Annotated in this window: 104 protein-coding genes (1 of these 104 only partly in view); 41 read left to right on the forward strand and 63 right to left on the reverse strand. The window is 73.6% G+C overall.

The genetic code is table 11. The features are described 5' to 3' along the window. The coding region (locus tag BJY14_RS00005; protein ID WP_179841666.1) for an SAM-dependent methyltransferase at positions 1-579 on the forward strand (579 nt) is incomplete at its 5' end. A 15-nt stretch (positions 580-594) separates the two neighbouring features. Here BJY14_RS00005 and BJY14_RS00010 read toward each other — a convergent pair. Continuing rightward, positions 595-813: an EF-hand domain-containing protein gene (locus BJY14_RS00010; RefSeq protein ID WP_179841667.1), complete on the reverse strand. Its 219-nt coding sequence runs from the start codon at positions 811-813 to the stop codon at positions 595-597. Between the two features lie 114 nt (positions 814-927). On the opposite strand from BJY14_RS00010, the gene BJY14_RS00015 reads away from it, so the two are divergent. Further along, complete coding sequence (locus BJY14_RS00015; protein WP_179841668.1) at positions 928-1,743, forward strand: glycerophosphodiester phosphodiesterase family protein; 816 nt, start codon at positions 928-930, stop codon at positions 1,741-1,743. 30 nt (positions 1,744-1,773) lie between these two features. Here the strand turns inward: BJY14_RS00015 and BJY14_RS00020 are convergent, their stop codons facing one another. Further along, positions 1,774-2,058, reverse strand: coding sequence for a type II toxin-antitoxin system Phd/YefM family antitoxin (locus tag BJY14_RS00020; RefSeq protein WP_179841669.1), 285 nt, complete (start codon positions 2,056-2,058; stop codon positions 1,774-1,776). A 188-nt stretch (positions 2,059-2,246) separates the two neighbouring features. Here BJY14_RS00020 and BJY14_RS00025 point away from each other — a divergent pair, with 188 nt between their 5' ends. From BJY14_RS00025 to BJY14_RS00035, 3 genes are all read left to right on the forward strand, one after another. Continuing rightward, a complete protein-coding gene (locus BJY14_RS00025) occupies positions 2,247-2,810 on the forward strand; it encodes a ClpP family protease (RefSeq protein ID WP_179849069.1) in 564 nt (187 codons plus the stop codon). Beyond that, positions 2,807-3,412: an ATP-dependent Clp protease proteolytic subunit gene (locus BJY14_RS00030; RefSeq protein WP_179841670.1), complete on the forward strand. Its 606-nt coding sequence runs from the start codon at positions 2,807-2,809 to the stop codon at positions 3,410-3,412. Before BJY14_RS00025 ends, BJY14_RS00030 begins: the two co-directional genes overlap by 4 nt. Positions 3,413-3,552: 140 nt before the next feature. After that, complete coding sequence (locus BJY14_RS00035) at positions 3,553-3,897, forward strand: RNA polymerase-binding protein RbpA (protein WP_179849070.1); 345 nt, start codon at positions 3,553-3,555, stop codon at positions 3,895-3,897. A gap of 95 nt (positions 3,898-3,992) precedes the next feature. Here the strand turns inward: BJY14_RS00035 and BJY14_RS00040 are convergent, their stop codons facing one another. Beyond that, the gene (locus BJY14_RS00040; RefSeq protein WP_179841671.1) at positions 3,993-4,658 is read right to left on the reverse strand and encodes a response regulator; all 666 of its coding nucleotides are present in this window, start codon (positions 4,656-4,658) and stop codon (positions 3,993-3,995) included. Then, positions 4,655-5,665, reverse strand: a complete 1,011-nt coding sequence (locus BJY14_RS46250; protein WP_218904975.1) for a sensor histidine kinase — start codon at positions 5,663-5,665, stop codon at positions 4,655-4,657. The genes BJY14_RS00040 and BJY14_RS46250 overlap by 4 nt, the downstream gene beginning before the upstream one ends. 136 nt (positions 5,666-5,801) lie before the next feature. Between BJY14_RS46250 and BJY14_RS00050 the strand changes: the two genes are divergently transcribed. From BJY14_RS00050 to BJY14_RS00060, 3 genes are read left to right on the forward strand one after another with little or no spacing between them, the layout of a single operon-like run. Next, the gene (locus BJY14_RS00050) at positions 5,802-6,731 is read left to right on the forward strand and encodes an ABC transporter ATP-binding protein (protein WP_179841673.1); all 930 of its coding nucleotides are present in this window, start codon (positions 5,802-5,804) and stop codon (positions 6,729-6,731) included. Continuing rightward, complete coding sequence (locus BJY14_RS00055) at positions 6,728-8,182, forward strand: DUF1349 domain-containing protein (RefSeq protein ID WP_179841674.1); 1,455 nt, start codon at positions 6,728-6,730, stop codon at positions 8,180-8,182. The genes BJY14_RS00050 and BJY14_RS00055 overlap by 4 nt, the downstream gene beginning before the upstream one ends. After that, positions 8,179-8,988 carry an ABC transporter permease subunit gene (locus tag BJY14_RS00060; protein ID WP_312878877.1) on the forward strand — a complete coding sequence of 270 codons (810 nt, stop codon included), beginning with the start codon at positions 8,179-8,181 and terminating at the stop codon, positions 8,986-8,988. The genes BJY14_RS00055 and BJY14_RS00060 overlap by 4 nt, the downstream gene beginning before the upstream one ends. Positions 8,989-8,991: 3 nt before the next feature. Here BJY14_RS00060 and BJY14_RS00065 read toward each other — a convergent pair whose 3' ends face one another. The 6 genes from BJY14_RS00065 to kamD all read right to left on the reverse strand — a co-directional run bounded on the left by BJY14_RS00065 (position 8,992) and on the right by kamD (position 15,476). After that, the gene (locus tag BJY14_RS00065; RefSeq protein ID WP_179841675.1) at positions 8,992-9,534 is read right to left on the reverse strand and encodes an FxsA family protein; all 543 of its coding nucleotides are present in this window, start codon (positions 9,532-9,534) and stop codon (positions 8,992-8,994) included. Positions 9,535-9,633: 99 nt separating this feature from the next. After that, the gene (locus BJY14_RS00070) at positions 9,634-10,380 is read right to left on the reverse strand and encodes a polyprenol monophosphomannose synthase (RefSeq protein WP_179841676.1); all 747 of its coding nucleotides are present in this window, start codon (positions 10,378-10,380) and stop codon (positions 9,634-9,636) included. Between the two features lie 5 nt (positions 10,381-10,385). Beyond that, positions 10,386-12,050, reverse strand: a complete 1,665-nt coding sequence (gene lnt, locus BJY14_RS00075) for an apolipoprotein N-acyltransferase (RefSeq protein ID WP_312878878.1) — start codon at positions 12,048-12,050, stop codon at positions 10,386-10,388. Positions 12,051-12,628: 578 nt separating this feature from the next. Continuing rightward, a complete protein-coding gene (kal, locus tag BJY14_RS00080; RefSeq protein WP_179841677.1) occupies positions 12,629-13,024 on the reverse strand; it encodes a 3-aminobutyryl-CoA ammonia lyase in 396 nt (131 codons plus the stop codon). Then, positions 13,021-13,860, reverse strand: coding sequence for a lysine 5,6-aminomutase subunit beta (gene kamE / locus BJY14_RS00085; RefSeq protein ID WP_179841678.1), 840 nt, complete (start codon positions 13,858-13,860; stop codon positions 13,021-13,023). The genes kal and kamE overlap by 4 nt, the downstream gene beginning before the upstream one ends. Beyond that, positions 13,857-15,476, reverse strand: coding sequence for a lysine 5,6-aminomutase subunit alpha (gene kamD, locus BJY14_RS00090; RefSeq protein ID WP_179841679.1), 1,620 nt, complete (start codon positions 15,474-15,476; stop codon positions 13,857-13,859). Before kamD ends, kamE begins: the two co-directional genes overlap by 4 nt. 275 nt (positions 15,477-15,751) lie before the next feature. Here kamD and BJY14_RS00095 point away from each other — a divergent pair, with 275 nt between their 5' ends. Both BJY14_RS00095 and BJY14_RS00100 read left to right on the forward strand, forming a co-directional pair. Then, positions 15,752-16,519 (forward strand): bestrophin-like domain, encoded by a 768-nt coding sequence (locus BJY14_RS00095; protein ID WP_179841680.1) that lies wholly within the window; start codon positions 15,752-15,754, stop codon positions 16,517-16,519. Next, on the forward strand, positions 16,519-17,178 hold the full coding sequence (locus BJY14_RS00100) for a hypothetical protein (RefSeq protein WP_179841681.1): 660 nt from the start codon (positions 16,519-16,521) through the stop codon (positions 17,176-17,178). Before BJY14_RS00095 ends, BJY14_RS00100 begins: the two co-directional genes overlap by 1 nt. A 68-nt stretch (positions 17,179-17,246) precedes the next feature. On the opposite strand, the gene BJY14_RS00105 is transcribed toward BJY14_RS00100, so the two are convergent. After that, positions 17,247-18,047: an SAM-dependent methyltransferase gene (locus BJY14_RS00105; protein WP_179841682.1), complete on the reverse strand. Its 801-nt coding sequence runs from the start codon at positions 18,045-18,047 to the stop codon at positions 17,247-17,249. Between the two features lie 98 nt (positions 18,048-18,145). On the opposite strand from BJY14_RS00105, the gene BJY14_RS00110 reads away from it, so the two are divergent. Further along, positions 18,146-19,741, forward strand: a complete 1,596-nt coding sequence (locus BJY14_RS00110) for a PP2C family protein-serine/threonine phosphatase (RefSeq protein WP_179841683.1) — start codon at positions 18,146-18,148, stop codon at positions 19,739-19,741. Positions 19,742-19,747: 6 nt separating this feature from the next. Here the strand turns inward: BJY14_RS00110 and BJY14_RS00115 are convergent, their stop codons facing one another. Continuing rightward, positions 19,748-21,079 carry a DUF2252 domain-containing protein gene (locus BJY14_RS00115; RefSeq protein ID WP_179841684.1) on the reverse strand — a complete coding sequence of 444 codons (1,332 nt, stop codon included), beginning with the start codon at positions 21,077-21,079 and terminating at the stop codon, positions 19,748-19,750. Between the two features lie 52 nt (positions 21,080-21,131). Then, positions 21,132-22,184, reverse strand: a complete 1,053-nt coding sequence (gene kdd, locus BJY14_RS00120) for an L-erythro-3,5-diaminohexanoate dehydrogenase (protein ID WP_179841685.1) — start codon at positions 22,182-22,184, stop codon at positions 21,132-21,134. Positions 22,185-22,320: 136 nt separating this feature from the next. On the opposite strand from kdd, the gene BJY14_RS00125 reads away from it, so the two are divergent. The 12 genes from BJY14_RS00125 (at position 22,321) to BJY14_RS00180 (ending at position 35,850) form a co-directional block, all read left to right on the forward strand. After that, the gene (locus BJY14_RS00125) at positions 22,321-23,700 is read left to right on the forward strand and encodes a KamA family radical SAM protein (protein ID WP_179841686.1); all 1,380 of its coding nucleotides are present in this window, start codon (positions 22,321-22,323) and stop codon (positions 23,698-23,700) included. A 61-nt stretch (positions 23,701-23,761) separates the two neighbouring features. Further along, the gene (locus BJY14_RS00130) at positions 23,762-24,940 is read left to right on the forward strand and encodes a cytochrome P450 (protein WP_179841687.1); all 1,179 of its coding nucleotides are present in this window, start codon (positions 23,762-23,764) and stop codon (positions 24,938-24,940) included. A gap of 62 nt (positions 24,941-25,002) precedes the next feature. Next, positions 25,003-26,070: a DUF3616 domain-containing protein gene (locus BJY14_RS00135; RefSeq protein WP_179841688.1), complete on the forward strand. Its 1,068-nt coding sequence runs from the start codon at positions 25,003-25,005 to the stop codon at positions 26,068-26,070. 83 nt (positions 26,071-26,153) lie between these two features. Beyond that, the gene (locus BJY14_RS00140) at positions 26,154-27,377 is read left to right on the forward strand and encodes an acyl-CoA dehydrogenase family protein (protein ID WP_179841689.1); all 1,224 of its coding nucleotides are present in this window, start codon (positions 26,154-26,156) and stop codon (positions 27,375-27,377) included. A 154-nt stretch (positions 27,378-27,531) separates the two neighbouring features. Next, positions 27,532-28,071 (forward strand): FHA domain-containing protein, encoded by a 540-nt coding sequence (locus BJY14_RS00145; protein ID WP_179841690.1) that lies wholly within the window; start codon positions 27,532-27,534, stop codon positions 28,069-28,071. 85 nt (positions 28,072-28,156) lie between these two features. Continuing rightward, positions 28,157-29,374, forward strand: a complete 1,218-nt coding sequence (locus BJY14_RS00150) for an ROK family transcriptional regulator (protein ID WP_179841691.1) — start codon at positions 28,157-28,159, stop codon at positions 29,372-29,374. A gap of 64 nt (positions 29,375-29,438) precedes the next feature. Then, positions 29,439-30,764, forward strand: a complete 1,326-nt coding sequence (locus tag BJY14_RS00155; protein ID WP_179841692.1) for an ABC transporter substrate-binding protein — start codon at positions 29,439-29,441, stop codon at positions 30,762-30,764. Between the two features lie 2 nt (positions 30,765-30,766). Further along, a complete protein-coding gene (locus tag BJY14_RS00160) occupies positions 30,767-31,744 on the forward strand; it encodes a carbohydrate ABC transporter permease (RefSeq protein ID WP_312878879.1) in 978 nt (325 codons plus the stop codon). Further along, positions 31,741-32,571, forward strand: a complete 831-nt coding sequence (locus BJY14_RS00165) for a carbohydrate ABC transporter permease (protein ID WP_258939859.1) — start codon at positions 31,741-31,743, stop codon at positions 32,569-32,571. Before BJY14_RS00160 ends, BJY14_RS00165 begins: the two co-directional genes overlap by 4 nt. Continuing rightward, on the forward strand, positions 32,568-33,824 hold the full coding sequence (locus BJY14_RS00170; RefSeq protein ID WP_179841693.1) for a family 4 glycosyl hydrolase: 1,257 nt from the start codon (positions 32,568-32,570) through the stop codon (positions 33,822-33,824). The genes BJY14_RS00165 and BJY14_RS00170 overlap by 4 nt, the downstream gene beginning before the upstream one ends. Continuing rightward, positions 33,824-34,801, forward strand: a complete 978-nt coding sequence (locus BJY14_RS00175; protein WP_218904977.1) for an N-acetylglucosamine kinase — start codon at positions 33,824-33,826, stop codon at positions 34,799-34,801. The genes BJY14_RS00170 and BJY14_RS00175 overlap by 1 nt, the downstream gene beginning before the upstream one ends. Positions 34,802-34,914: 113 nt before the next feature. Then, complete coding sequence (locus BJY14_RS00180) at positions 34,915-35,850, forward strand: TIGR03619 family F420-dependent LLM class oxidoreductase (protein WP_312878880.1); 936 nt, start codon at positions 34,915-34,917, stop codon at positions 35,848-35,850. Here the strand turns inward: BJY14_RS00180 and BJY14_RS00185 are convergent, their stop codons facing one another. Both BJY14_RS00185 and BJY14_RS00190 read right to left on the reverse strand, forming a co-directional pair. Next, positions 35,851-36,291 (reverse strand): Lrp/AsnC family transcriptional regulator, encoded by a 441-nt coding sequence (locus tag BJY14_RS00185; RefSeq protein WP_179841694.1) that lies wholly within the window; start codon positions 36,289-36,291, stop codon positions 35,851-35,853. A 106-nt stretch (positions 36,292-36,397) separates the two neighbouring features. Beyond that, positions 36,398-37,420: a LacI family DNA-binding transcriptional regulator gene (locus BJY14_RS00190; protein WP_179841695.1), complete on the reverse strand. Its 1,023-nt coding sequence runs from the start codon at positions 37,418-37,420 to the stop codon at positions 36,398-36,400. A gap of 146 nt (positions 37,421-37,566) precedes the next feature. Here BJY14_RS00190 and BJY14_RS00195 point away from each other — a divergent pair, with 146 nt between their 5' ends. Next, on the forward strand, positions 37,567-38,811 hold the full coding sequence (locus BJY14_RS00195; RefSeq protein WP_179841696.1) for an ABC transporter ATP-binding protein: 1,245 nt from the start codon (positions 37,567-37,569) through the stop codon (positions 38,809-38,811). Positions 38,812-38,876: 65 nt separating this feature from the next. Here BJY14_RS00195 and BJY14_RS00200 read toward each other — a convergent pair whose 3' ends face one another. From BJY14_RS00200 to BJY14_RS00220, 5 genes are all read right to left on the reverse strand, one after another. After that, the gene (locus tag BJY14_RS00200) at positions 38,877-39,812 is read right to left on the reverse strand and encodes a carbohydrate ABC transporter permease (RefSeq protein ID WP_179841697.1); all 936 of its coding nucleotides are present in this window, start codon (positions 39,810-39,812) and stop codon (positions 38,877-38,879) included. Continuing rightward, the gene (locus tag BJY14_RS00205; protein ID WP_179841698.1) at positions 39,809-41,194 is read right to left on the reverse strand and encodes an ABC transporter permease subunit; all 1,386 of its coding nucleotides are present in this window, start codon (positions 41,192-41,194) and stop codon (positions 39,809-39,811) included. Before BJY14_RS00205 ends, BJY14_RS00200 begins: the two co-directional genes overlap by 4 nt. Positions 41,195-41,218: 24 nt before the next feature. After that, the gene (locus tag BJY14_RS00210; RefSeq protein WP_179841699.1) at positions 41,219-42,598 is read right to left on the reverse strand and encodes an ABC transporter substrate-binding protein; all 1,380 of its coding nucleotides are present in this window, start codon (positions 42,596-42,598) and stop codon (positions 41,219-41,221) included. Beyond that, positions 42,595-43,824 carry an ABC transporter ATP-binding protein gene (locus tag BJY14_RS00215; protein ID WP_179841700.1) on the reverse strand — a complete coding sequence of 410 codons (1,230 nt, stop codon included), beginning with the start codon at positions 43,822-43,824 and terminating at the stop codon, positions 42,595-42,597. Before BJY14_RS00215 ends, BJY14_RS00210 begins: the two co-directional genes overlap by 4 nt. Before the next feature lie 253 nt (positions 43,825-44,077). Continuing rightward, positions 44,078-45,199: a M24 family metallopeptidase gene (locus tag BJY14_RS00220; protein ID WP_179841701.1), complete on the reverse strand. Its 1,122-nt coding sequence runs from the start codon at positions 45,197-45,199 to the stop codon at positions 44,078-44,080. An 85-nt stretch (positions 45,200-45,284) separates the two neighbouring features. On the opposite strand from BJY14_RS00220, the gene BJY14_RS00225 reads away from it, so the two are divergent. The 3 genes from BJY14_RS00225 (at position 45,285) to BJY14_RS00235 (ending at position 48,657) form a co-directional block, all read left to right on the forward strand. Then, positions 45,285-46,205 (forward strand): 5'-3' exonuclease, encoded by a 921-nt coding sequence (locus tag BJY14_RS00225; protein ID WP_179841702.1) that lies wholly within the window; start codon positions 45,285-45,287, stop codon positions 46,203-46,205. 205 nt (positions 46,206-46,410) lie between these two features. Next, the gene (locus tag BJY14_RS00230) at positions 46,411-47,136 is read left to right on the forward strand and encodes a Crp/Fnr family transcriptional regulator (RefSeq protein ID WP_312878882.1); all 726 of its coding nucleotides are present in this window, start codon (positions 46,411-46,413) and stop codon (positions 47,134-47,136) included. Between the two features lie 102 nt (positions 47,137-47,238). Next, positions 47,239-48,657 carry an RNB domain-containing ribonuclease gene (locus BJY14_RS00235; protein WP_179841703.1) on the forward strand — a complete coding sequence of 473 codons (1,419 nt, stop codon included), beginning with the start codon at positions 47,239-47,241 and terminating at the stop codon, positions 48,655-48,657. 36 nt (positions 48,658-48,693) lie between these two features. Here the strand turns inward: BJY14_RS00235 and BJY14_RS00240 are convergent, their stop codons facing one another. From BJY14_RS00240 to nirB, 4 genes are all read right to left on the reverse strand, one after another. Next, on the reverse strand, positions 48,694-48,882 hold the full coding sequence (locus tag BJY14_RS00240) for a hypothetical protein (RefSeq protein WP_179841704.1): 189 nt from the start codon (positions 48,880-48,882) through the stop codon (positions 48,694-48,696). 222 nt (positions 48,883-49,104) lie between these two features. Next, positions 49,105-50,304, reverse strand: coding sequence for an amidohydrolase family protein (locus tag BJY14_RS00245; protein WP_179841705.1), 1,200 nt, complete (start codon positions 50,302-50,304; stop codon positions 49,105-49,107). A gap of 25 nt (positions 50,305-50,329) precedes the next feature. After that, on the reverse strand, positions 50,330-51,802 hold the full coding sequence (locus BJY14_RS00250) for an FAD-dependent oxidoreductase (protein WP_179841706.1): 1,473 nt from the start codon (positions 51,800-51,802) through the stop codon (positions 50,330-50,332). Next, positions 51,799-54,300, reverse strand: coding sequence for a nitrite reductase large subunit NirB (nirB, locus tag BJY14_RS00255; RefSeq protein ID WP_179841707.1), 2,502 nt, complete (start codon positions 54,298-54,300; stop codon positions 51,799-51,801). The genes BJY14_RS00250 and nirB overlap by 4 nt, the downstream gene beginning before the upstream one ends. 141 nt (positions 54,301-54,441) lie before the next feature. Between nirB and BJY14_RS00260 the strand changes: the two genes are divergently transcribed. Beyond that, on the forward strand, positions 54,442-55,290 hold the full coding sequence (locus tag BJY14_RS00260; protein ID WP_376769987.1) for an NAD-dependent protein deacetylase: 849 nt from the start codon (positions 54,442-54,444) through the stop codon (positions 55,288-55,290). 16 nt (positions 55,291-55,306) lie between these two features. Here BJY14_RS00260 and BJY14_RS00265 read toward each other — a convergent pair whose 3' ends face one another. From BJY14_RS00265 to BJY14_RS00290, 6 genes are all read right to left on the reverse strand, one after another. After that, entirely contained in the window at positions 55,307-56,014 is a 708-nt protein-coding gene (locus BJY14_RS00265; RefSeq protein ID WP_179841708.1) for a DUF4142 domain-containing protein, read from the reverse strand. A gap of 99 nt (positions 56,015-56,113) precedes the next feature. Then, positions 56,114-56,593 (reverse strand): MarR family winged helix-turn-helix transcriptional regulator, encoded by a 480-nt coding sequence (locus BJY14_RS00270; RefSeq protein ID WP_179841709.1) that lies wholly within the window; start codon positions 56,591-56,593, stop codon positions 56,114-56,116. Positions 56,594-56,657: 64 nt separating this feature from the next. Beyond that, entirely contained in the window at positions 56,658-59,687 is a 3,030-nt protein-coding gene (locus BJY14_RS00275; protein WP_179841710.1) for an FAD-binding and (Fe-S)-binding domain-containing protein, read from the reverse strand. Positions 59,688-59,774: 87 nt separating this feature from the next. Further along, positions 59,775-61,541 (reverse strand): glycoside hydrolase family 15 protein, encoded by a 1,767-nt coding sequence (locus BJY14_RS00280; RefSeq protein ID WP_179841711.1) that lies wholly within the window; start codon positions 61,539-61,541, stop codon positions 59,775-59,777. Positions 61,542-61,844: 303 nt separating this feature from the next. Continuing rightward, a complete protein-coding gene (locus tag BJY14_RS00285; protein ID WP_179841712.1) occupies positions 61,845-62,678 on the reverse strand; it encodes an ABC-2 transporter permease family protein in 834 nt (277 codons plus the stop codon). Next, on the reverse strand, positions 62,675-63,643 hold the full coding sequence (locus BJY14_RS00290) for an ABC transporter ATP-binding protein (RefSeq protein ID WP_179841713.1): 969 nt from the start codon (positions 63,641-63,643) through the stop codon (positions 62,675-62,677). Before BJY14_RS00290 ends, BJY14_RS00285 begins: the two co-directional genes overlap by 4 nt. A 193-nt stretch (positions 63,644-63,836) precedes the next feature. On the opposite strand from BJY14_RS00290, the gene BJY14_RS00295 reads away from it, so the two are divergent. Further along, entirely contained in the window at positions 63,837-64,673 is an 837-nt protein-coding gene (locus BJY14_RS00295) for an oxygenase MpaB family protein (RefSeq protein ID WP_312878883.1), read from the forward strand. Here the strand turns inward: BJY14_RS00295 and BJY14_RS00300 are convergent. The 6 genes from BJY14_RS00300 to BJY14_RS00325 form a co-directional block, all read right to left on the reverse strand. Next, positions 64,670-67,435: a DEAD/DEAH box helicase gene (locus BJY14_RS00300; RefSeq protein ID WP_179841715.1), complete on the reverse strand. Its 2,766-nt coding sequence runs from the start codon at positions 67,433-67,435 to the stop codon at positions 64,670-64,672. The two genes, BJY14_RS00295 and BJY14_RS00300, sit on opposite strands and share 4 nt — an antisense overlap. 38 nt (positions 67,436-67,473) lie before the next feature. Continuing rightward, positions 67,474-68,298: a twin-arginine translocase subunit TatC gene (gene tatC, locus BJY14_RS00305; RefSeq protein WP_246396371.1), complete on the reverse strand. Its 825-nt coding sequence runs from the start codon at positions 68,296-68,298 to the stop codon at positions 67,474-67,476. A 95-nt stretch (positions 68,299-68,393) separates the two neighbouring features. Then, the gene (tatA, locus tag BJY14_RS46260; RefSeq protein ID WP_179841717.1) at positions 68,394-68,771 is read right to left on the reverse strand and encodes a Sec-independent protein translocase subunit TatA; all 378 of its coding nucleotides are present in this window, start codon (positions 68,769-68,771) and stop codon (positions 68,394-68,396) included. 26 nt (positions 68,772-68,797) lie between these two features. Then, entirely contained in the window at positions 68,798-69,019 is a 222-nt protein-coding gene (locus BJY14_RS00315; protein ID WP_258939880.1) for a hypothetical protein, read from the reverse strand. Between the two features lie 23 nt (positions 69,020-69,042). Beyond that, complete coding sequence (locus BJY14_RS00320) at positions 69,043-70,056, reverse strand: helix-turn-helix transcriptional regulator (RefSeq protein ID WP_179841719.1); 1,014 nt, start codon at positions 70,054-70,056, stop codon at positions 69,043-69,045. Beyond that, positions 70,053-71,078: a helix-turn-helix transcriptional regulator gene (locus BJY14_RS00325; protein WP_179841720.1), complete on the reverse strand. Its 1,026-nt coding sequence runs from the start codon at positions 71,076-71,078 to the stop codon at positions 70,053-70,055. Before BJY14_RS00325 ends, BJY14_RS00320 begins: the two co-directional genes overlap by 4 nt. A gap of 96 nt (positions 71,079-71,174) precedes the next feature. Between BJY14_RS00325 and BJY14_RS00330 the strand changes: the two genes are divergently transcribed. Beyond that, positions 71,175-72,257 carry a DUF3866 family protein gene (locus tag BJY14_RS00330; protein WP_179841721.1) on the forward strand — a complete coding sequence of 361 codons (1,083 nt, stop codon included), beginning with the start codon at positions 71,175-71,177 and terminating at the stop codon, positions 72,255-72,257. Positions 72,258-72,259: 2 nt separating this feature from the next. Here BJY14_RS00330 and BJY14_RS00335 read toward each other — a convergent pair whose 3' ends face one another. From BJY14_RS00335 to BJY14_RS00385, 11 genes are all read right to left on the reverse strand, one after another. Beyond that, positions 72,260-72,805 carry a DUF3291 domain-containing protein gene (locus tag BJY14_RS00335; protein WP_179841722.1) on the reverse strand — a complete coding sequence of 182 codons (546 nt, stop codon included), beginning with the start codon at positions 72,803-72,805 and terminating at the stop codon, positions 72,260-72,262. A 32-nt stretch (positions 72,806-72,837) separates the two neighbouring features. Then, positions 72,838-73,494, reverse strand: a complete 657-nt coding sequence (locus BJY14_RS00340; protein WP_179841723.1) for a helix-turn-helix transcriptional regulator — start codon at positions 73,492-73,494, stop codon at positions 72,838-72,840. A gap of 45 nt (positions 73,495-73,539) precedes the next feature. Further along, on the reverse strand, positions 73,540-74,472 hold the full coding sequence (locus tag BJY14_RS00345) for an FKBP-type peptidyl-prolyl cis-trans isomerase (protein ID WP_179841724.1): 933 nt from the start codon (positions 74,470-74,472) through the stop codon (positions 73,540-73,542). A 129-nt stretch (positions 74,473-74,601) separates the two neighbouring features. Further along, positions 74,602-75,960 (reverse strand): Pup--protein ligase, encoded by a 1,359-nt coding sequence (pafA, locus tag BJY14_RS00350; RefSeq protein ID WP_089313247.1) that lies wholly within the window; start codon positions 75,958-75,960, stop codon positions 74,602-74,604. A 192-nt stretch (positions 75,961-76,152) separates the two neighbouring features. Then, complete coding sequence (gene prcA, locus BJY14_RS00355) at positions 76,153-76,923, reverse strand: proteasome subunit alpha (protein WP_179849079.1); 771 nt, start codon at positions 76,921-76,923, stop codon at positions 76,153-76,155. A 21-nt stretch (positions 76,924-76,944) separates the two neighbouring features. Continuing rightward, a complete protein-coding gene (prcB, locus tag BJY14_RS00360) occupies positions 76,945-77,790 on the reverse strand; it encodes a proteasome subunit beta (protein WP_179841725.1) in 846 nt (281 codons plus the stop codon). Positions 77,791-78,071: 281 nt separating this feature from the next. After that, entirely contained in the window at positions 78,072-78,281 is a 210-nt protein-coding gene (locus tag BJY14_RS00365) for a ubiquitin-like protein Pup (protein WP_021593619.1), read from the reverse strand. A 188-nt stretch (positions 78,282-78,469) separates the two neighbouring features. Continuing rightward, on the reverse strand, positions 78,470-79,987 hold the full coding sequence (gene dop / locus BJY14_RS00370; RefSeq protein WP_179841726.1) for a depupylase/deamidase Dop: 1,518 nt from the start codon (positions 79,985-79,987) through the stop codon (positions 78,470-78,472). Between the two features lie 129 nt (positions 79,988-80,116). Next, positions 80,117-81,880 (reverse strand): proteasome ATPase, encoded by a 1,764-nt coding sequence (arc, locus tag BJY14_RS00375; RefSeq protein ID WP_179841727.1) that lies wholly within the window; start codon positions 81,878-81,880, stop codon positions 80,117-80,119. A 281-nt stretch (positions 81,881-82,161) separates the two neighbouring features. Next, positions 82,162-83,085, reverse strand: a complete 924-nt coding sequence (locus BJY14_RS00380) for a tRNA (adenine-N1)-methyltransferase (protein ID WP_179841728.1) — start codon at positions 83,083-83,085, stop codon at positions 82,162-82,164. A 62-nt stretch (positions 83,086-83,147) separates the two neighbouring features. Beyond that, the gene (locus BJY14_RS00385) at positions 83,148-84,329 is read right to left on the reverse strand and encodes a site-2 protease family protein (RefSeq protein ID WP_312878885.1); all 1,182 of its coding nucleotides are present in this window, start codon (positions 84,327-84,329) and stop codon (positions 83,148-83,150) included. A 193-nt stretch (positions 84,330-84,522) separates the two neighbouring features. Here BJY14_RS00385 and BJY14_RS00390 point away from each other — a divergent pair, with 193 nt between their 5' ends. From BJY14_RS00390 to BJY14_RS00410, 5 genes are all read left to right on the forward strand, one after another. Beyond that, positions 84,523-85,437, forward strand: coding sequence for a RecB family exonuclease (locus BJY14_RS00390; RefSeq protein WP_218905884.1), 915 nt, complete (start codon positions 84,523-84,525; stop codon positions 85,435-85,437). 96 nt (positions 85,438-85,533) lie between these two features. Then, a complete protein-coding gene (locus tag BJY14_RS00395) occupies positions 85,534-86,757 on the forward strand; it encodes a sensor histidine kinase (RefSeq protein ID WP_179841730.1) in 1,224 nt (407 codons plus the stop codon). A gap of 109 nt (positions 86,758-86,866) precedes the next feature. After that, a complete protein-coding gene (locus BJY14_RS00400) occupies positions 86,867-87,547 on the forward strand; it encodes a response regulator (RefSeq protein ID WP_179841731.1) in 681 nt (226 codons plus the stop codon). 241 nt (positions 87,548-87,788) lie between these two features. Further along, a complete protein-coding gene (locus BJY14_RS00405) occupies positions 87,789-88,616 on the forward strand; it encodes an ABC transporter ATP-binding protein (RefSeq protein ID WP_179841732.1) in 828 nt (275 codons plus the stop codon). Beyond that, complete coding sequence (locus BJY14_RS00410; protein ID WP_246395738.1) at positions 88,613-91,114, forward strand: ABC transporter permease; 2,502 nt, start codon at positions 88,613-88,615, stop codon at positions 91,112-91,114. The genes BJY14_RS00405 and BJY14_RS00410 overlap by 4 nt, the downstream gene beginning before the upstream one ends. Before the next feature lie 94 nt (positions 91,115-91,208). Here the strand turns inward: BJY14_RS00410 and BJY14_RS00415 are convergent, their stop codons facing one another. The 7 genes from BJY14_RS00415 to BJY14_RS00445 form a co-directional block, all read right to left on the reverse strand. After that, entirely contained in the window at positions 91,209-92,348 is a 1,140-nt protein-coding gene (locus tag BJY14_RS00415) for an ABC transporter ATP-binding protein (RefSeq protein WP_376769988.1), read from the reverse strand. A gap of 23 nt (positions 92,349-92,371) precedes the next feature. Then, positions 92,372-93,439, reverse strand: coding sequence for an ABC transporter ATP-binding protein (locus BJY14_RS00420; RefSeq protein ID WP_179841733.1), 1,068 nt, complete (start codon positions 93,437-93,439; stop codon positions 92,372-92,374). Beyond that, positions 93,439-94,452: an ABC transporter permease gene (locus BJY14_RS00425; protein ID WP_179841734.1), complete on the reverse strand. Its 1,014-nt coding sequence runs from the start codon at positions 94,450-94,452 to the stop codon at positions 93,439-93,441. The genes BJY14_RS00420 and BJY14_RS00425 overlap by 1 nt, the downstream gene beginning before the upstream one ends. 105 nt (positions 94,453-94,557) lie before the next feature. Continuing rightward, positions 94,558-96,312, reverse strand: coding sequence for an ABC transporter substrate-binding protein (locus BJY14_RS00430; RefSeq protein WP_179841735.1), 1,755 nt, complete (start codon positions 96,310-96,312; stop codon positions 94,558-94,560). 53 nt (positions 96,313-96,365) lie between these two features. Next, positions 96,366-97,358, reverse strand: a complete 993-nt coding sequence (locus BJY14_RS00435) for an ABC transporter permease (protein WP_179841736.1) — start codon at positions 97,356-97,358, stop codon at positions 96,366-96,368. Positions 97,359-97,788: 430 nt separating this feature from the next. Further along, complete coding sequence (locus BJY14_RS00440; protein ID WP_179841737.1) at positions 97,789-98,217, reverse strand: hypothetical protein; 429 nt, start codon at positions 98,215-98,217, stop codon at positions 97,789-97,791. A 216-nt stretch (positions 98,218-98,433) separates the two neighbouring features. Beyond that, positions 98,434-99,135, reverse strand: coding sequence for an HAD family hydrolase (locus BJY14_RS00445; protein ID WP_179841738.1), 702 nt, complete (start codon positions 99,133-99,135; stop codon positions 98,434-98,436). A gap of 135 nt (positions 99,136-99,270) precedes the next feature. Between BJY14_RS00445 and BJY14_RS00450 the strand changes: the two genes are divergently transcribed. Further along, positions 99,271-99,732: a universal stress protein gene (locus BJY14_RS00450; protein WP_179841739.1), complete on the forward strand. Its 462-nt coding sequence runs from the start codon at positions 99,271-99,273 to the stop codon at positions 99,730-99,732. A 204-nt stretch (positions 99,733-99,936) separates the two neighbouring features. Next, the gene (locus tag BJY14_RS00455) at positions 99,937-100,779 is read left to right on the forward strand and encodes a PAC2 family protein (protein WP_179841740.1); all 843 of its coding nucleotides are present in this window, start codon (positions 99,937-99,939) and stop codon (positions 100,777-100,779) included. Positions 100,780-100,880: 101 nt separating this feature from the next. Here the strand turns inward: BJY14_RS00455 and mshC are convergent, their stop codons facing one another. From mshC to BJY14_RS00490, 7 genes are all read right to left on the reverse strand, one after another. After that, a complete protein-coding gene (mshC, locus tag BJY14_RS00460; RefSeq protein WP_179841741.1) occupies positions 100,881-102,116 on the reverse strand; it encodes a cysteine--1-D-myo-inosityl 2-amino-2-deoxy-alpha-D-glucopyranoside ligase in 1,236 nt (411 codons plus the stop codon). A 78-nt stretch (positions 102,117-102,194) separates the two neighbouring features. Further along, positions 102,195-103,139, reverse strand: a complete 945-nt coding sequence (locus BJY14_RS00465) for an ABC transporter permease (RefSeq protein WP_179841742.1) — start codon at positions 103,137-103,139, stop codon at positions 102,195-102,197. A 5-nt stretch (positions 103,140-103,144) separates the two neighbouring features. Beyond that, positions 103,145-104,113: an ABC transporter permease gene (locus BJY14_RS00470; protein WP_179841743.1), complete on the reverse strand. Its 969-nt coding sequence runs from the start codon at positions 104,111-104,113 to the stop codon at positions 103,145-103,147. A gap of 159 nt (positions 104,114-104,272) precedes the next feature. Then, entirely contained in the window at positions 104,273-105,037 is a 765-nt protein-coding gene (locus BJY14_RS00475; protein WP_179841744.1) for an NRDE family protein, read from the reverse strand. 267 nt (positions 105,038-105,304) lie between these two features. Beyond that, positions 105,305-106,096, reverse strand: coding sequence for an Rv2133c family protein (locus BJY14_RS00480; protein ID WP_179841745.1), 792 nt, complete (start codon positions 106,094-106,096; stop codon positions 105,305-105,307). A 53-nt stretch (positions 106,097-106,149) separates the two neighbouring features. Beyond that, positions 106,150-106,698 carry an Rv2134c family protein gene (locus tag BJY14_RS00485; protein WP_179841746.1) on the reverse strand — a complete coding sequence of 183 codons (549 nt, stop codon included), beginning with the start codon at positions 106,696-106,698 and terminating at the stop codon, positions 106,150-106,152. Positions 106,699-106,708: 10 nt separating this feature from the next. Further along, on the reverse strand, positions 106,709-107,422 hold the full coding sequence (locus BJY14_RS00490; protein WP_179841747.1) for a histidine phosphatase family protein: 714 nt from the start codon (positions 107,420-107,422) through the stop codon (positions 106,709-106,711). A 62-nt stretch (positions 107,423-107,484) separates the two neighbouring features. On the opposite strand from BJY14_RS00490, the gene corA reads away from it, so the two are divergent. After that, positions 107,485-108,456, forward strand: coding sequence for a magnesium/cobalt transporter CorA (gene corA / locus BJY14_RS00495; protein WP_179841748.1), 972 nt, complete (start codon positions 107,485-107,487; stop codon positions 108,454-108,456). Here corA and BJY14_RS00500 read toward each other — a convergent pair. Then, positions 108,453-109,082, reverse strand: coding sequence for a hypothetical protein (locus BJY14_RS00500; RefSeq protein ID WP_179841749.1), 630 nt, complete (start codon positions 109,080-109,082; stop codon positions 108,453-108,455). The genes corA and BJY14_RS00500 overlap by 4 nt on opposite strands. Before the next feature lie 132 nt (positions 109,083-109,214). Between BJY14_RS00500 and BJY14_RS00505 the strand changes: the two genes are divergently transcribed. The 3 genes from BJY14_RS00505 to BJY14_RS00515 all read left to right on the forward strand — a co-directional run bounded on the left by BJY14_RS00505 (position 109,215) and on the right by BJY14_RS00515 (position 112,905). Continuing rightward, complete coding sequence (locus BJY14_RS00505; protein ID WP_179841750.1) at positions 109,215-110,174, forward strand: aldo/keto reductase; 960 nt, start codon at positions 109,215-109,217, stop codon at positions 110,172-110,174. An 81-nt stretch (positions 110,175-110,255) separates the two neighbouring features. Then, complete coding sequence (locus BJY14_RS00510; protein ID WP_312878886.1) at positions 110,256-112,160, forward strand: helix-hairpin-helix domain-containing protein; 1,905 nt, start codon at positions 110,256-110,258, stop codon at positions 112,158-112,160. Between the two features lie 103 nt (positions 112,161-112,263). Next, on the forward strand, positions 112,264-112,905 hold the full coding sequence (locus tag BJY14_RS00515; protein WP_179841751.1) for a hypothetical protein: 642 nt from the start codon (positions 112,264-112,266) through the stop codon (positions 112,903-112,905). Positions 112,906-112,950: 45 nt separating this feature from the next. Here BJY14_RS00515 and fabI read toward each other — a convergent pair whose 3' ends face one another. Beyond that, a protein-coding gene (gene fabI, locus BJY14_RS00520; RefSeq protein ID WP_179841752.1) for an enoyl-ACP reductase FabI crosses the window boundary here: on the reverse strand, positions 112,951-113,670 show its 3' portion. 69 nt of this gene lie beyond the right edge of the window; only the last 720 of its 789 coding nucleotides appear in the window; the start codon falls outside the window, past its right edge; the stop codon is at positions 112,951-112,953.

Consider the following 113,670-nt stretch of genomic DNA (forward strand, 5'->3'; position numbering starts at 1 on the left):
CACCACATGTGGAGCGGCGAACCCAACGCCGTCCTCGTGCAGGAGGCCGCCGACCTGGCGCCCGGCACCGCCCTGGACCTCGGATGCGGCGAGGGCGCCGACGCCGTCTGGCTCGCGCGCCGCGGCTGGCGCGTCACCGCCGTGGACATCTCCGGCGTGGCGCTCGAGCGCGCCGCCGGCCACGCCGAGGAGGCCGGCGTCGCCGACCGCGTCGACTGGCAGCGCCGCGACCTGGCCGCCTCGTTCCCCGAGGGTTCCTACGACCTGGTCTCGGCGCAGTTCCTGCACTCCCCCGCCGACATGCCCCGCGACGAGGTCCTGCGGGCCGCTGCCGCCGCCGTCGCGCCCGGCGGGATCCTGCTCGTCGTCGGGCACGCCGGGCCGCCGCCGTGGGATCCCGGCGCCCATCCGGGAGTGCACCTGCCCACGCCCGGCGAGGTCCTCGCGTCCCTCTCCCTGCCGGAGGACGAGTGGGAGGTCCTGCGCAGCGGCGAGCACGAACGCGTCCAGACCGCACCCGACGGGCGCACCATGACCCGTACCGACAACGCGCTCAAGCTGCGGCGCCGGGCGCGGTGACCCGAGCGGCCGCCGTCAGCGGGAGGTCCGCTCCATCAGCGCGGCGAACTCCTCCAGGGAGATCTTGCCGTCGTGGTTGGCGTCGGCGGCCACGACCACCTCCACGGCGCGGGTCTCGGTGATGTCCTGCCCGAGCCGGGTCATCAGGTTCTTCAGCTCCGCGGTCGAGATGTAGCCGTCGCCGTCCACGTCCACCAGCTCGAAGGTCGCCCTGTAGTCGTTCACGTCCGCCATGCTCGCGCTCCCTTGCCGATCGTTTGCGGCGCCGACGTTAGCAGTGGTGTCCCAGCCCCCGCCCTTTACGCGGTAAGGTCAAATCGGGCGGCGCGGTCGGCCATAATCGGACGCGTGCGGCGCTCGTACGAATTCCTCGACCATCCCGGCCCGATCCCCTTCGCCCATCGCGGCGGCGCGTCCGGACGCCCGGAGAACTCGATGGCCGCGTTCCAGCGCGCCACCGACCTCGGCTACCGCTACCTGGAGACCGACGCCCACGCCACCGCCGACGGCGTCGTCGTCGCCTTCCACGACCGCACCCTCGACCGGGTCACCGACCGCACCGGCGCCATCGCCCGGCTCCCCTGGGCCGAGGTCGCCAGGGCCCGCATCGGCGGCACCGAGCCCATCCCCCGGCTCGAGGACGTCCTCGGCTCCTTCCCCGAGGCGCGCGTCAACATCGACCTGAAGGACGCCCCCGTCATCGGCCCGCTCGCCGAGACGCTGCGCCGCACCCGCGCCTGGAACCGCGTGTGCATCACGTCGTTCTCCACCCGCCGGCTGGCGCAGATGCGCGCCCGGCTCCCCATGGTCACCGACCACGAGGTGTGCATGGCGCTCGGCCCGCGCGGCCTGATGGCGCTGCGCGCCAAGTCCATCGGAGGCCCCACCGCCAAGCTCGTCCGCCTCGCCGCCACCGGCGTCGCCTGCGCCCAGGTGCCCTACGGCCTCGGCCCCGTCCCCTTCGTCACCGAGGCGTTCGTCGACCACGCCCACCGGCTCGGGCTGCAGGTCCACGCCTGGACGGTCAACGACGCCGCCACCATGAAGCGCCTCCTGGACCTCGGCATCGACGGCATCATGACCGACGAGCTGGTCACCCTCCGCGACGTGATGGCCTCGCGCGGCCTGTGGCAGCACGGCGCCCCGCCGCCCACTCCGTCCTGACCCCGGCGCGGCCCGCGCACCGGGCGCGGGTCAGCGGCTGAAGCCGGGCGGGCGGTACTCGGCCGCGATGCGCATCGGCGGCTGCTGCTGGGGCCGTTCGGCGGGTCGCGACGGCTGCCCCGGGGGGACGGTCCCGCCGACCTGCAGGTCGGCGCGCTGGGCGCGGACCGCCTCCAGGAGTTCCAGATCTTCTGGAGAGACCAGGGCGGCCATCACCCTGCCCCGCCGCGTGAGCTTGACGGGCTCGCCGGTGTAGGCGACCCGGTTCACCAGATCCGCGAACTGGGCGCGTGCTTCGGTCACCGGAACATCCACGTGATTCATCGTATAGCGAAACTCTCCGTTCACCCTGGCCCTCCCACGGGGACTGGAATAGTGTCCGTACGTAGTGTACGAAACGTACAGATGATCAAGGAGGCCTGATGAACGGCGGACCGTGGCGACAGGACGGCCGGCGGCTGGCGGAGACGTTCACCGGCAGGTCGCGGGCGCAAGTCGACGAGATGACGCGGCCGGCGGACGCGCAGCTCTTCGAGCGGCTGCTGGCGCGGCGGATCGTGTTCCTCGGCAGCGAGATCGACGACGGGGTCGCCAACCGGATCGGCGCGCAGTTGCTGCTGCTCGCGGCGCAGGACGCCCGGCGCGACATCACGATCTACATCAACTCCCCCGGCGGCGTCGTGGACGCCGGCATGGCGATCTACGACATGATGCAGTTCGTCCCGAACGACATATCCACGGTCGCGATGGGCATGGCCGCCTCCATGGGACAGACGCTGCTGTGCGCGGGGACCCGGGGCAAGAGGTACGCCCTGCGGCACGCGCGCGTGATGATGCACCAGCCGCACGGCGGCATCGGCGGCACCGCGTCCGACATCAGGATCCAGGCGGAGCAGTCGCTGTACCTCAAGCGGACCCTGGCGGAGCGGACGGCGTTCCACACCGGGCAGCCGCTGGAGCGGATCGAGGCCGACGGCGACCGCGACGCGTGGTTCACGGCGGAGGCGGCCCGCGACTACGGTTTCGTCGACCACGTCATCGACAGCACCGAGCGGGTGGGCACATGACACGCGCGGAACGGCGCTCCCTCGTCCCGCAGTTCGAGGAGCGCACCGGCCAGGGCCGCAAGGAGACCGACCCCTACAGCAAGCTGTTCGAGGAGCGCATCGTGTTCCTCGGCGCGCCGGTGGACGACATCAGCGCGGGCGACGTCACGGCGCAGATGCTCGCGCTGGAGGGCATGGACGCCGACCGGCCCATCGCCCTGTACATCAACTCGCCGGGCGGGTCGATCACCGCGATGCTGGCGATCTGCGACACCATGCGCTACGTGCGGCCCGAGATCGAGACGACCTGCGTCGGGCAGGCCGGGTCGGCCGCGGCCGTCCTGCTGGCGGCGGGCTCGCCCGGACGCAGGCAGGCGCTGCCGGGCGCCCGGATCCTGCTGCACGAGCCGGAGATCGAGACGGCCAGCGGCCCCGCGACCGACCTGGCGATCCAGGCGCAGGAGGTGCTGCGGCTGCGCGGGCAGACCGAGGCGATCCTGGCCGAGGCCACCGGGCGCGACCCCGCGGACATCCGCCGGGACCTGGACCGCGACCGCTACTTCACCGCCGCTGAGGCCAAGGAGTACGGGCTTATCGACGCGGTGCTCACGTCCCGTGACTAGCGCGCCAGCCGCCTGTTCCCCGGCGGCGGCTGGGGACGGCCGCAAACAGCAGGGTTGGATCACCCCGGGCGGGGGAATCTTGTCACGGTGTTCAGCGTTGGTCTGAGCAAGACCGCAAGCCGTCTGGGAGGCACGTGACGATGGCCGAGCGCGCACTTCGCGGCACCCGACTCGGAGCGACGAGCTACGAGAACGATCGCAACACCGATCTGGCCCCTCGCCAAGAGGTGGACTACACCTGCACCAAGGGCCACCGGTTCACCGTGACGCTCGCAGCCGAGGCCGAGGTGCCGATCACCTGGGAATGCCGCAGCTGCGGCGCCACGGCGCTGCGGGTCGACGGCGAGCCGCCCCAAGCCAAGAAGGGGAAGCCGCCGCGTACCCACTGGGACATGCTCATGGAGCGCAGGACCGTGGAGGACCTGGAGGAGGTCCTGGCCGAACGCCTGGAGATCTTGCGCGCGGGGCGCAAGAAGTCCGCGTGAACGGCTGACAGTTCTCGACGCGAAGGCCCGTACCGGCGGGGGTGCGGGCCTTCGCCATGCCCGCGGTCCCGGCCGTGCCGCGTTCGGACCGGAGGTCACCGGCCCGAGCGCGGCAGCACCAGGCCGCTCTCGTAGGCGGCGACGACCGCCTGGACGCGGTCGCGCAGCCCGAGCTTGCGCAGGATCCGGCTGACGTGGGTCTTGACCGTCTCCTCCCCGACGACCAGCCGGTCGGCGATCTCGGCGTTGGACAGGCCCGCGGCGACCAGGCGCAGCACGTCGGTCTCGCGCGGGGTCAGCGCGTCCAGGGCCGGCCCCTGCGACGGCGGGCGCGGCCGCAGCCGCGCGAACTCCCCGATGAGGCGGCGGGTGACGGCCGGGGCCAGCAGCGCCTCCCCCGCGGCGACGACCCGGACGGCGTCGAACAGCCGCTCCGCCGTGACGTCCTTGAGCAGGAAGCCGCTGGCGCCCGCGACCAGAGCGTCGTAGACGTGCTCGTCCAGGTCGAACGTGGTCAGCATCAGGACCCGGGGCGGGTCGGGTTCGGCGGTGACGCGGCGGGTGGCCTCGATGCCGTCCATGACCGGCATCCGCACGTCCATCAGCACGACGTCGGGACGGTGGTCGCGGCACACCCGGACCGCGGCCGCGCCGTCGGCCGCCGTCGCCACGACCTCCAGGTCCGGCTGGGTGCCCAGCAGGGCCCCGAACCCGGCGCGGACGACCTCCTGGTCGTCGGCCACCGCGACGCGGACGCTCACGGCCCCTCCTCCAGCGGCAGCGTCGCCTCCACCAGGAACCCGCCGGCGGGCCCCGGGCCGGTGCGCAGGTCGCCGCCGACGGCGGCGGCACGCTCGCGCATGCCGAGCAGCCCGTGCCCGGCCGGGCCGGCTCCGGAACCGTGGCCAGGACCCGGTCCGTTGTCGCGGACGCTGACGCGCAGCGCGCCCGGGGCGTAGTCGAGCTCCACGTCGACGGCCGCGCCGGGGGCGTGCCTGCGGGCGTTGGTCAGCGCCTCCTGGACGATCCGGTAGGCGGTCAGCTCCAGCCCGGGGTCCAGGGCCGCGACGTGCCCGCCGACGATCAGGCGGACGCCCGCGGCGCCCGACTCGCGGGTCTGGTCGACCAGGTCGAGGAGCTGCTGCAGGCCCGGCTGGGGGCGGCGGGTCGGCTCGGCTCCGGCGTCCTCGCGCAGCACGCCGAGCAGCCGCCGCATCTCGGTGAGCGCGGTGCGGGCGGTGTCGCCGATGGCCAGCAGCCGGCGGGCACCGTCCTCCGGCATGCCGGGGACGGCGAGCCGGGCCGTCTCGGCCTGCACGGAGATCATGGAGATGTGGTGGGCGACGACGTCGTGCAGCTCGCGGGCGATGCGTGCCCGCTCGCCGCGCGCGGTGTGCTCCAGCAGGGTGGTCTCGAACGCCCGCCGGGAGGCGTCGCGGGCGGCGGCCTCGGCGCGGCGGCGCAGGAACCGGCGGCGCGCCAGGACCGTCCAGACGGTGACGAGGGCGGCGAGGGCCGCGACGGCGGCGCCGCCGTGCAGTACGCACGCCGCGGCCGCCGCCGCCGTGATCACGACCGCGGCGGGCGCGGCCCGGTCCCGGACGACCGCCAGCGGGAGCGTCGCGCACACGTCCACCACCAGGGCCAGCGCCAGGACGACCCCCGAGCCGTGGGTGCGGTAGAAGGCCTCGGCGGCGGCGGCCGCGGCGAGGCAGCCGCCGGCCGCCGGCCACCGCGCCCGCCCGGCGGTCCCGTCGCTGTCGCCCACGGACGCCATTGTGTCGTGGCCCGCGCCGCGGCGGCGTCCCTCCCGCGGGGGACGCCCGGTCCCCCGGCCCGCGGCCGCCGAGACTGCTCCCCGGCGTGATGACCCGGGGCCGCCGCGCTCCGTAACCTCCCGGTCCATGGAGGCAACCATCGAAGTGCGGGGCCTGCGCAAGCGGTACGGCCCCACCCTCGCCGTGGACGACCTGTCGTTCACGGTCGGCCCGGGTCAGGTCACCGGGTTCGTCGGCCCGAACGGCGCCGGCAAGTCCACCACCATGCGGATGATCATGGGTCTGGACCGGCCGGACGGCGGGACGGCGCTGGTCTGCGGCCGGCCGTACCGGTCGCTGCGGGCGCCGCTGTGCCGGCTCGGGGCGATGCTGGACGCGTCGGCGCTCCACCCGGCCCGCCGCGCCCGCGACCACCTGCTGTGGCTCGCGCACGCCAACGGGCTGCCGGCCCGGCGGGTGGACGAGGTGATCGGGCTGACCGGGCTGGCGAGCGCGGCCCGCCGCCGGGCGGGCGGGTTCTCCCTCGGCATGCGGCAGCGGCTCGGGATCGCCGCAGCGCTGCTCGGGGACCCGCCGGTGCTGATGTTCGACGAGCCGGTCAACGGCCTGGACCCCGAGGGCGTCGCCTGGATCCGGGGGCTGCTGCGGTCGCTGGCCGCCGAGGGGCGGGCCGTGCTGGTCTCCAGCCACCTGATGGGCGAGCTGGAGGGCGGCGCCGACCACCTGGTGGTGATCGGGCGGGGCCGGCTGATCGCCGACACCGGGGTCGCGGACCTGCTGGAGGCCGCGTCCGGCGGCCGGGTCGAGGTCCGCACCGCCGAGCGCCGCGAGGCCATGACCGCCCTGGCCCGCGCGGGCGCCACGGTGGCGGCGTCCGGCCCGGACGCCGTCACCGCCACGGGCCTGGCCGCCGAGCGGGTCGTCGCGGTCCTCACCGAGGCCGGGGTGGGGTTCAGCGGCGTCGGCGAGCACCGCGCGTCGCTGGAGGAGGCCTACATGGAGCTCACCCGGGACGCGGTGGAGTTCCAGGCCGCGCAGGGGCGGGAGGCCCGGTGAGCGCCCCGCAGAAGGCCGCCGCGGCGCCCTACCGCAGCACCGTCCAGGACGAGGCCCGCGACGGGTTCGGGTGGCTGCTGGCCGCCGAGTGGACCAAGCTGCGCACCGTCCGCCGCTGGATGCTGGCCCTGCTGGCGTCGGTGCTGCTGACCGTCCTGGTCGCGCTGCTGGCGGCGGCCGGAAGCCAGTCCACCGGGTCGGGCCGCGGTCGGCCCGACCCGGCACTGCTGAAGATCACCGATATGGGCCACTACACCTACCGGCCGCTGGCGGGCGACGGCTCGGTCGTCGCCCGCGTCACCTCCCAGGAGGGCGGCGGCGGGTGGGCCAAGGCCGGCCTCATGGTCAGGGGGAGCACGCGGGCGGGGGCCCCGTACGCGGCGCTGGCGGTGACGCCGGCGCACGGCGTCCGCCTTCTGAGCGGCTACGAGGAGGGCGGCGCCGGCGGCGGGACGGGCGCGGTGCCGCACTGGCTCAAGCTGGCCCGCGCCGGGACGACCGTCACCGGCTACGCCTCGGCCGACGGCCGCGACTGGCGCCGCGTCGGGTCCGTCCGGCTGAAGGGACTGCCGCGCACGGCTCTGGCGGGCGTGTTCGTGGCCGCCCCGGACGAGGTCGAGGTGCGGCGCATGTTCGGCGGGGAGAGCGTCTCAGGTCAGCCCTCCGCCACGCGGGCGACGTTCGACGAGGTGGCGGTGGCGCCGGCGCAGCCGGGCGCCGCCTGGCGGGACCGGGGCGCCCTGAGCGGTCCGGCGGCCGACCCGTCCCTGGACGGCCGCAGCGGGTCCGGAGGGACGATCGCGCTGAAGGGCGTGGGGGACATCGGGCCGAACGCGTTCGCCGACGACGTCACCAGGACCACCCTGTCCGGCACGCTGATCGGGCAGGTGGCGATCGTGACGCTGGCGGTGCTGTTCGTGACGGCCGAGTACCGGCGCGGGATGCTGCGCACGACGTTCGCGGCCGCACCCCGGCGCGGCCGGGTCCTGGCGGCCAAGGCGGTCGTGGCGGGCCTGGCGTCCCTGGTGGCGGGGCTGGCGGCGGCGTTCGGGTCGGTGCTGCTCGCCGGGCCGGTGGAGCGTGCGCACGGGCTGGCGGTGCCGCCCCTGAGCGACGGCGCGGTGCTGCGCGCCGCCGCCGGCACGGGGGTGCTGTTCGCCGCGATCGCCGTGCTCTCGCTGGCGGTCGCGGTGATCGTGCGGCGCGGCGCGCCCGCGATCACCATCGTGCTGCTGCTCCTGCTCGTCCCGCAGATCGTGGCGACCGGGCTGCCGCTGTCGGCGGCGCGGTGGCTGGAGCGCCTCACCCCCGCGGCCGGGTTCGCGATCCAGCGGACCGTCGACCGCTACGACCAGTCGATCGGTCCGTGGGCGGGCCTCGGGGTGCTGTGCCTGTACGCGGCGGTCGCCCTGGCGGCGGCCGCGCGGCTGGTCGCGAGGCGCGACGCGTGACCGGCCGGGCGTGGACGGGCCTGCACGCGCTGCACGCGGAGTGGACGAAGCTGCGCACCGTGCCGAGCACGGCGTGGCTCGCGCCGGCGCTGGCGGTGCTGGTCGCCGCGGTCGGCGCGGCGGTGACCGGGACGGTGGACACCTCGCACTGCACGACGCCTGCCGGATGCGTGGAGGACACCCCGAAGCTGGCGCTGTCGGGCGTGCAGGTGGGGCAGGTGGCCGCGGTGGTCCTCGGGGTGCTGGCGGTCGGGGGCGAGTACGTCACGGGGACGATCGCCGCGACCCTGGCGGCGGTGCCGGGACGGACCACCGTGCTGGCCGCCAAGGCCGCCGTGGTGGCGGGGCTCGTCGCCGCGGCCGGGACGGCCGGGGTGCTGGCGTCGCTGGCGGCGGGGCGGGGCGTCCTGCCCGGCAACGGCTTCACGCCCGCGAACGGCTACCCACCGCTGTCCCTCGCCGACGGCCCCACCGCCCGCGCGGCCGCCGGGACCGTCCTCTACCTGGTGCTGGTGGCGCTGCTGGCCCTGGGCGTGGGGACGGTCCTGCGCGAGCCGGCGGCGGCGATCAGCGCGGTGCTGGCGCTGCTGTGGATCGTGCCGGTCGTCACCCGCCTCGTCGGGGACGAGGCGTGGCGGGAGCGGCTGGAGAAGGCCGCGCCGATGACGGCGGGGCTGGCCGTCCAGGCGACGCGGGGCGTGGACCGGCTGCCGATCGGGCCGTGGGAGGGTCTGGGCGTACTGGCCGCCTACACGGCCGCGGCGCTGCTCGCGGGCGGCGCCGTGCTCGCCGCCCGCGACGCCTGAGACTCAGGCGCGCGACGTCTTGTCGCCGCTCTCCTCGGAGGCCCTGTCGTCGTGGATGACCTCGCCTCGGACCACCGGTCCGGGCGGGGTCTCGACGCGTTCGGGCCCGCGGCCCCGGGCGAACGGGTCGAAACCGGCGGCGCCGGGCGGGAACACGGTCGCGGCGCGTTCCTCGGCGGCCCGCATCCGCCGCGCCGCGAACGCCGACAGGGCGCGGCGGACGAGCGGGCGGGTGAACGGCAGCACGAGCGCGAGCCCCACGACGTCGGTGACGAAGCCGGGGACCAGCAGCAGCACGCCGCCGGCCATGACCAGCGCCGCGTCCGCGACCTCCCGGTCGGGCAGGACCCCGCGCCGCGCCGTCTCCTGCAGGGCCCGCCACGCGCGGCGGCCCTCCCGGCGGACGATCCACGCGCCGAGGGCGGTCTCGGCGATCAGCAGGCCGACCGTGGGCCAGGCGCCGATCACCTCGCCGACCTGGATCAGCACGAAGATCTCCAGGACCGGCACCAGCAGGAACGCCAGGACGATCAGCAGCGGCAGCATGGCTCCATCTTCGGGTCGTCGAAAGCCTCTCCCTGGTGTAACGCCAGGACGGCCCCGTTCGTTTCCCCGAGCGTCCAAGAGCGCCCCCGGGGCGCGCCTTCAGTTCGGGTCGCGGAGCTTGCCGATGCGGTCGCTCATCCCCCACTGGGTGATGCGCAGCGCCGCCTCGGCCATCACGTCCCGGCTCATCTTGCTGGTCCCGTGGACGCGCTCGACGAACGTGATCGGCACCTCGACCACGCGCAACCCCTGCCGCAGGGCCCGCAGCGCCAGGTCGATCTGGAAGCAGTAGCCGCGCGAGTCGACCCCCTCCAGCCCGATCTTCTCCAGGGTCGCGGCGCGGAAGGCGCGGTAGCCGCCGGTGGAGTCGTGCAGCGGGATGCCGAGCATCACCCGGGCGTAGGTGTTGGCGCCGCGCGACAGCGCCTCGCGCCGCTTCGGCCAGTTGCGGACCCTGCCGCCGGGCACCCAGCGGGCACCGATGACCAGGTCGGCGTCCTCCAGCGCCGACAGCAGCCGCGGCAGCTCCTCGGGCTGGTGGGAGCCGTCGGCGTCCATCTCGACCATGACGTCGTAGCCGTGCTCGGCGGCCCACCGGAACCCGGCGATGTAGGCGGGGCCGAGGCCCTCCTTGCCCTGCCGGTGCAGCACCCTGATCTGCTCGTCGGCGGCCGCCATCGCGTCGGCGGCCTCACCGGTGCCGTCGGGGCTCGCGTCGTCCACGACCAGGACGTCCACCGACGGGACGGCCTCGCGCACCCGCCCGGCGATGCGCTCGATGTTGTCCCGCTCGTTGTACGTCGGGATGATCACGAGCACCCGGCCGAGCCCGGCTGGGATCTCCATCGGCGTCAATTCCCCTCGTTCTTCCTGGCTGTCCATGCCGCCGCGCAGACCGCGCCGAGCCCGAGCAGCGCCAGCGCCCACTCCGGCGCCTCCCCCAGCCGGTCCGACGCCGTCCGGGCCGTGCGCGCCGGGACGGCCGCGACCCGGACGGCGGGCACGAACTCCCGGGACCGGTCGACCATCCGGCCGTCGGGCGCGACGATGGCGCTGATCCCGCTCGTCGCGGCTACCAAGATCGTACGGCCATGTTCGACCGCGCGCAGCCGCGACATGGCGATCTGCTGGGGCGGCAGGCTGGTCCTGCCGTAGGTGGCGTTGTTGGTCTGCACGACCAGCAGGTTCCCGCGCGCGACGTCGCGGACCTCCTTGTCGTAGGCGACCTCGAAGCAGATCACGTCGCCGATGTCCACCGGCCCGAGCCCCATCACGCCGGAGCGGTCGCCCTTGGCGAAGTCGCGGGGGATCCGCTCGAACCGGGTGATCAGCTTGGTCAGGATGTCGCGGAACGGCAGGTACTCGCCGAACGGGACGGGGTGCCGCTTGACGTAGTAGTCGCCCGGGCCGGTCGAGGGGTCCCAGACGATGCCGCGGTTCTCGACCTTCTCCCCGTCGGGGGTGTCGGTGAGGGCGCCGACGAGGACGGGGACGCCGATGTCCTTCACCGCGCCGTCGATGGCGGTGTAGGCGTCGGGCTCGGTGTAGGGGTCCAGGTCGCTGGCGTTCTCCGGCCACACGACCAGCTCCGGCTTGGCGAGCCGCCCGGCGCGCACCCGCTCGGCCAGCTCGTGGGTGGCCTTGACGTGATTGTCAAGCACGGCCTTGCGCTGGCCGAGGAAGTCCAGGCCGAGGCGCGGAACGTTGCCCTGGACGACCGCGACGGTGACCGGGCGGCCTTCGGTGGGGGTGGGGATCAGGAGCCCGCCGCCGACGACGGCGCCGACCGCGGCCAGGCAGACCGCTGCGGGGATCAGGGCCCGGCGCGTCCCGGGCGTCTCCGCCGCGTCCTCCTCCGGGGGCCTGGCGCGGCGGGACCGGGCGCGGTGGACGGCCACGGCGGCACAGGCGAGGAGCCCGCCGATCAGGGCCGTCAGGAACGTGACCAGGGGCGCGCCGCCGAGCGACGCGTACGGGGTGAGGGGTGTGGCGGTCTGGCTGAACGCCAGCCGGGCCCAGGGGAAGCCCCCGAAGGGGACGCGGCCGCGGATCAGCTCCTCGCCGACCCACAGCGCGGCCGTCCACACCGGCCAGCCGGGCAGCCGGGCGACCATCGCGATCCCGGCGCCGAGCGGCAGGAAGTAGGCGGCCTGGACGAGGCTGAGGATGATCCAGCCGTCCGGGCCGATGCGGGAGATGCCCTCCAGCACCGGGACGAAGAACGCGGCGCCTGCGAGGAAGGCGAGCCAGGCTCCGGTGCGGGCGGACCGGCCGAGCACCGCGAGGGTCAGCAGCGCGACGCCCACCGGCGCGAGGGGCGTGAGGTCGATCGGCGGGAACGCCGGCCACATCAGCAGCCCGGCCGCCACGGCCAGCAGCGTGCGGGGCCAGCCCGCGCGGCCGCCGGAGCGCAGGCCGCGGCGCAGCCGGCCGAACCGCCCGCGCGGCGCCCCGGCACCGGGCGCGGCGCCCGGTTCCGTCGCCGGCGACCGGTCCGGGAGGGTCTCCTGGGCCACGTCCCACCTCGTTCACTCGGGTCTAGCCGGAACGCTACCGGCCCCGGGCGCCCGCGGCGACCATGGGCCCAGGTCGCGGCGGAAGCGGACGGTTCACCGGGGTGGCGGGCGAGGTCCGGACGAGGAGGCCGGGCCTGGGAGTCGAGCGCCTGGCCGGGCACGGAGGAGGGCCCGCGACATCCGTCGGGCCGGAGACGTCCCACAGGCGGTGAGAACGAGGCTCCGTTTTCTACTGGATGTCCGGGCCCTTCCCGGGTCCAACCCCCCGCGCGATCGGACGGCTCCGCCCGGACACGGCCCCGAACACCGCGCTGGCTCGGGCGGGCACGATGGCGACCACTCGCGTGATCCCCGTCCCCGTCTCGGCGCGGCGCCCGGCGGCCCCTCGGGCGGCCGATCGGTGAGTCCCGTGCTGGACTGCAGCAAAACTACCGGCTTCCGCCACCTTGTCAACCGCCGCATGTTCTGCGGCTACTCCATGTTAGCCCAGCTCAACACCATGATCAGGGCGTTCGGCGATTTCGCCGGACGCCCTTTGCGATCACGATTTCGATCGCGGCCTCGATCGCGGGGTGCGGTCAGCCTCCCGGGGCCGAGACCACGACGGTCCCGGTCGCGGTGACCGCGACGATCGGCTCGGGCAGCGCCTCGGCCGCCGACTCGCCCTTGTCGGGGCGACCCCGGCACACCACGCGGGCCTGGAAGTCCATCACGCGGCTGCGCGTGCCGGCGCGGGCCAGCACGGCGGTGGTCTCCAGGACGTCGCCCGCCCGGACGGGCGCGCGGAACTGCACGTCGGAGTAGGAGGCGAACAGGCCCTCGTCGCCGTCGGTGCGGATGCACAGTTCCGTGGCCACGTCCCCGAACAGGCCCAGCACGTAGGCGCCGTCGACCAGGTCGCCGGCGTAGTGGGCGTGCGAGTAGGGGATGTAGCGGCGGTGGGTGACGGTCAGTCCCTCGCGGGGGTCGCTCACTCTTCCTCCATCGTCGTGGGCCGGTGCTCGCCGGGCAGCAGGGCGTGCACGAGGTAGCTGGCGACCTCGGCGGGGGTGGTGCCCTTGCCGAAGATGCGGTCGACGCCGAGGTCGCCCTCGGTGACGGTGTCGAAGCGGGGGCCGCCGACGACCAGCAGGGGCCGTCCCATGCCGCCGGCCACCGCGGTCGGGTACTCGGCGTGGAACGCCGCGGCCATCTGCTTGGTGTTGTGCAGGTGGGCGTTGCGCTGGGTGACGACCTGGGACACCAGGACCGCGTCGGCGTTCTCGGCCTTGGCGCGCTCCACCAGCTCCTCGACCGTGACCTGGGCGCCCATGTTGACGACCTGGATCTCCCGGTAGTACTCCAGGCCCTTCTCCCCCGCGTACCCCTTGACGTTGAGGATCGCGTCGATCCCGACGGTGTGCGCGTCGGTGCCGATGCAGGCCCCGACGACCACCAGCCGCCGGTTCAGCGTCTCGCGGATCGCCAGGTTCACCTCCTGGGAGGTCAGCAGCGGGTAGGCGCGCTCTTCCGGGACGGGGATCGAGGCGTAGTCGATGAGGTGCCGCACCTTGCCGTACACGATGAAGAAGGTGAAGTGGGGGCCCATCGGCTTGGCGTGGACGACGCTGGCCGGGTCGAGGCCCATCTTCCCGGCCAGTTGCAGGGCGGCCGCCTCGGCGCGCTTCCCGGCGGGGACGGGCAGGGTGAACGACATCTGCACCATGCCGTCGCCGGTGGTGTCGCCGTAGGGTCGGATCACCTGCCGGGTGTCGGCGGGCTCGGCGGGGGCCTGGGTCCCGGTACCGGTTCCGGGGCTCTCGACCGTCATGCGGGCACCTCCTGGTCGGCGGTGGAACGGGCGGCGTGGGGGTCCTCGGTGTCGAGGATCTCGATGGCGGGGTTGAAGTACCCGTCGGCGCGCGCGACGACGCCGTCCAGGCCCTTGCCCCCGTCGGGCGGGCGGCGGGTGATGCCGAACGTGCCCTCGGCGATGGCCTCGAGCAGCCCGTCGTCGGCGATGCGCTCCAGCAGCTCCACCGACTCCGACAGCACCTGCTTGGCGCGCTGGACGAGCATCCCGTCCGGGCGGGGCATGAAGTCCTCGGCGAGGTTCCCGCAGGCGTCGCGGACGTAGCGGACGTTCTCCAGCGCCAGGTCGCGGTCCGACAGCCAGGGGGTGTGGATGCCCTCGGTCATCATCCCGATCAGGATGATCGACTGCCCGGTCATCACGCCGGCGAGGTTGAAGAACGCGTCCAGCAGGTAGCCGGCGAAGATGTTGCCGGTCATGTGCTTGGTCGGCGGCATGTACTTCAGCGGCGCGCCGGGGAACAGCTCCCGGACGAGCTGGGCGTGCGCCAGCTCCATCCGGAACGACTCGGGGATCGCCGGGTTGATCTCGAAGGCGTGGCCGAGGCCGAGCTGGTCGTCGGCGAGGCCGGCCTCGTGCCCGAACCGCTCGTTCAGCAGCTGGCTGACGACCACGGTGTGCGCGGCGTCGACCGCGTCGGCGGTGGTGAGGTAGTTGTCCTCGCCGGTGTTGATGACGATGCCGGCGCGGGCGTGGATCTGCCGGGAGAACCGCTGGTCGATGAACGTGCGGCGCGGGTTGATGTCGCGGAAGATGATGCCGTACATGCAGTCGTTCAGCATCATGTCCAGGCGCTCCAGCCCGGCGAGCGTCGCGATCTCCGGCATGCACAGCCCGGAGGCGTAGTTCGTCAGGCGCACGTACCGGCCGAGCTCGCGGGACACCTCGTCCAGGGCCGCGCGCATCAGCCGGAAGTTCTCCCGGGTGGCGTAGGTGCCGGCGTAGCCCTCCCGGGTGGCACCCTCGGGCACGAAGTCCAGCAGCGACTGCCCGGTGGAGCGGATCACCGCGACGACGTCGGCGCCCTCGCGCGCGGCGGCCTGCGCCTGCGGGATGTCCTCGTAGATGTCGCCGGTCGCCACGATCAGGTAGACCAGCGGCCTGGCCGGGTCGGCCCGGTCGGGGGTGGGCAGCTCGGCCAGCAGCCGGTCGCGCTCGGCACGGCGCCGGTCGATGCGCGCCATGCCGCCGCGGGCCGCCTCGCCCGCGGCCTTGCGGGCGTGCTCGGCGTCGGTGCCGGACGGGAGCCGGAACGACACCCTCCCCCGGGCGGCGGCCCGGGCCAGGTCGTCCAGGGAGCCGTGCGAGCCGGTCAGCAGCGCGTCCCAGACCGGCAGGGCGAGCCCGTGCTCCAGGCCCACCTGGCCGCGGACGGCGTCGGCGAGGTGGTTGGCCCAGGGGCGCCCCTCATCGTCGGCGCCGGTCAGGCCCGCCAGCCGCAGCAGTGCCCGCTCGACCGAGACGGTGGTGTGGGAGCGGGCCATGTCGATGATGGGTTCGGCGGCCCGGGCGGCCAGGCGCCGGGCGGTGCGCACCGCCTCCGGGTCGAGGTCCAGCTTTCCCTGCGGCGCCATTGCCGTCTCCCCTCACGCAGCCGCCCCTCTCAGGCCGGTCCGAACAATCATCCGTCATACCGAGTTCTCTACGGGAGATCTTCCGGTACGAACACCGTATTCCACAAGAACTAGCACCAGATCTCCCGCTACCTTCCGCAGGCGGGCAGCCCCATCTTCCCCCTGCGAGCGGTCATCTCACCCCCAGGTGACGGTCCGCGACAACCCATGTCGTGACGACTCTGGGTAAAGCTATGCTCACCCCTGGTCATGGACGGACCGATACCGGGAGGGGCATGATCCTTTACTTCGCGGCCGCGGCCTGCGCCGTCGGCGTGGTCATCGTGGCGGGCCAGTTGGTACGGCGAGCGCGCGGAAGCGTGGACGACGCCGCCCCTGACGGCCCCACGTCCTCCCACACCGGGGCGATGCTCTCCGCGCTGTTCCTGCTGGCGTTCGCCATCGCCATCGTCGTGCCGTGGACGACGGCCGACTCCGCCCGCTCCAACACCTACACCGAGAGCCAGGCGATCGCCGAGGCGTACTGGGCCGCCCAGCGCCTCCCCGCGGCCGACGCCCGGCGCGTCCAGGACGGGCTCATCGCCTACGTCGAACTCGTCCGCGGGCCCGAGTGGCGGCTGATGAAGAAGGGCCGCCTCACCGACCGCGGCTGGGCCGACCTCGACGGGCTGCGACGCGAGGCCATCGCCGTCCAGGCCGGAACCGACGAGGCCAAGGACGCGCGCAGCGCCGTCCTGGACCACCTCGGCGAGATCTCCGCGGCGCGGCGCCAGCGCGCCATGGACGCCCGCACGACGCCGCCCGCCGGACTGCTCGCCGTCACCCTCGTCACCGGCATCGTGGTCCTGCTGCTGCCGTTCCTCGCGGGCGCCCGCCCGCGCGGCATGGCGCTGGTGCCGCTGTCGCTGATGGCGGCCCTGCTCGCCGCCGGGGCCTACCTCACCGTCGACATCTCCCACGTGTTCACCGGCGCCCTCGCCGTCGGACCCGAGGCGTTCACCGGGCTGCACGCCGACCTGCAGCGCATCGCGGGGGGCGGCTGATGCGCCCGCGCCCCGTCCCGCGCGCCGCCGCCACGGGCAGGGCGCGGCCGACCCGCACCCTGCCGGTGCGCGCTCTGCCGGTGCGGGCTCTGCCGGCTCTGACCCTGCCCGCCCTGACCCTGCCCGCCGTCATGCTCGGATTCCCCGCCGCCGCGCAGGCCGGCCCGGTGCCGACGCCCAGGATCAGCGTGTGCATCGACATCGAGATCGGCGGCGGCCCCGCCGACGACTGCGAACCGCCGGCCACCTCCCCGACCCCGCCCCCGCCGCCGCAGGAGCCGCCCCCCGACACCCCCGAACCCCCGCCGCCTCCCCAGACTCCGCCGGAGCCGCCGCCCGAACCGCCGCCTCCGCCACCCCCACCTCCCCCGGAGCCCGAGCCGCCCGCCCCGGCGCCGCCCCCGCCGGCGGCCGCGCCGCGGCCCCGGCCCGCGGCCCTCGCGCCGGGCCCGCCCCCGCGGACGCGGCCCGAACCGGCGGCGCCCGCGCCGCCAAGGAAGCCCACGAAGGCCAAGAAGCCCCCACCGGTGCGGGCGCACACGGCGCCCCGCCCGAAGAAGGAGCCGCCGCGGCGCCGCGACCCGCTGCGCTCCTCGCTCGTGCTGGTCGTCATCGCCGTCGTCATCAGCGCCGGCACCGCCATCGCCTTCGCGCACTGAGCCCGGCGCGCGACCGGACCGGCGCCCACCGCCCACGCCCGCCGCGGAGGCGGGCGTGGGCGGCGCGGTCAGGCGCGGCGGCCGACTCCGCCGAAGACGAGGAAGCGCTCCGGGTCGGTCACGGCCTCGCCCTCGTCCGGGCGCCACAGCGGCACGTACACCAGGCCGGGGTCGAGCAGGTCCCAGCCGTCGAAGAACCGCAGGATCTCGGCGTGGGACCGGGACACCGCCGGAGACGTGGCCCGGTCGTAGAGCTTGCCGATCGCCGCGGTCTTGGTCGGCCGCGCCTCGTGCGTGAGATGCGAGACCACCAGGAAGCTGCCCGGCGCGGCCGCCTCCCGCAGCGCCGCCACGATGCCCGCCGGGTCCTCCGCGGGCTTGATCAGGTGCAGTGCCGCCACGAGCAGGAACGCCACCGGCTCGGAGAGGTCGACCAGCCCCTTCAATTCCGGCGCCGCGAGGACGCCCGCCGGATCGCGCATGTCGGCCTGGACCACCGCGACGCGGTCGTCGCCCGCCAGCAGGGCGCGGCTGTGCGCCACCGCGACGTCGTCGTTGTCGACGTACACCACGCGCGCGTGAGGATCGACTTCCCGTACGACCTCGTGCACGTTGCCCTGCGTCGGAATGCCCGAGCCGATGTCGACGAACTGGGCGACGCCGTCCTCGGCGAGCGCGCGCACGGCCCGGCGCAGGAACGCCCGGTTCGCGCGCGCCAGTTCCCGCGCCCGCGGCTCCACCCGCAGCAGCCCCGTCGCCAGATCACGATCCGACGCGAAATTGTGGGCTCCCCCGAGCAGATAGTCGTACACCCGTGCGACGCTGGGTCTGCGGCTGTCGACCTCGGGTGGGATCCACTCGGAGTCCATGCAACGCCTCCCTTTGACCCGAAGGGGGTGCCGTCCGCGGGCACCTCAGCGTAACGCCGGCCGCGGCGGAAGGCCCCCGCACACGGACTGTGAGGACCATGGCCGAAGACCCCGCACGGCCGGCCCGGGCGACCGTCCTGCTCACCCCTGACGGGGTGGTCACCGGCTGGAGCGACGGCGCCGCGCGCCTGTTCGGCCCCGGCGCGGCCGCCGCGGCCGGAGCCGCGCTCACCGACCTGCTCGGCCGGCCCGGCGCGGCCGAGCAGCTGCTGGTCGCGTTGAGGGAGGCAGGGGCGGGCCGCCCCTGGAGCGGTGTGCTGCCACTGTCGGACGAGGGCCTGGCGGTGACCTGCGACCCGATGACGGGCGCGGACGGCCGCGTCCAGGTGCTGCTGGCGGTGTCCGCGCCGTGCACCGGCGGCCTGGAACTGCTGGACGAGGCCGCCCGCCGCGTCGGCTCCACCCTCGACCCGCACCGGACCGCCCGCGAGATCGTCGCCGTCACCGTCCCGCGGTTCGCCGACGCCGGCGCCATCTACGTGCTGGAACGGCTGCTCGCCGACGACGACCAGCCCGGCGCCGAGACCGGCGGATCCGCGGTCGTGCGGCGCCTGGCCGTCGCGCTCGCCGACGACGACCCGAAGGAGTGGTCCCGCGAGTTCCCCGTCGACGAGGTCATCGTCTACCCGCCGGACACCCCCTTGGCCCGGTGCCTCGCCACCGGCGGCACGGTCGAGTTCGGCGGCGACGCCGCCCGCGACACCGTGGTCGGCCGCACGGGCCGCGTCCTGGACGGCATCGCCGACCACGTGTCACTGCTGGCGGTGCCGCTCGTCGCGCGGGGCCGCACGCTCGGGTTCGCGGTGTTCAGCCGCAAGCGCGGCCGGCCGCCCTTCGGCCCGGACGACCGCGCCCTGGCCTCCGAGCTCGCGAGGCGCGCCGCGACCTGCGTCGACAACGCCTGCGCGTACCGGCGCGAGCACCGCACCGCGACGGCCCTGAGGGCGGCGCTGCTGCCCGCCGCCGTCACCGCCCCGTCCGGCCTGCGGATCGCGCACCGCTACCTGCCCGCCGGCAGCGGCGTCGGCGGCGACTGGTACGAGGTGGTGCCGCTGCCCGGCGACCGGATCGCGGTGGTGATCGGCGACTCGCTCGGGCACGGCGTCACCGCCGCCGCCGCGATGGGCCAGCTGCGGGTCGCCGCGCACACGCTGGTCAGGTGCGGATTCCCGCCCGGCGAGGTGCTCGCCCGGCTCGACGCCATCGCCCGGGAGCTGGACGCCGCGCAGTTCGCGACCTGCCTGTGCCTGGTCTGCGACCCGGCGACGCTGCGGTGCGAGATGGCCGGCGCCGGGCATCCCCCGCCGCTGCTGGCCCTGCCCGGCGGCACCGTGCGGCACTTCGCCGTCCCCCAGGGGCTGCCGCTCGGGGTGTCCGACCACGAGCACCCGGCCGAGTACCCGCAGGCGTCGGCGACGATCCCGCCGGGCGCGACCCTCGCCTTCTACACCGACGGCCTGGTGGAGAGCCGGATGCGCACCCTCGACGACGGCATCGCCCGGCTCGCCTCGGCCCTGGTCGCCTCCCAGGACGGGACGCTGGAGGAGACCGCCGACGGCGTCGTGGCCCTGCTGTCCGACCAGCGGGGCCACGACGACATCGCGCTGCTCCTGATCCGCCCCGACGGACCCTGACCCGCCCTAAAGGCCGGGGATCTCGTGGTTGCGGAACGCGTCCACGAAGTAGGTGTGGTCCTCCCGGACGATCTCGGCGTACTCGGTGCCGAACGCGACCATGGCCTCCACGAACGCCGACTCGTCCGGGCCGATCACCGCGTCGATGGCGTCCTCGACCTGGAACCCGACCAGGGTGTGGTCGGAGTCGGTGTCGGACACGCAGTGCACCTTGGCGGTGGCGCGGCCCAGGTCGTCCAGCACCGACAGCATGTCCTCGGGCTCGGTGAGGCCGCCCCAGTCCAGGTCCTCCTCGTAGGGCGACAGCTCCTGCACGACGTAGCCGACGCCGTCGATCCGGGTGTGGCCGAGCCACGGGTCGCTGTTGGCCTGCAGCGCGCGCCGCGACACGGCGGTGCGGTGCCCGTGGTGCTGGAAGTACTCGCGGATGCGGGGGTCGTCGACCACCCGGCTGGCCGCCGCGACGTTGCCCTGCTTCATCGACAGGACGACGTCGTTCTCCAGCGCCTGGGTGTTGCCCTCCACGAGGATGTTGTAGGCCGACAGCCCGGCCGAGCCGATGCCGAACCCGGACGCGCCGACGATGTCCTTGATCTCGTAGGTGAGGCTGCCGAAGCGCTTCTCGTTCGGGATGGTCGTCAGGTACTCCGCGTAGGCGGCCTCGACCTGGGCGCGCTCGGCGTCGTCCAGGCGGCGGACGCCGGGGCGGTCGCGGAACCGGCGCTCGGCCCCCGACACCACGGTCATGCCCTCCAGCAGCCCGGTCCGGGTGCCGCCCATCGCGGCGACCAGCACGTCGCGGACGTAGCCGTCGGTGGTGTCGAGCGTCAGCGCGAACTTCTCGTCGCCCTCGTGCGCGGCGAACTTGCGGACCTGGTCGACGTAGGCGCGCACGTAGGTCTCGATGAGCCGGCGGATGTCGGCGTCGGAGATCGCCTTCTGCCACGCCAGCAGCGCCAGGCTGGCCACCAGGCGCTTGACGTCCCAGGTGAAGTGGCCGACGTAGGCCTCGTCGTAGTCGTTGACGTCGAAGACGAAGACGCCGTCGTCGTTCATGTAGGTGCCGAAGTTCTGCGCGTGCAGGTCGCCCTGGATCCACACGCGGGACGTGCGCTCGTCGGCCCACGGGTCGTCGTCGTCCGCGATGTCGGCGTAGAACAGGCAGGCGCTGCCCCGGTAGAACGCGAACGGGTCGGACGCCATCTTGCGGAAGCGGCGGCGGAACTCGGCGGGGCTGCGCTCCATCAGGTCCGAGAACGCGTCGACCAGGACGTCGACGATCTGCGCCTGGCGCTCCTTCGGGTCCCGCCCGCGCAGTTCCTCGGTGATGCTCGCCATGCTCTCTCCCTCGATGATCGGACGGTCCCCGCCACGGCCGGGATGTTCCCGGTCATTGTGCCGAATCCGGACCGGTCCGGGAGGTGAACAGCGCACGCACGGCGGGTTCCGACCGCACCAGTTCCAGGGCGGTCTCCGCGTGCCCGGGGACGTAGCCGTTCCCGATGAGCATCGTGACGTCGGCGGCCAGGCCCTCCGCGCCGAGCGCGGCGGCCGGGAACGAGGTCGCCATCGAGAAGAACACGACGGTGCCGCCGGGCGCGGTGGCGAGGATCGCGCCGTGCTCGCAGCCCGGCACGTCCACGCACACGACGGTGACGTCGGCCGGCTCGCCGACGGCCGCCGCGACCGCCACCGGGTCGCGGGCGTCGGCGCGGACGACGGCGTCGGCCAGGCCCGAGGCCGCCAGCCGCTCCTCCTCCGCGGCGGTGGGGACCAGCCCGATCACCCGGGACGCGCCGGCGCGCCGGGCGGCGGCCAGCGACAGGCTGCCGCTCTTGCCTGCCGCGCCCAGCACCAGCACCACGGGACCGCCCTCGCGCGCCGACACGACGCGGTGGGTGAGGGCAGGCGCGCCGCACACGTCCATGACGGCGAGCGCCAGCGGCACCGGCATGTCGTCAGGCAGGACCGCGGCGATGGAGCGGGCGAACAGGATCGCGTGGCCCCGCGCCGGCACCTGCTCGGACCGCCCGTCCCAGTCCGCGAGGCCGTCGGTGACCGCGAGCGGGGTGAGGGTGAGGGACACCAGGGTGGCGACGCGGTCCCCGGGCTTCAGGCCGAGCGGCGAGTCGGGCCCGGCCTCCTCGACCACGCCGACGAGCATGCCGCCCGACCCGGTCACCGGGTTGTGCATCTTGCCGCGCTCCTCGATGATCCGCAGCACCTCGGCGCGGATCGCGTCCGGGTCGCCGCCGTGCGCGGTGTGCAGCTGGCGGTAGGAGGCGGCGTCCAGGTTGAGGCGCTCGACCGCGATCCGCACCTCGTCCGGCCGGATCCGCGGATCGGGGTCCAGCCGCAGCGCGGCCTGCGGCAGGACGCCCGCGGGCTCCAGCACCCGGTGCAGCCCGACCGCCGTCCCCGTCCCGCCTCCGGTCGTCGCCATGCCGTCCTTCTCCTAACATCGGGTGGTGTTACGCAAGATATCCAGGGCACCACTGGTTTCATCGAAAGTCTTCCCGTAACGTCGGCGGTACACAAGACTTTTATGCGATCAATGTGAGGCTAGGAGGCGGTCGACGATGACCACTGCTCTGCACCCGGACGCCCTGCAGTCCGAGGAGGCCGCGCGCCAGCCGTACGCCTACCGGCGCCGGCCCCTGGTGGAGCCCGACTGGCGGCGTCTTCCAGGATGGCGGGACGTCACGGAGGCCGAGTGGGATTCGGCGCAGTGGCAGCGCGCCCACTGCGTGAAGAACGTCCGCCAGCTGCGCCGCGTCATGGGCGACCTGCTCGACGAGCGCTTCTACGCCGATTTGGAACGTGACCAGGCCGAGCGCGCCACCATGTCGATGCTGCTGCCCCCGCAGATGCTGAACACGATGGACGCCTCCTCCACCGAGGCCTTCTACGCCGACCCCGTGCGCCGCTACATGCTCCCGGTGTTCAGCGACCGGCGCACCGACTGGCCGTCCCACCCGCACGCCTCCCGCGACTCGCTGCACGAGGCCGAGATGTGGGCCGTCGAGGGCCTCACCCACCGCTACCCCACCAAGGTCCTGGCCGAGCTCCTGCCGACCTGCCCGCAGTACTGCGGGCACTGCACCCGCATGGACCTGGTCGGCAACTCCACGCCGAACGTCGACAAGCACAAGTTCACCATCAAGCCGCCGGACCGGCTCGGCGCCATGCTGGACTACCTGCGCCGCTCCCCCGGCGTCCGCGACGTGGTCGTCTCCGGCGGCGACGTCGCCAACATGCCGTGGGCGCGGCTGGAGTCGTTCGTCGACTCGCTGCTGGACATCGACAACATCCGCGACGTCCGGCTGGCCAGCAAGGCGCTCATGGGGCTGCCGCAGCACTGGCTGCAGGACGACGTCCGCGCCGGGATGGAGCGCCTGGCGACCAAGGCGAACGCGCGCGGCGTGCAGATCGCGATCCACACCCACGTCAACGCCGCCCAGTCGGTGACGCCGCTGGTCGCCAAGGCGGCCCGCGCGATGCTCGACACCGGCATCCGCGACGTGCGCAACCAGGGCGTGCTGCTGCGCGGCGTGAACGACACGCCCGAGGCGCTGCTCGACCTGTCGTTCGCGCTCCTCGACGAGGCCGGGATCCTGCCGTACTACCTGTACATGTGCGACATGATCCCGAGCAGCGAGCACTGGCGGCTCGCGGTCTGGGAGGCGCAGGAGCTGCAGCACGCGATCATGGGCTACCTGCCCGGCTTCGCCACCCCGCGGATCGTCTGCGACGTCCCCTACGTCGGCAAGCGGTGGGTGCACCAGCTCGCCGACTACGACCGCGAGCGCGGCATCTCCTACTGGACGAAGAACTACCGCACCGGCCTGGAGCTGTCCGACCCCGACGCGCTGACCCGGCGCTACGAATACCACGACCCGATCTACACCCTGCCGGACAAGGGCCAGGAGTGGTGGCGGGAGCGGTCGGGGACGGCCTGAGTCGCCACGGCCGACGCCTTTACGTTGTAGATCTGAAATAGGGCGGAATAGGCTGGGTCGGGTGACCTTCGACCTGACCTCCCGTTTCCCGCTCGGCGCGTCGGTGACGGCCGCCGCCCTGGAGGACGACCCGCACCCGCACCTGGCCCGGCTCCGCGAGCGCGAGCCCGTCTCCTGGCTGCCCGCGCTGGGCGGCTGGCTGGTGACCGCCCGCGGCCCGGCGCTGGAGGTCATGCGCGACGCGGCCGCCTACACGGTGGACGACCCGCGCTTCTCCACCGCGCAGGTCGTCGGGCCGAGCATGCTGTCGCTGGACGGCCCCGTCCACACCCGGCACCGCGACCCGTTCGCCCGGCCGTTCCGCCCGGCGCGGACGCGGGAGCGGTTCACCGCGTTCGTCGAGGCCGAGACCGACCGGCTCGTCGGCGCCCTCGCGCCCGCGGGCCGCGCCGAGCTGCGCGGCCGGCTGGCCGGGCCGCTCGCCGTCGCGGTCGTCACCGAGGCCCTCGGGCTGCACGGGGTGGACGCCGCGACCGTCCGCTCCTGGTACGGCGCGTTCGTCGAGGCCGTGTCGGCCATCACCGCCGGCGGCGCCGCGCCCGCGCGAACGGACGAGGCGTACCGGCTGCTGAGCGCGGCGGTGGAGGAGGCGATCCGCGCGGCGCGCCCCGGGTCGCTGCTGGCCGAGGCCGCCCGCGGCGACCTGCGCACCGACGAGGTCGTCGCCAACGCCGCGATCCTGATGTTCGGCGGCATCGACACCACCGAGGGGATGATCGCCAACGCCGCGCTGCACCTGCTCGGGCACCCGGACCAGCTCCGCCTCGTCCTGGACGCCCCGGAGCTGCTGCCCGCCGCGATCGAGGAGTCGCTGCGGCTGGAGCCCGCGGCCTCGGTCGTCGACCGGTACGCCGCCCGCGACACCGAGCTCGGCGGGGCGCCGGTCCGGGCGGGCGACCTCGTGCGGGTGTCGATCGCCGGCGCCAACCGGGACCCCTCGGTGTTCCCCGCGCCCGACCGCTTCGACGTGCGGCGCCGCAACGCCGCCGAGCACCTGGCGTTCGCGCACGGGCCCCACTTCTGCTTCGGCGCGCACCTGGCCCGGCTGGAGGCCCGCACCGCGCTCACCGCGCTGCTGGACCGCCTGCCCGGGCTGAGGCTCGACCCCTCCCGGCCCGCCCGGCCCCGCGGGCTGGTGTTCCGCAAGCCCGAGCGGCTGGACGTCCTCTGGGACCTCTGAGGACCGGTTCTGGACCGTTCCCCGCGTCGCCCCGGACGGCGCCGCTGTGGGAGCATTCCCCAATGATCGTGGAACGCCGTGTCGAGCTGCGCTTTTGCCCGGAGAGCCGCGAGGCTCAGACGCACGTCAACCTGTCCGCCGTGCGCCAGGACGGGCGCTGCCTGTGGGTGGCGGGCGACGAGACGGCCACCATCGAGCGCCTGACCGCCGTCACCGGCGAGGACGGGCGCGTCACCGGCTACGACGGGCAGGCCACGATCGCGCTCGCCGACCTCGTCCCGCTGCCGGCCGGGGCCGACGAGGAGGCCGACATCGAGGGCCTGGCCCGCGCCGACGGGTGGCTGTGGGCGATCGGCTCGCACAGCCTCAAGCGCAAGAAGATCAAGCCCGGGAACGGCGACGCCAAGGCGCGCAAGCGCCTCGCCACCATCGTGCGGGAGGACAACCGCTACATCCTCGCCCGCATCCCCCTGGTCACCGGTGAGGACGGCCTGCCCACCGCCGTGGCGGAGGACGGCGACCGCACCGCGGCCGTCCTCGGCCTCGACAAGGACTCCATCGCCGACCTGCTCGCCGACGACCCGCACCTCGCGCCGTTCCTGGCCATCCCGAGCAAGGACAACGGCCTGGACATCGAGGGCGTCGCCGTGCACGGCGACCGCCTCTACATCGGGCTGCGCGGGCCGGTGCTGCGCGGCTGGGCGGTGCTGGTGGAGATCCGCCCCGCCCCGCACCCGAGGGACCCGCGGCGCCTGCGGGCGCTGCCCGTCGGCGACGACGGCGAGCTCTATCGCACCCACTTCCTGGACCTCGGCGGCCTCGGCGTCCGCGACCTGTGCCCGCACGGCGACGACCTGCTCGTGCTCACCGGCCCGAGCATGGACCTGGACGGCCCGGTGCGGCTCGTGCGGTGGCCGGGCGCGGCCCGCGCCGACGCCGGCGAGATCGTCCCGGCCGACGAGCTGGAGGTGCTGGGCGAGCTCCCCCACGGCGACGGCGACGACCACGCCGAGGGCATCGCCGTCCTGGACGAGCCCGGCACCCGCCTGCTGGTCGTCTACGACAGCCCCGCCCCCGACCGGCTCACGGCGAACGGCGGCGTCCTCGCCGACGTGCTGCACCTCGGCTGACGGGCCCCGAATAAGCGCTCGCTTTCGAGCTCTGCTTGGATGGCCCCGGTACCCGGCGGGAGTCGAGAGGGCGGGAGCAGAGCATGATCGAATGGTCCGAGGAAGACCTGATGATCCGGGACGCGGTGCGCGGCTGGATCGACGCGGAGGTCCGCCCGAACCTGGACGCGCTGGAGTCGGGCGAGCTGCCGCCCTACGACCTGCTCCGCAACCTCTACAAGACGTTCGGGATGGACGAGATGGCCCGCTCGTCCTTCCGGTCCCGGCCGGCCCGGCAACGCGAGGGCGGGGCGGGCGCGGCCGGCGGCGACGGCTCCGGCGACGACCGGCCCGGCGGCGGCAACGCGGCGATGTCGATGCTGCCGGTCATCGAACTGTGCAAGGTCGCGCCCGGCCTGGTCTCGGCGATGGGCGTCGGGCTCGGCCTCGCCGCCGGGACGATCATGAAGCGCGGCACGCCCGAGCAGAAGGAGCGCTGGGCGCTCCCGCTGCTCACCATGGAGAAGGTCGGCGCCTGGGCGATCACCGAGCCGAACTCCGGGTCGGACGCGTTCGGCGGGATGCAGGCCACCGCCCGCAAGGACGGCGACGAGTACGTCCTCAACGGCGGCAAGACCTTCATCACCAACGGCCCCTACGCCGACACGATCGTCTTCTACTGCAAGCTCGACAACGGGGACGCTCCGCGGGACCGGGAGATCCTCACCTTCGTCCTCGACCGGGGCATGCCCGGCCTGGAGCAGGGCCGGCCGCTGCGCAAGATGGGCCTGCACTCCTCCCCCACCGGCGAGCTGTTCCTGAACGACGTGCGCGCCGGCGCCGACCGGCTCCTGGCCTCCGGCTCCCAGGGCGGCAAGGAGTCGGCCCGCCAGAACTTCGTCACCGAGCGCGCCGGCGTCGCCGCGATGGCCCTCGGCGTCATCGAGGAGTGCCTGAAGCTGTCGGTCGAGTACGCCAAGACCCGCGAGCTGTGGGGGCAGCGCATCGGCGACTTCCAGCTCATCCAGCTCAAGCTGGCGAAGATGGAGGTCGCGCGCCTCAACGTGCAGAACCTGGTGTTCCGGCACATCGAGATGCAGCGCGCCGGGCGCTCCCCGACCCTGGCCGAGGCGTCGGCGATGAAGCTGTACGCCGCGCAGGCCGCCAGCGAGGTCGCGCAGGAGGCCGTGCAGCTGTTCGGCGGCAACGGCTACATGAGCGAGTACCGCGTGGAGCAGCTCGCCCGCGACGCCAAGTCCTTCCAGATCTACGCCGGCACCGACGAGATCCAGATCACCCACATCGCCCGCGACCTGCTGTCGCGCTGAGCGCCCCGGCGGCGTCCGCGGCCGCCGCCCCGTCCGCGAACTTCCGGGGACGGGGCGGCGTCGAAAAGGTGGAGGGCGGGTGAGGGCGATCGCCCGCCCTCGGCCCGACGGGCCTTTCTGGACAGCCGACGACGGGGACTGGATACTCACAGCTATGGACGGTCAGCCCTCATTCCCGGTGAGAGCGTCCGACACGGAACGGGACCGGGTGCTGCGCGTCCTCAGCGACCGCGTGGCCGAGGGCCGGATGTCGAACGAGACGTTCGAGCGCCGTGTCGACCAGGTGCTGCAGGCGCGCAGCAAGGCCGAGCTGGCCGACATCGTGCACGACCTGCCGGCCTCCAACCGCGTCGTGAACCGGCTGACCGGCATCATCTCCTCGGTCTCGCAGGCCACCGCGCGGATCGAGGCGGCCTGGCGGGCGCCGCGGCTGCCCCGGTTCATGCTTCCGCCGCGCGAGCTCGGCCGCATCGTCGTCGGCCGCGCCCCCGCCTGCCAGTTCATCCTCACCGACCTCACCGTCTCCCGGTTCCACGCCGAGATCCACCGCGCGGACGAGGGCTGGATGATCTCCGATCTCGGTTCGATGAACGGCACCCGGGTGAACGGGTACCGGCTGACCGGCCCGGCCCGCGTCCGGCCCGGCGACGAGGTCGGCTTCGGCAACTCCGCCTTCATCGTCACCGCTCCCTGACCCGTCCCGGGGTCTTGACGGAACCGGAAGCAGTCTTTACCTTCACCTCCAAGTTAGGAAACCTTCTTAACTCGGAGGAGCCGCCGTGCCCGTGCCCGTCCCCGGAACCCCCAGCCTGCTGCGGGCGATCAACGACCGCGCCGCGCTGGAGGCGCTGCTGGCGCGGGGGCCGCTGACCCGGCCGCAGATCTCCGACCTCACCGGACTGTCCAAGCCGACCGCCTCCCAGCTGCTGGCGCGGCTGGAGCAGGCCGGGCTCGTCGTCCGCGACGGCGTCCGCGAGGGCCTGCCCGGCCGCACCGCCGAGCTGTACCGGATCAACGGCGCCGCCGCCCACGTCGCGGGCGCCGACGTCACCCCCGCGCGGATCCGCGTCAGCGTCGCCGACCTCGCCGGGACGGTGGTCGCCGAGCACACGCTGCCGACCCCCGGCCGCACCGGCGTGGACGTCGTGGCGCGGATGGCCGCCGCGCTCGACGGGGCCGCCGCCGCGGCCGGCCTCACCCGGGACCGCCTCGACCGGGCCGTCGTCGGCATCCAGGGCGCCGTCGACCCCGCCACCGGCCGCCTCGGGTACGCCCCGCACATCCCCGGCTGGCACATCCCCGACCTGGTCGACACCCTGAGCGACGGGCTCGGCGTGCGCGTCGCGATCGAGAACGACGTCAACCTCGCCGCGCTCGCCGAGCGGGCCGGCGGGCGGGCCGAGGGCGCCGCGGACTTCGTCCTGCTGTGGGTCGCCGACGGCGTCGGCATGGCCGTCGTGCTGAACGGCACGCCGCACCGGGGCGCGACCGGCGGCGCCGGGGAGATCGGCTACATGCCCGCGGTGGGCGCCCCGCTCATGCGGGACGTGCGCCGCACCCACACCGGCGGCGTGCACAGCGTCACCGGCGGCGCGGCCGTGCTGAAGCTGATGCGCGAGCACGGCTTCCGCGGCCGGGACGCCGCCACCGCGCTCGCCCGCGCCGCCGCCGACGTGCAGACCGCCGGCCGGCGCACCGCCACGGACGCGGGCGCCCGCGCGGAACGCGCCCTCACCGAGCTCGCCACCAGGCTCGGCGCCACCCTCGCCACGGTCGTGGCCGTCATCGACCCCGCGCTCGTCGTCCTCACCGGCGACGTCCTGCGCGCCGGGGGCGAACCGCTCCGCGCACGCGTCGAACAGCACCTGCACAGCCTCACGATCCCGCGCCCCGCCGTGCGGCTCAGCACCGTCCAGGGCAACCCCGTCCTGGCCGGGGCCCTCCAGCAGGCGCTCCGGGAGACCCGCGACGAGGTCTTCACCACCACCGTCCCCTGACCCGCCGTCCGCCAGGACGCCGGCCCCTCACCACGCCGTTCCCCACCCCCTAAGGAGAACCGGAGTGCCCACCACCACAACGCGCCGGCTCGCGGCGGTCACGGCCGCCGCCGGGCTCGCCCTCGCGGCCGGGTGCACGGCCGGCGGCGACCGGTCCGGCCAGGGCCCGGCGTCCGGCGAGAAGCAGACCATCGAGGTCTGGCACGGCTGGAGCGCCCCCCACGAGGTGAAGGCCTTCCAGGACGCCGTCGCCGGATTCAACAAGGCCCACCCCAACATCACCGTCAAGCTCGTCAACGGCCAGACCGACGACCGCATCACCAACGCCATCCGCGGCGGGAGCCCGCCGGACGTGGTGTCGTCCTTCACCACCGACAGCGTCGGGCAGTGGTGCCAGAGCGGCGCCTGGCAGAACCTCTCGCCCTTCATCGCCAAGTCCGGGCTGGACCTGAACCAGTTCCCGCGGGCGGTGCGGAGCTACACCGAGTACAAGGGCATCCGCTGCGCGATGCCGCTGCTGGCCGACGCCTACGGCCTCTACTACAACAAGAAGCTGATGAAGGGCGAGCGGCCGCCGAAGACGATGGGCGAGCTGACCGCGCTGGCCAAGAAGCTCACCGTCCGCGCCTCTGACGGGACCATCAAGGTCGCCGGGTTCATGCCCTCCGTCCAGTACTACGAGCACCAGGTCCAGCACCTGGCCCCGCAGTTCGGCGTCACGTGGCTGACCGCCGGCGGCAGGGCCAACTTCTCCGGCGACCCCGCCTTCCAGGCCTACCTGAAGTGGAACAAGAGCCTCATCGACTGGTACGGCTACGACAACGTCAAGAAGTTCCTGCGCTCGATGGGCCAGGAGTTCGAGTCGTCCAACCCCTTCCAGAAGGGCAGGACGGCGATGGCCGTGGACGGCGAGTGGCGCACCAAGTTCATCCAGGAGGAGGCGCCCGGGCTCGACTACGGCACCGCGCCCGTCCCCGTCTCCGACGACCGGGCGAGCGCGTACGGCGGCGGGTTCATCACCGGCACCGTCATCGGGATCCCGCGCGGCGCCAGGCACGCCCCGGCGGCCTGGGAGTTCGTCCGGTACCTCACCACCGACACCGGCGCGCTGGTCACCTTCGCCAACGCGCTCGGCAACGTGCCCTCCACGATCCCGGCGCTGTCGTCGCCGAAGCTGACGCTGCCGCCCCAGTTCCGGACTTTCCTCGACGTCTTCAAGAACCCCAACAGCTCCTCCACGCCGCCGACGCCGAACGGCAACGACTACGTCGTCCGGTTCGAGAAGTTCACCCAGGAGGAGTGGGAGCCCGGCAAGGTGGGCGACCTCGGCCGGGCGCTGAAGAAGCTCGACGGCGAGGTCGACGACTCCCTCAAGCTCGCCGGAGGCTGACCGTGGCATCCGGCTCACTGCGCCTCCCGCTCCCCGGGACGCGGGGCGGGACGGCGGCGGCGCGGGCCCGCCGGCGCCGCCGGCTCCGGACCCTGGCGTTCCTGTCGCCCTGGCTCGCCGGATTCGGCCTGTTCTTCGTCTACCCCCTCGCCGCCACCGTCTACTTCTCCTTCACCCGCTACAACCTGTTCACGCTGGAGTACGTCGGCCTCGACAACTACACCTACCTGCTGCACGACCGCGACGCCTGGACGGCCATGCGCAACACGCTGTGGCTGGTCGCCGTGCTCGTCCCGCTGCGGGTCCTGTTCGGACTCGGCGTCGCCCAGCTGCTCACCCGGATCAAGCGGGGCGCGGGCGTGCTGCGCTCGATCCTCTACCTGCCGTACCTGGTCCCGCCCGTCTCGGCCACTGTCGCGTTCGTGTTCCTGCTGAACCCCGGCACCGGCCCCTTCCAGACCGTCGCCGCCCGGCTCGGGATCCCGCTGCCCGACTTCTTCAACGACGCCGCCTGGGCCAAGCCCGGCCTGACCCTGCTCGGCCTGTGGGCGGTCGGCGACGTCATGATCATCATGCTGGCGGCGCTGCTGAACGTGCCCGCCTCGCTGTACGAGGCGGCCGCGATCGACGGCGCCGGCGCCTGCGCCCGGTTCCGGCACATCACGCTGCCGACCGTATCGCCCGTCCTGGCGTTCTCCGCCGTCACCGGCGTCATCGAGACGCTGCAGTACTTCACGCAGCCGATGGTGGCGGGCAAGGTCGCCTCCGGGCGCGCGGACCTGCCCGGCGTCCAGTACTCCCCCGGCTACCCCGACGGCTCCACGCTGACCTTCCCGCAGTGGCTGTACGACCAGGGGTTCCGCCAGTTCAACATGGGCTACGCGTGCGTGCTGGCGCTCGTCATGTTCGCCACCGCGATGGCGTTCACCGTGTTCCTGCTCCGCCGGTTCCGCGCGTTCGCCGGAGAGGAGGCGCAGTGATCCCCGGAGGGCGCGCCCGCCGGGCGCTGCTGTGGCTCGCCGTGCACGCCACCGCCGTCGCTGTCGGTCTGATGTTCCTGGCGCCCCTGGCGTTCATGCTGCTGACCGCCGTGATGACCGACCGGCAGGCGCTCAGCGGCGACCTGTGGCCGCGCGGCTGGCACTTCGCCAACTTCACCGAGGTGTTCAGCGGCGACATGGTCCGCTGGACCGTCAACAGCACCCTGTACGCGGGCCTGTCCACGCTGTTCATGCTGGTCTCCAGCGTCCCGGTGGCGTACGCGCTGGCCCGGTTCCGGTTCCGGGGCCGCAACCTGGCGCTCGTCGCGGTGATCTCGGCGATGATGCTGCCGCCGCAGGTCACCATGGTGCCGCTGTACATCGTGTGGGCCCGGTTCGAGCTGACCGGCACGCTGTGGCCGCTGATCATCCCGCAGCTGTTCGGGGACGCGTTCTCCATCTTCCTGCTGCGCCAGTTCCTGGTGACGATCCCCCGCGAGTACGCCGACGCCGCCCGCGTGGACGGCTGCGGGGAACTGCGCACGATGCTGCGGGTCGTCCTGCCGATGGCGAGGCCCGCCCTGGCGGCGGTGGCGCTGTTCCAGTTCTTCTACTGCTGGAACGACTACTTCCGGCCGCTGGTGTACGCCGACCCCGACCACTGGACGCTGGCCATCGGCGTCGCGACGTTCCGCGCCGCCCACCACGTCGAGTGGAACCTCACCATGGCCGCGACGCTGCTGACGATCCTGCCGGTGCTGGTGGTGTTCTTCCTCGCCCAGCGCGTCTTCATCCAGGGTGTGACCTTGACGGGAGTGAAAGGTTGAAGCTGACGGTCATCGGGGGCGGGTCCACCTACACCCCGGAACTGGTCGACGGGCTCGCGCGGGCGCACGCGGCGCTGCCGGTGTCGGAGCTGGTGCTCGCCGACCCCGACGCCCGGCGGCTCGAGCTCGTCGGCGGGCTCGCCGCGCGGATGCTCGCCCGCGCGGGCCACCCCGCCCGCGTCGTCACCACCGGCGACCTGGACGCGGCGGTCGCGGACGCGGCGATCGTCCTGATCCAGCTGCGCGTCGGCGGGCAGGCGGCCCGGCACGTCGACGAGACGCTGCCGGCGGCCTGCGGCTGCGTCGGGCAGGAGACGACCGGCGCCGGCGGCCTCGCCAAGGCGCTGCGCACCGTCCCGGTGGTGCTCCACATCGCCGGGCGCGTCGCCGCCCGCGCCCCGCACGCCTGGATCATCGACTTCACCAACCCGGTCGGCATCGTCACCCGCGCCCTGCTGGACGCCGGGCACCGCGCGGTCGGCCTGTGCAACGTCGCGATCGGGTTCCAGCGGCGCGCCGCGGCGCTGCTGGACGTCCCGCCCGACCGGGTCGGCCTCGGCCACGCCGGGCTCAACCACCTCACCTGGGTGCGGTCGGTCCTGCTCGACGGGCACGACGTCCTGCCGGACCTGCTGGAGCGGCACCCCGGCGACCTCGCCGCGATCTGCGGCCTTCCCGCCCCGTTCCTGCGGGCGCTCGGCGCCGTCCCGTCCTACTACCTGCGCTACTTCTACGCGCACGACCGCGTCGTCGAGGAGCAGCGCGGCGCGCCGTCGCGGGCCGATGAGGTCGCGGCGCTCGAACGCGATCTGCTGGAGGCCTACGCCGACCCCGCCCTGGACACCAAGCCCGCCCGGCTCGCCGAGCGCGGCGGCGCGTTCTACTCCGAGGCCGCCGTGCAGCTGGCCGCCTCCCTGCTCGGCGGCCGCGGAGACGTGCAGGTCGTCAACGTGCGCAACCACCGCACGCTGCCGTTCCTGGACGACCGCGCGGTCATCGAGGTGCCGGCGCGGATCACCGCTTCCGGGGCGGTGCCGCTGCCCGTCCCGCCCCTGGAACCGCTGATCGCCGGGCTGGTCGCGCACGTGGCGGCCTACGAGGAGCTCGCCCTGGACGCGGCGCTGCGCGGCGGCGTGGACCGGGTCGCCGCCGCGCTGCTCGCGCATCCGCTCGTGGGCCAGCTGGACGTGGCCGAGCGCCTCGCCCGCGACCTCGTCGCCGCCAACCGCGCCCACCTGCCGTGGGCCGCCTGATGGCCGCGGGCGCCCTGGTCGCCGTCGACGGCGGCAACAGCAAGACCGACGCGGCCGTCGCCACCACCGCCGGCGAGCTGCTCGCCACCGTGCGCGGCGACGGGTTCCGCCCGCAGGCCGCCGGGTTCGACGGCGCGCTCGACGCGCTCACCGCGGTCATCGCCAGGGCGCTGCGGGAGGCCGGCGTCCGGCCCGGCGACGTCGTCCACCTGTCCGCCTACATGGCCAACGTCGACCTGCCGGGCGAGGAGGAACGGCTGGAGAAGCTCCTGCTCGCCCGCGGCGCCGCGCCGAGCGTGACGGTCGGCAACGACACGTTCGCGCTACTGCGCAGCGCCGTCACCGAGGGCTGGGGCGTCGCGGTGGTCTGCGGGGCCGGCATCAACTGCGCGGGCGTCGCCCCCGACGGGCGCACCGCCCGGTTCCCCTCCCTCGGCTCCCACACCGGCGACTGGGGCGGCGGCGGGGAGCTGGGCCGCTCGGCGCTGTGGCACGCCATCCGGGGCGAGGACGGCCGCGGCCCGGAGACGGCGCTCACCGCCGCGGTCGCCGCCCACTTCGGCGTGGCCCGCGCCATCGAGGTGGGCCTCGCCGTCCACTTCGGCGAGATCGGCCGGGGCCGCCTCACCGGCCTCGCGCCCGTCCTGCTCGACACCGCCGAGGCCGGCGACGAGGTGGCGCGCGGCGTGGTGCTCCGGCTCGCCGAGGAGGTGGCGATCCTCGGCTCGGTCGCACTGCGCCGCCTGGACCTGCTCGGCACCGCCGCCGACGTGGTCCTCGGCGGCGGAGTCCTGGCGGCCCGCCGGCCGCTGCTCATGGACGCGGTCGCCGACCGCTACGCCGCCCTCGCCCCGCGCGCCCGCCTCCTCGTCCCCGAGGAGCCGCCGCTCCTCGGAGCCGCGCTCCTCGCCCTCGACCACGTCGCCGCCCCACCGTCCGCCCACGCGGCCCTGCGCACCGCGTTCCGCCGCCGCTGACCCGCGGTCGGGCCGCCGGCGCGCGGGTACCTACCATGGCGATGGACGGGCGGCCCCGGGAGGACGGGAACCACGGCCCCGGGCACCGCCCTTGACGTTGTAAGGTTCGGCCGGTGCGGGAGGGGGACGCCGTGGAGATCGGGTTCGCGGTGCCGGGTTCGGGAGCGTGGGCGACCCCGCGCAACCAGGTGACGGTGGCGCGGCGGGCCGAGGAGCTCGGCTACCGCTCGCTGTGGACGCTCCAGCGCGTCCTCAACCCCGCCGGGTCGACGGACCTCACCTACCGCGGCGTCCCCGACCCTCTGATCACCCTGGCCTACCTCGCCGCCCACACCACCCGGGCGCGGCTCGGCGTCGCGGTCGTGAACCTGCCGTTCTACGCGCCGCCGATCCTCGCCAAGCAGGCCGCCACCCTCGACCACGTCAGCGGCGGGCGGCTGGACCTCGGGCTCGGGATCGGCTGGATGCGCGAGGAGTTCGCCGCGGTCGGCGCCCCGATGGCCCGGCGCGGGGCCCGCGCCGAGGAGTTCATCGCCGCCCTGCGCGCCCTGTGGGCCGGCGGGCCCGGGGACGCCGCGCGGTTCCACGGCGAGTTCTACGACATCCCGCCCGTGGTCATGGATCCGCGTCCGCTCCAGCCGTCGGGGCCGCCGATCCTGCTGGGCGGCGGGGCCGAGCCAGCGCTGCGGCGCGCCGGACGGCTGGCGGAGGGCTGGGTCAGCTCCAGCCGCGCCGACCTCGCCGCGATCGGCCGGTCCGTCGCGATCGTGCGGGAGGCGGCGCGGGAGGCCGGGCGGGACGCGTCCGCGCTGCGGTTCGTGTGCCGGGGCGCGGTCCGCGTCCGCCCGGCGGGGCGGGAGGAGCGGCGCCCGCTCACCGGCTCCTTCGAGGAGATCCGCGGCGACTTCGGGGCGCTGGCCGGGCAGGGCGTCACCGAGCTGTTCCTCGACCTGAACTTCGACCCCGCGATCACCGGGCCGGACGCCGATCCGGACGCGTCGCTCGACCGCGCCCTGGAGGCGCTGGAGGCGTTCGCGCCCGGGGCCTGACTACAGCGGCGGCCGCCGCGCCTCCCAGGGGGTGCTGAGCACGACCGTGGTGCGCGTCGCGACGTTCGCGGCGGCGCGGATCTTCTGCAGCAGGTCCTCCAGCTCGTTCGGCGAGGCGACCCGCACCTTGAGGATGTAGCTCTCCTCCCCCGCCACCGAGTGGCACGCCTCGATCGCCTGCAGGTGCGCCAGCCGGTCGGGGGCGTCGTCGGGGGCGGCCGGGTCGATCGGCTTGATCGACACGAAGGCGGTCAGCGGCAGGCCGATCTGCCGGTTGTCGAGCTGGGCGGTGAAGCCCTTGATGACGCCGCGCTTCTGCAGCCGCCGGACGCGCTGGTGCACCGCCGACACCGACAGCCCCGTCTCCTTGGCCAGATCGGTGAAACTCATCCGGCCGTCGTCGGCCAGCAGGGCCATGATCTGACGATCGATCTCCTCCACGCGGGAAATCTAGCGCGCTATGGCCCGTGCATGGGCCCCCGTTCCATCACGGATCGGCTTTCCCGCGGGCTCGGCGTCGGCCGCACCGGCGCGCGGAGCGCCAGCACTACCGGCGCGCGGAGCGCAGCGGCCCGCAGCTGCCGCGCACCACCAGCTCCGTCGGCAGCAGAACGGGGCCTCCCCTGCCGCGCCGCGCGGGCTCGCGCAGCAGCAGTTCGCAGGCGCGGTAGCCGATGTCGTGGCCGGGCCTGGCCACGGCGGTCAGCGGCGGGTCGCACAGCTCCGCCCACGCGACGTCGTCCATCATCGCGATGGACACGTCGGCCGGCACCCGCAGGTCGAGCTCGCGGGCGACCAGGACTGCGGCCTCCCCGAGCAGATGGCCGGCGGCCAGCACGGCGGTGACGTCCGCCCGGCGCTGCAGCAGCCCGGCGGCCGCCGCGTAGGCGGCGTCGCGGGCGGGGCGGGCGGCCACGACCAGGTCCTCCTCCACGGGCACGCCCAGCTGCGCCAGGGTGTCGCGGAACGCGCGCTCGCGCACGCCCCGGGGGCGGCCCGGCGCGCCGCCGAGGAACCCGATGCGGCGGTGCCCGAGCCCGGCGAGGTACTCGGTGAGGGACCGCACGCCGCCCGCGTCGTCGGCCAGGACGGACGGGACGTCGGCCAGCCCGGGCAGGACGCGGTCGGCGAACACGACGCTGGAGCACACCCGGGCCGCGGCGCGCCAGTCGGCCTCCTCCCCGGCGGGCAGCGCGATGATCCCGTCGACCCGCTGCTCGACGAGCCGGTCGACGATCTCGGCCTCGCGGGACGGGTCACCGTGCGCGGCGTCCACGATGACGTGCCCGCCGAGGGTGCGGGCGCAGGCCAGCACGCCCGCGACCACCTCAGCGCAGAACGGGTCGGTGACGTCGGGGACGACCAGGCCGATGCCCCCGCTGCGGCGAAGCTTCAGGCCCCGGCCGAGGGCGGACGGCCGGTAGTCAAGCTCGCGGGCCGCGGCCAGCACCCGCTCGCGGGTCGCGGCGCTCGCCGAGCCCGTCCCGGAGAACACGCGCGACACCGTGGCGATGCCGACGCCCGCCGCCGCGGCCACGTCCTTGATCGTCGCCGATCGCCGCTCCGCCATCCGACCGCCGCCCCTTTCCGCCCGTTTCGATCATCTTCTCACGGTCACGTCTCCCCTGGAAACGATTCCATGATGTTTACTCCAGCCAATACGACATATCCCCTGTTCGGCAGGGGACGGCGGAAACGTTTCCATAAGGGGTTCGGATGGCCAAGATCGTGCTGGACGGGGTCGACAAGGTGTACGGCGGCGGGGTCAAGGCCGTCGACGGGCTCGACCTGGAGATCCGCGACGGCGAGTTCATGGTGCTGGTCGGGCCGTCCGGCTGCGGCAAGTCCACCGCGCTGCGGATGATCGCCGGGCTGGAGGAGATCTCCGGCGGGAAGATCTCCATCGGCGAGCAGGTCGTCAACGACCTCGCGCCGAAGGACCGCGACATCGCGATGGTCTTCCAGAACTACGCCCTCTACCCGCACATGACCGTCGAGCAGAACCTCGCGTTCGGCCTCAAGCTGCGCGGCACCCCCAAGGCGGAGATCAAGCAGAAGGTCCGCGACGCCGCCAAGATGCTCGGGCTGGAGCAGTACCTGTCCCGCAAGCCGGCCGCGCTGTCAGGCGGCCAGCGGCAGCGCGTCGCGATGGGCCGCGCGATCGTCCGCCAGCCGCAGGCGTTCCTGATGGACGAGCCGCTGTCCAACCTCGACGCCAAGCTCCGCGTGTCCATGCGCGCCTCCCTCAGCCAGCTGCACGAGCGGCTCGGCGTCACCACCGTGTACGTCACCCACGACCAGGTCGAGGCGATGACGCTCGGGTCGCGGGTGTGCGTGCTGCGCGAGGGCAAGCTGCAGCAGGTCGACACCCCGCAGCGGCTGTTCGACAACCCCGTCAACCTGTTCGTGGCCGGGTTCATCGGCTCGCCGGCGATGAACTTCGTGCTCGCCGACCTCGAGACCGGCGACGGCGGGGCGCGGGTCTCCTTCGCCGGCTACACGCTGCCGGTCCCGGCCTCGGTCGTGGACGGCAAGCCGGGCCTGAGCGGCTACTTCGGCCAGAAGGTCATCCTCGGCATCCGCCCGTCGGACTTCGAGGACGCCGCGCACGCCCAGACCGGCTGGGCGCCGATGGCGGTGCGCAGCAGCGTCACCGAGGAGCTCGGCAGCGAGATCAACGTGATCTTCACGATCGACGCGCCGCCGGTCGAGCACAAGGACACCGCCGACCTCGCCGAGGACGCCGCCGAGGGCGAGACCGAGGCGATCCCGCTGATCGACAACAAGGCGCTGTGGACGGCCCGCGTCAACTCCCGCTCGCACGTGCGCCCGGGGCAGGACGTGGACCTCGCCGTCGACACGCGCCGCCTGCACTTCTTCGACCCCTCCAGCGGCCTGGCCATCGGCCACCCCGACGCCGCCGAGCGGCACGGCGCCGCGGACCTGCGCAAGTCCGGCTGAGCACCGAGGAAAAGGGAGGTGCCCACGGCCCGTGCGGCCGTGGGCACCTCCCTTTTCCAGGTCCGTCACTTCACCGAGCCGGCGAGGACCCCCTGGACGAAGTAGCGCTGGAAGGCGAAGAACACGACCAGCGGGACGACCAGGGACAGGAACGCGCCGGGCGCGAGGATGTCGATGTTGCCGGTGAACTGCCGCATCTGCGACTGCAGCCACTTGGTCATCGGCTGCGACCCGGTGTCGGCGAACACCAGCGCGACCAGCAGGTCGTTCCACACCCACAGGAACTGGAAGATGCCGAGCGAGGCGATCGCCGGGCCGCCCAGCGGGAAGATCACCCGGCGGAAGATCGTCCACTCCGAGCCGCCGTCCATCCGCGCCGCCTCCAGCAGGTCCCGGGGGATCGCCGCGAAGAAGTTGCGGAGCAGGAAGATGGCGAACGGCAGCCCGAACGCGACGTGGAACAGCACCACGCCGGTGACCGAGCCGAACATGTGGAAGCTTCCGAACTCGATGTAGCCGTAGAGCTTGGCGACCGGGATCAGCGCCACCTGGACCGGCACCACCAGCAGCGCCACCACGCCGAGGAACAGCCAGTCCCGGCCGGGGAACTCCATCCAGGCGAACGCGTAGGCCGCCAGCGAGGCGATCGCGACCACCAGCAGCGTCGCCGGGACGGTGATCAGCACCGTGTTCCAGAACGAGTCGACGAAGTCGCCCTTGTCCAGAAGCGCGCTGTAGGACTCCCCGGTCAGCTGCGCCGGCTTGGCGAACACGTTCCACCAGCCGTCGGCGTTGTTGTCCTCGTTCGAGCGCAGCGAGGCGACCAGCAGGCCGAGGGTCGGCACCAGCCAGAACAGCGCGATCAGGACCAGCAGCGCCTGCGCGGCGCCGCCGCCCGCCCGGCCGACGACCCGCGCGGCCAGCCCGCGGCGCGGCGCCCCCGCCGCGCCGCCGCCCTCCGCCCCGGAGGGCGCCTGCGCGGCCTTCTCCGCGGTGCTCATTTGCGCTCCTGCCGCATTCGCCGGATGTTGAACAGCATGGCGGGCAGCACGAGCACGAACAGCAGCACGGCGATGGCGCTGCCGGAGCCCTGGTCGTTGCCGCCGCCGAACGACTCGGTCCACATCTGCAGCGCCAGCACGCTGGCGTTCGGATCGCCGCCGCCGATGATGTAGACGAGGTCGAAGACCTTCAGGACGTTGATGACCAGCGTCACCAGCACCACCATCAGGACGGGCGCGAGCAGCGGGATCGTCACCCGCCGGAACACCTGCCACTCGGTGGCGCCGTCCACGCGCGCCGCCTCCAGGGCGTCGCGCGGGATGGCGGCGAGCCCGGCGGCGATCAGCACCATCGCGAAGCCCGACCACACCCACAGGTACGACCCGATGATCGCCGGGGTGATCAGGGTGTCGCCGAGCCACTCGGCGCCCTGGTAGGCCGTGGTGAAGTTGTCCTTGGGCAGCCGGATCGCGTACGTCCCGGCGGGCACCTTCCGCAGGGTGAAGGTCCCGTCGGCCTCCGTGGTCGCCTTGGCGACGACCTTGCCGCCCTGGACCGCCTCCACCCGGATGCCCGGCAGGCCCGACTCGCCGGAGTTCGGGGCGTTCTGCTGCCCGCCGCCGCCCCGCGTGAAGTCGAACCAGACCGTGCCGGTCAGCTCCCCCTGCTCGGCGGCCGGGGGCTGAGCGGCCGGCCTGGCGTCCTTCGGCAGGTACTCGGGCTTGATCTTCAGCAGCGGGACGAGCGCGCTCTGCCCCGCCGAGTACTGCCGCACCGAGACCACGGCGCCGCCGTCCTGCCGGACCGGCGCGTTCCCGCCGTTGCGCGGCCCGGCGCCCGGGTAGGTGGTGTCCTGCCGGAACATGTCGTGGACCGCGACCATCGCCGCGTTCGCCACGCCCTTGTCCGGGTCCTGCTGGTACACCAGCCGGAAGATCACGCCGGAGGCGAGGAACGAGATCGCCATGGGCATGAACACCACGAGCTTGAACACCGTCGCCCACCGGATCCGCTCGGTGAGCACGGCGAACACCAGGCCGATGATGGTCACCACGGTCGGCGCCACGACGACCCAGATGGCGGTGTTGCGCACCGCCACGAGGTTGTCGTGCCCCTGGAAGACCCCGGTGTAGTTGTCGACGCCGACGAACGAGTCGCCCGAGGCGTCGAAGAAACTGCGGATCACCGAGTAGACGATCGGGTACACGACGAGGAAGCCGAGCAGCAGCAGCGCCGGCAGCAGGAACGTCAGGGCCAGCCACGACGGCGGGGTCAGCCGCTCGCGCGCGCCGCGCGGGCCCGGGCGGGCGGGCGGCGCGTCGATGGCGGCGGCGCCGCCGGCCGTCGCGGCCGGCGGCACCTCCTCATTCGGAGCCTTCATTCAGGGTTTCCCTACTTGTAGGCCCTACTTGTACGCCTTGGCCGCCTCGGCCTCCAGCTTGGCCTGCGTGCCCTTGACGTCGGTCGGGTTCTGCACGAACTGGCGCAGCGCCTCCCACTCGCCCTTGCCGGGCGTCGCGCCGAACGCGGCGGGCGCCAGGTCGGACATGTCGTAGCGGGCTGCGTCGCCGGCCTGCTGGAGCTGGGTGATCAGCTGCTTGGCGATCGGGTCGGAGTAGGCGTCCGGCTTGACGTTCTTGTTCGGCGTCAGGTAGCCGCCGAGCCCGGCCCACACCGTGCCCGCCTCGGGCGAGGCGAGGTACTTCATCAGCTCCTGCGCGCCCTTGCCGTCCTTCAGCGCGACCGCGACGTCGCCGCCGAGGATCGCCGGGGCGGTGTCGCCGGCCTTCGGGAACGCGAACACCTTGGCGTCCGTGCCGACCTTGGCCTTGGTGGTGCCGATGTTGGCGGCGGCGAAGTCACCGCCGTAGACCATGGCGGCCTTCTGCTGGCCGAACACCTGGGTGACCGACTCGTCGAACTTGGTCTTGGTCGCGGTCGCGACGCCGCCGTTCAGGTAGTCGGGCTTGCCCCAGACCTCGGCGAGCGTCTGCAGCGCCTTGCCCACGCTCGGGTCCGTCCACTTGATCTCGTGCTTGGCGAGCTTGTCGTAGTTGTCCGGGCCGGCCTGCGACAGGTAGACGTTCTCGAACCAGTCGGTCAGCGTCCAGGAGTCCTGCGGCCCCGCGGCGAGCGTGAACGGGGTGGTGCCCGCGTCCTGCAGCGTGCCCGCCGCCTTGGTCAGGTCGGCCCACGCCGCCGGCGGCTGGACGCCGGCCTCGTCGAGCGCCTGCGGCCTGTACCACAGGATCGACTTGTAGGCGGCCTTGACGATCACGCCGTAGGTCTTGCCGTCGGAGGAGCCGAGCTCCTTCCAGTACGGCGCGAAGTTCTGGCCGACCTGCGAGACCACGTCGTCGCCCAGGGGCTTGAGCGCCCCCTTGCCGGCGTACTGCTGCATCAGGCCCGGCTGCGGCAGGATCGCCACGTCCGGCGGGTTCTTGGCCTCGATGCGCGGGCCGAGGTAGGCGTCGGTGTTCTCACCGGTGGAGGCGTAGTTGACCTTCGCCCCGGTCTTCTTCTCGAACGCCTGCAGGACCTTGCGGAAGTTCGCCTCCTCAGGACCGGTCCACTTGGCCGCGACCTCGATGGTGGTGCCCTTCAGCTCACCCCCGCCGGAGGGCGACGACCCGTCGCCGTCCTTGTCGTCGCCGCCGCACGCGGCGGCCGCGGACAGGAGCAGTCCCGCCGCGACGGCGGCTCCCGTCACGCGCCTGCCGAAGCCCGCGGTGCGGTGTCGGGGGGTGCGGGGGGAGGTCCCCCCGCCGGCAAAGCTGACCGTCATTCCTCATCCTCCCTGGCCGGAGCGGCGTCGCCTGGTCCCCAGATCGACGCGCCGGACTCGATATCGAAGAAGTGCAGGCGGCCGGTGTCGACGCGGATCGTCACCGGGTCCCCCACCTTCACGCGGGTGCGCGGGCTGAACCGCGCGACCAGGTCCGTGCGGGGGCTCTCCAGGTTCCCCAGCACGTCGGTCCCCGCGTCGCGCGCGAGCTCCCTGGTGTCCTCGGTGACGACCTGGGACGCCTCGATCGCGAAGTGCACCAGCACGTCCGAGCCCATCGCCTCCACGAGGTCGGCGGTGGAGGCCAGCCCGGACCCCTCGGGCGTCTCCACGAGCTCGGAGTCCTCCATGTCCTCGGGGCGGATGCCGACGACGACCTCGCCCCCGAGGCGGGACGCCAGGGCGGGGCGCTCGGTCAGCACCTCGGCCGGGAGCGTCAGGGTCTGGCCGCCGATCTCCAGCCGCGGGTTCTCCGCGTCGCCGGACAGCGTGCCCTGGATCAGGTTCATGGCCGGTGAGCCGATGAATCCGGCGACGAACAGGTTCGCCGGCCGGTCGTAGAGCTCCTGCGGCGCCGCGACCTGCTGCAGGCGCCCCTTCTTCATCACCGCGACCCGGTCGCCGAGCGTCATCGCCTCGGTCTGGTCATGGGTGACGTAGACGGTGGTGACGCCGAGGTCGCGCTGGATGCGGGCGATCTCGGCGCGCATCTGGACGCGCAGTTTGGCGTCGAGGTTGGACAGCGGCTCGTCCATCAGGAACGCCTGCGGCTCCCGGACGATCGCGCGGCCCATCGCGACGCGCTGACGCTGCCCGCCCGACAGGTTGCGGGGCTTCTTGTCCAGGTAGTCGGTCAGGCCCAGGGTCTGCGCGGCCCGGTCGACCTTCTCGCGGATCTCGGCCTTGGGCAGCTTGCGCAGCGACAGCCCGAAACCGATGTTGTCGCGCACCGACAGGTGCGGGTAGAGGGCGTAGCTCTGGAACACCATCGCGACGTCGCGGTCCCGGGACGGCACCCGGTTGACGACCCGCCCGCCGATCGTGACCTCGCCCTCGGAGATGTCCTCCAGCCCGGCGACCATTCGCAGCGCGGTGGTCTTGCCGCAGCCCGACGGGCCCACCAGGACGAGGAACTCCCCGTCGGCGATGTGGAGGTTCAGGTCGGTCACGGCCCGCGTGCCGTCGGGATAGACCTTCCCGACGCTGGTCAGGTCGACCTCTGCCACGGCGTCTCCTCTTCGTCACGGCCCGTCGATACGGAAGAACTCGACTTACTCCCGCGTAACAGTGCAACAAGGAGGTACAGGGCCGGACACCCGGATCGCAACCGGCGGGGGCACGGTCCGGCGCATTTGATACAGAGATCGTTACCGAGCCGTTTCCGTCTCAATTTGCGCTGCCCGAAAACGGCACGTGGGCATGAACGCAAATCCGTTCATGCCCACGGTCGTCCGGGCGCGGCGGCGCCCCGGACCGGCGTCAGTCCACGATCACCAGCCCGCGCTCGGTGACGTTCATGGGGGTGTGGCCGTCCTCGGTGCACACGACGATGTCCTCGATGCGCGCGCCGTGCGGGCCGGGGTAGATGCCGGGCTCGATCGAGAACGCCATCCCGGGCTCCAGCGGCTCGCGGTTGCCGGCGACGATGTAGGGCTCCTCGTGCGACTCCAGCCCGATGCCGTGGCCGGTGCGGTGGAAGAAGTGCTCGCCGTGCCCGGCGGCGGCGATGATGTCGCGGCCCGCCGCGTCCACCGCCTCCGGTGTGACCCCCGGCCGCACGGCCTCGCAGGACGCCCGCTGCGCCTCCTCCAGCACCGCGAAGTACGCGCGGTAGTCGGCGGGCGGCTCGCCCACGCAGTAGTTGCGCGTCGAGTCCGAGCAGTAGCCGCTCGGCATCGTCCCGCCGATGTCGACCACTACGGGCTCGCCGGGGCGGATGACCCGGTCCGACAGCTCGGCGTGCGGGTTGGCGCCGTTCGGGCCCGAGCCGACGATGACGAAGTCGACCTGCGCGTGCCCCTCGGCGATGATCGCGTCGGCGATGTCGCGGCCGACCTCGCGCTCGGTGCGCCCGGCCTTCAGCAGGCCCGGGACCCGGCGGTGCACCCGGTCGATCGCCTCCCCCGCCTCGCGCAGCGCCGCCACCTCCGCGGCGCTCTTGCGCATCCGCAGCTCGCGCAGCACGCCCCCGGCCGCGACCTGCTCGGCTCCGGGCATCGCGCCGCGGAACCGCAGCGCCATCACCGCCCACATCCGGTCGGCCACGCCGACGGTTCCCACGTCCCGCGGCAGGCGGCGGGCCACCAGCGCGTACGGGTCGTCGGTCTCGTCCCACGGCACCAGCTCGACGCCGAGGGACCCCGCCGGCGACTCCTGCGCGGCGGGCAGCTCCAGCCTGGGGACGACCAGGAACGGCTCGCCGCCGGCCGGAACCACCAGGCAGGTGAGCCGCTCCAGCTGCTTGGCGTCGTACCCGGTGACGTACCGCAGATCGGGACCGGGCGTCAGCAGCACCGCCCCGAGGCCCGCCTTCGCCGTCGCCTCGCGTACCAGGCCGACGCGCTCACGCGGATACAACTCCGTTGTCACATCCGTCTCCATTTCTCCGATCCTCTCCATGGCATGTACCAGGATCCCAGGAGCGTCCGGACGCCGCCGACCCGGCCCGCGTGGCAGCATGTGCCCCATGAGCGGGCTGATGCTGCTGGACACGCCGTCGTTGTACTTCCGCGCCTTCTTCGGGGTCCCCGAGTCGGTGACGGCCCCCGACGGGACACCGGTGAACGCGGTGCGCGGGCTCGTCGACATGATCGCCCGCCTCGTCCAGGACCGGCGGCCGGAGCGGCTCGTGTGCTGCATGGACGCCGACTGGCGGCCGGCGTTCCGGGTGGAGGCGCTGCCCTCCTACAAGGCGCACCGGGTGGCCGAGGACGGCGGCGACCAGACGCCCGACGCGCTGGAGGCCCAGCTTCCGGTCATCGAGCAGGTCCTGGACGCCTTCGGGCTGGCGCGCGCCGGCGTCCCGGGCTACGAGGCCGACGACGTCATCGGGACGCTCGCGGTGCGGGGCGCGGCGGACGGGCCGGTCGACATCGTGACCGGCGACCGCGACCTGTTCCAGCTCGTCGACGACCGCGCCCCCGTCTGCGTCCTGTACACCGCGCGGGGGATCAGGAACCTGCAGGTGATGGGAGAGAAGGAGGTCGCGGCCAAGTACGGCATCCCGGGCCGCGGCTACGGCGACTACGCCACGCTGCGCGGCGACCCGAGCGACGGGCTGCCCGGCGTGCCCGGGGTCGGCGACAAGACCGCCGCCGCCCTCGTCACCCGGTTCGGGTCGGTCGAGGCGATCCTCGCGGCGCTGGACGCCGGCACCGACGAGGGCTTCCCGGCGGGCGCGCGCCGCCGGATGGAGGGGGCCCGGGAGTACCTGGCCGCCGCCGAGACGGTGGTGCGGGTCGTCACCGACATCGACGCCCCCGAACTGGCGGACCTCGACGACCGGCTGCCCGCTGGGGCGCGCGACGCCGGGGCCCTCGTCCGGCTCGCCGACACCTGGAACCTTTCCGGTCCGGTCAACCGCCTCCTGAACGCGCTCTCCCGCTGACCGCCGTTCTCGCTGCAATTTGCGCCGAGAGTGTCAGATGACACAGACAGCGCGGTCTCCGGCGAGCAGCATGCGGAGCGGTGAGAGGTTCTCATTGGCACATGAAGGCGACCGGTATCCGCGGCACTCGGGCCTCAACGCCCCACTCCCCCCGATTGCCGTGGGTACCGGTTCACCCGCGCCCCGGACCCGAGGCGGACGTGCCGTGAGCGAGCGGACCAGATCCCGCGGCGCCCTCGCCGCGAGCCCCGGCGGCGGTTTCTGGGCCGCGCTGGACGGACCGGAGCGCGCGGCGCTGCGGGCCGCCGGGCGGGCGCGGACCTACCAGCCGAGGACTCCCCTGTGCTACCAGGGCGACGACTCCGACCACATCATCGTCATCGAGTCGGGCTGGGCGAAGGTCACCTCCACCGGCGAGGACGGGCGGGCGGTCGTGCTCGCCGTGCGGGGCCCCGGCGACCTGGTCTGCGAGAGCGCGGTGCTCGGCGGCCGGGAGCGGTCGGCGACCGTGCAGGCGCTCGACCACGTCCGGGCGCTGATCGTCCCGGCGGCCCGGTTCACCGCCTTCCTGGACGCCCACCCGCGGGTGTGGCGGCTGGTCAGCGGCACGTTCGTGCGGCGGCTCGACGACGCCGACCGCAGGCTGCGAGCGCACGTGTCGGCGCAGGGCGCCCGGCGGCTGGCGATCCTGCTGGCGGGCCTCGCCGACCTGTCGGCCCGGCACGCCCCGCCCGCCGCCGGCGGGGCGATCGCGATCGGGCCGCCGCTGTCCCAGGAGGAGCTCGGCAGCTGGATGGACGCCTCCCGGGAGACCGTCGCGCGGGCGCTGTCCACGCTGCGGCGCGAGGGACTGGTCAGCACCGGCTGGCGCAAGATCACCGTGGAGGACCCGCCGGGGCTGCGCGCGTTCGCCGGCTCCCCGGACGAGTGAGTCCGCCCCCGGCCGGCGGGCCCGCTGCGGCCGCCGGACCCGGCGCCTTTACATTGTAGATTCCTAGAGAGATCGACGGATTCGTCCCGTACGCTCGGTTGTGTGCCGCGCCGACCGCTGCGACTGCGTACCGCCGAGGCCGACGCCGAGGTCCGGGCCGGGCTCGACCGGATCCGCGCCGAGTTCTCGGTGCCCGGCGCGTTCCCGCCCGCCGCCCTCGCCGAGGCCGCCGCGTCCGCGCCGCCCTCCAACGGCCGCGTCGACCTGCGCGACGTCCCGTTCTTCACCCTGGACCCGCCCGGCTCGCTCGACCTCGACCAGGCGATGCACCTGGAGCGGCGCGGGTCCGGACACCGCGTGCGGTACGCGATCGCCGACGTGGCCGGGTTCGTGCGCCCGGGCGGCGCGCTCGACACCGAGGCGCGCGCTCGCGGCGTGACGCTCTACCTGCCGGACGCCAGCGCGCCGCTTCATCCGCGCCCCCTGTCGGAGGGGAGCGCGAGCCTGCTGCCCGGCCGGGAGCGTCCCGCCGTGGCGTGGACCATCGATATCGACGACGCCGGACGGATCACCGGTGTGGACGTGCGGCGCGCCCTCGTGCGCAGCCGCGACCGGCTCGACTACGCCACCGCGCGCCGCGCCGACGGCGACCCGCGGATCGCGCTGCTCGGCGAGATCGGCGAGCGGCTCATCGCGGCGGAGGCCGCGCGCGGCGGCGTGAGCCTGCCGCTGCCCGAGCAGGAGGTCGTGCACGCGGGCGGCGGCTGGGCGCTGAAGCTGCGCGGCGATCTGGCGACCGAGGCGTGGAACGCGCAGATCTCGCTGCTGACAGGGCGCGCCGCGGCCCGGCTGATGCTGGACGGCGGCGTCGGGCTGCTGCGCACCATGCCGCCCGCGCCCGCCGAGGCGGTCGAGCGGCTGCGGCTGGCCGCCCGGGCGCTCGAGGTCTCCTGGCCGGGGAACGCCTCCTACGGGGACATCGTCCGCGCCCTCGACCCGGCGCTGCCCCGGCACGCGGCGTTCCTGCACGACGCGGCGGGGCTGATGCGCGGCGCCGGCTACACCGCCTTCGACGGGGCGCCGCCCGGGCAGGCCGCGCACGCCGCCGTCGCCGCCCCGTACGCGCACGTCACCGCGCCGATCCGGCGGCTGGCCGACCGGTACGCCACGGAGGTGTGCCTGGCGCTGGCGGCGGACCGCCCCGTCCCGGGATGGGCGCGGGAGGCGCTGCCGCTCCTGCCCGAGGCGATGCAGCGGGCCCTGCGCCGCGGCGCGGACATCGACCACGCGTGCGTGGACCTCGTCGAGGCGCTGCTCCTGCGCGACCACGTCGGGGACGTCTTCGACGCGGTGGTCGTGGACGTGAACGGCGACCGGACCGGCGGGCGCGTCCAACTGGTGGCGCCACCGGTGTTCGGCCGCTGCGACGGGGAGGGGCTGCCGCTCGGCGAGCAGGTCAGGGTGCGGCTGGAGGAGGCGGACCCGGCGCGCCGCCGGGTCCGCTTCTCCCGTGCGTCGTGAGCCCCGCCCGCCGCGGGCGGCGGCCGGGGCGGGCGGTCACCGGCGGCCGCGGCGGCGCGGCCGCCAGTTCGCGCCGCCCCCGGTGCCGACGCCGCCGAGGTGCAGGGCGATCAGCAGCAGGCCGAGGACGGTCAGGGTGCTGTTGTTGATGGCGTCCGAGGAGATGTCGGCCAGGTCGAACAGCAGGGCAAGTGCGAAGACGATCGCGGCGACGATCGCGAGCATGTCGGCCTCCGTGGGGGTCGGGGGCCCACCGCGGGCCCCTCGGCTGCCTACCGGATCTCCTCCAGCCCGCCCCCGAAACCGCGCCCTCTTTCCGGCCGGCCGATAATCGGATTTCCGACCATAAGGACGTTCGCGCCGGTCAGCGGACGGTCACGCGGCGTCGCGACGTGCAGCCGTGCGGGGAACGGCCGTGCTTCCGGCACCGTTTCGGGCTCCCCCTGCCTACGGCCCGTCGGGAACGTCCGGCCCGCCGCCCAGCGCGGCGCGGGCGCGCTCGGTCATGCGGACGACCTCGCGCCGCACCTGCGGGCGCTCGGTGAGCCGCTCGCCGAACGGGATCCGGACCGGGTGCTCGACGCCGCCGTCGGCGACGGCGAACTCGATGCCCACCGCGTCCAGGCCCGTCATCCTGGCAGCGGTCGCGCCGGGGCGCCCGCCGAGCGCGCGGCAGATCGTCAGGCAGTCGGCGGCGTGGTCCTCGTTCATGTGCCGTGCGATCTGCCGCACGACGTCGTCGGTGAAGGGGCCCGCGTCGGTCATGCGACGGTCCTCTCGAATCTGCGTCGGGACGGTCAGGCCCTTGTAGACCTGGAGGGCGTTGCCGGCGAGGACGAGCGCGAGGGTCTCCTCGTCCAGGCCGAGGGCGGCGATGGCGCGGGCGTTGCGGGCGATGCCGGGCACTCCGGGCCAGTCGGTGCCGAAGACGAACTTGCGGGCCAGGCGCTTCAGATCGTGCCGGGCGTAGTACTCGGGGAGCCGGCGGGGCGGCAGCCCGGACAGCTCGATCCACACCTCCTCGCGGGACAGCGCGAGGAACGCGGCGGCGTCGTACCACCATCCGCGCCCGCCGTGGGCGAGGACGAACGTCAGCCCGGGGAACAGCCGCAGCACGTCGTCGACCGCGGCCGGGTCGGCGTACCGGTTGACCGAGCCGGGGAACGAGCTGGTCCCGCAGTGCACGACGACCGGGACGCCCGCGTCGCGGCACACCTGGTAGGCGGGGTAGAGCTCGGGGTCGGCGACGCTGAACCCGCCGTGCACCGGGTGCAGCTTGAGCGCGACGGCGCCGAGACCGAGCTGCCGCTCGACCTCGGCGCCGACCGGGTAGTGCAGATGCGGGTTGACGTTGGCGATCGGCTTGAAGCGCCGGGGGTTGTGCTCCAGGAGCGGACGCAGGTCCTCGATGGGCTGCGTGCCGGTGGTCCGCGGGCTGTACTCGCACAGCAGCAGGGCGACGTCGACGCCCTCGCCCTCGAAGTAGGCGTCCACCCGCTCGGGCACGAGCGCGCCGTCCTCGTCGTAGAGGTCCTGCCAGGGGTGGGAGGAGCCGAACTCCTCCGCCCAGCGCCGCCAGGCCGGGCGGAGCGTGGGCAGCCGGGCGGCGTGCACGTGCGCGTCGATCAGCGGGCGTCCGTCGAGCATGCGGCGGAGCCTACCCGCCGCCCCGTCAAGCGACGTCGGCGGTGTCCTGCTCCTCCAGCCAGGCGACGATGCCCTCGACGGCGGAGCGGCAGCCGCCGCAGCCGGTGCTCGCCCGGGTGTCGCGCGCGACGGCGTCGGCCGTCCGGGCGCCGCCCTGCCAGCAGGCGCGGATCTGGCCCTTGCTGACGTCGTTGCACTGGCAGACGGTCGCCGCGTCCGGCATCCGCACCGGCGACTCGGCCTCGGGCGCCGCGCCGACGCCGGGGAACAGCAGGCCGAGCCGCTCGGCGGGCAGCGGCGAGGCCCGGTCGTAGAGCTGGGTGAGCGTCCCGGCGGTGGAGGTCTCGCCGAGCAGGATCGCGCCGATCAGCCGCCCGTCCCGGATCACGGCCTTCTTGTAGGTGCCGCGCGCGGCGTCGGTGAACCGGACGACCTCCACGTCCTCGTCGTCGTCGCCGAAGTGCGTCTCGCCCATCGACGCCAGCTCGATCCCGGCGGCCTTGAGCCGGGTGATCTGGCGGGCGCCGGTGAACCGCGCCGCGGGATCGGTGCCGGCGAGCAGCCCCGCCAGCACGGCCGCCTGCTCCCACGCGGGCGCCACCAGCCCGTACACCTCGTCGCGGTGCTCGGAGCACTCGCCGATGGCGCGGACGGACGGGTCGGTGACCGACCGCAGCTCGTCGTCGACGATCACGGCCCGGCCGACGGCCAGGCCCGCGTCCCGGGCGAGGCCCACCTCCGGCCGGACCCCGCAGGACAGGACGACCAGGTCGGCGCCGACGACCTCGGTCCCCCCGCCGGGCAGGGCCAGCTCGACGCCGGTCACCGCGCCGCCCGCGGTGCGCAGCCCCGTGACGGCGGCCTGCAGCCGGGTGCCGATGCCGAGGGCCGCCAGCGTGCGGGCCAGGACCTTCCCCGCGGCGGGGTCGAGCTGGCGCTCCATCAGGTGCCCGGCCAGGTGCAGGACGGTCACCTCCAGGCCGCGGCCCATGAGCCCGCGCGCGGCCTCGATGCCGAGCAGGCCGCCGCCCACGACCACCGCGCGGCGCGCCGAGTCGGCGAGGGCGGAGATGCGGCCGCAGTCCTCCAGCGTGCGGAACACCTCCGCGCCGTCCGGCAGGCCGTCCTCCAGGCCCGGCATCGGCGGGACGAACGCGGTGCTGCCGGTCGCGAGGACGAGCGTGCCGTAGGGGGTGACCGTGCCGTCGGAGGCGTGCACGGCCCGCGCCGCGCGGTCGATGCGGGTGACCTGGACGCCGAGCCGGGCGTCCACGCCGTGGGAGGCGTACCAGGCGGCGTCGACCAGGCTGATGTGGTCGGCCCGCGTCTTCCCGGCGAGGACGTTCGACAGCAGGATCCGGTTGTAGGGGCGCTGCGCCTCCGCGCCGAACACCGTCACCGGCGTCGCGGCGTCCCGGGAGCGCAGCTCGTCCACGAACCGCGCGCCGGCCATGCCGTTGCCGACGACGACCACGCCCGCCGCGTCCGCCGCGCTCATCGCTTCACCTCCAGGGGGAGGGGCTTGATCTGGTCGCGCTCGACCTCGAAGGCGATGCTCGGGTCGGGGGTCTGCGGCGCGTTGACGAACGAGACGAACCGGCGGAGCCGCTCGGGGTCGTCCAGGGTGTCGCGCCACTCGTCGGAGTAGGACGCGACGTGGCGGGCCATGGCGTCGTCGAGGTCGGCGCAGATGCCGAGCCGGTCGTCCACGATGACCTCGCGCAGGTAGTCCAGGCCGCCGTCGAGGGACTCCAGCCAGCTCGCGGTGCGCTGCAGCCGGTCGGCGGTGCGGATGTAGAACATCAGGAACCGGTCGATGCAGGTGATCAGTTCGTCGTCGGTGAGGTCGGTGGCGAACAGGTCGGCGTGCCGGGGCCGCATGCCGCCGTTCCCGGCGAGGTAGAGGTTCCAGCCGTTCTCGGTGGCGATGACGCCGAAGTCCTTGCTCTGCGCCTCGGCGCACTCGCGGGCGCAGCCGGACACGGCCGACTTCAGCTTGTGCGGGGCGCGCAGCCCCCGGTAGCGCATCTCCAGCCGGATCGCCATCGCGGCCGAGTCCTGGACGCCGTAGCGGCACCAGGTGGACCCGACGCACGACTTCACCGTGCGCAGCGCCTTGCCGTAGGCGTGGCCGGACTCGAACCCGGCCTCGACGAGCCGCCGCCAGATCTCCGGCAGCTGCTCCACGCGGGCGCCGAACAGGTCGATGCGCTGACCGCCGGTGATCTTGGTGTAGAGGCCGAAGTCGCGCGCCACCTCCCCGATCACGATGAGCCGCTCGGGGGTGATCTCCCCGCCGGGGACGCGCGGGACCACCGAGTAGGTGCCGTTCTTCTGCAGGTTGGCCAGGAAGTGGTCGTTGGTGTCCTGCAGCGCCGCCTGCTCGCCCTCCAGGATGTGGCCGTTGCCAAGGCTGGCGAGGATGGAGGCGACCGCGGGCTTGCAGATGTCGCAGCCGCGGCCCGTCCCGTGCTCCTGGACGAGCTGGGTGAAGCTCGCGACCCGCCCGGCCCGGACGATGTCGAACAGCTCGGCGCGGCTGTAGTCGAAGTGCTCGCAGATCGCCGTGCTGACCTCGATCCCGGCGGCGGTCAGCTCGGCGTCCAGGATCCGCTTCACCAGCGGGACGCAGCTGCCGCAGCTCGTCCCGGCCCGGGTGCGGTCCTTCACACCGGCCACGTCGGTCAGGGAGCATTCGGCGACCGCGCAGCGGATCCCCTCGGCGGTGACGTTGTTGCAGGAGCAGATGACCGTCGCCCCGGGGAGGTCGCCGCCCGCCGCCTCCGTCCCGCCGAACAGCATCTGCTCGGGCGCGGCAGGCAGGCCGCCGCCGACGTGGGCGCGGAGCGTGCCGTAGGACTCGGCGTCGCCGACGAGGACGCCGCCGAGCAGGGTCCGCGCGTCGTCGCTGACGACGAGCCGCTTGTAGACGCCGGCGACGGGGTCGGTGTAGGTGACGCCGAGCGCGCCCTGCCCGGGCCCGGCGAACGGGTCGCCGAAGCTGGCGACGTCGACGCCCATCAGCTTGAGCTTGGTCGACATGTCCGCGCCCTCGAACACCGCCGTGCTCGCCGGGGACAGCAGCCGGTCGGCGACCACCTCGGCCATCGAGAAGCACGGCCCGACCAGCCCGTAGACCGCGCCGCCGACCAGGGCGCACTCGCCGATCGCGAAGACGGCGGGGTCCTCGGTGCGGCAGGAGGCGTCCACCACGATCCCGCCGCGCTCCCCCACCGGCAGGCCGCAGCCGCGGGCCAGCTCGTCGCGCGGGCGGATCCCGGCGGAGAACACCACGACCTCGGCGTCGAGGACCGCGCCGTCCGCCAGCACGACGCGGCGGACGGAGCCGTCCTCCCCCGCCTCCAGGGCGCGCATCGGGGTGCCGGCGTGCACGGCCATGCCGAGCGCCTCGATGTGGCGGCGCAGCATCGCGCCGCCGCCCTCGTCGAGCTGGCGCGGCATCAGCCACGGCGCCACCTCCACGACGCCGCTGCGCAGGCCGAGGCCCTGGATCGCGCGGGCCGCCTCCAGGCCGAGCAGGCCGCCGCCGACGACGGCGCCGGTGGCCCTGCCCCGCGCGTACGCGCGGATCGCGTCCAGGTCGTCGATCGTGCGGTAGACGAAGACGCCCGGCAGGTCCGCGCCCTCGACCGGCGGGACGAACGGCGAGGACCCCGTGGCCAGGACGAGCGCGTCGTAGGGGACGGCGCGCCCCGCCGAGGTGGCGACCGTCCGGGCGGCGCGGTCGATCCCGGTGACCCGTTCCCCGGTCCGCACGGTGACGGTGCCGTCGTGCGCCGGGTAGGCGAGGTCGGCGCCCTCCAGGTGCGTCGTCAGCGCCACCCGGTCGTAGGCGGTGCGGGGCTCCTCGCCGATCACCGTGATCGTCCACGTTCCGGCGGCGTCGCGCTCGCGCACCGCCTCCACCAGGCGGTGCGCGGCCGGCCCGTGGCCGGCGACGACCAGGCGCCTGTCCGGTCTGCTGTCGGCTCCCATGGGCCCGATCCTCGGCGGCCCGCATTACCCGCAGGGATCCCCGCCGTCACCCCGGCGTTAAGTGGACCTCACAGGCGGCCCGCCCGCGAGGTTGGGCGGGCCGCCCACGCCGCACCCGCCCCGGTCGTGCACCATGGAAGGGTGACGGAGGCTGTGGAGAACGCGGCGCGGACCGGCCTGCCGATGCTGGCCGACCTCGTCTCGGACGGCGACGTGGTGGTGCTGAGCGGCGCGGGGCTGTCGACGGAGTCGGGCATTCCCGACTACCGCGGGGAGACGGGGCGGCGGCGGCGCGCGGAGCCGATGACCTACCAGGCGTTCACCGGGAGCGAGGCGGCGCGGCGCCGCTACTGGGCGCGCAGCCACCTCGGCTGGCGGCACATCGCGCGGGCCCGCCCGAACGCCGGGCACCGCGCGGTCGCCGAGCTGCAGCGGCGCGGCCTGCTGGCCGGGATCATCACCCAGAACGTCGACGGCCTCCAGCAGGCCGCGGGCGCGCGCGAGGTGATCGAGCTGCACGGCGCGCTGGACCGGGTCGTCTGCCTGTCCTGCGGCGAGCGGTCCGCGCGCGAGCGGCTGGACGAGCGGCTGCGCGAGGCCAACCCCGGCTGGACGGCCCGGGCCGAGACGATCAACCCCGACGGCGACGCCGTGCTGCGCGACGAGGCCGTCGAGACGTTCCGGATCGTGGACTGCGAGCGGTGCGGCGGCGCGCTCAAGCCCGATGTGATCTTCTTCGGGGAGAACGTGCCGCCGGGCCGCGTCGGGGACTGCTACGCGCTGACGGAGCGGGCGGGGGCGCTGCTGGTGCTGGGGTCGTCGCTGACCGTGCTGTCGGGGTACCGGTTCGTCCGGCACGCGGCGCGGCACGGCGTCCCGGTGGCGATCGTCAACCGCGGCGCGACCCGGGGCGATCCGCACGCGCTCGTCACGCTGGACGCCCCGCTCGGCGCGACCCTGGACGCGCTGGTCGCCGAGCTGCCCGCCTGAGCGGGCCCGCCCCGCCCTACCCCCCGCCCAGCAGGGAGGTCGCGGCCGGCGCCGGGGCGTGCGAGTGCCCGGGGTCCCCGGGCGGGGGCGCGCCGGTGGCCTGGGGCGGGTCGGGCAGCATGTCGCCGGTGACGAAGCCGGTGCCCTCCAGCAGCCTCATGTGGGTGCGGACGAACGTCTCGCACTGCTCGGAGAAGTTCCGCACGAGCGTGTTGCGCGTGCTGCCGCGGACGGCGGCGATCGCCGGGTAGATCTGCCCGTGCGCCATCCGCAGCCGGGCGACGGCCGTCCGGTCGTAGTCGTTCCCCGACTTGCCGGTGATCTCCGACATCCAGCTCTGCTGGTCCGGGGTGGGCCGGCTCGGCAGCGCGACGTTCAGCTTCGCGGCGACCGCGCGGTCCAGCGCGTCCAGCCGGACGTGCTGGCGCGCGATCTCGCCGAGGTTGCGGCGGGTCGCGGCCCGCGCGGCGCGGCGCTCGGCCTCCCGGCCGACGGGGATCTCCCACAGCCCCGCCTGACGGACCTTCACGACGAGGTCGCGGTCGGCGGGGCCGAGCGGCCCCCACGGGGTGTCGACGGTGGACTGGGCCGCGGCCTGGGCGTTCGCCTGCGGCGCCACGGCGCCGCCGTCGGCCGCCTGGCGGCCGATCGGCGCGCAGGCGCCGAGCAGCAGGGCCGCGGCGAGGCCGCACGCCGCGGCGGCGACCGGTCGGGGTTCTCGCATCCGCCGCCGCCTTTCGGTCGAGGGGGAAGGGGCGTCGATGCGCAGTACGCGCGTCCGGGCGGGAAGGTTCGGCCGGGCTCGGACCGGTTCGGGCCGGGCTCAGGTCCAGCCGAGCTGGGCCAGGGAGGTGACCGGCGGTTCGCCGCCCGCGTCGGTGAAGGCGCGCAGGGCGTCGACGAGGGCGCGCCGCTGCCCGGCCGGCATCCGGGCCACCACCGCGGCGATGTCGGCGCGGCGGCGGGCGGTCACGTCGTCGACGATGCCGCGCCCGGCCGGGGTGAGCTGGATGCGGACCTCCCGGCCGCTGTCGGGGCTGGCCTGGCGGTCCACCAGCCCGGCGGCGGCCAGCCGGTCCACCATCCGCATCGCGGTCGAGGGATTGACCTCCAGGAGCCCGGCGAGCGTCACGAGCTTGGCGGGCCCCTGCGAGGACAGCACCACCAGGAGCCGGAACTGCGGCAGCGTGACGGCGCCCTCCACCGCGGCCAGCGAGCGCGCCGAGACCGCCACCAGCAGGCGGGACGCGGTCAGCAGCGCCGAGGTCACCGCGTCGACGCCGTCGTCGTACCGCTCGTTCATGACGACTTTCTACAGGGACCCGTCCCGCGTCCGCGAGCGCCGCCGCGGACCGGGCCGCCACCGGTCACCGGCCGTCCCCGTCCGGGAGGAGGCCGGCGAGGAGTTCGGCGAGATGGCGTGGCCGGGCGGCGGTCCCCGACTCGATCTGCGTCCGGCAGGAGAACCCGTCGGCGAGGACGACCGTCCCCGGCCCGGCGTCCCGCACCGCGGGCCACACGCCCTGCTCGGCGATGGCGGCCGACACCTCGTGGTGGCCCGCCTCGAAGCCGAAGTTCCCGGCGAGGCCGCAGCACCCGACGTCGAGCGTCCGCACGTCGACCCCGGCGCGCGCCAGCACGCGCCGGTCGGCGTCGAACCCCATGACGGCGTGCTGGTGGCAGTGCGGCTGGGCGATCGCGCGGACCTTCGGCCGGTCGAGCCCGGCGACGACGTCGTGGGACGCGCCCGGCGAGGCGCCACCGGACTCCTCCTGGTGCTCGTCGAGGAGCTCGGCGAGGGTCCGGGTCTGGTCGCGGAGCCGCTTGACGTCGTCCTCCAGCGCGTCGCCCTCCATCAGCTCGGGGGCGTCGGCGCGGAACACCGCGGTGCAGCTCGGCTCCAGCCCGACCACGGGGACGCCGTCGCGCAGCCGCGGCGCGAGGGCCCGGACGGTGCGGCGCAGCACGCGGGCGGCCGTGCCGAGCTGCCCCGTGGAGATCCAGGTCAGGCCGCAGCACAGCGGCACCGGCGGGACCTCGACCCGGTGGCCGGTCGCCTCCAGGACGCGGACCGCGGCCTTGCCGATGTGCGGGTGGAAGTTGTCGGTGAACGTGTCGGGCCACAGCACGACCCGCCGCCCGCCGCCGCGCGGGGGCCGGCGCCTGAACCAGTCGGTGAACCGCTCGCCGGCGAAGCGGGGCATGTCGCGGCGCGGGTCGATGCCGCCGATCCGCTTGGCGACCCGGTCCAGGACGGGGGCATGCAGTGCGGCGTTGGCGGCGCCGGGCGCCAGCGCGGCGATCCGCGCCCACAGCGGCAGCCAGCCCATGGTGTAGTGCGCGGGCGGACGGATGCGGCCCCGGTAGTGGTGGGAGAGGAACTCGGCCTTGTAGGTGGCCATGTCCACGTTGACGGGGCAGTCGCTGCGGCATCCCTTGCAGGCCAGGCACAGGTCGAGGGCGTCGCGGACGTCCCGCGACCGCCATCCGTCGGTGATGACGACGGCGCCGCCCGGCCCCGGCACCGCCGGGTTCGGCGTGCCGCCGCGCGGCATCCCGCGCATCATCTCCATCAGCAGCCGGGCCCGGCCCCGGGTGGAGTGCTCCTCCTCCCCCGTCACCCGGTAGCTCGGGCACATGACGCCGCCCGAGGACGCCCGGCACTTGCCGATCCCTACGCAGCGGGCCGCGGCGTGGGTGAAGCGGTGGTCGTCGTCGGGGAAGGAGAACCGGGTCCGCGGCTCGGCCGGGTCGTAGCCGAGGTGGTCGAGGTTCTCGTCCAGCCGGGACGGGTGGACGATCTTGCCGGGGTTCATCCGGTTCCCCGGGTCGAAGACCGCCTTGAACCGCTCGAACAGCCGGACCACCTCGTCCCCGAACATGATCGGCAGCAGCTCGCCGCGGGCCTGGCCGTCGCCGTGCTCGCCCGACAGCGACCCGCCGTGGTCCGCGACGAGGCGGGCGGCGCGCTCGATGAAGCGCCGGTACCCGCCGGTGCCGCGCTCGTCCTCCAGGTCGAACGGGATACGGGTGTGCACGCAGCCCTGCCCGAAGTGCCCGTAGAGCGAGACGGGGCCATAGCCGAACTCGTCGACGAGGGCGCGGAAGTCGCGCAGGTAGCCGCCGAGCCGGTCGGGCGGGACGGCGGCGTCCTCCCAGCCCTCGTGGGTGTCGGGCCGTCCCGGCGGGTAGGCGGTCGCGCCGAGCCCGGCCTCGCGCACCTTCCAGAGCAGCTCCTCCTCGTGCGGGTCGCGCACGAAGGTGCAGCGCGGCGGGTTCGGCCCGTTCTCCAGGTCCTCGATGAGCGAGCGGGCCCTGCCGTCGGCCTCGTCCTTGGTGTCGCCGCCGAAGCGGACCATGAGCCAGCCCCCTCCCTCCGGCATGTCCTCCACCGCGCGGGGCCCGGCGAGATGGTCGCGGCGGGCCAGGTCGAGGAGCCGCTCGTCCATGCCCTCCAGCGCGAGCGGGCGCGAGGGCAGGACGCGCGGCACGGCGTCGCCGGCCTCCGCGATGCCGTCGTAGCCGAGGACGGCGAGCGACTCGAAGGCCGGGATTGGCACCAGGCGTATCTCCGCGCGCAGCACGGCGACGAGCGTGCCCTCCGACCCGACGAGGGCGCGTGCCACGTCGAAGCCCTTCTCGGGCAGCAGCGAGTCCAGGTTGTAGCCGGACACGCGGCGCGGGATGCCGGGGTAGCGGGTGCGGATCAGCTCCATGCCGTCGTCGCGCAGGTCGCGCAGCGCGCGGTAGATCTCGGCGCGCCGGCCGCCCTCGTCCTGGATCCGCTCGTACTCCTCCTCGGAGGTCTCCCCGACCCACATCCGCAGCCCGTCGTAGGTCAGCACCTCCAGCCGCAGGACGGAGTCGACCATCTTCCCGTACGCCTGCGCCGACGCGCCGCACGAGTTGTTGCCGATCATCCCGCCGATCGTGCAGGTGTCGTGGGTGGACGGCTTGGGCCCCACCATCAGCCGGTGCCGCGACAGCCGCTCGTTCAGGTCGTCCAGGCACGCGCCGGGCTCGACCACGGCGCGGCGCGCCCGCGGGTCGACCGACACCAGCGCGCGGCAGTACTTGGACCAGTCGACGACCACCGCGTCGTTGACGCACTGCCCGGCCAGGCTCGTCCCGCCGCCGCGGGACAGGATCGGGACGTCGTGCTCGGCGCAGACCCGGACGGCCTCCGCGCCGGCCTCGACCGTCCGCGGCACCACCACCCCGATGGGCGGCTGCTGGTAGTTGGACGAGTCGTGGGAGTAGGCGGCCCGGGAGCCGGGATCGAACCGGACCTCGCCGTCCACCCTCTCGCCGAGCGCGCGCCGCAGCGCGTCCCGCCCGCGGGACGCCGCGCCCGCTCGCCTCTGGTCCTGCCGTGTCCCCTTCGCCGAAACAGCCATGTCAAGACGACTAACCGCCAGGGCCCGCTTCAATCGCCCGGCCTGCCGTCCGTCCGGCCCGAGCGCCGTCCCGCGGTCATCCCGCGGTCATCCGGCGAGGCGCCAGGCGGTCTCCAGCAGGAGGGCGTGCACGAACGCCTGGGGCATGTTGCCGCGCAGCTGCCGCTGCCCGACGTCGTACTCCTCGGAGAACAGGCCGCTGGTCGCGCAGCCCGACCGGGTCCGCTCGAAGGCGGCGAGGGCCCGGGCGGTGTCGCCCTGGCGGTCCTCGGCGAGGGCGAGGAAGAAGCCGCAGAGGATGAAGGCGCCCTCGGCCACGCCGAGGGGCTCGTCCCCCGCCCGGTAGCGGTAGACGAACCCCTCCTCGACGAGGTCCTCGCGCACGGCCCGCAGCGTCGCGGCGGTGCGGGGGTCCTCGCTCGGGAGCGCGCCCCGCAGCGGCGGGATGAGCAGCGCCGCGTCCACGCGGTCGTCGCCGGGCGCGCGCCTCCACCGGCCCTCGGGGGTGAGCGAGGTCCGGGACGTCTCGGCGAGGATGGCGTCGGCGAGCGAGGTCCACCGGGCCGCCTCGGCGGGGCCCGCCAGCGTCCGGGCCGCCTGGCGCAGGCCGGCGACGCAGGTCAGGCGCGAATGCGTCCACAGGTCGTCGTGGATCTCCCAGATCCCCGCCTCGGGCCGGGTCCAGCTGCGCGCGACCGCGCCGACCGCGACGCGGGCGGCCTCCACCGCCTCCGGGAGCCGGCGGTCGTGCTCGGCGGCGGCCGACAGCAGCAGCAGCGCCTCCCCCAGCGCGTCCAGCTGGAACTGGTCGCCGGCCCTGTTCCCGACGACCGCCCGGGCGCCCGGGTAGCCGGGCAGGCCGCTGGAGCTCTCGGCCGGCACCTGCCCGCCGGTGACGGTGTAGGCGGGCCTCAGCCGCTCCCCGTCGGCGAGGACGCGGGCGGACACGAACTCCACGGCGGCGCGCAGCAGGCGGGGCGGCCCGCCGTGGAGGGCGACGGCGCGCCCGGCGAAGCACTGGTCGCGGATCCAGGCGTAGCGGTAGTCGAAGTTGCGGCCCTCGTCCGCGCGTTCCGGAAGCGCCGTCGTGGCGGCGGCGACCATCCCACCGCCGGAGGCGGTGAGGCCCGTCAGGACGGAGTAGGCGAGGCGGGCGTCGCGCGGGGCGAGGGTGTCGCGGCAGTCCGGCACGGCCTCGCGCCAGTCCCGCTCGGTGGCCTCCCACAGCTCCGCGGCGTCCAGCGGGCCGCGGCCCCCGCCCTCGGCGATCTCCAGGACCAGGTCGCGGGTCTCCCCCTCGTCCAGGTCGAAGGCGAGGTCAAGGACGGGCCCGCCGCCGTCGCCGTCGCGCACGACGGCCTCGTCCGCGCCGCGCCAGCGCAGCGACGCGCCGCCGCCGCGGGCCGTCCACTCCGGGCCGTCGCGGCGCACGTCCCGCATCCGGGGAGCGCCGTGACCGGTGCGGACGTCCAGCAGGGCCCGGACGCGGGAGCGGCCGCGGACGGCACGGCACCTGCGCAGGATGACCGCGCGGCCGGGCGCCGCCGGCCGCGCGAGGGCCTCGCGGCACTCCAGGATCGCGCCGTCGCCGGTCACCCACCGGCTGTGCCAGATGAGCCCGCGGTCCTCGTAGTAGCCGCCCCAGACCCACCGCCCGGGACCGGGCTGGACCACGTAGGCGCCGGGGCCGCCGAGCAGGCCCGCGAAGGCGGGCGGCGAGTCCCAGACCGGGAAGCACATCCACGCGTACTCCCCGTGCGGGCCCACGAGCGCGCCGCGTTCGCCGTCGGCGATGAGGGCGTAGTCGCGGAGGGCCTTCGGGCCGGAGTCCTTTGCTCCGAAGTCGTCCTGCATGCCCTCCCACTACCCGGGAGACCGCCGTTACTCGGAGCCGGGCAGAGGGACGCTCCTTCCGACCGCCCCACCGGCCCCGGGCCGTCCGGACCGCCTCGCAGACGGCCCAGACTGCCCGACGACCGGCCAGGGCCTGTCTCGAAGTGGCTCCGGCCATGCGCGCGAACGCGTGACCTGGCCGGTGCCGCGAAGCCGGAGGCGAGCGGCACCGGCCAGATCGCGAAGCGATGCCGCGTTCGCCCGGCCCCGGTCACGCAGCGAGCCGCCAGGCGAGCGAAGTGGGCCGGGACTGAACCAACACGCCTAGGCGTCCCGGCGCTTGAGCAGGACGGCGGCGATGGCGAGCAGCACTCCGGTCCAGAGGGCGAAGACGCCGTACCCCTGCCAGGGGGTCAGCAGGTCGTTCTCCCCCTGGGTGGACTTGGCGATCAGCTGACCCGCCTGGGACGGCAGGTAGGCGCTGACGTGGTCGCCGATGCTGCCGGGCAGCAGCGTGGCGAGCGGCGTCAGCACCAGCACGAACCCGATGACGCCGGTGATGCCTCCGGCGGTGTGCCGCACGATGGCGCCGATCGCCAGGGCGAAGAGCCCGAGCATCGCCAGGTACAGGCCGCCGCCGATGACGGCGCGCAGCACGCCCTCGTCGCTCAGCGACACCTGTGCCTTGTCCCCGATGAGCGCCGAGCCGATGAAGAACGAGACGAACGACACCACGACGCCGAGGACGAAGACGACCGCACCGAACACCAGGGCCTTCGCCCACAGAACGGGCAGCCGCTTCGGCACCGCGAGCAGGCTCGCGCGGATCATGCCGGTCGAGTACTCCGACGCGATCACCAGCACGCCGAGCACGCAGATGGTCAGCTGGCCGAGGAAGAAGCCGCTGCCGAGGATGAAGCCGGTCGGGTCGGCGACGACGGAGGCGCGGTCGGCGGGGTTGGTGTTGTCCCACTGCGCGACGGTGACGCCGACCAGCAGCGCGGTGAATCCGAGGTCCACGACGACGAGCAGGATCAGCGTCCACAGCGTGGACCGCACGGTGCGGATCTTCGTCCACTCCGAGAGCAGGAGGCGCCCGAAGCCGGGACGGGGGTGGGCCGCGGGATCCGCGGCGGGCGTGGCGGTGGCCGTGGTCATCGGTTCTCCCCCTCCTCGGCGAGGACGGCACTCGGCGCGGGGACGGCCGCCGGCGCGGGCTCGCCGGCTCCGCCGTACTCGACGCTGTCGCGGGTCAGTTCCATGAACGCCGACTCCAGCGAGCCGCGGGTCGGGGTGAGCTCGTGCAGCACGATGCCCTCGGCCGCGGCGAGCTCCCCGACGCGGGGCGCCTCCATGTGGGAGACGTTGAGCAGCCCCTCCTCCTGCACGGACGCCTTGCCCCCCTCGGCGGTGACGAGGTCGGCGAGGCGGGCCGCGTCCGGGCTGCGGACGATCACCGCCTTCTCGGTGCTGCGCTCGATGAACTCCTCGGTGGAGCAGTCCGCGATCAGCCGGCCGCGGCCGACGACGATGAGGTGCTCGGCGGTGACGGCCATCTCGTTCATCAGGTGGCTGGAGACGAACACCGTGCGCCCCTCGGCGGCGAGCCTCTGCATGAGCGTGCGGATCCAGACGATGCCCTCCGGATCGAGGCCGTTGACGGGCTCGTCCAAGACGAGCACGGACGGGTCGCCGAGCAGCGCGGCGGCGATGCCGAGCCGCTGCCCCATACCCAGCGAGAAGCCGCCGGCGCGTTTGCGGGCGACGCCGCCGAGGCCGACGAGCTCGACCACCTCGTCGACGCGCTTCTTGCCGATGCCCTGCGTCTGGGCGAGGCACAGCAGGTGGTTGTAGGCGCTGCGGCCGGTGTGGACGGCCCGCGCCTCCAGCAGCGCCCCGACGACGCGCATCGGCGCGTTCAGGTCGCGGTAGTGGCGGCCGTGGATCCGGGCGTCCCCGCGGTCGGGGCGGTCCAGGCCGAGCAGCAGCCGCATGGTGGTCGACTTCCCGGCGCCGTTGGGGCCGAGGAACCCGGTGACCCGCCCGGGGACCACCGTGAACGACAGGTCGTCCACGGCCGTCCTGTCGCCGTAGCGCTTGGTGAGGTTCTCCGCCTCGATCATGCCTCTCCCGGCGTCTCTCGGTAGTGGTTCGGTGACCGGAATCACACTAGTGCCCCGGGGCACCGACCGGATCCTCCGCAGTGCGGATCATTTGGCGCCCGGCGGCGGGGCGCGGCACCGCGGCACCCTTATTGACCGTCTGCCAATAGGTGCGCGAGGATGGCCGGGCACGATCCGACCGCCGGGAGGCGCCGTGACCGCCCCGTCCCAGATCACGCCCGAAAGCCTCGCCGACCGCGACGTGCTGCGGACCCTCGCCGCCGAGCCGCTGGTCGGCCTCGCGGCCGGCCGGGCCCTGCTCATGCAGCTCGCCCACCCGGCCGTGGCGCGCGGCGTCGCCGAGCACAGCGACTTCGCCGAGCGCCCCCTGGCCCGGCTGTTCGGCACCCTCGACTTCCTGCTGATCGTCACCTTCGGCACGCCGGAGCAGGTGGCGCGCATCGCGGCGAAGGTCCGCGGCATCCACACCACCGTGCGCGGCGAGGACTACTCCGGCAACGACCCGGACCTCCAGCTCTGGGTCAACGCGACCCTCATCGACTCGGCCCTGCACGTCTACGAGCACGTCATACGGGGCGGCGACCCCGCCCTGGCCGAGGCCTACTACCGGCAGGCGCGGGTCGTCGCCGAGGTCCTCGGCTGCCCCTTGGAGTCGCAGCCTCCCGACCTCGCCGCGTTCCGCGCGTACATGGCCGCCACGCTCGCCGCCCTGAAGGTCACCGGCACCGCCCGCGAGGTCGCCGCCGCCGTCCTGTGGCCCCGCCGCCTGCGCACCCTGGCGCCCGCACTCGCCGTCTTCCGGCTCCTCACGGCCGCGCTCCTGCCGGACGAGCTGCGGGACCAGTTCGGCCTGCCGTGGACCCCGGCACGCCGCCGGACGGCCGGCGCGCTCCTGCGGACGGCCCGCCTCGGCCGCCGCCTGACCCCCGCCCCGCTGAGGCGCCCGCCGGAGCCCCTGCTGGTCCGGCTGGCCGCCTACCGCGTGAACCGGACGCTCTCGGCCCGCCGGGCGCGGCGCCGGGCCGCCTAGGCGACGGACGAGTAGGCGACCACGCCGCGGCGCATGGCGTCCATGGCGCGGCGGGCGGTCCTGCGGAGGTGGCTGTTGGCGGGCGCGGCGTCGGTGACCTGGCCGAGAAGGTCGAGGAGCTGCTTGACGGCCCGGACGAAGTCGCCCGCGGTGAGGTCGCTCTCCATCAGCACCTCGTCGAGCTCGTCGCCCTTGGCCCACCGGTAGGCGGTCCACGCGAAGCCGAGGTCGGGCTCGCGCAGGAACGAGACGCGGTTGTCGCGCTCGACGCCCTCCAGCTGGCCCCAGAGCCGCACCATGGCGGCCAGCGCCTCCTGCGCCGGGCCCGGGGGCGTGCGGGGCGGCGTGGCGTCGTCGGGCTGCCGCGACTCGTAGACGAGGGCGGACACGCACGCGGCCAGCTCGGCCGGGCCGAGCTTCTCCCACAGGCCCTCGCGCAGGCTCTCGGCGGTGAGCAGGTCCAGCTCGTTGTAGATGCGGCCGAGGCGGCGGCCCTCGGCGGTGACGGAGTCGCCGTCGAGGTAGCCGAGCTGCTGCAGGACGGCGCAGACGCGGTCGAACGTGCGGGCGATGACCTGCGAGCGGCCCTCCACGCGGCGCCGCAGCTGCTCGGTCTCGCGGTCCAGGCGGTGGTAGCGCTCGGCCCAGCGGGCGTGGTCCTCGCGCTTGTCGCAGCCGTGCACCGGATGCGCGCGCAGCTCGGCGCGCAGCCGGGTGATCTCGGCGTCGTCGGCGGCGGGCGAGTCGCCGCGCGAGCGTTTGCGCTCGCGCGCGTCGTCGGGCACCTTGTTGCGCAGCGTGGACGCCAGGTCGCGGCGGTCCTGCGGGTTGCGGGGGCTGAAGGACTTCGGGACGCGGATCCGCTCGACGGGCTCGACGGCGCGCGGGAAGTCCTGGATCGACAGCCGCTGCACGGACCGGTTCACGGTCAGCACGAGCGGCGCGGGCCCGTCGGAGCGGCGGCCGACGCCCGGGTCCAGGACGACCGCCAGGCCCGAGCGCCGCCCGGACGGGACGAGGATGACGTCGCCCGGACGCAGCCGCTCCAGGGACCGGGCCGCCTCCGCGCGGCGCGCTCCGGCGCGCTCGCGCGACAGCTCGGACTCGCGGTCCGACAGGCTCCGCCGCATCGCGGCGTACTCCATGAAGTCGCCGAGATGGCACTCGGCGGCCTTGGCGTAGCCCTGGAGGGCCTCCTCGTTCTTGTGCACCTGCCGGGCCAGGCCGACGACGGCGCGGTCGGCCTGGAACTGCGCGAACGACTCCTCCAGGAGCGTGCGGGCCCGTTCGAGGCCGACGGCCCCGACGAGGTTGACGGCCATGTTGTAGGACGGCCGGAAGCTGGAGTTCAGCGGGTAGGTGCGGGTGCCGGCCAGCCCGGCCACCGACGCGGGCTCGACGCTCGGGCCCCACACCACGACGGCGTGGCCCTCGACGTCGATGCCGCGCCGCCCGGCGCGCCCGGTCAGCTGGGTGTACTCGCCCGGGGTGAGGTCGACGTGGGCCTCGCCGTTCCACTTGTCCAGCTTCTCGATCACCACGGTGCGGGCGGGCATGTTGATGCCGAGCGCGAGCGTCTCGGTGGCGAACACCGCCTTGATCATCCCGCGGGTGAACAGCTCCTCGACGATCTCCTTGAACGTCGGGAGCATCCCGGCGTGGTGGGCGGCGACGCCGCGCTCCAGGGCCTCCCGGAAGTCGCCGTAGCCGAGGATCCGCAGGTCCTCCGGCGCGATGTCGGCGGTGCGCAGCTCGGCGTGCGCGCGGATCTCCTCGGCCTCCTCCTTGGAGGTCAGCCGGATCCCGGCGTGCAGGCACTGCAGGACGGCGGCGTCGCAGCCGGCGCGGCTGAAGATGAACGTGATCGCCGGGAGCAGCCCGGCGCGGTCCAGCCGCTCGATCACCTCCGGCCGGGGCGGCGGCCGGAACCGCTGCGGGCGCGGGGCCCGGCGGCGGCCGGTGCGGCGCCCCTGGTTGACCTTGGCGCGCCGGACCTCCTCCACCGCCATCCGGGTCAGCTGCGGGTTCAGCCGGGCCCGGTCCCCGCCCTTGCCGGTGTCGACGAACAGGTCGTACAGCCGCGTCCCCACCAGCATGTGCTGGAAGAGCGGGACGGGGCGGTGCTCGTCCACGATCACCGCGGTGTCGCCGCGGACCTCGTGCAGCCACTCGCCGAACTCCTCGGCGTTGCTGACGGTCGCCGACAGCGCCACGATCCGCACCGAGTCCGGAACGTGGATGATCACCTCTTCCCAGACGGCGCCGCGGAACCGGTCGGCGAGGTAGTGCACCTCGTCCATCACGACGAACGCCAGCCCGGCGAGGGTCTGCGAGCCCGCGTACAGCATGTTGCGCAGGACCTCGGTCGTCATGACGACGATCGGGGCCTCCCCGTTGACGCTGTTGTCGCCGGTCAGCAGGCCCACCTTCTCCGGGCCGTACCGGCGGACGAGGTCGGCGTACTTCTGGTTCGACAGCGCCTTGATCGGCGTGGTGTAGAAGCACTTGGTGCCGCCGGTCAGGGCGAGGTGGACCGCGAACTCCCCCACCACCGTCTTCCCGGAACCGGTGGGTGCGGCGACCAGCACGCCGCTGCCGTCCTCCAGGGCCTGGCACGCCTCCAGCTGGAACGCGTCGAGCTCGAAGTCGTACAGCGTCCGGAAATCCAGCAGGGCCGGGCCGTGCCCGGCGGTGCGCCGGCGGTAGGCGGCGTAGCGCTGGGCCGGGGTCTGTCCGGCCGACGTGGTGTCGGGGGTGGTCATACCATCGAGCCTACGGTTTCGACCGGCCCGATACCCAATCAGCGGGCCCGGTCGCCCTTCTCCAGCTCCGCGTCGATCGACTCGAGGTCGAGGGGCGAGACCTCGTCGTCGGCCAGGCCCGCGTACGGGTCGGGGCGGCGGGCCCGCCTGCGGTCGTTGAGGAAGGCCAGCAGCGCGGCGATCTCGAACAGCAGGACGGTCGGCAGCGCGAGCGCGAGCATCGTGAACGGGTCGGCGCTCGGCGTGGCGACCGCCGCGAACACGAAGATGCCGAACAGGATCAGGCGCTGGGACCGGCGGATCCGCGACGAGCTCAGCACGCCCGCCATGTTCAGCACGACCACGAACAGCGGGAGCTCGAACGTCAGCCCGAACACCAGCAGCATCGTCAGCACGTAGCTGAGGTAGCTGTCGACCGTGATCAGGGGCTTGACGTCGTCGGCGACGAAGCCCAGGAAGATCGCCAGGCCCTTGTCGACGGTGAGGTACGCCAGGGCGGTGCCGACGAAGAACAGCGGGACGGCGGCGCCGAGGAACACGTACGTCCAGCGCCGCTCCCGCTGGTACAGGCCGGGCGCCACGAACGCCCAGAGCTGGTACAGCCAGAACGGCGAGGAGACGACCCCGCCGATGATGCAGGAGATCTTCAGCTTCAGGAAGAACGAGGAGAAGATCCCGTTGACGAACAGGGAGCACTGGTCCTTGTCGACCACGTGGGACTGGGGCAGCGAGCAGTACGGCTGCTTGAGGAAGTCCCAGACGGGGTCGAACAGCAGCCAGCCGAGGACCGCGCCCACCGCGAAGGCCAGCACGGCCTTGATCAGCCTGTTCCGCAGCTCACGGAGGTGGTCCATGAGGGGCATGCGACCGTCGGGGGCGGCGGCGGCTTCGCGCCTGTTCAGCTTCATCGTCGGCATTCGGCTCGGGGGTGGCGGGCGGGTCGTGGCGCGGGGCCGGGTCAGCCCTTGCGCGCCTGACCGGGGTCCGACACCGGGACACCCTGGATCGGCTCGCCCGAGCCCAGCGCACCGCGGGAACGCTGCCCGCTCTCGGAGGCCGCCGCCTCGCGCTCCAGCCGGGCCGCCTCCTCGCGCAGCCGCGCCGCCCTGTCGCGCGCGTCGTCGCCCTGCGAGGACGGCTGCGAGGACGGCATGGTCTTGGCGGGCCGGTCGGCGGGCGCGTCGTCATCGTCCTCGCGCAGGCCCTTGGTCTCGGCCTTCAGGATGCGCGCCGACTTGCCCAGCGAACGGGCGAGCTGGGGCAGCTTCGCCGACCCGAAGATCAGGACGACGACCAGCAGGATGATGAGCAGTTCGGGGGTCCCGATGTTCGGCATGTGCAGTCCTCTTCAACAGGTGACACTCAGGACGATCGTACGCCGTCCCCGGGCGGTTGTGGCGATCGATCGTCTTCCAGCCGGGAGAGTTCATCGCGCAGCGCCGACCGTTCCGGCTCGAGCCGGCGCCTGGTGCGTTCCAGTTCACGTCCGAAACGCCGCACGCCGAGCCACACCTTGAACGCGCACCAGGCGAGCACGGCCAGCCCGGCGAAACCGAGCGCCACCGACACCGAGACCCACGCCACATCCGCCACGCTATCCGATCGGCTCACGCCAGACCGTACCGGGCCAGCGCCCGCGCCGCGTCGCCGCGCACGCCGGCCGCGATCGCCTCCGGGGCCACGACGCGGCCCTGGTCGCCGAGCCGCAGCGCCAGGCCCCGCACCCAGCGGGCGTCCGGGGTGCGCAGGACGACCCGCAGCCGCCCCTCCCCCAGTTCCTCCACGCTCTCGCACGGGTAGTAGTCGGCGACCCACCGGCCGCGCGGGGACAGCTCCAGGGTGACCGCCTCGTCCTGCGGCGAGGGGCGGAACAGGCCGGCGTCCACGTCGATCGGCTCCGCGTCGTCCGGCACCTCGGCGGGCACGTCCAGCATCGACAGGTCGGCGATCCGGTCCAGCTTGAACAGCCGCACCCCCTCGGCCCGGCGGCACCAGCCCTCCAGGTAGGTGGTGCCCTCCACGACCAGCAGCCGCATCGGGTCGACGTCGCGCTCGGTGTTCTCGTCCCGCGCCGGGACGTAGTAGGTCAGGTGGACGCGGCGGCCCGCCGCGATCGCCTCGCGCAGCACGCCGACCGCGGTGCGGGCCGGGTCGGCCGAACCGCCCCGGGCGTCCACCTCCACGGCGACCTTGCTGGACACCGCCGCGGCCGCGCCCGCCGCGCTCTCCAGCTTGGCGATGACGCGGCTGAGCGCGTCCCGGTCGTGCAGCTCGGGGATCTCGGCCAGCATCCGCAGCGCCACCAGCAGCGCGCTCGCCTCGTCCACCTTCAGCCGCAGCGGCCGGGCGATCGACTCCGCCTCCGCCACCGTGATCTCCCCGCCCTCGTAGGACAGGTCGATCGGGCAGTAGGGGTCGGGCGCGCGCAGCTCCACGCACCACAGCAGGTTCAGGTCGTCGATCAGCTGCTTCTCGGTCACCCCGAACGCGGCGGCCGCCTCGCCGAGCAGCACGGAGTCGCGGTTCACCACGTACGGGACGAGCGCCAGCAGGCGCGCGAGCCGGTCGGTGGACGTCGTCGCCGACTTCGCCGCCGTCTTCGCCGCCGTTTTCGCCGTCATCGGCCGTTCATCTCCCCCTGCTCGCCGTGCCCCTCCGGGTGCGCGCCGGCCGCGGCCAGCACCGACTTCAGGTGCTGCACCACCGCCTCGCGCAGGTCCGGCGGATCGAGGACCACCACGTCGTCGGCGAACCGCGCGAGGTAGGGCGCGAACCGGTCGACGTCTCCGAAGGTCAGGACCGCCTCGTCCCACTCGCCGTCCCAGGCCGGCTCCTCGACCGGCCGGACGTCGCGGGCCCACCGCCGCGGGCCCTGCGCCGCGCCGCGGCGCAGCCGGACCGTCGCCGGGCGGGGCTCGCCGAGCGGCTCGCTCCAGTCGAACGCGATGCGCCGCACGTCGACACCGTCCGGGACCGTCACCGACCCGGGCGGGCCGTCCGGCGCGACGTCCCCGACGATGCGGCTCAGCCGGAACACCCGCTGCTCGTCGCGGTCGCGGTCGAACCCGACCACGTACCAGCGGCCGCGCCGGCTCACCACGCCCCACGGGTCCAGGTGCCGGCGCGCCACCGACGTGCGCCCGATGCCCTGGTAGTCGAACGCGACCGGGCGGCCGTCGCGCACCGCCTCCCACAGGGCCGGGAAGGACGGGTCCTGGGTGTTCACCCGCGGCTCGATGCCCGTCGCGGCGGCCACGTCGGTCTCCACCCCGGCCGCGCGCAGCTTCAGCAGCGCCCCCGACGCCGCCTCGGCCATGCTGGCGCGCTGCCACACCCGCGCCGCCAGGCCCAGCACCGCCGCCTCGTCCGGGCTCAGGTGGATCTCGGGCAGCTCGTAGGCCTGCGGGGGGATCCGGTAGCCGATCTCCTCGCCGCCGCCGCCCTGCTGGTCGCTGCCGACCTCCAGCGGGACGCCGAGCTCGCGCAACTCCTCCTTGTCCCGCTCGAACATGCGCTTGAACGCCTCGTCGGAGTCGGGATAGCCGGGCACCGCCCGGCGGATCTGCTCGGCCGTCAGATAGCGCCGGGTGGCGAGCAGGCAGACCACCAGGTTCAGCAGCCGCTCGGTCTTGCGCCGCGACACTCCGCCACCACCTCGTTCCCTCCGTGAGCCCCGAACCCCGGCCGGCGTGCCGATCGTCCCCACGTGCCGTCCTGCAGGACGCTACCGTTTCCCGGTGTGATCCGATGGCGCAAAGGCACAGTCGAGGACATCCGCCGCGAATGGCCGGGGGCGGTCGAGCTGGACGTCTCGATCGGGGGCGAGGGGACGCACCGGGCCCTGGCCTATCCCGCCCTGGTGGGAAGGCCCGAACCGGGCGACACCGTCCTGCTCAACACTACGGCCTTGGCGATGGGGCTCGGCACCGGCGGGTACGCCATGGTCGTCGCGGTCCCGGACCGGCTCCCGCCCGACCCGGAGGGGCCGGGCCACCTGGTCAAGGCCCGCTACACCCCGCTGCAGGCCACCGTCCTCGGCGCCGACGAGCAGGACTCGCCCCACCACGCGGTCCTGCGCGACGCCGACTCGCTGGACGCGATGCCCGTCATCGTCGCCGACCTGCACTCCGCGCTGCCCCCGATCCTGGCCGCCCTGCTGGCCGCGCGCCCGGGCGCGCGGGTCGTCTACGTGATGCCGGACGGCGGGGCGCTGCCGGCGTGGTTCTCGATGTCGATCGCCCGGCTGAAGGACGCCGGGGCCCTCGCCGCGACCGTCACCGTGGGGCAGGCGTTCGGCGGCGACCTGGAGGCCGTCACCGTCCACACCGGCCTGCTGGCCGCGCGGCTCGTGCTGGAGGCCGACGTGGTGGTCCTCGCCCAGGGGCCCGGCAACCTGGGCACGGGCACCAAATGGGGCTTCTCGGGCGTTTCGGCGGGCGAGGCCGTCAACGCCGCGTCCGTGCTGGGCGGGCGGCCGGTGGGGTCGCTGCGGGTCAGTGAGGGCGACGGCCGCGAGCGCCACCTCGGTGTCTCGCACCACTCCCTGACCGCCTACGGGCGCGTGGCGCTGGCCCGCGCCGACATCCCCGTCCCCGAACTCGGCGGCCACTTCGGCGCCCGCGTCGCCGCCGGGGCCGCGCCGCTGGGCGACCGGCACCGGCTCGTCCCCGTCCCCGTCGACGGCCTCCACGAGACCCTCAGGGCCGCCGAGAAGGACTGGGGCGTCCGGCTGTCGACCATGGGCCGCCGCCTGGACGAGGACCTTCCCTACTTCCTCACGGCGGCCGCCGCGGGCCGCCACACGGCCGCCCTGCTCGGCTGACCTCAGAGCGCCGCGGGCTCGGCGCCCGCGGGCTCACCGCCCGCGGGCTCACCGCCGGCACCGGCCCCGGCACCGGGCCCAGCGCCCGCAGCCTCCTCGGCGGTGAAGGACGAGCTGAACGTGAACGCCCGCGGCGTGGGGCCGTCCGCGCGGAGCAGCGCGAGGCGCTCCAGGGCCTCGCCGACGCTCGGGACGTGGCCCGCCGGCACCCACCACAGGACGAGATGCGCGTCCACGTGCCGCTGGAACCACTCGCGGCGGCGCCGCATCGTCTCCAGGTGCGCGCTGCGGTAGACGAAGTCCCACAGCGCCTCCGCCGACTCCCACACCGAGAAGTTGACGATGACGTCGTCGCCGGCGGGGCGCATCCCGGTGGCGTCGGCCTCCCCCTCCTCCACCAGGCGCCAGACGAATCCCGGCGTGCCGTCGGCGAGCGCGTTGACCGGCTCCACCAGCGCGACGAAGTCGGCCATGCGCGGGTCGGCGAGGGGGAAGCGGAGCGTGGCGAGGTTGAACTGCGCGAGGTGGTACCGGGTCCGTGTGCTCATGGGCTCACCCCACCACGCTCCCCACTTCTATGTCAATGCTCGTTGTTTTTAGAATGCGCGGCCGCGACGCAGCACCAGCCGGGCCGCGGATCCATCCGGACCCGGACCCGCGAGCCCTCCACCAGCCCTTCGAGCAGCGCCAGGTTCATCCCGCAGACCAGCGGCGGGAACTGCTCGGCGACCACGTGGAAAGGGCAGTTGCGCATGCGCAGGACGGCGCCGTCCTCGTCCATGACCGGCTCGTAGCCGCGGCCGGCCAGCACCTCCGCCAGGTCGTCCAGAGTGCCGAAGGAGCCGCCCCGGCCGCGCAGCGCCCTCCCCTTGCGGCGGGCCGCGTCCTGGAGCTCCATGTCGAGGCCGGCCGACTCGGCCGCCTCGGCCAGCAGCCCCGCCGCCGTCCGGTAGTCGCGGGCGGGCACCGAGACGTCCCGCTCCGCCGACGAGCGCCGGTAGACCTTCGCCGGGCGGCCCGCCCCGGGCCCGGAGCGCCCCGTCAGCCGCCTGCTGCCGGCCTCCAGGAGCCCGGCGTCGACCAGCTTGTCCAGGTGGAAGGCCGCCAGGGTCCGCGCGACGCCGGCCGCCTCGGCGGCCTCCCCCCGTCCCACCTCGCGGCCCTGGCCCGCGACGAACTCGTACAGCCGCCGCCGCACCGGATCCTGCAGCAGCGCGATCGCGTCGATGTCCTCCATCCCGCCATTCTAAGAACGACGGGAACTCGACTTAGAGCGCTCGGCTCAGTGCGCGCCCAGCAGGTCCACGACGAACACCAGCGTGTCGTTCCCCTTGATGCCGAACTGCGGCAGGCCCTTGGCCCCGTACCCGAGCGCCGGCGGCACCACCAGCAGCACGCGGCTGCCCACCCGCTGGCCCACCAGGCCCTGGTCCCAGCCCTTCATCACCTGGCCGGTCCCGATCATCGCCCCGAACGGGTGGCCCTCCGACCAGGAGGAGTTGAAGGCCTTCCCGTCGCGCCAGAAGTACCCGCCGTACTGCAGCGCCACCAGCTGGCCCTTGCGCACCGCCGGGCCGTCCCCCTTGACCAGCGTCCGGACCTGGAGGCCCTTCGGCGGGGCCGAGCGCGGCATCGTCACCGCCGGCGCCCGCCCGGCCGCCGCGTCCGCCACCTTCGGCAGCCCCGGCTCGTCCAGCGGCGCCTGACGCGCCCCGTGCGGGCCCGCCGTCCGCGGGTACACCGCCCGGACGTCCAGGACGTACACCAGCGTGTCGTCGCCGCTCACCTGGTGCTTCGGGTCGCCCTCGCCGCCGAAGCCGTCCTTCGGCGGGATCCGGGTCACCACCCGCGACCCCGGCCGCACCCCCTCGAACGCCTTCGTCAGGCCGGGCACCAGACGCCCGGTGGGGAAGGCGCCCGGCTCGCCCTTGGAGTAGCTGCTGGCCAGCAGCTTGCGCCCGCCCTTGTTCCACCGGTAGCCCACGTAGTCGGCCACGACGAGGTCGCCCTTGCGCGCCGCGGTTCCCTCGCCCTTCTTCACGGTCTTCACCGCGAAGGAGTCACCGGGTGCCCCCTTGGGGAACTTCACCTGCGGCAACTTCCCGAAGTCGCCGCTCACCTCGACGTCCACGCCGCCGCCCGAGCAGGCGGCGGACAGCGCGAGCGGCAGGGCGAGCACGACGGCCGCGGGGAGGAACCGAACACGACGACGCATACGGGGGTCCTTCGGGGGTGGTGAGCGCTACTGCGCGCTCACCCTACCGCCCGGGTGACCTGCCGGTAACCTGCCGTGCGCGTTGCCCGCGGCGGCCCGGGACGCGCGCCGGGCCGCCGCGCCCCACGCCTACATGCCGGCGATGAGCTTGTCCACGCGCTCGTCCACGGAACGGAACGGGTCCTTGCACAGCACCGTCCGCTGCGCCTGGTCGTTCAGCTTCAGATGGACCCAGTCCACCGTGAAGTCGCGCCGCTTCTCCTGCGCCTTGCGGATGAACTCGCCCCGCAGCCGCGCCCGCGTCGTCTGCGGCGGCACCGACTTCGCCTCGAAGATGTCGAGGTCGCGCGACACCCGGTCGACCGACCCCCGCTTCTCCAGCAGGTAGTACAGCCCGCGGTCGCGGTGCACGTCGTGGTAGGTGAGGTCGAGCTGGGCCACGCGCGGCGACGACAGCGGCAGGTCGTACTTGCGCCGGTACCGCTCGATCAGCTTGTACTTGATCACCCAGTCGATCTCGCGCGAGACCAGGTCCAGGTCGCCGGTCTCCACCGCGCGCAGCGTCCGCTCCCACAGCTCCAGCACCCGCTTGGCCGTCGCGTCGCCGCCCCGCGCGTCCACGAAGTCGCGCGCCTTGCCGTAGTACTCCTTCTGGATCTCCAACGAGCTGGCCTCGCGGCCGTTGGCCAGCCGCACCTTGCGGCGGCCCGTCATGTCGTGGCTGACCTCGCGGATCGCCCGGATCGGGTTCTCCAGGGTGAGGTCGCGCATCACCACCCCCGCCTCGATCATCCGCAGCACCAGGTCGGTCGCCCCGACCTTGAGCAGCATCGTCGTCTCGCTCATGTTCGAGTCGCCGACGATCACGTGCAGGCGGCGGAACCGCTCGGCGTCCGCGTGCGGCTCGTCGCGGGTGTTGATGATCGGGCGGGACCGCGTCGTCGCCGACGACACGCCCTCCCAGATGTGCTCGGCCCGCTGCGACACGCAGTACACCGCGCCGCGGGGCGTCTGCAGGACCTTGCCGGCGCCGCAGATGATCTGCCGCGTCACCAGGTACGGGATCAGCACGTCCGCGAGCCGTCCGAACTCGCCGTGCCGCCCCACCAGGTAGTTCTCGTGGCAGCCGTAGGAGTTGCCGGCCGAGTCGGTGTTGTTCTTGAACAGGTAGATGTCGCCGGCGATGCCCTCCTCGCGGAGCCGCCGCTCGGCGTCGACCAGGAGGCCCTCCAGGATCCGCTCGCCCGCCTTGTCATGCGTCACCAGGTCGACGACGCTGTCGCACTCCGGCGTCGCGTACTCAGGATGGCTCCCCACGTCCAGGTAGAGCCGGGCCCCGTTGCGAAGGAACACGTTGCTGCTGCGGCCCCACGACACGACCCTGCGGAACAGATAGCGCGCCACCTCGTCCGGTGACAACCGCCGCTGCCCGCGGAAGGTGCAGGTGACGCCGTACTCGTTCTCAAGCCCGAAGATGCGCCTGTCCACACCAAGACCCTATGCGGCGCGGCCGTCACTTGGCAGTCTCTCGACCCACCGTTTCCGGCGAACGCGGGCGCCGCGCCGCAAGGCGCCCCGAACACCGCGGGCCCGCGGCGGCGGGGACGGTGTCGCCGTCCCCGCCGCCGCGGGCCCGTCTCGGCAGGCGGGAGGCCGGCCGGCGCCCCGCCCGCCCGCGCGTCAGTCCTCGTCGGCGCCGGACGAGGAGGCCGTGCCCCCGCCGGCGGAATCTCCGGCGTCCTCGCCGCCGGAGGTGGCGGACCCGGAGTCCTCCGCCGAGAGCAGGTCCCCGATCCGCGCCGCCGACAGCCGCTTGAACAGGCGGTGCTCACGGTTGCGGTCCAGCACCGCGACCTCGAGCGAGGTCGCCTCCAGATGCCGGTCGGAGTCCTGGGCCTCCAGCGCCCGCACCGCCGTGCGCAGCGCGTCCTCCAGCGCGGAGCCCTCCCGGTAGCCGTCCTTCAGCGACTGCGCCACCGCCTCGGCCTGCCCGCCCATGGCGACGTAGCCGTGCTCGTCGGCGACCGAGCCGTCGAACGTCAGCCGGTAGATCTGGTCGGTCTCGGCGTCGTCGCCCACCTCCGCGACGACCAGCTCGACCTCGTAGGGCTTGTTGGTCTCGGTGAAGATCGTCCCGAGCGACTGCGCGTACACGTTCGCCAGGCCCCGCGCCGTCACGTCGCGGCGGTCGTACTGGTAGCCGTTGATGTCGGCGTAGCGGACGCCACCGAGTCGCAGGTTCTCGAACTCGTTGTACTTCCCCACCGCCGCGAACGCGATCCGGTCGTAGATCTCACTGATCTTGTGCAGCGCCCGCGACGGGTTGTCCGCCACGAACAGGATGCCGTCGTCGTACTGCAGCACCACGACACTGCGGCCGCGCGCGATGCCCTTGCGCGCGTAGTCCGCCTTGTCCTTCATCTGCTGTTCGGGCGACACGTAGAACGGCATGGACACCGGTCTGGATCCCTTCTATCGCAGCGGGGCGGTCGGGCCGCCCGGCGAGTCGTAACGTGCGTCGACGACGGCCTGCGCCAGCGCGCCCACCTCGTCCTCGCCGAGCCGGCGGTACCCGTCCGCCGTCACCGACGCCACCACGGGGAAGATCCGGCGGGTCAGGTCGGGGCCGCCCGTCGCCGAGTCGTCGTCGGCCGCGTCGTAGAGCGACTGGACGCACGCGAGCGCCGCGTCCTCCGCCGACAGGTCCGGCCGGTAGAGCTTCTTCAGGGCGCCGCGCGCGAAGACCGAACCCGAGCCGATCGAGTGGAAGTCGCGCTCCTCGTAGCGGCCGCCCGCCGGGTCGTAGGAGAAGATCCGCCCCTCGTTCCGCTCCTCGTCGTAGCCCGCGAACAGCGGCACCACCGCCAGGCCCTGCATGGCCATCGCGAGGTTCTGCCGCACCATCGTCGCCAGGCGGTTCGCCTTGCCCTCGACCGACAGCGTCCGGCCCTCGCGCTTCTCGTAGTGCTCCAGCTCCACCTGGAACAGCCGGACCATCTCGATCCCGATCCCGGCCGTGCCGGCGATCGCGATCGCGGAGAACTCGTCGGCCCGGAAGACCTTCTCGATGTCGCGCTGCGCGATGACGTTGCCCGCCGTCGCCCGCCGGTCGCCCGCCATCACCACCCCGCCGGGGAAGCCGACCGCGACGATCGTCGTCCCGTGCGGGATGTCCTCGCCCGCCCGCGAGGACGGCGGCGTCCGCCTGCCGGGCAGCAGCTCCGGGGAGTACGCCCCGAGGAACTCCGTGAACGACGACGTATCCGGGCTCGCGAACAACCCCGGCAGACGTCCGGTGTGCGAATCGTGGGACGCCACGCGACTCCCTTCCCCTCCACCATTGCGCCGGCCTCGGTGATCTCACCGGCGCGGACTCTACGACCCTACTGTTCAAGGTCGCCCGCGCGCATGCCGCCCGATCACCGGTCCGGTCAGCCCACGGCGAACCCGGCCCGCACGCGCCCCGGGCGCGCGGGCACGGACACACGAACATGGGCGGGCCGCCGCGGCCCACCCATGTCCTCACTACCGTGTCAAGTTGGAGTTCCGCCCCGGAGAAACGGCGATTCGCTATGCGGCCGATCCGCCCGCTTTGGGGTTCACTGTCCGCCCTTTTGGATATAGGCGCGGACGAAGTCCTCGGCGTTCTCTTCCAGCACCTCGTCTATTTCGTCCAGGATCGAGTCCACGTCGTCGGTGAGCTTCTCCTGGCGCTCCTGCACGTCCTCGGTGGTCGTGGCCTCGGTCTCCTCGACCTCTTCCGTGCGCCGGGTGGTCTGCTTCTGACCGCCGGTGTCCTTCGTGGCCATTCCGTACCTCCGCTCTGCCGGTGCCTCCGACCCTATCTCCGATCTTCGACGGTGCGCGGAACTCTCGGGTCCGTTTCCCGTCTCCGCCCGGGGGCCGGGGGCATGCTCGGGTTATCGCCGGTCCGCCGCCCAGCGAAACGGGCAAACCGTCCACGAAACCGGCCCGTTACCCGGCACGGCCCGCGGGCTCAGCTCTGGCCGGTCAGGGTGGCCACGAGCTCCGCGGCGGTGCGGCAGCGGTCCAGGAGGGCGCCCACGTGCTGCTTGGTGCCCCGCAGGGGCTCCAGAGTGGGCACGCGCTGCAGCGACTCCCGCCCCGGGACGTCGAAGATGACCGAGTCCCAGGAGGCCGCGGCGACTGATTCGGCGTACTGGCGCAGGCAGCGGCCCCGGAAGTAGGCCCGCGTGTCCTCCGGCGGGTCCTCTACGGCGGCCTGGACCTGCTCCTCGGTGACGACCCGGTCGATGCGCCCGCGGTCCACCAGGCGGTTGTACAGGCCCTTGTCGGGCCGGATGTCGGTGTACTGCAGGTCGACGAGCTGCAGGCGCGAATGGGACCAGTCCAGGCCGTCGCGGCTGCGGTAGCCCTCCAGCAGGGACAGCTTGGCGACCCAGTCGAGCTCGCGGGACAGCTGCATCGGGTCGTCGCCGAGGCGGTGCAGGACGGACTCCCAGCGGTCCAGGACGTCCCTGGTCATCTCGTCCACGTCCGCGCCGAACCGGTCCTCGACGTACTTGCGCGACTGCTCCAGGTACTCCATCTGGAGCTGGACCGCGGTCATCTTGCGGCCGTCGCGCAGCGTGAGCAGGTGCTTGCAGGACGGGTCGTGGGAGACCGCCCGGAGCGCGGCGACCGGCATGTCGACCGAGAGGTCGACGGTGAGGAAGCCGTCCTCGATCATGGCGAGGACGAGCGAGGTGGTGCCCAGCTTGAGGTACGTGGACAGCTCGGCCATGTTGGCGTCGCCGATGATGACGTGCAGCCGCCGGTACTTCTCGGGGTCGGCGTGCGGCTCGTCGCGGGTGTTGATGATCGGCCGCTTGAGCGTGGTCTCCAGCCCCACCTCGACCTCGAAGAAGTCGGCGCGCTGGCTGATCTGGAAGCCGTCGCCGCGGCCGTCCACGCCGATGCCGACGCGGCCGGCGCCGCAGACGACCTGGCGGGAGACGAAGAACGGGGTCAGGTGCCGGACGATGTCGGCGAAGGGCGTCTCGCGGCGCATGAGGTAGTTCTCATGGCAGCCGTAGGAGGCGCCCTTGTTGTCGGTGTTGTTCTTGTAGAGCTGGATGGGGTGGGTGCCGGGGACGAGCGCGGCGCGCCGCGCCGCGTCGGCCATCACGCGCTCGCCCGCCTTGTCCCAGATGACGGCGTCGAGCGGGTTGGTGCACTCGGGCGCCGAGTACTCCGGGTGCGCGTGGTCGACGTACAGCCGGGCCCCGTTGGTGAGGATGACGTTGGCGAGGCCGAGGTCCTCGTCGGTGAGCTGCGTGGGGTCGGCGACCTCGCGGGCGAGGTCGAAACCGCGGGCGTCGCGGAGCGGATTCTCCTCCTCGAAGTCCCAGCGGGCCCTGCGGGCCCGTGCCGCCGACGCCGCCAGGTAGGCGTTGACGACCTGGGAGGAGGTCACCATCGCGTTGGCCCCTGGCTGTCCGGGTACGGAGATGCCGTACTCGGTCTCGATGCCCATCACCCGCCGAACACTCATATCGTCGAGCCTATCGGGGCCGGGAGGGTGGAGCCACGGGGCCCGCTGTTCGCGGCGCCCGTGGCGTGGCGCGCCGCGCGGCGGCCCCTGTGTGCAGGGGCCGCCGCGCGTGTGCGTCAGGGTCGGGGGCTACAGGTACTGGCCGGTGTTGGCGACGGTGTCGATGGAGCGTCCGGCCTCGGAGCCCTTGGTCCCGGAGACCAGCGTGCGGATGTAGACGATCCGCTCGCCCTTCTTGCCGGAGATGCGGGCCCAGTCGTCGGGGTTGGTGGTGTTGGGCAGGTCCTCGTTCTCGCTGAACTCGTCGACGCAGGCGGCCAGCAGGTGGTTGACCCGCATGCCCTTCTGGCCGGTGTCGAGGAACTGCTTGATGGCCATCTTCTTGGCGCGGTCGACGATGTTCTGGATCATCGCGCCGGAGTTGAAGTCCTTGAAGAACAGGACTTCCTTGTCCCCGTTGGCGTAGGTGACCTCCAGGAAGCGGTTCTCCTCGCTCTCGGTGTACATGCGCTCGACGGTGCGCTGGATCATCGCCTCGACGGTCGCCTCGGTGGAGCCGCCGTGCTCCTTGACGTCGTCGGGGTGCAGCGGCAGTCCGTCCAGGATGTACTTGGAGAAGATGTCCTTGGCGGCCTCGGCGTCCGGCCGCTCGATCTTGATCTTGACGTCCAGCCGGCCGGGCCGCAGGATCGCGGGGTCGATCATGTCCTCGCGGTTGGACGCGCCGATCACGATGACGTTCTCCAGGCCCTCGACGCCGTCGATCTCGCTGAGCAGCTGAGGGACGATGGTGTTCTCGACGTCGGAGGAGACCCCCGACCCGCGGGTGCGGAAGATGGAGTCCATCTCGTCGAAGAACACGATGACCGGCGTCCCGGCGGACGCCTTCTCGCGGGCCCGCTGGAAGACCAGGCGGATGTGCCGCTCGGTCTCGCCGACGTACTTGTTCAGCAGCTCGGGGCCCTTGATGTTGAGGAAGAAGCTCTTGCCCTCCTGGCCGGTCTTCTCTGCGACCTGCTTGGCGAGCGAGTTCGCGACGGCCTTGGCGATGAGCGTCTTGCCGCAGCCGGGCGGACCGTAGAGCAGCACGCCCTTGGGCGGCCGCAGCTGGTGCTCGCGGAACAGGTCGGCATGCAGGTAGGGCAGCTCCACCGCGTCGCGGATCATCTCGATCTGCGATCCGAGGCCGCCGATCTCGTTGTAGGAGATGTCGGGGACCTCTTCGAGGACGAGCTCCTCGACCTCCGCCTTGTGGATCTTCTCGTAGGCGTAGCCGGACCTCGGCTCGAGCATCAGGGAGTCGCCCGCCCGCAGCGGGACGCCGCGCAGCGGCTCGGCGAGCTTGACGACGCGCTCCTCGTCGGCGTGCGCGATGACCAGGGCGCGCTCGCCGTCGTCGAAGAGCTCCTTGAGCATGACGACCTCGCCCTGCTCCTCGAACCTCAGCGCCTCGACGACGTTGAGGGCCTCGTTGAGCATGACCTCCTGGCCGCGCTGCAGTTCGTCGACGTCGACGGCCGGGCTGACGTTCACGCGCAGCTTGCGCCCGCCGGTGAAGATGTCGACCGTTCCGTCGTCTCGCGCGTCCAGGAAGACGCCGAAGCCGGACGGTGGTTGTGCGAGCCTGTCGACCTCCTCCTTGAGCGCCACGATCTGTTCGCGAGCCTCTTTGAGGGTCGCTACGAGACGCTCGTTCTGACCGGTTACGGCGGCCAGGTTGGCCTGCGCCTCATGGAGGCGTTCTTCCAGCACACGTACTTGGCGCGGGGATTCCGCGAGCTTCCGGCGCAGCACGGAGATCTCTTCCTCCAGGAAGGAGATCTGCGTCTGAAGGTCCCTGACCTCCTTTTCGTGCTGCGCCCTGCGCGCCCCAGCATCGTCACGAGCGGCCACGCCCCGCCACCTCCTCACGAAGAGAGCCGACGACCTACTGAGACCCTACCTATCTGGAGGGCTTCCGTAACCTGCCCATTCGGTGTTCGTGTCGTGCGGGGGTCTTCCGGGAGGGTTGGCAGGGGCGCCGTGGAGGCGACGCGGGGTGTGGGCTTACGACGCCCGGACCTGCGGGTTCGAGGTCCCGGGCGTGTCGTGGCACGGCGTTTGCCGAGTCCGGTGAAGGGGCTCGGACAGAATGTGATCTAGGTTGCGTTTCAGCGTCCCGGCCTCGAGAGAGGTCAGGACTCGGCACCGCTGGGCGGGGGCGCGGCGTCGCCGGGCGCGGGGTGGGCGCCCTTCGCGGGACGGCGGCGCCGGGCGGGCGGGGTCACCCCGTCGGCGAGGCGGCGCGCGGTGACGAGGAAGCCGGTGTGGCCGACCATGCGGTGGTCGGGTCGGACGGCGAGCCCGTCGACGTGCCAGGAGCGCAGCATCGTCTCGAAGGCGTAGGGCTCGGCGAACCGGCCGTGCGAGCGCAGGTCCTCGACGACCCGCGACATCTGGGTGGTGGTGGCGATGTAGGCGCAGACCATGCCGCCGGGCACGAGGGCCTTGGCGACGGCGTCGAGGGTCTCCCAGGGCGCGAGCATGTCGAGGACGACGCGGTCGACGTCGGTCTCGGCGAGGGCGTCCTCCAGGGAGCCGACGGTGAGGCGCCAGGCGGGGTGGGGCCCGCCGAAGAACTTCTCGACGTTGGCGCGGGCGATGTCGGCGAAGTCGGGCCGGCGCTCGTAGGAGGAGACGAGGCCGTGCTCGCCGACGGCGCGCAGCAGGAAGCAGCTGAGGGCCCCGGACCCGGCGCCGGCCTCGACCACGCGGGCGCCCGGGAAGATGTCGGCCATCGCGATGATCTGGGCGGCGTCCTTGGGGTAGACGACGGCGGCGCCGCGCGGCATGCGCAGGGTGAAGTCGGCGAGCAGCGGGCGGAAGGCCAGGTACTCGGTGCCGCCGCTGGAGCGGAAGACGCTGCCCTCGGGGCTGCCGATCATCTCGTCGTGGGGCACCGAGCCCTTGTGCGAGTGGTAGACCTTGCCGGGCTGGAGGGTGATGGTGTTGATCCGGCCCTTGGGGTCGGTGAGCTGAACCTGGTCGCCGGGGCGGAACGGGCCGTGCGGGATGCGGCCGGGCGAGGGGGCGGGGCCGTCGGGTCGGGGTTCGCTCATGGAACTCAAGGCTAGCGGCGCGCGCGGGCAGGTCGGGCCGCCGCGACGGCCCGCGGGCGCGGTCAGATGCCGGCGAAGGCGCGGTCGACGTCGGCGACCGCGAGGACGCCGTAGACGCCTCCGTCGGGCTCCACGAGCAGGTACTCCGAGGCGGGGGCGCGCCGCAGCGCCTCGACGAGCTCCTCGCCGGACAGGTCGGCGGGCAGGGTGAGGCCGTCGCCGATGCCCCGCGACAGGTCGCCCGCGCTGACCCAGGGGCGCCGGTGCTCGGGGGTCGCGGTGACGGCCTTCTCGCTGACGAGGCCGAGGGGCCTGCCGTCGTGGTCGGCGATGACGATGGCGCCCGCGTGGTCCTCGCGGGCGCGGCGGACGGCCTCGGCGAGCGGGATGTCCGCGGTGACGAGGGTGGCGCGGCGGGCGAGGCGGCGCGCGGACAGCAGCGGGATGCGGTCGCGGACGCGCTCGGCGCGGATGGACTGGGTGGCGCCGACCCAGATGAAGGAGGCGACCAGGGCCGACCAGAGCAGGGCGAGCCAGCCGATGCCGCCGCCCTCGCCGGTGTTGTAGGTGGCCAGGTAGGCGCCGGCGACGAGGCAGGCGATGGCGACGCCGCGGCCCACCCAGCCGGCGAAGACGCCGCCGCTGCGGCTGCGTCCGGTGACCTTCCAGACGACGGCGCGCACGAGGCGGCCGCCGTCCAGCGGGAGGCCGGGCAGCAGGTTGAACAGCCCGACCAGGAGGTTGGCGAAGGTCAGGGCCTCGACGAGCAGCAGCGCGACGTCCGGCAGGGGGAGGAAGGCGTGGACGAACAGGCCGATCCCGGCGAGGACGAGGTTCACCAGCGGCCCGGCGAACGCGATGAGGAACTCGCGGCCGGGGGTGGGGGCCTCGCGCTCGATGGAGGTCTCCCCGCCGAGGATGTGCAGGGTGACCGAGCGCACGGGAAGGCCGAAGACGCGCGCGGTGACGGCGTGGCTCAGCTCGTGGACGAACACCGAGCCGTAGAGCAGGACGGCGTAGGTGAAGGCGACGAGGTAGCTCAGCGGCCGGCTGACGACGCCGTCGACCTGGCCCTCGAACATGACGGTGACGAGGACCGCGACCAGGAACCAGCTGGGCGAGACGTAGACGGGCACGCCGAACAGGCGGCCCATGAGCAGGCCGGGGCGTGCGGGGCGGTCGTCGTCGGGACCGCGGCCGCCGGCCGGGGTCCTGTCCTCGGTCGGGGGCGCGCTGTGTGTCACGCCCCTGATGCTACGGCCCCGGCGGGGGTGCCGGTCCTCCGCCGGGCGCGCGGCGGCGGTGCGGGATTTCCGTCGGGGGTGTCACCTACGCTGCTGTGCCATGACGACGACCGAGGCGGGCAGCACCGAGGCCGGTGGTATCGAGGCGGGCGGCACCGACGCGGCGGGCGGGGCGTCCGTGCCGCCCGCGCGCATGCCGGAGGCGGGGGACGCGGCGGTGGTGGTCGGGTCGTTGTCGCCGTCGCGGGCGGGCGATTTCATGACGTGCCCGCTGCTGTACCGGTTCCGGGTGATCGACCGGATCCCGGAGCGGCCGAGCGCCGCGGCCGTGCGGGGAACGCTGGTGCACGCGGTGCTGGAGCGGCTGTTCGACCTGCCGACCGGGGCGCGCACGCCGGCGGCGGCGCTGGAGATGCTGGCGCCGGAGTGGGACCGGCTGCTGGAGGAGGAGCCGGAGCTGGCCGAGCTCTTCGAGGACGGCGCCGACGGCGAGGCCGAGCACGCCGAGTGGCTGGCGCAGGCGCGGCGGATGGTCGAGCGCTACTTCACCCTCGAGGACCCGCGCCGGCTGGAGCCGGCCGAGCGCGAGCTGTTCGTGGAGACGGTGCTCGACTCCGGACTGAAGCTGCGCGGGTACATCGACCGCGTCGACGTGGCGCCCAGCGGCGACGTGCGGATCGTGGACTACAAGACCGGGACGGCCCCGCGGGCCGACTTCGAGGCGCGGGCCCTGTTCCAGATGAAGTTCTACGCGCTGGTGCTGTGGCGGCTGCGCGGCCGGGTGCCGCGGCTGCTACAGCTGATGTACCTGGGCAACGGCGAGATCCTGCGCTACGAGCCGGACGAGGCCGACCTGCGCGCCACGCAGCGCAAGGTGGAGGCGCTGTGGCAGGCGATCCGGCGGGCGATGGAGACCGGCGAGTGGCGGGCGCGCGCGGGGCGGCTGTGCGACTGGTGCGACCACAAGGAGCGCTGCCCGGAGTTCGGCGGCACTCCCCCGCCGCTGCCCGCGGCGCCGGTGAACCGCCCCTCCCCCGCCGATCTGGAGGAGGCACGGCGCGCGGACGCGCGCGCGGGGGTCGCTGCCCGGGAGCACGACGATCTCTAGTAGTGCCCCCGGAGCGGCCGGGTCATCCTTGGGGAGGACCGCGGATCCGCGTTCAGGAGGGCTCAGGACCTGCCGCGGCCTCCTAGGGTGATTGTCGTGTCACCCCGCATCCGTGGTCTCCACGCCGTCCGCGCCTGGCTGCACGCGCGCCCGATGGCGGCCGACGCGTTGCTCGCGCTCGGCGTGCTGGCGGTGGGGCTGCCGCAGCTCTTCCTGGAGGAGCTGCCCACCGGCGACGGCTACGACCATTTCCGGACGCCGGACGTCTGGGACGGGCTGCTGGTCACCGCCGTGACGATGGCGCTGGCCTGGCGCCGCCGCCACCCGATGCCGGTGCTGCTGTTCATCATCGGCGGCGAGGTCGTGATGGCGGTGGCGCACTATCCGCCGTCGCTGCCGGACGTCGTGGCGTTCCTGGTGGCCGTCTACAGCGTGGCGGCGCACCGGGGGCTGGCGCAGAGCGCGCTCGGCGGCGTGACGGCGTTCGTCTACTTCCTCGCCTACCTGCTGGTGCTGCCGCTGTCGGTGGCGCCGGAGGTGCTGATCACCGACTGCGCGCTGGTGATCGGCGTGTGGGTGCTGGGCCGCAACCTGCGGCTGCGCCGGGCGTACTTCGCCGAGCTGGAGGACCGGGCGGCGCGGCTGGAGCGTGCCCGCGGCACCGACGCGCGGGCCGCGCGGGTCGAGGAGCGGTCCAGGATCGCGCGGGAGCTGCACGACGTCGTGGCGCACCACGTGAGCGTCATGACCGTGCAGGCGGGCGCCGCGCGGCGGATCATCGACCGGGACCCCGGCAGCGCACGCGAGGCGATGTCGACGATCGAGGAGGTCGGGCGGACCGCGCTGAGCGAGATGCGGCGGATCGTCGGCGTGCTGCGCACGGACCGCGATCCCGAGCGGGCGGGCCGGGAGCTGGCGCCGCAGCCGGGCCTCGGCGACCTCGGCGAGCTGCTGGAGCACGTCCGGGAGACGGGCCTGTCGGTGCAGCTGTGGATGGAGGGCGAGGCGCGGCCGCCGTCCCCGGGCGTGGACGTGGCGGCGTTCCGGCTGATCCAGGAGGCGCTGACGAACACGCTGAAGCACGCGGGGCCGCAGGCGCGGGCCTGGGTGCGGCTCTACTACGGCGACAGCGACCTGACGGTGGAGATCGAGGACGACGGGCGCGGGACGGCGACGTTCATGGCCGACAACGGGGACAATCCCGGGCACGGTCTGGTCGGCATGTACGAGCGGGTCGCGCTGTACGGTGGCGAGTTGAAGATCGGGCCGAGGGTCGGCGGCGGGTTCGGCGTGCGGGCCCGGTTCCCGCTGGAGCCGTGAGCCGCGCGAGGCCGTAGGTTGGGCAGGAGCGCCGCGGACGCGGCGGTCACGGTGAGGCGAGGAGCGCGACGATGAACGGTCCGGGACGGCGGCCGGCGGTGGCGGCCCGATGACCACGGTGCGGGTGCTGCTCGTCGACGACCAGCCGCTGCTGCGGACGGGGTTCCGGCTCATCCTGGAGGCGGAGGCCGACCTCGCCGTCGTCGGGGAGGCCGGGGACGGCGCGGCGGCGGTGGAGCTGACCCGGTCGCTGCTGCCGGACGTGGTGCTGATGGACATCCGGATGCCGGGGGTGGACGGCATCGAGGCGACCCGCCGGATCATCCGGGAGGGCGCGGCCTCGCACGACCCCAGGGTGCTGATCCTGACGACGTTCGACCTGGACGAGTACGTCATCGAGGCGGTCCGGGCGGGCGCCAGCGGGTTCCTGCTCAAGGACTCCCCGCCCGAGGACCTGGTGCAGGCGATCCGGATCGTGGCGGAGGGCGACGCGATCGTGGCGCCGTCGGTGACGCGGCGCCTGCTGGACAAGTTCGCCAACCGGCTGCCCGCCGTGCGGGACGCGGCGCCCCCGCCGGGGCTGGACACCCTGACCCAGCGGGAGCGCGAGGTGCTGTCGCACGTGGCCCGCGGCCAGTCCAACGCCGAGATCGCGGCGGAGCTCGTGGTGAGCGAGACGACGGTGAAGACGCACGTGGGCAACGTCCTGGCCAAGCTCGGCCTGCGGGACCGCGTGCAGGCCGTGGTGTACGCGTACGAGACGGGGCTGAGCAGGCCCGGCCAGAGCTGACGCGCGGGGCCGGGGGGCCGGCCTCAGGGTCGGTCCCTGAGGCCCCCCTGGCTTTCGGCATCGGAGGCCTACTCCGGTAGGACGACGGAGGGCGGGCTTCTCCTGCCGTGGGTGGACGGGCAAGTCCGTTCCTGGGGTCCAGGAAACCGGTTTGTTCGACTTCTAGGGTTTTGGGAGTCGGATCGCCGGGGGCACGACGCGGTCCGGACGCATTCCTGCTCACTCACCCACGGGAGTACACGTGACGAACACCGCCCCATCGACCGCCGGCGCGCCCGCGCCCGGGGCGGGCGACTTCGCCGCTCGAACCCAGCAGATCGCGAAGGTGTACGGGCGCGGCGACGCCCAGGTCGTCGCGCTCGACACGGTCACCGTCGGCATTCCCCGCGGCCGGTTCACCGCGATCATGGGCCCCTCCGGATCCGGCAAGTCCACCCTGATGCACTGCATGGCGGGGCTGGACTCGGTGGACTCCGGGGCGGTCTTCATCGGGGACACCGATCTGACCCGGCTCAAGGACAAGCAGCTCACCCGGCTGCGCCGCGACAAGATCGGCTTCATCTTCCAGGCGTTCAACCTGGTGCCGACCCTGACCGCGCTGGAGAACATCACGCTGCCGATGGACATCGCGGGCCGCAGGCCCGACCGGGAGTGGCTGGACTCGGTGATCGACACGGTGGGGCTGCGGCCGCGGCTCAAGCACCGTCCCACCGAGCTGTCGGGCGGGCAGCAGCAGCGGGTGGCGTGCGCCCGCGCCCTGGCGTCCCGACCGGAGATCATCTTCGCGGACGAGCCGACCGGGAACCTGGACTCGCGCTCGGGCGCCGAGGTCCTCGGCTTCCTGCGCGACTCGGTGCGGCGGATGGGGCAGACCATCGTGATGGTCACCCACGACCCGTCCGCGGCCGCGTACGCCGACCAGGTGCTGTTCCTGTCCGACGGGCAGATCGTCGACACCATGACCGAGCCGACCGCCGAGCGGGTGCTGGAGCGCATGAAGGGCTTCGACGCCGGCGGCCACGACACCCGTCCCGCGGACGCGGCCGGATCCGGGGTGTCGGCGCGATGATGGGCAAGGTCACGCTCCGCAACCTCGCGGCGCACAAGATCAGGCTGGTGCTGACGGCCGTCGCGGTGATCCTCGGCGTCGCGTTCGTGGCCGGCACGCTGATCTTCACCGACAGCATGAACAAGCAGTTCGACGAGCTGTTCAGCCGGATCGGCACGAACGTGGCCGTCGACGTGCGGGCCAAGAAGGTCGTCGAGGGCGACGACGACGGGATGGCGGCGCAGCCGGTGCCGGCGACCGTGCTGAAGACCCTGCAGGGCATCGACGGCGTCAAGGACCCCAAGGGCAACGTCAACGGGTACGCCGCCGTCGTCGGCAAGGACGGGAAGATCGTCGGGACGGCCCAGGACGGCCCGCCGCAGTTCGGAACGAACTGGTCGACGGGCGGGACCTACGACCTGGCGTCGGGCCGCGCCCCGCGGGGGCCGGACGAGGTCGTCATCGACGCCAAGACCGCGGAGAAGGGCAAGCTCGCGGTCGGCGACACCACCCGGGTCATCACCGCCGGCCCGCCCGTCCGCATGCGGATCGTCGGGCTGGTCGACGCGGGGAACCTGATGGGCGCGACCCTCACCGGGTTCGACACCCCGACCGCGCAGCGGCTGATGCTGAAGCCCGGCTACTTCAGCGACATCGAGATGGGCTCCACCGGCCCGTCCCAGGCCGAGCTGCGCGACCGGGTCGCCAAGGCGCTGCCGCAGAACCTGGAGGCCGTCACCGGCGAGAAGCTCCGCGAGGAGTCCAAGAGCGACATCGCCACGATGATGAGCTTCTTCCGCACGTTCCTCCTCGTGTTCGCGCTCATCTCGATCTTCGTCGGGTCGTTCATCATCTTCAACACGTTCTCGATGCTGGTCGCGCAGCGGACCCGCGAGCTGGCGCTGCTGCGCGCCATCGGCGCCGCCCGCGGCCAGGTGACGCGGGCGGTGATCGGCGAGGCCGTCGCGGTCGGTGTGGTCGGCTCCACCCTCGGCCTCGCGGCCGGCGCGGGCCTGGCGTCCCTGCTGCAGAGCCAGATGGGCGACGCCGGGCAGGGCGGGCTGACCTTCACCGCGACCCCGGTGATCTGGTCGTACGCGGTGGGCATCGTGGTGACGGTCGTGTCGGCCTACTTCCCGGCCCGCCGCGCCGCGAAGATCCCGCCGGTGGCGGCGATGCGCGACGACGTCGCGCTGCCGCAGCGGTCGCTGCGGATCCGGATCGCGCTCGGCTCCCTGCTCACCCTCGTGGGCGCGGGCCTCATCGGCGCCGGCCTCGCCGGGGCCGGCGGCAACCCGGCGGTCCCGGTGGGCGTGGGCGCGTTCGCGGTCTTCATCGGCGTCGCCATGCTCGCCCCGGTGATCAGCGTCCCGGTGATGAAGGTGCTCGGGGCCCCGTTCGCGCGGCTGATGGGCTCCCCCGGGCGCCTCGCGCGGCAGAACGCGCTGCGCAACCCGCGCCGCACCGCCGCGACGGCCGCCGCGCTGATGATCGGGCTGGCGCTGATCACCACGGTCAACGTGCTGGGCGCGACCATGCGGGCCTCGATCGACGAGCAGGTCGACGCGCAGTTCGGCGCCGACTACCTCGTCGAGGTGCAGGGCGCGGGCGCCGTCAGCGCCGACGCCGCGCAGAAGGTCCGGGCGACCCCCGGGGTCGCCGCCGCGTCCCCCACCTACGAGGGCGACGCCAGGATCGCCGGCAAGAAGGCCTGGTACATGTCCGGCGACGCGGCGGTGATCGCCAAGGCCGCCAAGCTGAAGATCACCTCCGGTGGCAGCGACATCGGCGACGCCGGGATCATGGTGGACGAGGGCACCGCCAAGGCCCGCGGATGGAAGGTCGGGGCCGTGGTCCCGGTGCAGTTCACCGACGGGCGGACCGAGCGGCTGACGCTGGCGGGCGTGTACGCCAAGAGCGATCTGATCGGTCCCCGCCTCATCTCCCAGCAGGCGCACCTGCGGCACACGCTGAAGCCGGCCGTGACCTCGGTCGTGGTGGACGCCTCCGCGCCGTCGGCGGCGACGAAGGGCGCGCTGGAGTCGGCGCTGAAGGACTACCCGAACCTCAAGGTGTCCGACCAGGCGTCGCTGAAGGCCGACGCCCGCAAGCAGGTCGACGGGCTCGTGACGTTCCTGACGATCCTGCTGGTGATGTCCGTCATCATCGCGGCCGTCGGGGTGATCAACACCCTGGCGCTTTCGGTGATCGAGCGGACCCGGGAGATCGGGCTGCTGCGCGCGATCGGGATCTCCCGGCGGCAGCTGCGCCGCATGATCCGGCTGGAGTCCATCATGATCGCGGTCTTCGGCGCCGTGCTCGGCATGGGCATCGGGGTGGCGTTCGGCGCGGCCCTGCAGAACGCCCTCGCCGACAAGGGCCTCGGGGTCCTCGCCGTCCCGTACGCGACCCTGGGGATCTACCTGGTGGTCGCCGCGGTCATCGGTGTGCTGGCGGCCCTCTGGCCGGCGTGGCGCGCGGGCCGGATGGACGTCCTCAAGGCCATCTCCACCGAGTAGCCCAGACCTCGCGGCCATGAGGAAAGGCCCGGTCCCCCTCGCGGGGGCCGGGCCTTTCCTCATGCGCGAGACGCGCGAGGCGCGCCTGGCAGCGCTACTCCACGGGCTCCGCGTCGTCGGCCGGGACCGGGTCGGCGGTCGGCGCGGCGGGCGTCACCGCGGCCTTGGCGACCGCGTCGGTCGCGCTGACCGTGGTGTTCTCCGGGAAGTGGCAGGCCGCCTGGTGACCCGGGCTGAGCTCGACCAGCGGCGGCTCGACCTGCTTGCAGATGTCCTGCGCCTTCCAGCAGCGGGTGTGGAAGCGGCAGGCGGGCGGCGGGTCGAGCGGGCTCGGCACGTCGCCCTCCAGCCGGATGCGCTTGCGGTCCCCGCGCTCGCTCGGGTCGGGGATCGGCACCGCCGACAGCAGCGCGTTGGTGTAGGGGTGCATCGGCCGCTCGTACAGGTCCGCCCGGTCCGCCACCTCGACGATCTTGCCGAGGTACATGACGGCGACGCGGTCGGAGATGTGCCGGACGACCGACAGGTCGTGCGCGATCACCACGTAGGTGAGGTCGAGCTCGTTCTGCAGGTCCTCCAGCAGGTTGACGACCTGCGCCTGCACCGACACGTCCAGCGCCGACACCGGCTCGTCCGCGACGATCAGCTTCGGCTTGAGGGCCAGGGTGCGGGCGATGCCGATGCGCTGCCGCTGACCGCCGGAGAACTCGTGCGGGTAGCGGTTGTAGTGCTCGGGGTTCAGCCCGACCAGCTCCAGGATCTCCTGGACGGCCTTCTTGACGCCCTGCTTGGCCTCGAGGTTCTGCAGCCGGAAGGGCGCCCCGACGATCGCGCCGACCGTCTTGCGCGGGTTCAGCGACGAGTACGGGTCCTGGAAGATCATCTGAAGGTCCCGGCGGAGCGGCCGGAGCCGCCCCTGCGACATCGTGGTGATGTCCTGGCCCTCAAAAGTGATCTTGCCGAAGCTCGGGTCCAGCAGCCGCATGATCATCCGGCCGGTGGTGGACTTGCCGCAGCCCGACTCGCCCACCAGCCCGAGCGTCTCGCCCTTGCGGACGGAGAACGACACGCCGTCGACGGCCTTGACCGCCGCGACCTGCCGGCGCAGCAGCCCCGCGGTGACGGGGAAGTGCTTGCCGAGGTTCTCCACCTCCAGCAGCGGCTCGCCGTCCCGCGCGGGGCGGGTCTCCGCGGCCGGACGGGTCTCGTCGGCCGGGGTCTTCGTAGTGTTCACAGTCTCGTTCCCACCCGTGCTCGTCACAGCTTCGCCCGGATCTCGTCGTTCCAGATCTGCCGCTTCTTCTCCAGTGGGAGATGGCACGCCGCCTTGTGGCCCGGCTCGGCCTCGACCAGCTCGGGCCGCTCGGTCGTGCTCTTGTCCCCGTTGAGGTCACTGTAGGGGCAGCGCGGATGGAACGCGCAGCCCGACGGCACGTTGATCAGGCTCGGCGGCGAACCCTCGATCGGCATCAGCCGCTCCGAGCGCTCCCGGTCCAGCCTCGGCATCGAGCCGAGCAGGCCCCAGGTGTAGGGGTGCAGCGGCTGGTGGAAGGCGTCGTCGACCGACGCGTACTCCACCGCGCGCCCCGCGTACATCACCAGGATGTCGTCGGACAGCTCGGCGACCACCCCGAGGTCGTGGGTGATCATGATGACCGCGGAGTTGAACTCCTGCTGCAGGTCCCGGATCAGGTCCAGGATCTGCGCCTGGACGGTCACGTCCAGTGCCGTGGTCGGCTCGTCGGCGATCAGCAGCTCGGGGTCGCAGGACAGCGCCATCGCGATCATCGCGCGCTGCCGCATGCCGCCGGAGAACTGGTGCGGGTAGTCGTCCACCCGCTTGTCCGGCTTGGGGATGCCGACCTTGCCGAGCATGTCAACGGCGTGCTTGCGGGCCACCGACTTGGACACGTCGTTGTGCACCCGGTAGGCCTCGACGATCTGCTGGCCGACCGTGTAGAAGGGGTGCATCGACGACAGCGGGTCCTGGAAGATCATCGCCATGTCGCGGCCGCGGAGCCGGCGCACCTCGGACTGCGAGGCGCCGACGATCTCCTTGCCGTCCAGCCAGATCTCCCCGGACACGTCGGCGTTGCGCCGGTTGTGCAGGCCGAGGATGCCGAGGCTGGTCACGCTCTTGCCGGAGCCCGACTCGCCCACGATCCCGAGCGTGCGGCCGCGCTCCAGCTGAAACGACAGCCCGTCGACGGACTTGACCAGGCCGTCGTCCGTCGGGAAGTGGATCTTCAGGTCGCGGACCTCGAGGAACGCGCTCGGGGCCTCGCCGGTGCCCGCGGTGTCCGCGGCGGGCGCGGTGCCGGTCATCAGCCAAGCCTCACTCTCGGGTCGACGATCGCGTACAGCATGTCGACGATCAGGTTGATCACGATGATGGAGGTCGCCGTGAGCAGCGTCACGCCGAGCACCATGGGCAGGTCGCCGCCCCGGATCGAGCTGATCGCCAGCTGGCCCAGCCCCGGGATGCCGAAGGTGTTCTCCGTCAGGACGGCGCCGCCGAGCAGCAGGCCGAGGTCCAGGCCGAAGATGGTGAGGATCGGCGTCAGCGAGGCGCGCAGCGCGTGCTTGGTGACGACGGTCTTCTCCGACAGGCCCTTGGCGCGGGCGGTGCGGATGTAGTCCTCGTTCATCGTCTCCAGCATGCCCGCTCTGGTGAGCCGCGCGTACATCGCGGCGTACAGGAACGCGAGCGTCACCCAGGGCAGGACCAGCGCCTGGAACCAGCTCACCGGATTGGAGGTGAACGGGGTGTAGCTGCCGCCGCCCGGGAAGATCTTGAGTGTGTAGGAGAACAGCGCGAGCGAGACCAGGCCGGTGAAGTAGATGGGCAGCGACACGCCGCTCAGCGCGATGATCATCGCCGCCCGGTCCCAGACCGAGCCTCTGCGCAGCGCCGACAGCACTCCGGTGGCGATGCCGCCCACGAGCCAGACCAGGGCGGCGCCGAGGGCCAGCGACAGGGTCGCCGGGGCGCGGTCGACCAGCGTCTCCAGCACGGGCTGGCTGCTACGGAACGAGTAGCCGAGGCACGGCGCCGGGCAGTGGTCGGTCACGGGACCGGCCTTGTAGTCCTTGCCGACGACGATGGCCTTGACGTAGTTGCCGTACTGGACCACGACGGGCTTGTCGAGGCCGAGCCGCTCCTTGGTGTCCTGGATGGCCTCGGCGGTCGGCGCCTTGCCCACGTAGGACGCCGCGATCTGGTCGGTCGTCTGTCCGGCGATCTTGGGCAGCCAGAAGAAGATGCCGAAGGTCACCATGCTGACCAGCAGCAACATGACGACGGCACCGATGAGGCGCCGGATGATGTATGCGAACACAATGCTCGGCCCGACCCGCCGGCCGGCGGGACCTGTGGGTCCCGGACCGGCCGGCGGGCGTCGCCTTCACCTGCCTTCAGCTGGACGCACGGACGAAGCGGAGTGTCACTCCACGCCCATGTTGAGGTAGTCGTACATTCCGCCGTAGTAGTAAGTGATGCCCGCGTTGGTCACGCGCTTCGGCCGGTACATCAGGGCCTTGGCGTAGATCAGCGGGACCTCGGCGGCGGTCGCCATGACCGCCTTGTCGACCTCACCGTAGGCCTTCAGGCGAGCGGCCTTGTCACCGTTGGAGATCGCGTCGTCGAGACCCTTGTTGACCTTCGGGTCGTTGAGCTCGGCGAGGTTGTTGCCGCCGGACGGCTTGATCGCCGCACCGTGCACGATCTGCGAGAGGAAGCCGTAGCCGGTGGGCCAGTCGGCCGCCCACGCCATGATCATCATGCCGACGCCGTGGTCGTGGACGTACTTCGGCACGCCGACGTACTTGTTGAAGTAGTCGCCGGCCGGGAACTGCACGATGCTGACCTTGATGCCGACCTTGGCGAGGCTCTGCTGGATCGCCTCGGCCATCGCGACTTCCTTCGGCCGGTCGGACCGCGCCGAGATCTTGGTGCTGAAGCCGTTCGGCTGGCCGCAGGCCTGCAGCTCCGACTTGGCCTTGGCGAGCGTCGCCTGGTCGAGGCCACCGCCCTCGGCCTGCTTCTGGGGGAACAGGTCGAACTTGGTGTACCCGTCCACCGACGGCGGCAGCACGGTGGTGGCGATGTCGCCACCGGCCAGCGGGCCTCCGTAGGCGGTCTGCGCGGCGACCTTGTCGGTCGCGTACTGCACGGCCGTCCGGCAGTGGATGTTGTCCAGCGGCTTGACGTTCACGTTCAGCGACATGAACCGCAGGAAGCCCTGGACGGGGTTGTCGACGTACGGCTTCTGCTCGGGGGTCAGCACCTTCGGCTGGGTCCCGGCCTGGACGCCGACGCCGGTGATGTCCATGTCCAGCGCGCCGGCCAGCTGCCGCTGGTCGATGTCGTCCGCGTTCTGCTTGACCTGGACCTCGATCTTGTCCGGCAGCGCCTTGCGGAGCGGGTCGGTGCTCTGGTTCCAGTTCGGGTTGCGCGACAGCGACATCGACTTGCCGCGCGTGTAGTTGTCGATCTTGTACGGGCCGCTGGAGACGATCGCGGACTCGTACTTCGTGCCGGTGTCCTTGGCCTTGGGCACAGGGATGGACTGCGACATCGAGACCAGGTAGTCGAATTCCTGGAACGCCTCGTTCAGGTGGAAGACGATCGTCTGGTCGTCGGGGGTCTCGATGGACTTCAGACCCTCGTCGCTCTTGTCGTCGTACGGGCCCTTGTAGGCGGGCTTGTTGTCGACGAGGTACTGCTTGAAGTACTTCGGCCCGAGCTGCAGTTCCTTGGTGTAGTTGCTGCGCTCGATCGCGTACTTGACGTCCTTGGACGTGACCGTGGTGCCGTCGTCGTACTTGACGCCGGTCCGCAGCTTGTACGTCCAGGTCTTGCCGCCGTCGGTGGACTGGCCCATGTCGGTGGCCAGGTCAGGGACGATCTCGAGGCTCTCCTTGCCCGCGGCCGCCTTGGCCGTGGTCAGACCGCGGCCGTAGAGACGGGCGAAGTTCTGGGAGAACGCGTAGTAGGTGTTGCCCGGGTCCGGCGAGTCCCAGTCGTCGGAGTCGGCCAGCTTGAGCGTGCCGCCCTTCTTGTCCGACTTGTTGACGACCTCGTTCACGCCGGCGTTGTACCCGGGGCCGCTCCCCGAGCCTCCGGATTCACCGCCGCCGCAGGCGGCGAGCCCTGCGGCCGCGACCACACCGGCCGCGAAGACCGCAATTGGTCTCATCTTGTTCATGTGCAGGCGCACCCCTTCAATTAGACGGGTCGGTTGAACCCGAGTCACTTGGCCCGAGGGTCGAGAGCGTCCCGCAGCCCGTCACCGAAGAGGTTGAAGGCGAGGACGGTGATGAAGATGGCCATACCGGGGATGATCATGTACGCGGGGTCCGAGGAGTAGATCGGAACCGCGAGCGTCAGCATGGCGCCCCACGAGGGCGTCGGCGGGATCACTCCGACGCCGAGGAACGACAGCGCCGCCTCGAACAGGATGTTGGTCGGGATCAGCAGGGTCGAGTAGACCAGGATCGGGGCGACCAGGTTCGGCAGGATCTCCTTGAAGAGCACGTAGGAGTTGCGGGCGCCCAGGCTGCGCGCGGCGTCGACGAACTCGCGTTCGCGCAGCGAGAGCGTCTGGCCGCGGATGATGCGGCCGATGTAGGGCCAGTTGAAGAAGCCGATGACCACGACCAGCACCGAGATCCGCAGGCCGTTGCCGTTCATGCCGAACGCGCCGTCGGAGACGACGCCGACCAGCGCGATCGCGAACAGCAGCAGCGGGAAGGCCAGGAAGGCGTCCATGGCCCGGCTGATCAGGTAGTCGACCCAGCCGCCGAAGTAGCCGGCCACGATGCCCATGACCGTCCCGATGACCACCGAGAGCAGGGTGGCCAGGAACGACACCAGGAGCGAGATCCGGGCTCCGTGCACGATGCGGGCCAGCAGGTCGCGGCCGGTGCCGGGCTCCACGCCCAGCAGGTGCTCGCCGCTGATGCCCGTGTGCCAGATCCCGGACTTCGGCCGGTTGTAGGTCGGGTCGATCAGGTTCTGGTGGTACGTCAGCGGGTTCTGCACGAAGTACGGACCGAAGATCGCGATCAGGATGAGCACGAACACGATGACCGCGCCGGTCAGAGCGACCTTGTCCCGCTTCAGCCGCATCCAGGCGATCTGCCCGAGTGAGCGTCCCTGGATCTTCTTCCGGTCGACGCCGACGAGAACAGCCTCCGGCTGCGCCTCGCTGTCGGACCCGGTCACCTCTATGGGTGCGGCCACGCTCGATACCTCCTACCGTCCGGCCACTGGTTCGGCCATGCCGCCGGCGAGTGACCGGCGGTCGCGGAGATCATCCGCTGCCCCCGCGCCCGTTACGCCGCGTTTGCTGAAGGGAAACGTAGTCCTTCGGGCACGACTGTCCATCCGTGAAGCGTCCTTCGGAAGTACCCGTATCTGACTTGTGATCTCGTCGTCATCTGGGCAACACGCGTCCGCGCACCACTTCGGACAAATCGCCCGAATAGTACGTTCGGTGGAGACCTGCCCGGCACCTCCGCGGGGGTCCGGAACAGCAAGCTTTACCGTACTGAGTCCGATCTGAGACTGATCGTCCGCAGGTCAGGGCCGGGACGCGCAGAAACGGCGGGCCGGGACGTCCGCTTCGGGACGTCCCGGCCCGCCGTGTGGCGCGTGCGGCGGCCGCGCGGCGTCAGGAGATGCCGCGGTCGCGGAGGATCTTCTCGATCTCCGCCATCTCCGGGTCGCCGCCCCCGGGCGCGGGCCCCTCGACACCCCGCTTCGGCTTGGCGGCGCGGCCCGTGGAACGGCGTCCCTCGCCGCCCTCGGCGGCCTTGCCGCCGCCGCCGGCGCCGGCGCGGCGGCTCAGCATCGCTCCCGACGCCAGGTAGAGCATCACGGCCAGGCCCGCCACCGCGACGCCCGCCCACTTCACCGGGCTGAACGCCAGGTCGACGAAGAACTCGGTCACGCCCGTCATCGCCGCCGCCAGCGGCACCAGCGACAGGGCCGCGCCGCGCAGGCCGGTGCCCGCCCCCCGGCGGCGGTAGGCGCCCCAGCTGATCACCAGACCGACCAGGGTCACCCCGAGACTGATCGCGAATATGGCTGCGTCGCTCATGCCGGCCCCTCATTCCGTGCGGCGGTGCTCTCTCCATCGTCACACGCGAACCGCCGGACCTGCTCCTTCTGGCGGACGGTTCCCGTCCGGGACGATCTCCTCCTGCGGCGGGATCCGCCCCCTAGGGGCCGCCCCCGCGGGTACCGGCTCCCAGGTATCAGGTCACGGCCGGGCAACGAGCAGGCGGCGGGTCGGGGGCGGGACGGGCGCTCCCGATCAGGCGACCAGCGAACGCAGCCGCTCCAGGTCGACCTCGCGCAGCGAGGCGACCACCGTCCGTCCCGGCGCGGGAGGGATCGGCAGGAGGCCGGGGACGGCGACGGTGACGCACCCCGCCGCCTCCGCGGCCGCGACCCCGTTCGGGGAGTCCTCCAGGACCACGCAGCGGGCGGGGTCGGCGCCGAGCCGGGCGGCGGCGGTCAGGTACGGCTCGGGGTGGGGCTTGGTCCGGGCCACCTCGTCCCCGGCGACGCTGAGCGCGAAGTGCTCGCGGCCGACGGCGTCCAGCACCGGCTCGATCAGCCGCCGGTGGCTGGAGGACACCAGGGCCGCCGTCACCCCGGCGGCGCGGACCTCGGCGAGCAGCTCCTTGGCGCCCGGCATCATCGGGACGCAGGCGCCGAGCCGCTCGACCATGCCGTCCAGCATCCGCCGGCCGACCTCCTCGCGGGGGGCGTCCGCCCCGGTCAGCTCCAGCATGTAGTCGACGGCGAGGTAGAGGGAGCCGCCGACCAGCCGCTCCTGGTGGGCGGGGCTCCACTCGCCGCCGAGCCACGCCATGACCTCCGACTCCACCTCCAGCCAGACGCGCTCGGAGTCGATGAGAAGGCCGTCCATGTCGAACAGCACGGCGTGGGGGCCGGCACCAGTCACAACTTCCCTCACAGGTCGCACGAGCAGGGAAACCACCCTATCCATGCGATCAAGGGACACTCCGGCCGGTGCCCCGCCGGACGGGCGGCGCCTCTTGGACGGGGTGTGCAAGAGACGGTGACGGATGGGACACCGGACCGATAGCGTTCCGGCAGTGACTACCAACGGGTAAGGAACGGCATGAGCGCGTACCGCACCATCCTCGTCGGCACCGACGGCTCCGACTCCTCGTTCCGCGCGGTCGACAAGGCCGCGCAGCTGGCCGCCGCCACGGGCGCCACCCTCCTGCTCGCCTCCGCCTACAGCCCCATGCCCGAGCGCGAGCGCGCCAGCGCCTCCGACCGGCTCGGCGACCTGGCCTACAAGGTGCAGGGGTCCACCCCCGCCGACGACGCGCTGCGGGCCGCGCGGGAGCGGGCGGTCGCCGCCGGCGCCACCGACATCGAGCAGGAGGCCGTCGAGGGCGACGCCGTGGACGTGCTGTCGAAGCTGGCGAAGGAGCGCCCCGTCGACCTCATGGTGATCGGCAACCGGGGGCTCAACAGCCTCGCGGGCCGCATCCTCGGCTCCGTCCCGGCGAACCTGTCGCACCGCGCCTCCTGCGACGTGCTCATCGTGCACACCACTCCGCGCGGCAAGTGACGCCGCTCTCCCGGGGCCGGTGACCCGATCGTGACCCGGGTTCCGCCGCGGGCGTACAGGGCGGGGTCTGGCTTCCGGAGGGGTGGGGTACGTCATCGTCAGGACGTAGGCTGACAGCCACCGATCATGAGCGGGGCCCCCGACCCCCGGGAATGACGGCCCCCGTCGGTGACGCTGTACCTGGGCGTCGAAAGGAGGCAGCGCGTGGTCGAGCTCGAAAGCGTGCCGGAACTCGTCGATCCGGTGCTCGTGGCCGCCTTTGAGGGGTGGAACGACGCCGGGGAGGCCGCCAGCGGGGTGATCGCGCATCTGGAGTCGACCTGGGAGGCGGTGCCCATCGCCGAGCTCGATCCGGACGACTACTACGACTTCCAGGTCACCCGCCCCATCGTGGAGATGAGCGACGGCGAGACCCGCGGTATCACCTGGCCGACGACCCGCGTGTCGTGGGCGCGGCTCCCGAACGGCAAGGACGTCGTGCTCCTGCACGGGATCGAGCCCAACATGCGGTGGCGGTCGTTCTGCCGCGAGCTGGTCGGGCTGATGCTGGAGCTCGAGATCCGCAACGTCGTGCTGCTCGGCGCGCTGCTCGCCGACGCCCCCCACACCCGGCCGGTCCCGGTCACCGGCGCCGCGTCCGAGGCGGGCCTGGTCAACACCCTGAACCTGGAGCCGGCCCGCTACGAGGGGCCGACCGGCATCCTCGGGGTGCTCCAGGACGCCTGCGCCAAGGCCGACCTCGACACCGTGTCGCTGTGGGCGGCCGTCCCGCACTACGTCGCCCAGCCCCCCTCCCCCAAGGCAACCCTCGCGCTGCTGCGCCGCGTCGAGGACCTCCTCGACGTCACCGTCCCGCTCGGCGAGCTGCCCGAGGAGGCCCGCGCCTGGGAGCACGGCGTCAATGAGCTCGCCGAGGAGGACTCGGAGGTCGCCGAGTACGTCCGCACCCTGGAGGAGCAGAAGGACGCCACGGAGCTGCCCGAGGCGAGCGGCGACGCCATCGCCCGCGAGTTCGAGCGCTACCTGCGCCGCCGCGACCCGGGCTGAGCGCCGCGCCGCCCCCGCTGGGACGGCCTCCACCCTCCGCTGAACATGCGAGCGCCGGCGGGCCCGCCGAGACGGGCCCGCCGGCGCTTTTTCAGGCTGAGCTAGGGCCGGAGCGCGACGCCGAGGAGGGCGTCGACGATGGCGGCGGCCTGCGCCGGCGCGGCCTCGTCGGCGCCATCGGCGGAGGCCCAGGAGTCCACGGCCGCCAGCGCGGCCGGGGTGCCCAGATCGTCGGCCAGCGCCTCGCGGACCGCGGCGGCCAGCGGGGCGGCGGGCGGGCCGGACGGGCGGGCCGCGGCGGCGCGCCAGCGGCCGAGCCGCGCGGCCGCCTCGTCGAGGGCGTCCGGGGTCCACTCCCAGTCGGAGCGGTAGTGGTGGGCCAGCAGCGCCGTCCGGATCGCCATCGGGTCGGCGCCCGACTCCCGCAGCTTCGACACGAACACGAGGTTGCCGCGCGACTTCGACATCTTCTCGCCGTCCAGGCCGACCATGCCGGTGTGCACGTAGGCGCGGGCGTGCGGCCGCTCCCCCGTGGCGACCTGCGCGTGCGAGGCGCCCATCTCGTGGTGCGGGAACGCCAGGTCCGAGCCGCCGCCCTCGACGTCGAACGCCATGCCCAGGTACTCGATGGAGATCGCCGAGCACTCCACGTGCCAGCCGGGGCGCCCCTCGCCGAACGGCGAGTCCCAGCCGGGCTCGCCGGGCCGCCGCGCCATCCACAGCAGCGCGTCGAGGGGGTCGCGCTTGCCGGCCCGGTCCGGGTCGCCCCCGCGCTCGGCGAACAGCGGCGCCATCTCCTCCCGCGTAAGCCGGCTGACCTGGCCGAACGCCGGGTCGGAGGCGATGGGGAAGTAGACGTCGCCGTCCACCTCGTAGGCGGCGTCCCGGCCGCGCAGCTTCTCGATCATCTCGATGATCAGCGGGATCGACTCGACCGCGCCGACGTAGCGGTCGGGCGGCAGCACGCGCAGCGCGGTCATGTCGTCGCGGAAGAGCTGGATCTCCCGGTCGGCGAGCGCGCGCCAGTCCTCACCGGTCTGCCGGGCACGTTCCAGGAGCGGGTCGTCGACGTCGGTGGTGTTCTGGACGTAGTGGACCCGGTGGCCGAGGTCGCGCCACACGCGGTTGACGAGGTCGAAGGCCAGGTAGGTGTTGGCGTGGCCGAGGTGCGTCGCGTCGTAGGGGGTGATCCCGCACACGTACATCCTGGCGGTGTCGCCCGGGGACGTGGGGCGCGTCGTCCCGGTGCCGGTGTCGTGCAGGCTGAGGGGCCGGGTCGCGGCGGGGAGCCCCGCGTCGGACAGGCTGGGGACTTCGGAGGCGGGCCACGATCGCATACGGAAAGCTTATCCATGCGTACTTCGCGGCATGAATCCGAGATCGCGGCTTCCGCCCGACGGGCCGGCCCCGCCGCCTCAGCGGAGCCGGACGCGCGGGTCCAGCACCGAGTAGCCGATGTCGACCAGCAGGTTCGCGACGACGACGAACGACGTCACCAGCAGCGTCACCCCGATGATGACCGGGGTGTCGCCGAGCGCGATGGACTGGTAGACGAGCTGCCCCACGCCCTGCAGCCCGAACACCTTCTCGGTGACGATGGTGGAGCCGACCAGCGCGCCGAGGTCGATGCCGAGCTGGGTGACGACGGGGGCCAGCGCCGTCCGCAGCCCGTGCCGGGTGACGACGCGGCGCTCCGGCAGCCCCTTGGCCCGCGCCGTCCGCACGTAGTCCTCGCCGAGCGCGTCCAGCATCGCCCCGCGGGTGAGGCGCGTGTAGGTGGCGATCATGAGGAACGCCAGCGCGATCCACGGCAGGACGATCCGGCGCAGGAAGTGCTCCTGCAGCGGGGGCCCCGCCTCGAACAGGTGGACGGCGCCCCCGCCGAACCCCGCGGAGAACACGTGCAGCAGCGCGAGGGCCATCACGAAGGGCGGGGTGGACAGGCCGATCAGCACGAACACGGTCGCGGCCCTGTCCCCCAGGCCGCGTGCCCGCGTCGCGCAGAGGACGCCGAGGAGCACGCCGCCGGTGAACCACAGGACGGCGGCGCCCGCCACCAGGCACAGCGTCGTGGGGAGTCGCTGGCCGATCAGGACGGTGACCGGCATGCCGTTGATGTAGGAGTCGCCGAGGTCGCCGCGCAGCAGCCGTCCGGCGAACCGCCAGTACTGGACGAGGACGGGGCGGTCCAGCCCGAGGTTGCCGCGGATCTGGTCGAGGGTGTCGGCGGTGGCGCGCGGGCCGCCGATGACGCGCTCCACGGGGACGGGCGAGACGTGCAGGAACACGAAGACCAGCGTGGCCGTCAGCCACAGCACCACGACCGCGTACAGCAGGCGGCGGAGGACGAACCGCGCCACGCGCCTCACCGCCCCCCGGGCGCGCGGTCGCCGCGCGGGTCGAAGGCGTCGCGGATGCCCTCGCCGAGCAGGTTGAACGCCAGCGTGGTCGCCAGCAGCAGGACGCCCGGGACGGCCAGCAGCCACCAGGCGGTCTGGAACACGTCGCCGCCCTCGCCGAGCATCGACCCCCAGCTCGGCATCGGCGGGCGCACCCCGACGCCGAGGAACGACAGCGTCGCCTCGAACACGATCGAGGCCGGGACCAGCAGCGAGGTCAGCACGGTGACGTGCGCGGACAGGTTCGGCAGGACCTCGCCGAACATGATCCGCAGGTCGGAGGCGCCGAGCGCGCGGGCCGCCTCGATGAACTCCCGCCGCCTCAGCATGATCACCTGCCCGCGGATGACGCGGGCGACCGCGGCGAACGAGAAGAACGCGACGATGAGGATCGTCATGGTCAGGCCGGCGGCGACCGAGCTGATCTGGAAGGTGGTGGCCAGCACGATGGCCACCAGCAGGTACGGCAGGGCGAGCAGCATGTCCATGAGCCGGGCGAGCACGGTGTCCAGGGCGCCGCCCGCAAACCCGGCGAGCGTCCCGACCGCGGTTCCGGCGGCGGAGGCGGTCAGGGCCGCGAGGACCCCGACGGCCAGGGAGATCCGCGCGCCGTAGGCGGCGCGGACCAGGACGTCGCGGCCGAGCTGGTCGGCGCCGAGAGGGAACCGCGCGCCCGGCCCGCGCGGCCGCCCTCCGGCGTCCAGGCCGGTGCCGGGGAACGTCGCGTCGTAGGGGTGGCCGGTCAGGTGCGCCCACAGCGGCGCCAGCGCCGCGAACGCGAGGATCAGCGCGAGGACGGCGAGCGCCGCGACGGCGAGCCGGTCGCGGCGGAACCGGGTCCAGGCGAGCTGGCAGGGGGTGCGGCCGTCCACCGGCAGGGCCTCGTCCGGCGCCGTGCTCGGCCTGCGGGTCTCGACCTCGGCGTAGCTGCTCATCGCGCCGCCGCGCGTGCCACCGCTGCCATCCGCACTCCCCGTCTGCCGATGACCCTCCGCGGGCGGCCCAGCCCCGACGAAGATCGCATTAGGTAGTCAAACTAGCACCGAGCGTCATGTTCCGCAGCCGGAGCCGGCAAGTGGGCGGGACACCGTCCCTCAGCGCACGCGGGTCCAGGCGCGCGGGTCCCCGGGGACGGCGGAGAAGTCGTACCGGAGGCCGGTCCGGCCGAGGGCGACGAGGCTGACGGAGGTGGTGCCCCACACGCGGCCGTCGCCCAGGTCGAGCAGGGGAAGCAGGGCGCGGTGGTCGGCGCGGGGCAGCCCGTCGCCGTCCACCAGCGGCAGCCACGCGCCCCAGGCCCGCTCCAGCGGGTCCTCCAGGCGCGGTTCGGGCCGCGGCGCGGCGGCCAGAAGCGGCCGGAAGTGCGCGAGCCGCGCCGCCATGTAGGCGTCCTCGGTCTCGCCCTCCAGCTGGCCCTCCCCCTCCAGCCCGCTGTTGACGATCATGTGCAGGCCGGGGCCGAGCGCGCGCTCGGTGAGGGCCGTGCCGTCCCAGCTCCACAGCCGCACCCGGTCCGGTTCGGCGCCGACGAGGTGGAAGGGGTCGAACGCGGCGAGGTCGGGCCGCCCGAGCTTGCCGTCGGCGGCGACCCGCAGCGGCAGTTCCCCGCGCGAGGCCCGGCCGGCCTCGGGCGCCATCACGCCGCGGCCGTTCAGCACGACGGCGGCGCGCGGCGCGCCGGGGTCGACCGCGAGCCAGGTGCCGCCCGCGCGCAGGTCGCGGCCGCCGACGAGGCCGGGGCGGTCGGGCCAGTGCGGGCCGGGGGGCTCCCACGCGCGGGCGACGAACTCGTCGCGCACGCCCACGAGGAGCACCGGGACCGGGGAGGACGGGTCGACACTGATGATCGCCGTGCACATGCCCCAATTGGAGCACTCCACCGAAATGCCGGACCCGGCGGGGCGGGCCTAGTAGGACCTGTCTCGAAGTGCCCGGCCACGCACGCGAACGCGTGACCTGCCCGGTGGAGCAAAGCCGAAGGTGAGCGGAGCCGGGCAGATCGCGAAGCGATGCCGCGTTCGCCCAGGCCAGGTCACCCAGCGAGCCGCAAGGCGAGCGAAGAGGGCCGGGCCTTTGAAACACAGCCGCAAGGCGAGCGAAGTGGGCCGGGGCTGAATCAACACAGCCTAGAGCGGCGGCCAGGGGATGGCGGGCCAGTCCTCGGGCGGGTAGGGGTGGATGCGGTGCTTGAGCATCAGCTCGACGCGGCGCCGGGTGGCGTCGACCTCCTCGGCGGTGAGCAGCTCGGCGAGCCGCGCGCCCAGGGCGCCGCCGCGCAGGCCCGCGTCGACCCGGCCGAGCGCCTCGACGGCCTCGGAGGTGAGGGGTTTGCCGCGCCACTGCCACAGGACGGTGCGCAGCTTGTACTCGACGGAGAAGCAGACGCCGTGGTCGCAGCCGTACACGTGGCCGTCGCCGGGCGGCAGCAGATGGCCGATCTTGCGGTCGGCGTTGTTGACCACGGCGTCGAAGACCGCCATCCGGCGGACGGCCTCCTCGTCGGAGCGCGACAGGCCGACCAGGTCGACGTCGGGGTCGGGCTCCACCCACAGCTGGACCATGCCGGGCCCGTAGGGGCCGTCGCGGTGGACGGTCGGCGGGACGGTGTCCCAGCCCATCGCCTTGGAGACCTCGTAGGCGGCGACCTCCCGCTCGGCGAGCGTCCCGTCGGGGAAGTCCCACAGGGGACGCTCCCCCGCGACCGGCTTGTAGACGCAGTTGGCCGCGACCCCGTCGTGCTCGATCGCGCAGTAGAGGGTGGCGTTGGACGCCTGGACGAGCCGGCCCTCCACGGCGATGCGCCCGGCGGTCAGCAGCCGCTCGGCGGCGGCCGCGTCGCGCGGGGACACCCCGTGCCCGGCCTCGTCCCGCCCGCCTGCGTCGCCGGCGGGCGCCCGGCCCCGGGAGGACTGCGTCATGCGTTCATTCTCCCGGCCACGTCGTCCATGATCCAGCACAGCGGGGTGTCATCTCAGCCGAGGTATCCGTTCTGGCGGGGGCACACGTGCCCCTCGCTGTCGAGCGGCAGGCCGCACAGCGGGCACGGCGGCCGCCCCGCCGCGACCACCTTCAGGGCCCGCTCGGTGAAGGCCCGGGCCTGCGCCGCGCTGATCCGCACCCGCAGCACCGCGACGGCGGGGTCGTCCTCGCCTACCTCGGGCTCCTCGTCGGACTCGGTGACCTCCTGCGCCTCGATGACCACCTGCTCGTCGTCGGGGTCCCAGGCCAGCGCCATCGTGCCGACCTTGAACTCCTCCTCGACGGGCTGGTCGAGGGGGCCGTCGTCCTTGAGCTCGGACGGGGCGGCCGTGGGCACGGCGGGGTCCCCGCCGCTGCGCCGCAGGACCTCGTCCAGCAACTCCTCGAGCCGCTCGGCCAGCAGCGTCACCTGGAACTTCTCCAGGCCCACGCTGGTGACGCGGCGTCCGGAGCGCGCCTGCAGGTAGAACGCGCGGTCGCCGGGGCGCCCGACGGCGCCGGCGACGAAGCGCTCCGGCAGGTCGTAGGAGATGACGGGCATGACAAAGACCCTACGCGCCGCCGCCCACGGCCGCGTCACTCGACCCGAGTCCGTCTTTCCCGGAACGTTCCTCCGGCGGTTCCGGGACCAACCCGGCGACGTCGCCGCCGGTGTCGTTGAGCCGGACGACGAACGGTCGCGTCTCGGTGTAGCGGATCACGGTGAGCGACGCCGGGTCGGCCTGGATGCGCTGGAACTGGTCCAGGTGCAGGCCGAGGGCGTCGGCGACGATCGACTTGATGATGTCGCCGTGACTGCACACCGCGTAGAGCGCGTCCGGGCCGTGGGCTGCGGCGATGCGCCCGTTCCAGTCGCGGACGGCGGTGACGGCGCGGTGCTGCGCGTCCGCCAGCGCCTCCCCCGCATCGCCGGGGAACCGGGCGGCGCTCGGATGGGCCTGCACGACGCGCCAGAGCGGCTCCTCCGCCAGCTCCTTGAGAGGGCGGCCCGTCCAGTCGCCGTAGCGGACCTCGCCGAACCGGTCGTCGGTCTCGATCTTCTCGGCGGGCTCGCCGCGCCCCGCGGCGACGGCCTCGGCGGTCTCGACGCAGCGTTCGAGGGGGCTGGACACGACGGCGGCGAGCGGCAGGGGGGCCAGGCGGGCGCCGAGCGCCGCCACCTGGGCGCGGCCCCGCTCGTCCAGGCGCACCCCGGGCGTCCATCCGGCCAGCACGGGGCCGGTCATAGCGGTCAGGCCATGCCGAACCAGCAGAAGCGTCGTCACACCGGCCACTCTAGGAGATCATCCGGACCTTTCGACGCCCCGGATGCGCGACAATGCGTGGTGTGATCGTCGACAAGGCCATCTACGCCGGCGGGAAGCGCCGCGACATCGAGGGCGATATCAGCGACGCCTTCGACCTCGCCCGCGAGGACGGCGAGTGCTTCCTGTGGATCGGCCTCTTCGAGCCCGACGAGGACGAGTTCGAGCTGGTCAAGGACGAGCTGAACCTGCATCCCCTGGCGGCCGAGGACGCGGTCTCGGCGCACCAGCGGCCCAAGATGGAACGCTACGACGACACGCTGTTCGTGGTGCTGAAGACGCTCGCCTACATCGACAAGACCTCCGACATCGAGGTCGGCGAGATCATGGTCTTCCTCGGCCGGGACTTCGTGGTGACCGTCCGGCACGGCGCGGGGAACCCGCTCGGGCCGGTCCGCGAGCGGCTGGAGGACTCGCCGGACCTGCTCGCGCACGGCGCCACCGCGGTCCTGTACGCGGTGTGCGACGAGGTCGTCGACCGGTACGGCGTCGTCGCGCACGAGGTGGAGGTCGACATCATCGGGCTGGAGCGGGCCGTGTTCGACCCGAACGCCCGGGACGTCACCGCCGACATCTACTCGCTCAAGCGGGAGGTGCTGGAGTTCCGCAGCGCCGAGGACCCGCTCGTCCCCGTGCTGCAGGAGATCGTGAAGGGCCGCGTCGCCGAGTGCGGCTCCACCCGCGAGTACTTCCGCGACGTCCTGGACCACCTGCTGCGCGTCGACGGGCAGGTCGACTCCCACAACGAGCTGCTCAACAGCGTGCTGACCGCGCACCTGGCGCTGCTCGGCAAGCGGCAGAACGAGGACATGCGCAAGATCTCCGCGTGGGCCGCGATCATCGCGGTGCCCACCGCGATCGCCGGGATCTACGGCATGAACTTCGACCACATGCCCGAGCTGCACTGGACCATCGGGTACCCGCTGGTCATCGCGGTGATGGCGGTCGTGTGCGTGCTCCTGTTCCGCCGTCTGCGCAAGAGCGGCTGGCTCTAGGGGCCGGTGCCGGCGGAGTCGAGAGGGGACGCGGGCGCGGCGAGGAGCACCGCCCACAGGTGGGACTCCGCGTCGCGCGCCTCGAGGCGGCGGCGCATCCGCTCGATGCCGGAGCGCGTGGGCAGCGCCAGCCAGACGAGCAGCGGGTAGCCGAGGACGAACCCGGCGACGAAGACCAGCTCGCTGTGGGCGACCATCGCCAGCGGGAGCCCCAGCAGGATCACGCCCTCGGCCAGCGCGAACCGCAGCAGGACCGCCTGCCGGAACATCATCAGCGCGGTCCGCGCCGCCGCGCCCGGGTCGGCGCCCGGCGCCATCGGGCGCGGCGCGCGGGGTCCGGCGAGCAGGGCCGCCAGCGCGACGGCCGCGAGCGGCAGGTAGATCCACGGCGAAGCGTCCCCGCGGCCGTCCTCGACGATCAGCGGCATGATCGCCAGGATCAGCAGGGGGGCGGCCAGCAGCGCCAGCATCATCAGGCGCATCCGGCCGAGCTCGGTGCCGCCGCGCAGCGAGGCGAGGTAGCCGGGGTCGTCGCCCGGACCGGCGCCGAACACCGGCGCCGTCTGCGGCCCGCCGTCGCCCTCCGGCGTCTTCGGCGAGTACATCGAGAACGGGGGTGGCGCCATGGCTGCGCACTCTAGCCCGGCGGCGCCCGGTCGCAATAGATCCTCACCAGGATCTTTGCGCCGCGCGCGGGTCCGGCCGGGGCGGCCGCTCACTTTCCGCGCGACTCGCCCGGACCGCTAGATTGGCCGCCTATGAAGGAGCGTCACCTCGGGCGGAGCGGGCTGCTGGTGTCCCGGCTGGGACTCGGCACCATGACCTGGGGCCAGGACACCTCCCCGGACGAGGCGGCCGCGCAGCTCATCGCCTTCGTGGAGGCCGGGGGCACCCTGGTCGACACCGCCGACGTCTACAACGACGGCCACAGCGAGCGCATCCTCGGCCACCTGCTGCGCGAGCTGGTCGACCGCGACGACCTCGTCGTCGCGACCAAGGCGGCGATCAGGCCGAACGGACGCTACGACGGCTCCCGCAGGCACCTGCTGCGCGCCCTCGACGCCTCGCTCGACCGGATGGACCTCGACTTCGTCGACCTGTGGCAGCTGCACGTCTACGACCCGCACACCCCGCTCGAGGAGACCCTCTCGGCACTGGACGAGGCGGTCTCCTCGGGACGGGCCCGGTACGTCGGGGTCTCCAACTACGCGGGCTGGCAGGTCGCCAAGGCCGCCGCCTGGCAGCGGGCCTGGCCGGGCCGCGCGCCGGTCGTGTCCGCGCAGCTGGAGTACTCGCTGCTGAGCCGCGACATCGAGCGGGAGGTCGTGCCCGCCGCGCTGGACGCGGGGGCGGGCCTGCTGCCGTGGTCGCCGCTCGGCCGCGGCGTCCTCACCGGCAAGTACCGCACCGGCATCCCCGCCGGGTCGCGCGCCGCCGCGCCCCACTTCGCCGAGTTCGTCCAGCCGTACCTGGACGAGGAGTGCGCCCGCATCGTGGAGTCGGTGGTGACCGCCGCCGAGGGCCTCGGCTGCTCCCCGCTCGCCGTGGCGCTCGCGTGGGTCCGCGACCGGGAGGGCGTCGCCGCGCCGATCGTCGGCGCGCGGACCGCGGCGCAGCTCGGCGCGATCCTGGCGAGCGAGGAGGTCACGCTGCCGCACGAGATCCGCGGGGCGCTGGACGACGTCTCCGATCTCTCCGACACGACCTCCCACCCGTGATTCGTCCGTGAACCCCGGGGCCGTCCGTGGCACGCTCTGGACGGTCCACCGCCAACCGAGATCAGCCGTGACGGGAAGCCCGTGACCGACACCCCTGACCACACCCCCACCCCCGAGGAGCGCAAGGCGCGCGCCGAGGCCGCCATGCGCGCGGCAGAGGCCGCCGCAGGCGCGCTCGACGGGCGGGACGCCCCCGAGCCCGCGCCGCGTTCGTCGCCGCAGCCGCCGCCCGAGCCCGCCGGCGGCCCGGAGGAGGGCCTGCGGGCCCTCGGCGGTCTGTTCGCGGAGACGGGCGTGCCCGCCGCGCTCGCCTCCCGCGCCATGGCGCGCCTCGGGCCGGGAGCCGCCGGGCGGCTGCGCGAGGACCCGTGGCGCCTGCTGAGCGTCCCCGGCGTCCAGCCCGGTCAGGCCGACCACTTCGCCCGCGCCCTGCTCGGCGAGGACGCCCGCCCCGGCGACCCCCGCCGCGGCGGGGCCCTCGTCCTGCACCTGCTGACGGAGGCGGCACGCCAGGGCCACACGGTCACGCCCGCCGCCGACGTCCTGTCCGCGCTGGAGCGGCTGCGCTTCCCCGACCCGCCGCGCGCCGTCGAGGCGGCGCTGGACGAGGCGGAGGTCCTGTCGCTCACCGAGGAGCCCGAGTTCGACGAGGAGGCGTTCGAGGACGGCGCCGAGCCGCCGGAGCCGGAGGAGACGCTCGGCCCGGCGCGGTGGGCGCTCGCGGAGGAGGCGGCGGCCGAGGGGTTCCAGCGCCTGACGCTCACCGCCGTGCCGCTGCTCGACGAGGCGGCCCTCAAGGGCCTGCGCGACGGGCTCCCCGAAGACCGCTCCCTGGCCCTCACCGCCGCGCTGCGCACCGGCGTGAGCATCCTTTGCGGCGCGCCGGAGGGCCTCGCGCGCACGGTCACCGAGATCGCCGCTGCCGCGGCGTCGCAGGGCGTCCGCACGGCCGTGGCGGCGCCCACCGACCGCGCCGCCGCCGACCTCGCGGCCGCCGTCCCCGGCGGGGCGGCGCAGGGGTTCGCGGTCACCAGCCTGCACCGGCTGCTGGAGCCGCGCGAGGACCCGTCGGCCGCGCCCGGGGCGGTGCTCTACGAGCGCGGCGAGCAGCGGCCCTTCGACCTCGACCTGGTCATCGTGACGGACGGCGCGGCGCTCGACGTCGAGCTGTGCGCGGTGCTGACCGAGGCGTGCCCCGACGGCGCCCATCTCGTGCTGTGCCGCGAGCCGGGCGCCCCGCCGCCCGCCGGCCCCGGCCGGCCGCTGGACGATCTGGAGGCGTCGGAGACCGTGCCCGTCGTGGCGCTGGACCCCGAGCCGCCGTCCGGCCCGCTCGGCGCGATCACCGACGCGGTGCGCGGCGGCGAGCTCGCGGCCGTGGACGCCCCCGGACACGAGGTCGTCATCGTGCCGGCCGAGGACGCCGGCGAGGCGGTGCACCGGGCCGTCCAGCTCGTCGCCGACTCGATCCCCCGCGCTCTCGGCATCCCGGTCGAGGACGTCCAGGTCGTCGCCCCGGCCGCGGGCGGTGAGGCGGGCGCAGGCGCCCTGAACGCCGCGCTCAAGGCGCGCCTGAACCCGGGCCCCGGCGCGTTCGGCGGCATGGACCCCGGCGACCGCGTGGTCGTCGCCGCGCCGCTCCCGCAGGCCCCGCTCGGCGAGACCGGCGTGGTGACCGGCGGCGGACCGCACGGGCTGGAGGTCGGCTTCCCGGGCGGCGCCGCGGTCGTCGCCCCGGCGGAGGCGTCCCGGCTGCGGCACGGCTGGGCGGTCCCCGTGGCGCTCGCGCGCGGGACGCGGCGTCCCGCCGTGGTGGCGGTGCTGGGCGCGGACGGCCTGTCACGGCCGCTGGTGGCCACCGCGTTCGGGCTCGCGCGCCGCCACCTGTCGGTCGTGCAGGCGGCCGGACCCGCACTGGCCAGGGCCGTCCGCGAGGACGGGGCCCCGGCCCGGCGCACCAGGCTCGCGCGGCTGGTGGCCCAGTGAGGTACTGATGGGTAAAGAAACCCCCGTGTCGCGGTTTACGGACGACCCCGTATGGGACACGATGTCAACAAGGGTCAGGCACGGCATCGGGTGGAGGAGCGACATGCCCCAGCGGCTCAGGCGGCTCGGAACGGCGTCGGCGGCGGTCTCGGCGGGGGCGCTCGTCCTGGTCCTCGCCGCCCCGGCGGCCGAGGCGGCGGCGGAGACGTGCAAGAAGGGCGTCGACCCCGAGAGCACGGTGGAGAACTGGAAGTGCAACCTCGGCAACCTGCGCGAGGCGATCACCCCGAAGAGCCCCACCCCGGCTCCGGCGCCGTCCAAGACCGTGAAGCCCGTCCCCGAGAGGACCTCGAAGAAGACGAGGACGCCGGCCAAGGCGCCCGCCAAGGCCCCGCGCAGGCCCGCCTCGGCGCGGAGCGGCGGGCGGGCGGCGCCCGGCCCCGCCCCGATGACAGGGCCGGGCGGCCTCAAGCCGTACTCCGGGCAGGCGCCGGCCACGGCCGCCGGGCTGCCGGGCGTCCTGCCCACCCCGGAGATCGCGGCCGACCCGAACGCCTACCGCAACGCTTCGGCCGGGACGGCCGCCATGCCGCAGACCCGCCTCATCTCCCCCGTGGCCGCCACCGGCCAGGACGACGGCCAGATGGTCCTGGTCGCCGCCGCGGCCGGGGCCGCCGGGGCCGTGGGCGCGCTCAACGTCAGCGTCGCGGGCCGCGCCCTCCGCCGCCGGCGCGAGGCCCGCTGAGGACGGCTCCCGCGGCCGCGCCGGAACCCGGCGCGGCCGCCGGGGTCACATGGACGGCGCGCCGACCGAGTGCAGCCCGCCGTCGACGTGGACGATCTCGCCCGTCGTCGCGGGGAACCAGTCCGACAGCAGGGCCGCGCACGCGCGGGCGGTGGGCTCGCTGTCCTTGATGTCCCAGCCGAGCGGGGCCGCCTGCGGCCACAGCTCCGTCATGCCCTCGAAGCCGGGGATGCTCTTGGCCGCCATCGTCGCGAGCGGGCCCGCGGCGACGAGGTTCACCCGGATGCCCTGCGGGCCCAGGTACTTGGCCAGGTAGCGGGCGCACGACTCCAGGCCGGCCTTCGCCACGCCCATCCAGTCGTACACCGGCCACGACTTGGTGGCGTCGAAGTCGAGGCCGACGACCGAGCCGCCGTCCTTCATCAGCGGCAGGCACGCCATCGTCAGCGACTTCAGCGAGTACGCGGAGGCGTGCACGGCGGTGGCGACGTCCTCCCAGGGCGTCTCCAGGAAGTTCCCGCCGAGCGCCGTCTGCGGCGCGAACGCGATCGCGTGCATCACGCCGTCGAGGCGGTCGAAGCCGCTGTCGCGCAGGTTCCCGGCGAGGGCGCCGAGCTGGTCGGCGTCGGTCACGTCGAGTTCCAGCACCGGCGGCGGGTTGTCGGGGCCGGACGGCAGCCGCTTGGCGGTCCGCTGCGTGAGGGTCGGCCGCGGGTAGGCGGTCAGCACCACCTCGGCGCCCTGCTCCTGCGCGATCCGCGCGAC

It is taken from the genome of Actinomadura luteofluorescens, from assembly GCF_013409365.1.
Classification (GTDB): Bacteria; Actinomycetota; Actinomycetes; order Streptosporangiales; family Streptosporangiaceae; genus Spirillospora; species Spirillospora luteofluorescens.

Coding starts and splice junctions, on each gene's coding strand:
- BJY14_RS00010 (WP_179841667.1), bottom strand. CDS start 813: ATGGCGGACGTGAACGACTACAGGGCGACCTTCGAGCTGGTGGACGTG.
- BJY14_RS00025 (WP_179849069.1), top strand. CDS start 2,247: ATGACGCGGCCGGCGGACGCGCAGCTCTTCGAGCGGCTGCTGGCGCGG.
- BJY14_RS00030 (WP_179841670.1), top strand. CDS start 2,807: ATGACACGCGCGGAACGGCGCTCCCTCGTCCCGCAGTTCGAGGAGCGC.
- BJY14_RS00035 (WP_179849070.1), top strand. CDS start 3,553: ATGGCCGAGCGCGCACTTCGCGGCACCCGACTCGGAGCGACGAGCTAC.
- BJY14_RS00050 (WP_179841673.1), top strand. CDS start 5,802: ATGGAGGCAACCATCGAAGTGCGGGGCCTGCGCAAGCGGTACGGCCCC.
- BJY14_RS00065 (WP_179841675.1), bottom strand. CDS start 9,534: ATGCTGCCGCTGCTGATCGTCCTGGCGTTCCTGCTGGTGCCGGTCCTG.
- BJY14_RS00070 (WP_179841676.1), bottom strand. CDS start 10,380: ATGGAGATCCCAGCCGGGCTCGGCCGGGTGCTCGTGATCATCCCGACG.
- kamE (WP_179841678.1), bottom strand. CDS start 13,860: ATGACGGTCGAGAGCCCCGGAACCGGTACCGGGACCCAGGCCCCCGCC.
- kamD (WP_179841679.1), bottom strand. CDS start 15,476: ATGGCGCCGCAGGGAAAGCTGGACCTCGACCCGGAGGCGGTGCGCACC.
- BJY14_RS00095 (WP_179841680.1), top strand. CDS start 15,752: ATGATCCTTTACTTCGCGGCCGCGGCCTGCGCCGTCGGCGTGGTCATC.
- BJY14_RS00100 (WP_179841681.1), top strand. CDS start 16,519: ATGCGCCCGCGCCCCGTCCCGCGCGCCGCCGCCACGGGCAGGGCGCGG.
- BJY14_RS00105 (WP_179841682.1), bottom strand. CDS start 18,047: ATGGACTCCGAGTGGATCCCACCCGAGGTCGACAGCCGCAGACCCAGC.
- BJY14_RS00110 (WP_179841683.1), top strand. CDS start 18,146: ATGGCCGAAGACCCCGCACGGCCGGCCCGGGCGACCGTCCTGCTCACC.
- BJY14_RS00115 (WP_179841684.1), bottom strand. CDS start 21,079: ATGGCGAGCATCACCGAGGAACTGCGCGGGCGGGACCCGAAGGAGCGC.
- kdd (WP_179841685.1), bottom strand. CDS start 22,184: ATGGCGACGACCGGAGGCGGGACGGGGACGGCGGTCGGGCTGCACCGG.
- BJY14_RS00125 (WP_179841686.1), top strand. CDS start 22,321: ATGACCACTGCTCTGCACCCGGACGCCCTGCAGTCCGAGGAGGCCGCG.
- BJY14_RS00135 (WP_179841688.1), top strand. CDS start 25,003: ATGATCGTGGAACGCCGTGTCGAGCTGCGCTTTTGCCCGGAGAGCCGC.
- BJY14_RS00140 (WP_179841689.1), top strand. CDS start 26,154: ATGATCGAATGGTCCGAGGAAGACCTGATGATCCGGGACGCGGTGCGC.
- BJY14_RS00145 (WP_179841690.1), top strand. CDS start 27,532: ATGGACGGTCAGCCCTCATTCCCGGTGAGAGCGTCCGACACGGAACGG.
- BJY14_RS00175 (WP_218904977.1), top strand. CDS start 33,824: ATGGCCGCGGGCGCCCTGGTCGCCGTCGACGGCGGCAACAGCAAGACC.
- BJY14_RS00190 (WP_179841695.1), bottom strand. CDS start 37,420: ATGGCGGAGCGGCGATCGGCGACGATCAAGGACGTGGCCGCGGCGGCG.
- BJY14_RS00195 (WP_179841696.1), top strand. CDS start 37,567: ATGGCCAAGATCGTGCTGGACGGGGTCGACAAGGTGTACGGCGGCGGG.
- BJY14_RS00200 (WP_179841697.1), bottom strand. CDS start 39,812: ATGAGCACCGCGGAGAAGGCCGCGCAGGCGCCCTCCGGGGCGGAGGGC.
- BJY14_RS00205 (WP_179841698.1), bottom strand. CDS start 41,194: ATGAAGGCTCCGAATGAGGAGGTGCCGCCGGCCGCGACGGCCGGCGGC.
- BJY14_RS00210 (WP_179841699.1), bottom strand. CDS start 42,598: ATGACGGTCAGCTTTGCCGGCGGGGGGACCTCCCCCCGCACCCCCCGA.
- BJY14_RS00220 (WP_179841701.1), bottom strand. CDS start 45,199: ATGGAGACGGATGTGACAACGGAGTTGTATCCGCGTGAGCGCGTCGGC.
- BJY14_RS00225 (WP_179841702.1), top strand. CDS start 45,285: ATGAGCGGGCTGATGCTGCTGGACACGCCGTCGTTGTACTTCCGCGCC.
- BJY14_RS00240 (WP_179841704.1), bottom strand. CDS start 48,882: ATGCTCGCGATCGTCGCCGCGATCGTCTTCGCACTTGCCCTGCTGTTC.
- BJY14_RS00245 (WP_179841705.1), bottom strand. CDS start 50,304: ATGCTCGACGGACGCCCGCTGATCGACGCGCACGTGCACGCCGCCCGG.
- BJY14_RS00250 (WP_179841706.1), bottom strand. CDS start 51,802: ATGAGCGCGGCGGACGCGGCGGGCGTGGTCGTCGTCGGCAACGGCATG.
- nirB (WP_179841707.1), bottom strand. CDS start 54,300: ATGGGAGCCGACAGCAGACCGGACAGGCGCCTGGTCGTCGCCGGCCAC.
- BJY14_RS00265 (WP_179841708.1), bottom strand. CDS start 56,014: ATGCGAGAACCCCGACCGGTCGCCGCCGCGGCGTGCGGCCTCGCCGCG.
- BJY14_RS00270 (WP_179841709.1), bottom strand. CDS start 56,593: ATGAACGAGCGGTACGACGACGGCGTCGACGCGGTGACCTCGGCGCTG.
- BJY14_RS00275 (WP_179841710.1), bottom strand. CDS start 59,687: ATGGCTGTTTCGGCGAAGGGGACACGGCAGGACCAGAGGCGAGCGGGC.
- BJY14_RS00280 (WP_179841711.1), bottom strand. CDS start 61,541: ATGCAGGACGACTTCGGAGCAAAGGACTCCGGCCCGAAGGCCCTCCGC.
- BJY14_RS00285 (WP_179841712.1), bottom strand. CDS start 62,678: ATGACCACGGCCACCGCCACGCCCGCCGCGGATCCCGCGGCCCACCCC.
- BJY14_RS00290 (WP_179841713.1), bottom strand. CDS start 63,643: ATGATCGAGGCGGAGAACCTCACCAAGCGCTACGGCGACAGGACGGCC.
- BJY14_RS00300 (WP_179841715.1), bottom strand. CDS start 67,435: ATGACCACCCCCGACACCACGTCGGCCGGACAGACCCCGGCCCAGCGC.
- tatC (WP_246396371.1), bottom strand. CDS start 68,298: ATGCCCCTCATGGACCACCTCCGTGAGCTGCGGAACAGGCTGATCAAG.
- tatA (WP_179841717.1), bottom strand. CDS start 68,771: ATGCCGAACATCGGGACCCCCGAACTGCTCATCATCCTGCTGGTCGTC.
- BJY14_RS00320 (WP_179841719.1), bottom strand. CDS start 70,056: ATGACGGCGAAAACGGCGGCGAAGACGGCGGCGAAGTCGGCGACGACG.
- BJY14_RS00335 (WP_179841722.1), bottom strand. CDS start 72,805: ATGAGCACACGGACCCGGTACCACCTCGCGCAGTTCAACCTCGCCACG.
- BJY14_RS00340 (WP_179841723.1), bottom strand. CDS start 73,494: ATGGAGGACATCGACGCGATCGCGCTGCTGCAGGATCCGGTGCGGCGG.
- BJY14_RS00345 (WP_179841724.1), bottom strand. CDS start 74,472: ATGCGTCGTCGTGTTCGGTTCCTCCCCGCGGCCGTCGTGCTCGCCCTG.
- prcA (WP_179849079.1), bottom strand. CDS start 76,923: ATGCCGTTCTACGTGTCGCCCGAACAGCAGATGAAGGACAAGGCGGAC.
- BJY14_RS00365 (WP_021593619.1), bottom strand. CDS start 78,281: ATGGCCACGAAGGACACCGGCGGTCAGAAGCAGACCACCCGGCGCACG.
- dop (WP_179841726.1), bottom strand. CDS start 79,987: ATGAGTGTTCGGCGGGTGATGGGCATCGAGACCGAGTACGGCATCTCC.
- BJY14_RS00380 (WP_179841728.1), bottom strand. CDS start 83,085: ATGAGCGAACCCCGACCCGACGGCCCCGCCCCCTCGCCCGGCCGCATC.
- BJY14_RS00390 (WP_218905884.1), top strand. CDS start 84,523: ATGCCGGAGGCGGGGGACGCGGCGGTGGTGGTCGGGTCGTTGTCGCCG.
- BJY14_RS00400 (WP_179841731.1), top strand. CDS start 86,867: ATGACCACGGTGCGGGTGCTGCTCGTCGACGACCAGCCGCTGCTGCGG.
- BJY14_RS00410 (WP_246395738.1), top strand. CDS start 88,613: ATGATGGGCAAGGTCACGCTCCGCAACCTCGCGGCGCACAAGATCAGG.
- BJY14_RS00420 (WP_179841733.1), bottom strand. CDS start 93,439: ATGACCGGCACCGCGCCCGCCGCGGACACCGCGGGCACCGGCGAGGCC.
- BJY14_RS00430 (WP_179841735.1), bottom strand. CDS start 96,312: ATGAGACCAATTGCGGTCTTCGCGGCCGGTGTGGTCGCGGCCGCAGGG.
- BJY14_RS00440 (WP_179841737.1), bottom strand. CDS start 98,217: ATGAGCGACGCAGCCATATTCGCGATCAGTCTCGGGGTGACCCTGGTC.
- BJY14_RS00445 (WP_179841738.1), bottom strand. CDS start 99,135: ATGGATAGGGTGGTTTCCCTGCTCGTGCGACCTGTGAGGGAAGTTGTG.
- BJY14_RS00450 (WP_179841739.1), top strand. CDS start 99,271: ATGAGCGCGTACCGCACCATCCTCGTCGGCACCGACGGCTCCGACTCC.
- mshC (WP_179841741.1), bottom strand. CDS start 102,116: ATGCGATCGTGGCCCGCCTCCGAAGTCCCCAGCCTGTCCGACGCGGGG.
- BJY14_RS00470 (WP_179841743.1), bottom strand. CDS start 104,113: ATGAGCAGCTACGCCGAGGTCGAGACCCGCAGGCCGAGCACGGCGCCG.
- BJY14_RS00475 (WP_179841744.1), bottom strand. CDS start 105,037: ATGTGCACGGCGATCATCAGTGTCGACCCGTCCTCCCCGGTCCCGGTG.
- BJY14_RS00480 (WP_179841745.1), bottom strand. CDS start 106,096: ATGACGCAGTCCTCCCGGGGCCGGGCGCCCGCCGGCGACGCAGGCGGG.
- BJY14_RS00485 (WP_179841746.1), bottom strand. CDS start 106,698: ATGCCCGTCATCTCCTACGACCTGCCGGAGCGCTTCGTCGCCGGCGCC.
- BJY14_RS00500 (WP_179841749.1), bottom strand. CDS start 109,082: ATGGCGCCACCCCCGTTCTCGATGTACTCGCCGAAGACGCCGGAGGGC.
- BJY14_RS00505 (WP_179841750.1), top strand. CDS start 109,215: ATGAAGGAGCGTCACCTCGGGCGGAGCGGGCTGCTGGTGTCCCGGCTG.
- BJY14_RS00515 (WP_179841751.1), top strand. CDS start 112,264: ATGCCCCAGCGGCTCAGGCGGCTCGGAACGGCGTCGGCGGCGGTCTCG.